This window comes from Sinorhizobium glycinis, assembly GCF_001651865.1.
GTDB classification, from domain to species: Bacteria; Pseudomonadota; Alphaproteobacteria; order Rhizobiales; family Rhizobiaceae; genus Sinorhizobium; species Sinorhizobium glycinis.
On record NZ_LPUX01000062.1, the window covers coordinates 228,573 to 342,964 of the forward strand.

Below are 114,392 nucleotides of genomic sequence, written 5' to 3' on the forward strand. Positions count from 1 at the left end.
ACGTTGATATCAACATTAGTCGGACATGTCAAAGCCGCCGCTCATACCCTTCTCGACCACGATCTTCGTCAGGGATACCTGCCTGTGCCTGCATGTCCAGCGTGCCGCCCGTGCCTTGGCTCGCAGGTTCGACGAGGCGCTCAGGCCGCTCGACATCACCAATGGCCAGTTCTCGCTGATGATGTCGCTCAATCGGCCCGAACCGCCGAGCATAAGCGCGGTCGCGTCGCTTCTGGCAATGGATCGCACGACGCTGACAGCGGCGCTGAAACCGCTGGAGCGCCGTGGTCTTCTGCAGGTCTTCGTGGATTCTGACGACAGGCGGCTGCGCCGCCTGCGATTGACGGAAGCGGGAGAGCGGCTGCTGGCGGAAGCCGTGCCTGTGTGGAAGCGCACGCATGAAGCGGTCGATGCGCAGCTTGGCGATACCGGCCCCGACCGGCTGCGGACCGATCTGCACGCGCTGACCTGAGTTCCGGCAGATTTACTGCGAGCGGCAGCCGGATGAGGCGCACAAAAGCACCCATCTTCCTTTTCCGCCGCAGCACAGAATTCGCCAGCGCAAACCCTGGAGAATAAGGATGGCAATCGGTTGAGGATCGTGTTGTTCTCGCTGGCGCGCCGCATCGTCGGAGTGCGGCGGATGCCATGGCGGCGTTTCAGGCGGGAGGAGCGAAGATGAAGAGGACCTACAAGGGTAGCTGCCACTGCGGACGGATTCGCTACGAGGTCGATGTCGATCTCGAGGCCGGGACCAGTCGATGCAATTGTTCCTACTGCTCGAAAATGCGCTATTGGGGTGCGTCCGTGAAGCCAGAGGATTTCCGGCTGCTCTGCGAAGAGAGCGGTATCGGAGACTATCAGTTCGGCACAATGAGTGGCCATCACCGGTTTTGCATGACTTGCGGCACGGCGCCTTATGGGCACGGATATGTCGAGCAGATCGGTGGAGCCTTCGTTTCCATCAATATCGCATGCCTTGATGATATCGATCCAGCCGTGCTGGCGACCTTGCCGGTCCAATATATGGACGGGCTCCACAACAACTGGTGGAATGTCCCGGGCGAGACGCGGCACATGTGAAGTCGGGGGCTTGTTCAGCGGTTACGCATTGCTGAGCTTGCGGGCTGCGGCGGCGAGGCATTTCTCGAAGGCCGCGAGATCGGTGTAGACCGCATCCGCTGCCGCATCGCCGACAATGATGATGCCGCCCCGCCGTTCGATGCCGGAATGCAGCATGAGGTTGTCGATCAGGCCGAAATCCTCGACCGACAACCCATCCGGGTCCCGTAGCCGGCCCTCGGCATCGGGCGAGACGGCGCCCTTGAAGTGGTCGATGACGCGAGCGGTGTGATTGCGTGCCACGTTGGTATAGGCAAACACCGGTTTGCCGAGCGCGCACATGAAGCCGAGTTCGAACGTCGTCCCGGTGTCGGCGGCGATCCCGCGAAAGGGCGTCAGGTTTGCGATGATCGCGTCCGCCTCGAGCATCATCTGCTCGTCGACGGTGCTGATCGCCGCCGCCAGTTCCCGCTTCGAATTGGTCGGCGGGATCTCCAGGTCTCCCGGCGACAGCGGGATCAGCCCGGCGGCACGCGTCAGCGACGCCTTGCGGTCAAGCATTTCGCGGGCATTGGGAAGGAAGACCTCAGGTCCGGCCAGATAGACTTTTTTCGCCACGAATCTCAGCCTGTGCCGATAATGTCGGTCGGATCAAGACTTTGAAGCTCCGGAGCGCGACCCGTTCCGGAAACGCCTTGCGGTAGTATGATAAGAGTGACCGCTTCAGCGATCGCCCAGGTCGCGCACGGCCCCGCGGTCGGCGGAGGTCGCGAAGGCGGCATAGGCTTTGAGCGCTGTCGTCACCTTGCGCTTGCGCTGTTCGGCCGGCTTCCAGCCCCTGGAATCCTGTTCGGCGCGGCGGTTGGCAAGCTCGACCTCGTCCACCCGCAGACTGATGGTGCGGTTCGGGATATCGATGTCGATGATGTCGCCTTCGCGGACGAGCCCGATCGTGCCGCCATTCGCCGCCTCGGGCGAGACATGGCCGATCGACAGGCCGGACGTGCCGCCGGAGAAGCGGCCGTCGGTGATCAGCGCGCAGGCCTTGCCGAGACCTTTCGATTTCAGGTAGCTCGTCGGATAGAGCATTTCCTGCATTCCGGGACCGCCCTTCGGACCTTCATAGCGGATGACCACGACGTCGCCGGCCTTGACTTCGTTGGCGAGAATCGCCTTGACGGAGGCGTCCTGGCTCTCGAAGACGCGGGCGGGGCCGGAGAACTTCAAGATGCTCTCGTCGACGCCGGCGGTCTTCACGATGCAGCCGTTGAGGGCGATGTTGCCCTTCAAGACAGCGAGGCCGCCGTCCTTGGAGAAGGGATGCTCGACAGAGCGGATGACGCCCTTTTCGCGGTCGGTGTCGAGTTCGTCCCAGCGCGCCTCCTGGCTGAAGGCCACCTGGGTCGGAATGCCGCCGGGGGCGGCGCGGAAGAAGTTGCGGACCGTCTCGCTCGACGTGCGGGTGATGTCCCAGCGATCGATGGCGTCGCCGATCGTCCCGCTGTGCACTGTCGGGCAGTCGCGGTTGATGAGGCCGCCTTTGTCGAGTTCGCCGAGGATTGACATGATGCCGCCGGCGCGATGCACGTCTTCCATATGCACGTCGCTCTTCGCCGGCGCGACCTTCGACAGGCAGGGAACCTTGCGCGACAGCCGGTCGATGTCGTCCATGGTGAAGTCGACCTCGCCTTCATAGGCGGCGGCGAGAATGTGCAGCACGGTGTTGGTCGAGCCGCCCATGGCGATGTCGAGCGCCATGGCGTTCTCGAAGGCTTTCTTGGACGCGATCGAGCGCGGCAGGACACGTCCATCCTCCTGCTCGTAATAGCGGCGCGCCAGGTCGACGACGAGATGGCCGGCCTCGACGAAGAGGCGCTTTCGGTCGGCATGGGTGGCAAGCGTCGAGCCGTTGCCGGGCAGCGACAGGCCGAGGGCCTCGGTCAGACAGTTCATCGAGTTGGCCGTGAACATGCCGGAGCAGGAGCCGCAGGTCGGACAGGCGGACCGCTCGATAACCTTGACGTCCTCGTCGGAAACATTGTCGTCGGCGGCCGCGACCATGGCGTCGACGAGGTCGAGCGCGTGCTTCTTGCCGTGCAGCACCACCTTGCCGGCCTCCATAGGCCCGCCGGAGACGAAGACAGCGGGGATGTTGAGGCGCAACGCGGCCATCAGCATGCCGGGGGTGATCTTGTCGCAGTTGGAGATGCAGACCATGGCATCGGCGCAGTGGGCGTTGACCATGTATTCGACGCTGTCGGCGATGATCTCGCGCGAGGGCAGCGAATAGAGCATGCCGTCATGGCCCATGGCGATGCCGTCATCGACGGCGATCGTGTTGAATTCCTTGGCGACGCCGCCGGCCGCCTCGATCTCGCGGGCGACGAGCTGGCCAAGATCCTTCAAATGCACGTGGCCGGGCACGAATTGTGTGAACGAGTTCACCACCGCAATGATCGGCTTGCCGAAGTCGCTGTCCTTCATGCCCGTGGCGCGCCAGAGGCCGCGGGCGCCGGCCATGTTGCGGCCGTGAGTGGTGGTGCGGGAGCGATAGGCAGGCATGAACATGTTCCTTCACGGACGAATATCGATACGCGAATATGGCGATGCTTGAGCGCCGGTCGAGGGGTACTAGCGCAAAATTGCGCGCGCGTCATCTTTCGCGTCGGATTATTTCCGCCGCGCGGAGCCAAACGGCGCGCGGGTAATGGGAGCAAGTGTAGCCCTCGCGCATGCTTTGCACAGCTTCCGTACCCGTTCGTTCGGCGCCCGAATCCCGCCGGGATTTCGCATTGCTTGCCAAGCCGGATCAACAAGTCCATTGTTTTTGCAGCATTCACGCCTGCAGCGGCAAACTTATTCGCCGCCAGGTGTCTATTGAGGTTCGTCGGCGATGAACTGCCATGAATGCGATAGCGAGATAGAGAGCGGCTTCGCGTTTTGCCCGAAATGCGGTGCCAGGCAGCAGAGTTCTTGCACGGGTTGCGGCTATCTCTGTGCGCCGCATTTCGCCTTCTGCCCGCGCTGCGGCACCCGGCTCGGAGCAGCCGCGGAAGTTCGGCCGGCGCGGGAGCGGCATCCGATGCCGCCTGTATCACCGGCGAATCCGGCATCGCCAGGCCCCGACATCGGCGCCGACCGGCGTACGGTCACGGTCGTGTTTGCCGATCTTTGCGGGTTCACCGGCCTCAGCGAGCAGGTCGATCCGGAGATCCTGCAGGCGCTGCAGAACGAGCTCTTCGAGGAACTGACGAGGGCCGTCGAGACGTTCGGCGGCTTCGTCGACAAGTTCATCGGCGACGCGCTGCTCGCCCTCTTCGGCGCGCCGGTGGCGCATGAGGACGACCCGGAGAGGGCTCTTCGGGCCGCACTCGAGATGATCAATCGGACCGCGCAGGTGAGCGACCGCTGGCATCGGCGCATAGGCCTGCCGCTCAGTCTCCATATCGGCGTCAACACCGGCCCGGTCGTCACCGGCGGCTTCGGGGCGGGCGACACGAAATCCTATTCGGTCACCGGCGATACGGTGAACACGGCGCAGCGCCTGCAGACGATGGCCGGCCCGGACGAGATCCTCGCAGGGCCGGTAACCCACAAGCTTACCCGGCACGCCTTCGCCTATGAAACGCTCGGCGCCGTTGCCTTGCGCGGCAAGACGGGCAGCCTCCAGGTGCATCGGATGAACGGTGCGCTCGAGGCGCCGCGTGCGGCAAGAGGCCTTGACGCTCTCGGTCTCAGTGCGCCGCTCATCGGACGCGACAGCGAGATCGCCCGCATGCGGGACTGCCTGGTACTCGCCTGCGCCGGTACTGCGCAGGTCGTGCGTCTGACCGGGGAAGCCGGCATCGGCAAGTCACGCCTGGTGAGCGAATTCCTGGCAGCCATCGGCGAGGATCCGCGCTTTGCGCATGTGGTCGTCAGGCGCGCGGCCTGTTCTCCGCTCGGCGAGCCGTCTTACGGGACACTCGCCACCGTGCTGCGCAGTGCCTATGGTATTTCGACCGGCGACCCGGCGGAGGAAACGCAGCAGCGGCTGGCGTCCGGTCTCGCCGAGATCGGCTTTGCCGCCGGCGAGGTCGGTGAACTGATGCCGCTTTTCTTCCACATACTCGGAATGGGGGATCGCGAAGGCGCCTTGCGGCACCTTTCTCCGGAACAGGTTCGGCGCCAGCTCTTTTCGGTCATCCGTACCATGTTCGAGCGGCGGCTCGAACGGGCGCCGTTGCTGCTCGTCGTCGAGGACCTGCATTGGGCGGACGCCGCATCGCTGGAGGCCTTGCGCTTCGTGCTGGACCGGCTGGATCGCAGTCCGCTGATGGTGATTACCACGCAGCGGCCGGATGCAGGCCCGGAGCGGTTGACCCAGGCGCGCACCAGCGTCACCGCCCTTCGGCTCGGGGCCCTTTCTTCGGCCGATGGCCAACGACTCCTCGAGGGCTTGTTCGGGGAGAATTGCCTTCCCCGGAGCCTTTCATCGCAGATCCTCCGTCGGGCCGGCGGCAACCCGCTCTTCATCGAGGAAATCGTCCGCGGCCTGATCGAGTTGGACGCGCTCAGGCGCGACGACTCCCGCTGGCACGTTGCCGAGGGAGAGGCGAGCATCGACATTCCGGTCGGCATCGAGGCGATGCTGCTTGCGCGAATAGATCGATTGCCGCAGGAGGTGCGGCGTCTCGTCCATAGCGCCGCCGTTATCGGCCCGCGCTTCGACGCGCCGCTCCTTGGCGCTATTTCTCCCCACGCCGCCGAGGTCGAGCCGGTCCTGGAACTGCTTTGCGACGCCGAAATCATCGAGGAAACGGCCCCGGGGGGGCCTCAGGGGTCGCAGGCCTACCGCTTCGTGCAGTCGATCCTGCATGAGGTGGTCTACAACAATCTCCTGGTCAAGCGTCGAATGGAGCTTCATGCCGCTGTCGCCAGGGCGCTGGAGCGGCGCCATGGGGAAAATCCCGAGCGTTTCGAGGACCTGGCGCTCCTCGGACACCACTACAGTCAGTCGGCGGACCGGGCCAGGGGCGCACGCTACCTGATGGCCGCGGGAGACCGCGCCAGCCAGCTCTACGCCAACGAGGACGCTATCCGGTTCTACCGGCAAGCCATGGCCGCTCTCGCCGCGCTTGGCGAGGAGGGACCGGAGTGGTTCGTCGCTCGGGAACGCGTCGCCGATCTCCTGGGTCCGTCCGGCGAAAGAGCACAGGCGGAAGAGCACTACCGCGCTCTGCTCGGCTCTCACCAGATATCGGCTGACCCTGTGGCCTGCGCGCGCATCCTTCGCAAGCTCGGCCATCTCCTCTGGGAGACCGGCAAGCGCGATCGGGCGCAGGCAAGTTTTGCCGAGGCCGGGGCTTTGCTCGAGCGGGCGGAGGCACCCGTCGAAAGCGCGTCGCTGCTACAGGAGCGGGGGCATCTGGCCTTCCGCATGGGCGACTATCTCAATGCTTCCGAACGGGCGGACGAAGCCCTGGATCGGGTCAAGGCGCTTGCCCCGGATGCCAGCGACGCGATGCGGCGCGAGGCGGCCCTTGTTACGGCCGAGGCACTGAACACCAAGGGCGTAGCGCTCGCGCGGCGCGGCAGCACGCGAGAGGCCATCGAGGCGGTGGAGCGAAGCGTTACGGAGGCCGAAGCGGCGATGCTGATGCATGCGGCCTGCCGCGGCTACACCAATCTCGGGGTTCTCTACACGATCGTCGATCCGAAGCTCGCAATCGATGTCTGCCGGCGCGGTCTGGACCTGGCCAGCCGTATCGGCGACCTCGGCTTTCAGGCGCGGCTGCTTGCCAACCTCGCTGTTGCCCATTGTACCTTCACGGACCGCTGCGCGGCCGAGGGCGTGCCGGCGGCGCAAAAGGCGATCGAACTCGACCGGGCGCTCGACCAGCGCGACCACCTGCCGGTGTCGTTGCTCGTGCTGGGGCAGATATACCAGTGCCATGGCCGGCCGCGCGAGGCCCGCAAGCTTTATGGCGAAGCGCTCGATCTTGCCGCAGAAACGGGCGAAGCGCAGGTGCTGTTTCCGTGCTATGATGGATTGGCGACACTTTGCCTCGACGAAGGCGATCTCGCGGGGGCCGAGCGCTACTTCGGTCTGGCTCGAGACATCTGCGAAAGCCACGATCTCGACCCGGAAGCCTTGGTGGTATTGCCGTTCCTCGACTGAACAGTCCTTTCCCAGGCAAAACTGCGCGAGTGGAACAACGTCTGTGAGCAAATTTCAGACTCAGTGCGGACTGGTTCGCGGGCACTTGCGAGCCGACCCGAAGTGATCGTGAATCGATCTAATACAGCAGAGCGGGATGCGGGCGAAAACCGCACACCGAGACGGTTTCCCGCTCTGGCGTGACGGAAGGAGACACAGCCATGGAAGAATTTCGCAGTTCCGGGCCGTTGCAGCCGGGTGATCGGGCGCCGAACGTGGTGCTCGATGCGATCACACATGAGGGCAAGATCGCCATTGATGATTTCCGGGGGCACAAGCCTGTTTTGGTGGGCCTGTTCAGAGGTCTGCAATGCCCGTTCTGCCGCCGGCAGATCGCCACGATGGCGCAGCTCAAGGCGGCGTTGAACGAAAAGGGCGTCGAGACGCTGACGGTTGTGAACACGCCGATCGAGCGGGCGCGTCTATATTTCCGCTACCATCCCCTGCCGAATTTGCTTGCCGCGTCGGATCCCGAGCGGATTTCGCATCGGGCCTTCGGCCTCCCGAATCTCCAATTTACCGAAGACGAGGACGACTGGCCGCGCAAGCTTGGCATGCAGACCGTCATGTCGATGCGGCTCGACATGCCTGATGAGTTGCCGGAACCGATGGATCCGGTCGCGGCGTCCGAATATCTGCAGAGAGCGGACGGCTACGAGATGATGGAGGACGACAAGCGGATGGAGGCGACCGCGATGGCGCAACTTGTCGGTGAGTTCCTGCTCGACCGAGATGGCGTTGTGCGGTGGTCCTTTACCGAGGCTTCCCCCGACGGCCGCAACATGTTCCGGAACCCGAGCCCTGACGAGGTGATGTCGGCGGCAGCACAGGTGGTGCATTGAGAGGATGATCGTCGGGCGGTGCGCACGTCACTGCCCGACCGCGTCTTCCAGATTGTTCGGACAAACGAAAAAAGGCCGGGGGAAACCCGACCTTCCTCGTCACCGTCAGCCTTTGCCAGTACATCCGTGGTCAATGGCGAGGTGGGTATTTCCTAGCCGCCGATCGTGACAACCGCGTGACAAGCGATCGAAAAGCGCCGGATGGAGTCGATCGCACGTAGGGCTTTCTAAAGAATTCATCGACAAGATGTCGATATGCGCGGCTTGCTACTCTTCATTGTTGCGTTGGTTGGCTTGTGGACGATCGACCGGATCGCCTGCGATGGCCGGTATGGCCGTGCGGCGTGGCGCGAAGCGAAGGAACAAGCCAATTCCGTTCGGTATCGGGTGGAATATTGGGTTGACGGTATCGTCAGGCTATAGGCTCATTCCTTAAGCTGCATGCGCGCGACTAAGCGCGTCGCGTTCAAAGGGGTTCATGCGACGCGCTTTACGTATTTGTTTTCATGCATGTCGTTGTCCCAAAACCGCCGCACACTTTTGGCGACATGCTTAGATTCCTGCGCTGGTACCGCGTCCGGTCGAAGAATGGATGCGTTGCCAGGTTGGATTGGCTGGTGGCGATTGCGAACGGGCACCATCCAACCTAAACTCGCCGCTACTGCATGTTTCCTTAAATCGTAGCCGATTTAAGGATAAAAACATGCAGCGATTCAAATAGTGCTACAGCGACCTTTGTGCGTCTGAAAGGACGCACGGCGCTGTAGGCGCGAAGATCAACTTTCATTGCACCCATCAATCCCAGCTTCTGTCGACAAGGAGCGGTGGCGGCTACGAGGATGACAACCGGGACCATGTCGGAAAAGAGTACTGCACAAGCCTCGTTTCAGTTTCGCGGTTCGTCATTCGACAGCATGATCGAAACACTCGGCGGTGCTTTTGGCACATTTGACGCCGAGCCTATCACTCAGACCCGAGATTTCCGTTGGGGGATCGATCTTGCGGCGTGTGACAGTGCCGTGTTGATCACCGGTTATCATCAGACCGATTTCCAATTCCACATCGAGCCAACCGCCGATACGGCAGAATATTTGTCGATCGTCGTGCCCCGGCGCGGCGGCATGGGGGTGACCTATGGCCCCCGTACGGCCGAGGCAGGGCAAGGAGAATTGCTTCTCTACAACAATTTCGAACCGAACAGCGTCATCATGCGCGGGGAAGAAAACGTGGTGGACGAGCTGCTGATCAATTGGTCTGTCGTTCTGCAGACACTGGGTGAGACTTTCGAGACGCGCTTCGACGGGTCTCTGAACTTGTTGCCCCAGGTGAGTTTGTCTACACCGGCCGGCCAGTTGATCGGCAATCTCACCGAAACGATCATGGGCGGCATACGCAACAATGGTCCGTTGCTGCAGTCGCCGATCGCCATGGCGCATGTTACGCAGGCGCTGGCCGACGTGGTGGTGCGTCTTGTCCCGCACCGGCTATCGCATTTGCTGGACAAGAAGCCGTGCTTGATCGCCCCTCGCCATGTCCGCCGGGCGATCGAGTTCATGCAGGCCAATATCAATCAGCCGATCACGATGCCAATGGTGGCCGAAGCCGCGGGCGTTTCAGTCCGAGCCCTCGAAACCGGCTTTCGTGCTTTCAGGGATACCACGCCAGCCGCCTATCTCCTCAGGCTTCGCCTGCGCGCAGCACGACAGGACCTGCTCGATCCCGAGAACAATCAGGCAATGCGAGAGATCTGCCTGAAATGGGGCTTCTTTCATTTCGGACGGTTCTCGGCTGTCTATAGGGCGACGTATGGCGAAAACCCGTCGGATACAAGACGACGTGTGGGCAGCTCTATGACCTCGGTCTGAGGCGGCAAGGCAACTGCAGCGCCGGCCTCAGAAGAGGATGTCTGAAAGGTCTGCGGTATCCTCGGTTGGCTGCTCCGTCCCTCTCGTGTCCAAGGTGCTGTCACCGAACATGCGGTCGTGAACAAGCCTTTCGCTGTCCATCGAGTAGCCGGCCCGCAAAACCTTTAGGAGCTCGAGCGGCAAGAAGGACTGTCCGGGCTCCTCCGGCACCTCGCCGAGGACCATCCTTATTTCCGCAACACCAGCATTGACGTGCCGTTCCATCTGCTCATGGGCCTTTACCTCCGAGACAACGCCATCGAGCACGCGCATGACAGAGGGGCCGGTCTTGACGATGCAGCCGACATGGTGGCCGAGCCCTGCGGTGACAGAGGCGAGGCACTCCAGCACCTCGCGTGCCTCGCTTTCCAACTCCGCGGTCGTTCCGCGGGCTGCGGCGGCGGGCGAGGCGGAGACGAGCTGAGCCGCCTCCTCGAGGCCCGTGATGATCGTCTTCGTTGCTTCGCCCGTCTGCTCGGTCAGCATGCGCAGTTCCTGGGCAATGACGTTGAGGGTGCGCCCCTCGTTGCCGAAGCGTCCGCATTTGATGGCCGTATTCAGCCCGAGGTGGCGCAGATCCTCCTCGATCCGTCGGACTTTCTCCAGATCCTCGACCATGGCCGCGACTGTGCGGGATACGTCGCTGGTCAACCGGTCGAGATCGTCACGCATTGACGTGAATGCACCGAGCAGAGCGCAGATCTCCCTGAGATCCTCAACCATTGCGCTGATTGCCGTGCCGCCGCTTGCAAGCAAGTGCTCCGCCTCTTCCGCGCCGTGCGTGAGAATTGTTTCGGCATCGCCGGCGAGCTCGTTCAGGGTGGATGTGAGGTCGCCGGCCTCGCGACCGAGATCGGCGGTCGCTTCTTCCAACTGCGCGACCTGCAGGCCGCAGATGGCGGCAATCGCCCCGTTTCGCCTGTCCGTGTCCCCCTCCGGGATGGTGCGCAACAGGCCATCCAAAGCCTCCAGGGCCTGTTCGGCATGCTCGATGCGCTGGCGGGTTATGTCGCCGATCTGCAGGGCGGCGACCGCGGCGCCGATACGGGAGGTGATCTGAAGTCTCAACTGGCCGTGATCCGCCGTCTTCCCGGTAAGCCTTTGCCGGTGGCCGTCGATGGTCTCAAGGTATTGACCCAAACGGGAGGAAATCACGCCCATCGTGCCGCTATGCTCGGCGGCGAAGGCGGTGTTCACCCTCACCGCTTCTTCAAGGCTGGCGATGAGCCGCTGATATTGTTCGGAGAAGGCCTTCACGGTTGCGGCTGCGTTGCGGGTCAGCTCCGCCATGTCCGTTGCGAAAATCGAGAAATCCTCGCTCTGATCGCGAATGCCGGCGGCCTGTATGCGGGCATTGACGGCAACGAAACCGATGATCCTGACGCTTGTCGAAAGGCTCGAGACGGCCGGTTCCACCTGAACGATGGTCGCCTGGAGGCGGTCTATGCTCGACCCGTTCTGCAGGCCCTCCGAGCCGATGCCCGCGCCCGCGATGCGAATCCGTTCAAGACGCGCGACGGCTTTGGCGAAGTCGCCGCCGCACAGGGACGCCGCCACCTGCTCATGCGCGGTGGAGATCTCGCCGAGCAACGGCACACACCCTGCGAGGCTCTGGGTCATGCCGAGGAAAGTCGCTTCCATGTCGCGACGCGGAGCGGACAGGCAGCGGACTATATCCGTCAGCCGCGAACCGATAGCGTCGGCTGATCCAGCCCCGTGCGGCAAAATGATCGATTCGGCGGCCCTTACAATGCCCGAGGCGCGTTGCATGCGCTGCTCCCTATGATTTCCCGTGCGATATGATCCAGCGGCAGTATCTTGCCGGCGCCGCCGCGGGCGATTGCCTCCTTGGGCATGCCGAAGACCACGCAGCTCGCCTCGTCCTGGGCGATCGTGTCGGCGCCGGCGCTGCGCATTTCGAGAAGACCCAGCACACCGTCATCGCCCATGCCGGTCAGCAGAATCCCACGTGCGTTCGCTCCGGCGCATTGCGCGGCTGAACGGAAGAGCACCATTGGTTTTCACACGCTTAAGAAGCGGTAAAATTCAAAAGCAATGTCTAAAAAACGAACACCCGCACACGAGAAGATTGCGCTTAATGTACATCGGTGCGCGATGCGGATATTCAACCAATAAGATAGTGACCCGAGCATGGAATCCCTGTTGAGGGCACGCAGGACCAGCTCGGCTCCTGGATAACACCGCCCCGAAGTGCGGCGGCCGCCGGTAACCCTCACAACGAATTCCGCGACAAAACGGGGAGGGCCGCATCGACTCGGGCTGGGCCTGCGCAATTGCGTCAGAAGTGCGCTCGGCCCCGAGGAGCGTATGGCGCTCGACGCAGGCGGAGCCGGCCCCCGCCAACGCGTCGATCCGCGGTGTGGATCCGCAGGTGTTCGCATCGACGAACGCTCTGCAGAACGCTCCCGCCAGTTCCCGTCTATCTGCTTGCTATGTGCTTACTGGTGTTTCTCAGCAATGGGAGAGAAGCTTGCCAAGCGCTTGAAAAGGATGGTGGGCGTGACAAGGATCGAACTTGTGACCCCTACGATGTCAACGTAGTGCTCTCCCGCTGAGCTACACGCCCATCCGATGCGGCGCATACACCATAAAACCGGCGTCGGCGTCAATAGGCTTTTCGAAGGTTTTTTGACAGAAATTTCGGAGGGGCCGGCGGCGCGGGATTGTGAGGGGTCGCGTTCGGCCTACCGCACGCTGCAGCCGCATCAATCAGACTAAATGCTTGAAATGGCAAAAGCCGCTGCCGGATGAACGCGCAGCGGCTTGAACGATTGTCGAGCCCCGGCGGGCGGGAATCGCAAGCGGAATTTGATCAAGAAAATCGACCGGCCCCCCGAGTTGACAGGCAGGCGGAACCGCTTGGATAGTCTCAGGCCGCCAGCATCTTGTTGACCTCGTTGACGAGGTCGCGAAGGTGAAAGGGCTTGGAGAGGACCTTGGCGTCCTTGGGGGCCTTCGAGTCGGGGTTCAGCGCGACGGCGGCAAAGCCGGTGATGAACATCACCTTCAGATCCGGATCGAGCTCGGTCGCCCTGCGGGCAAGCTCGATGCCGTCCATCTCGGGCATGACGATATCGGTCAGGAGGAGCGAAAAAGGCTCTTCGCGAAGCCGGTCATAGGCGCTCGCGCCGTTGTCGTAGGACAGGACCTTGTAGCCCGCCTTTTCCAAGGCCTTCACGAGGAAGCGGCGCATGTCGTTGTCGTCTTCGGCAAGGAGGATTTTCGCAGTCATGAATTCGGCCGTGGCTACTTCTTTTCAATGCTTGTGGGGTGCGGCAGCCTAGCAAACCGCACCAGCGTAAATATCCGATGAACGGGAGGGGTCAACCCCCCGAACCAGCGGGAGGCCACTATGGACACAGAGGCGGCCAACTGGCAACATGATCCGAACAGCAAGATCCGCATATGGTAAAAGGGTTCCGATGGGGGAAGTGGTCGAGTGGGACGTGTTCGAGGTTTTGGAACCCGCGAGCCAGCGGATCCCCTTCGTCTTCAACTCTCCGCATAGCGGGCGCTATTATCCCCAAACCTTTCTCGAACAGTCGCGGCTCGATGCGCATTCGATTCGCCGGTCCGAAGACCACTTCGTCGACGAACTCTTTCAAGGCGCAACACTTCTCGGAGCACCGCTGCTCAGGGCCCATTTCCCGCGCGCTTTTCTCGACGTCAACCGCGAACCCTACGAGCTCGATCCGCGCATGTTCGAGGGCGCGCTGCCGCCCCACGCCAATATCAGTTCGATGCGGGTCGCCGGCGGGCTTGGGACGGTGCCGCGACTGGTGGCCGAGAACATGGAGATCTATCGCAGCCGCTTTCCGGTCGAGGAAGCGCTGGCGCGGATCGAATCGATCTACAAACCCTATCATGCGACGCTCCGGAAGCTGATCGCCCGCACCCATGTCCAGTTCGGCATGGCGGTGCTCATCGACTGCCATTCAATGCCCGGGAACGTTCATCTGGCGGGAAGCGGCCAACGGCCGGATTTCATCATCGGCGACCGTTACGGAACGAGCGCCGCCGCGGAACTGTCCCGTGTCGCAGTCGAACTCCTGGAGCAACTCGGCTATGCGGTGACCCGCAACAAGCCCTATGCCGGCGGCTTCATCACCGAGCATTACGGCCGGCCGACGCGAGGCCTGCACGCGCTTCAGATCGAAATCAACCGCAGCCTCTATATCGACGAGGCGACGCTGGTCAAAAAGCCGGGATTTGCGGCCCTGGCAACCGATCTAGCGACCTTCGTCGCGGCGCTGGCACGCCATGTCGAGGACTACGGCGCCTATCTGCCGCTTGCCGCGGAATAGCCGACGAAAATCTCCTGGGCTCAAAAAGAACCGCGCCAGCGGCGCGGTCAAGTCTAGGGAGGAAACACCCAAGGAGGGTATTTGCAGCCACGCGTGACTGCAGGGAAACAATAATATTGCACTGCACAATTGTCAAGTTGTAGGGGTGCAGGACTTTGCAACGCAGCGGGCATCGGCAGGCGCCGTCGTTGCCTTTCGGCAAATTTCCTCTATTCAGAATGCACTTCCTTCCTCGCCGCAAGAGAGTGACCATGCTGCCCGACCGTTCCTTCTTCGACCGCCTCGCCGACGCCGCCAGGGCGGAAACCTTGCCGCGTTTCCGCACGGGCACAAGCGTCGTCAACAAGCTCGAAGGCGGTTTCGACCCCGTCACGGAAGCCGACCAGTCGGCGGAAGCGGCCATCCGGCTGTTGATCGAAGGCGCTTTTCCCGAGCATGGCATTCTCGGCGAGGAGCACGGCAATATCGGCCTCGACCGCGAACATGTCTGGGTCATCGATCCGATCGACGGGACCCGTGCCTTCATCTCCGGCCTACCGGTCTGGGGAACGCTGATCGGGCTCTACCGTAACGGCAAGGCGATCATGGGGCTGATGGACCAGCCCTTCACCGGCGAGCGCTATTTCGCCGACGGCCAGAAAGCGACCTATCGCGGCCCGGGTGGCGAGAAAGTGCTTTCGACGCGTCCCTGCGACGCGCTTTCGGACGCTGTCCTGTTCACCACCTCGCCGCATCTCTACACGGGCGAACTGAAAGAGCGCTTCGAAGCGCTGCAGGCGAAGGTGCGGCTCTTCCGCTATGGCTGCGATTGCTATGCCTTCGCGCTGCTGGCCGCCGGCCATGTCGACCTCGTCATCGAATGCGGCCTCAAGCCCTATGATGTCGGCGGGCTCATTCCGCTGATCGAGCAGGCGGGCGGCGTCATCACCGACTGGCAGGGCGGTCCGGCGGAAATGGGCGGCGAGATCATCGCCGCCGGCAGCCCGCAACTGCATGCGCAGGCGCTGGAGATGTTGCGATCGCGCTAAAGCGCGTCCCTGCTTTGTGCATATCGTTACCCCAACACCGCTGCGCACTTTCGGGCGACAAGCACTGACCTACGCATCCTCCATCGTCTGCGGCGAAAGGTCCACCTCCTCGGCGTCGGCCTGCGGAAGGAAGGCCAGGATCGCGGCGAGCGCCTGGGCGCGGTAGCGGTCGGCCTCCTGGAAGAGCTCGTGGCGCGCCCCGTCGATCGGGATCAGGTGGCCGGCCCGGAAATTGCTGGCGAGAAATTCCATTGCGAGATAGGGCACTAGGCCGTCGGCCGTGGGCGCCAGGATCACCGTCGGGACGATGATCCTCGTCAGGTGCTCGCGGCGCATCGTGCGCCTGATCACCCGGAACGCCTCGCTGAGCCACCGGCCCGTCGGCGGCCCGATCCGCAAATGCGGATGGGCGTCGATCAGGGCCAGGCTGCGCTGATAGCGTCGGCTGTCCGAAGTCAGCGGATTGTTCCTGAAGGGAGTCTGGCGCTCCTTGTCGCTGCGCACAGGCAGCCTGCCGAGGCCGAACCAGCGCATCGCCGTGGCGATCGCCACGATGCCGGGCTCGCCGATCGCCTGGCCGCTCAAGCCGAGGAAGGGGGCAAGCAGCACCATGCGGTCGATGCGGCTTGCCAGCATCGGCGCGAGCGATAGGGCGACCAGCGCCCCCATCGAATGGGCGACGATGGAGAAGGGCAGGCGCGTGTCGGGCAGGACGATCTGCTCGAGGAATGTCATGAGGTCGCGCTCATAGTCGGCAAAATGCTCGACATGGCCGCGACCCGGCTGCGGCAACAGCCGTTCGGATCCACCCTGGCCGCGCCAGTCGAACGTGGCGACCCAAAATCCAGCCGCCGTGAGGTCGCCGATCGTTTCGAAGTATTTCTCGATCGATTCGTTGCGCCCCTGCAAGAGCACGATCGTGCCGCGCGCGACCGAGCCATCCGTCTTGAAAACGGCGTAGCGGATTTTCCGGCCGCCGGCGCCGTCGAAAAAGCCCACCTGGGGCTTGCCCGGCATCGGATTATCCGGCGTGGAATAAAGGATCGTCGTCATGAGCGCGTCGGCGAACGGAAACGAAGTCGAGTTTCTTCAGGGATAGGCGGCAGTCTCGCCTCCGTCAAAGAAAAAAGCCGGAAGCGGCGGATGAAATCCGGACGATCACCGCTTCCGGCCGCTGAAGGAGAAGGGACGTGTCACTTCAGCCCTGGGCGCTTCCGCCCAGTGTCCTTCTTTTAGTCCCGCGCGGCTGAACGGCGGCCGAACCCGCTGTTCATATTCCGTTCACGAAGTTTGCAGCGAAAAAACCAACATAAAAGCACCCTTGAACTCATCTGCGCGCATTCCCATGTTTTGGTTGCGGACGCCGAAGACGGGTCCGTTCACCGGTTTTGCCACAGCCTCTTGGGGTGGCAGGCCAGACCTCGCAAACCGTTGCTCTTCAAGGAGGACACCATGCGTCATTTCGATTTTTCTCCCCTCTATCGCTCCACCGTAGGCTTCGACCGGCTGTTCACGATGCTTGACAGCCTGGGCCAGCCCGATCAGGCACAGACCTACCCGCCCTACAATATCGAGCGCACCGGCGAAAACGCCTACCGCATCACCATGGCCGTTGCCGGCTTCGACGAAAGCGAGCTTTCCGTCGAGGCGCGTGAAAACACGCTGACGATCAAGGGCGAGAAGAGCGAGGAGAAGGGTGATGAGACCCAGTTTCTCCATCGCGGCATCGCCAAGCGCGCCTTTGAGCGCCGCTTCCAGCTTGCCGACCATGTCGAGATCCGAGCCGCTTCGCTGAAGAACGGCCTGCTTCATGTCGATCTCGTGCGCGAGATTCCGGAAGCCGCCAAGCCGCGCCGCATCGAAATCACTTCGGTCTCCTCGCAGCCGAAGCAGATCGAGGCGCAGAACGCCTAACTTGAGCGATCAGGCCTTTAGGGACGGCGCCTTTCGGGGCGCCGTTTTCTTATAGGGCTTTTCTGCCATGCTGCGGTTATCAGCAGGCGTCGAGGAACTGGTCGACGTCCTCGGCCTGGGTGGCAAAGCTCGTGACGAGGCGGTAGAGGCCCTCATCCTCGGCAAGGCTGCCGGCAAGATCGTGCGGCACCGGCCAGTCGTGGAAGACCGCCCCCTGCTGCTTCAGCCGCGCGGCAACGCTGCGCTTCAGGATTACGAAGACCTCGTTGGCGTCCGGCGTCCAGGCGAGCCTGCTCTCGGCCGAAGCCGAAATTCCCTCCGCCAGGCGGCGGGCCATGGCGTTCGCATGGCGGGCGAGATCGAGCCAGAGGTCGCCGGCGAGATAGGCTTCGAACTGGGCGGCAATGAAGCGCGACTTCGAGAAGAGTTGGGCCGCGCGCTTGCGCAGGAAATGCATGTCGTGCGCTTGGGAAAGGTCGAAGAGAATCAGGGCTTCGGCGCACCAGCAGCCGTTCTTCGTGCCGCCGAAGGACAGGACGTCAACGCCGCGCTTCCAGGTCATCTCGGCCGGCGTCACATCAAGGCTGACGAGGGCATTGGCGAAGCGCGCGCCGTCCATGTGCAGCGGCAGCCTGTGGGATTTGGCGATCGAGGCAATGGCCTCGATCTCCGCCAGCGAATAGACGGTGCCGCTCTCGGTCGCCTGCGTCAGCGTCACCGCCATCGGCTGGCCGCCATGCACGAATTCCGGCGGAAAGCGGCGGATCTCGGCCTCGAGCCGCGTTGCGTCCATCTTGCCAAGCTCGCCGTCCACAGGGCTCAGCCTGGCGCCATGCGAGAAAAATTCCGGCGCGCCGCATTCGTCGACATTCACATGCGCTGCCCGGTGGCAGAAGACGACGCCGCCCGGACGATTGGCGCTCGCCAGCGCAAGCGAGTTGGCGGCCGTTCCGGTGGCGACGAAGAACACCGCGATGTCCTTTTCGAAGATCTCCGACAGCCGCTTTTCCACTTTCCGGTCGAGGTCGCTCGTGCCGTAGGCGGAGACATAGCCGTGCGCATGTGCGGCGAGGTTTTCGGAAATGGCCGGATGGGCGCCAGCCCAGTTGTCGGAGGCAAAGATCATTGGCAACTCATCCTGTCTGTCAGCCTCGGCGGCCGTTTCGGCGAGACCATAGCCGAGTTCGTCCGACAGGCAATGCTTTGGCTTCGCGTAATGCCAACAGGAGACCAGTTTGAAACCAAAGCGAAGAAAGCAGACCGGGTGCGTAATTTTATTTCAAAACCGCGTAATTTCTGGCAATGTTCGGGAAGATTCCCTCTACTATTTGCGGCTCTGCCCCTTGCGGAAGGGGGCGCTTTCTGGCATAGAGCGCATGAAATAGGACAGGTTTGCTGTCCTATTTCGGTCTAGGGACCGGAACAATCGCTGGAAGGACCGCGAAAGGCGGCCTTGGGCGGGGAGCGCAAGGGGTTTGGCCGGATTTCATTCGGCTGGTATCGCCTGCCATCACCATGGTCGCGGACATTCGTGCCTGATGGGCCGCGCTTCATTTGCGACCTGATCAGGATCATGCGACGATAATGGCCCGGTTTGCCGCAACGCGGAGAACGCGACGCGGCGACGGGCGCGCTGGCCGCGGTATGCCCGGAATTTCCGGGTGCAACAGGAGGGAAGACGATGACGGATCATTCGCCATCACAACAGATTGGGCTCAACCTCGCACTCGACGCTGCGACGGCTGTAAAAGCGCCCGCATTCCCCTCCGGTCTGCCGCGAAAACAGGGCCTCTACGATCCGCGCAACGAACATGATGCCTGCGGCGTCGGTTTCGTCGCGCATATGAAAGGGGAGAAGTCCCACCAGATCGTCCGCGACGGCCTCTTCATGCTCGAAAACCTGACGCACCGCGGTGCGGTCGGCGCCGACCCGCTGATGGGCGACGGTGCGGGCATTCTCGTGCAGATTCCCGACCGCTTCTTCCGGGAGGAGATGGCAAGCCAGGGCGTCACCCTGCCCAAGGCCGGCGAATATGCCGTCGGTTATCTGTTCATGCCGCGCGACGAAAAGCTGATCGCCCACTTCAAGGAGGTGATCAGCGAAGTTGTTGCCGAGGAAGGCCAGCATCTGCTCGGTTTCCGCGACGTGCCTGTCGACAACTCGTCGCTCTCCAAGGCGCCCGACATCTCAGCCACCGAGCCGCACCACGTGCAGGTCTTCATCGGCGCCGGCCGCGACGCTGCCACCAATGCGGAGTTCGAGCGGCGGCTGTTCACCCTGCGCAAGGTGATTTCCAACCGCATCTATGCGGAGGCGGATGGCGGCGACCTCGGCTTCTATGTGGTATCGCTGTCGACCTCGACCATCGTCTACAAGGGTATGTTCCTCGCCTATCAGGTCGGCGCCTATTACAAGGACCTCGCCGACGTGCGCTTCGAGTCGGCGGTGGCGCTGGTTCACCAGCGGTTCTCGACGAACACCTTCCCGTCGTGGAAGCTCGCACATCCCTACCGCATGGTGGCTCACAACGGCGAAATCAACACGCTGCGCGGCAACGTCAACTGGATGGCGGCGCGGCAGGCGTCGGTTTCCTCGCCGCTTTTCGGTGACGACATCTCCAAGCTCTGGCCTATCTCCTACGAGGGGCAGTCGGATACCGCCTGCTTCGACAACGCGCTCGAGTTCCTCGTCCAGGGCGGCTATTCGCTGTCGCATGCGGTGATGATGCTGATCCCGGAGGCCTGGGCCGGCAACCAGCTCATGTCGCCCGAACGCAAAGCGTTCTACGAGTATCACGCGGCGCTCATGGAGCCGTGGGACGGACCGGCGGCGGTCGCCTTCACCGACGGTCGCCAGATCGGCGCCACGCTCGACCGCAACGGTCTGCGTCCGGCCCGCTACATCGTCACCAGCGACGACCGCGTCATCATGGCGTCGGAAGCTGGCGTGCTGCCGGTCGATGAGGACAAGATCGTCAAGAAGTGGCGCCTGCAGCCGGGCAAGATGCTGCTGATCGACATGGAAGAGGGCCGCATCATCTCCGACGAGGAGGTGAAGTCGTCGCTTGCCGGCAAGCATCCCTACCGCCAGTGGCTCGACGATACCCAGCTCATTCTCGAAGACCTGAAGCCAGTCGAGCCGCGGGCACTGCGCCGCGACGTGTCGCTGATCGACCGCCAGCAGGCCTTCGGCTACTCGCAGGAAGACACCAAGCTCCTGATGTCGCCGATGGCGACGACCGGCCAGGAAGCGATCGGCTCGATGGGCACCGACACGCCGATCTCGGCGATGTCCGACAAGCCGAAGCTGCTCTACACCTATTTCAAGCAGAACTTCGCTCAGGTCACCAACCCGCCGATCGACCCGATCCGCGAGGAACTGGTGATGAGCCTCGTGTCGTTCATCGGTCCGCGGCCGAACATCCTTGACCACGCCGGCATGGCGCATGCCAAGCGGCTGGAAGTCCGCCAGCCGATCCTGACGAATGGCGACCTCGAGAAGATCCGTTCGATCGGCCACACCGAGGACCGCTTCGACACGAAGACGCTCGACTTCACCTACGACATTTCGCGCGGTGCCGAAGGCATGCCGGAAATGCTCGACCGGCTCTGCGAGCGCGCCGAAGCGGCCGTCAAGGGCGGCTACAACATCATCGTGCTGTCCGACCGGCAGATCGGGCCGGATCGCGTTGCGATCCCCGCGCTGTTGGCGACCGCTGCCGTGCACCACCACCTGATCCGCAAGGGCCTGCGCACTTCGGTCGGCCTGGTGCTGGAATCGGGCGAGCCGCGCGAGGTGCATCACTTCTGCCTGCTCGCCGGCTATGGCGCGGAAGCGATCAACCCCTATCTCGCCTTCGACACGCTCGTCGACATGCACAAGCGCGGCGATTTCCCGAAGGAAGTCGACGAGAAGGAGGTCGTCTACCGCTACATCAAGGCGGTCGGAAAGGGCATCCTCAAGGTCATGTCCAAGATGGGCATTTCGACCTACCAGTCCTATTGCGGCGCGCAGATCTTCGATGCCGTCGGCCTGTCGTCGAAGCTGGTCGACAAGTACTTCTTCGGCACGGCAACGACGATCGAAGGCATTGGGCTGGAGGAGATCGCCGCCGAGACGGTCGCCCGCCACAAGGCGGCCTTCGGCGCCGATCCGGTGCTCGCCAACACGCTGGACATCGGCGGCGAATACGCTTTCCGCATGCGCGGCGAGAGCCATGCCTGGACGCCGGACGCCATTGCCTCGCTGCAGCATGCGGTGCGCGGCAATGCCGAAGATCGCTACCGCGAATTCGCCGAGATGGTGAACGCATCGGCGCTGCGCATGAACACGATCCGCGGCCTCTTCACCATCAAGAGCGCCGAGGCCGTCGGCCGCAAGCCGGTGCCGATCGAGGAGGTCGAGCCGGCAGCCGAAATCGTCAAGCGCTTCTCGACCGGTGCCATGTCCTTCGGCTCGATCAGCCGTGAGGCGCATACGACGCTCGCCAAGGCGATGAACAAGATCGGCGGGAAGTCGAACACCGGCGAGGGCGGCGAGGAAAGCGACCGCTATCTGCCTCGCCCGGACGGCTCGATGAACCCGGAGCGCTCGGCGATCAAGCAGATCGCCTCGGGCCGCTTCGGCGTCACGACCGAATACCTGGTCAATGCCGACGTGCTGCAGATCAAGGTGGCGCAGGGTGCGAAGCCCGGCGAGGGCGGTCAGCTGCCCGGCCACAAGGTGGATGCGACCGTCGCCAAGACCCGGCATTCGACGCCGGGCGTCGGCCTGATCTCGCCGCCGCCGCATCACGACATCTATTCGATCGAAGACCTGGCGCAGCTGATCTACGATCTGAAGAACGTCAACCCGGAGGCCGACATTTCCGTCAAGCTGGTTTCGGAAGTCGGCGTCGGCACGGTGGCGGCTGGTGTCGCCAAGGCGCGCGCCGACCACATCACCATTGCCGGCTTCGACGGCGGCACCGGCGCTTCGCCGCTCACATCGCTGAAGCATGCCGGCAGCCCGTGGGAAATCGGCCTTGCCGAAACCCAGCAGACGCTGGTGCTGAACGGCTTGCGCTCGCGCGTGGCACTTCAGGTCGACGGCGGCCTGAAAACCGGCCGCGACGTCATCATCGGCGCGCTGCTTGGCGCGGACGAATTCGGCTTTGCCACCGCGCCGCTGATCGCGGCCGGCTGCATCATGATGCGCAAGTGCCATCTGAATACCTGTCCTGTGGGCGTCGCCACCCAGGATCCGGTACTCCGTAAGCGCTTCAAGGGCACGCCGGAACATGTCATCAACTATTTTTTCTTCGTCGCCGAGGAAGTGCGGGAAATCCTCGCCTCGCTCGGGGTCCGCAAGCTCGATGACATCATCGGCGCCTCGGAACTGCTCGAGCGCGACCGGATGATCGAACATTGGAAGGCCAGGGGCCTCGACTTCTCGAAGATCTTCCACAAGGTGGAAGCGCCGAAGGAAGCGACCTACTGGACGACCCGCCAGAACCATCCGATCGACGACATTCTCGACCGCAGGCTGATCGAGAAGGCGAAGCTGGCGCTCGAAACCAAGGTGCCGGTGGCCTTCGAGGCGGAGATCAAGAACGTCGACCGCTCGGCCGGCGCGATGCTTTCGGGAGCGCTTGCCAAGCGCTGGGGCCACAAGGGGCTCAAGGACGACACGATCCACGTGACCCTCAAGGGCACGGCGGGCCAGTCCTTCGGCGCATTCCTGGCGCGCGGCATCACCTTCGATCTCGTCGGCGACGGCAATGACTATGTGGGCAAGGGCCTTTCAGGCGGGCGTATCATCGTCCGGCCGCCGGAAAGCGCCAGGATCGTGCCGCAGGAGTCGATCATCGTCGGCAACACCGTGCTCTACGGGGCGATCTCGGGCGAGTGCTACTTCAACGGCGTCGCCGGCGAGCGCTTCGCGGTGCGCAACTCCGGCGCGGTGGCGGTCGTCGAAGGTGTCGGCGACCATGGCTGCGAATACATGACGGGGGGCGTCGTCGTCGTGCTCGGCGGCACCGGGCGCAACTTCGCGGCCGGCATGTCCGGCGGTGTCGCCTATGTTCTCGACGAGCAGGGCGACTTCGCCCGCCGCTGCAACATGGCCATGGTCGAGCTGCAGCCGGTGCCGGAGGAGGACGACATGCTGGAGAAGCTGCACCATCACGGCGGCGACCTCATGTACAAGGGACGGGTGGACGTTTCGGGCGACATGACGCGCCATGACGAGGAGCGGCTTTACCAGCTGATCTCCAACCACCTGCACTTTACCGGTTCGCCGCGCGCCAAGGAGATCCTCGAGCACTGGACGGATTACCGGCCGAAATTCCGCAAGGTCATGCCCGTCGAATATCGCCGCGCCCTCGAGGACATGGAGCGCATGAAAATGGCTGTAGCGGCCGAGTAACCGGCCCCCGACAGCGGCCCCCGATCCGGTTCCGGTGGCGGGGCCCATCACGCGCGCCTCGAAGCGCGCCTGTTTGAGATGAAGATATCAGGATCGTAAGATGGGCAAGGTTACTGGTTTTCTCGAGATCGACCGGCAGGTGGCGAAGTACCAGCCGGCATCCGACCGCATCCGCCATTTCCGTGAATTCACCATTCCGATGTCCGACCAGGAAGTGCAGAAGCAGGCGGCTCGCTGCATGGACTGCGGCATTCCCTACTGCCATGGGCCGACCGGGTGTCCGGTCCACAACCAGATTCCGGACTGGAACGACCTCGTCTACAACGGCAACTGGGACGAGGCGATCCGCAACCTCCATTCGACCAACAACTTCCCGGAGTTCACCGGCCGCGTCTGCCCGGCGCCGTGCGAGGAGGCCTGCACGCTGAACCTCGAAGACGTGCCGGTGGCGATCAAGACGGTCGAGCAGGCGATTGCCGACAAGGCCTACGAGATGGGCTACATCGTGCCGCAGCCGGCCGTGACCAAGACCGGCAAGAAGGTCGCGATCATCGGTTCCGGCCCGGCCGGCATGGCGGCTGCCCAGCAGCTCGCGCGCGCCGGTCACGAGGTCCATGTCTACGAGCGCGAGTCGAAGCCCGGCGGGCTCCTGCGCTACGGCATCCCGGACTTCAAGATGGAAAAGAACTTCATCGACCGCCGCGTCGAGCAGATGAAGGGCGAGGGCGTGACCTTCCACTGCGGCGTCAATGTCGGCGTCGACCTGGACGTCCAGGCGCTTATCGACGACAATGACGCGGTGCTCTATTGCGGCGGCTCCGAGACGCCGCGTGATGCCGGAATTCCCGGCGTCGAATTTATCGGCGTCCACGACGCCATGCCTTATCTGGTGCAACAGAACCGCCGCGTCGGCCGTGAGAACATCGACAGCGTCGGTTGGCCGTCCGAGCCGATTCTTGCCGGCGGCAAGCATGTGGTGGTCGTCGGCGGCGGCGACACGGCGTCCGACTGCGTCGGCACCGCGTTCCGCCAGGGTGCCGTCAAGGTGACGCAGCTCGACATCCGCCCGCAGCCGCCCGAGAAGGAGGACAAGCTTGCCGTCTGGCCGTTCTGGGCAACGAAGATGCGCACCTCTTCCAGCCAGGCCGAAGGCGCTGTCCGTGAGTTCCAGGTCGCGACCCTCGAATTCGTCGGCGACGAGGACGGCAATTTGATGGGCGTCAAGTGCTGCCAGGTCGACGATCGGCGCAAGCCGATTGCCGGTACCGAGTTCGTCATCAAGGCGGATCTCGCCTTCATCGCCATCGGTTTCCGCGGCCCCTTCACCAACAGCGTGCTGAAGGACCTCGGGGAAAAGCTCTCCCTTAACACCGACCGTCGCGGCTCGACCAATGTCGTTGCCAACGAGCGGGACTACAGGACCTCGGTCGACAAGCTCTGGACGGCCGGCGACGTCCGCCGCGGCCAGTCCCTCGTCGTCTGGGCGATCCGCGAAGGCCGCCAGGCGGCCCGGGCGATCGACGAGGCGCTGATGGGATCGACGGTGCTGCCAAGGTAAGAATTTGCCTTTCTTATGCCCCTCACCCTAACCCTCTCCCCGCATGCGGGGAGAGGGGACTGCGTCGCCAAGGTTCTCCTCCGCGCCGCTTCCGGCGAAGGGGACGAAGGCGGTGCAGCGCGCGTCCTTCGCCCCGCTTGGGGCCGCTTGCGGGGAGAAGGTGCCGGCAGGCGGATGAGGGGGGAAACCTACGGCTGTGCGTTCCGCAACAGCGGATGGCTGATCACCGTCGCGGGCTTTGCCAGCCGGAAGTCGTCGATGCGACCGACCGGGGCGGCGGGAACTTCGCCCTTTTCCACCAGCAGGTCTCGCGGGCTCTTGCCGGTGCCCTTCTGCGGGGCGCCTGCGCCGAGAAGGGCCGTCGCGCCGTCGAGCGCCGGGTCGGTTACGCCGATCGGCGGCGTCTTGACGATATCCTCGTGGGCGAGGGGGGCGGTGACGACGAGATCCTTGAGTTCGCCGGCACCCGGCACGTCCGCATCCGCGGCCGCCTCGCCGAGAAGCCTGCGGATGTCCTTCTCGACGTAGAAGGCGAGCTTGCGCTTGCCGGCCTTGGTCAGGTTGATGCCGTCGGAGCCGCGCAGGCGGACCTGCTGGCCGTTGATGTCGGAGCCTGTCAGGACGAACTTGCCTTGCTCGTCGACAAAGCCGTCCCAGATGTCGATGAACTGCCCGCCGACCTTCTCCGCCTCCTCGCGATAGATGCCGTTGAAGGTGACCATGTCGGCGGTCATGGCGGTCGATTGGAAGGGCGGCATGCCGACCCAGAGAAGCGGCAGGTTGTCCTTCCGGGCGAGTGCGGCAAGTGCGTTGACACGCTTGCGGTATTCCGCCGTCCAGAGGTCGGTGCGGAGTGCCTCATTGGTCTCGCCGATCCGCATGGCCTGCCGGTCATTGGCGCCGAGGCTGATGACGATGACGGAGGGCTTCAGTTCGGCGACGTAGACCGGCAGGTTCTCCGGCCAATTGAAATAATCGTCGCGCACAAGCCCCGAGGAGCCGTTGGCGCGCGTTTCGACGACGACGCCCGGGGTCATTTCGAACGCAGTCTTCAACCCGTCGCCAAGACTTCCCGCTACGAAGTCGCCAACGACCAGAACCTTTTTAGCGTCCGGTGATTTCTCGACGACCGGCACTGGCGGGGGCGCGTCGGCGACCCGCGGCTTGGCGCGTTGCTGGCGCGGCCGCTGCTGCTCCGCCGGCTGCTGCCGCCGCTGCTCCGCCGCCGGCTGCCGCCGCTTCTGTATGCGGCGCGGCCGCGGCTGGGCCGGGTACTCGTAAGGGTCCTCGTAGTATATCCGCCGCTGCGGGGCGAAGCCCCCGAAGAGCCGTTGCATCAAGGTGCGACGCGGGACCGGTTCTTGCGCCTCGGCCATGGTGGCAAAGAAGCCGGTGACAAGCATCGCCGCGGCAGCCGCGAAAACCGGCGCAAAACGCACGACGAGCGACCCTTTCCCGGCATCTCTGGTTCTAAACATGATTACTTACCGTCGAGTGGCAGGGCATGTCCTTAGAATACGCCAATTCACGGCGAATTGGGATCGGATGATCGCAAATCGCCGTGATCATGGAAGGGTGGCGAGCGTTTACTTGCGCAGGGCACGCAGCAGATGCTGTGTCGGCTCGCCATCCGGCGTCAGGCCGTTCTGCGACTGGAAGGCCTGGATCGCGGCCTTCGAGCCGGAGCCGAAGTTGCCGTCGACCTCGCCATCGTAGTAGCCGAGTTCCTTGAGGCGGTTCTGCAGTTCGAATTTCTCGCTGATGTCGAGCGAACCGTCGGGCCGCGGCCACCGCTGCTGCATGCCGGCATAGCCGGCGATCTGGTCGGCGAGAAGCCCGACGCCGAGCGCATAGGAGTCGGAGGCATTGTAGCGCTTGATCACGAAGAAGTTGCGGGTCATCAGGAAGCCCGGACCGCCGCCGCCGCCCGGCAGCTTGAGCTCGGCCCGGGTTTTCGAGTTGCGGAACCCCTTGCCGTTCGGACGAAGAAAGCCGAGCGCCGCCCATTGCCCGAGCGTCTTAGTCTGGCCCGAATATTTGGCGGCATTGGCCGGCGCCACGACTTCGTAGCCCCAGGTCTCGCCCGGCTGCCAGCCGTTCTTCTTCAAGAGGTTCGCAGCCGTGGCGAGCGCATCGGGAACGGAATTCCAGATGTCGCGATGGCCGTTGCCGTCGGCGTCGACCGCGTAGAGCAGGTAGCTGGTCGGGATGAACTGCGTATGCCCCATGGCGCCGGCCCAGGAGCCGGTCAGCTCGCGCGGAGTGATGTCGCCGCTCTGCAGGATCTTCAATGCTGCAATCAGCTGCGTCCTGGCAAATTTTGCCCGTTTCCGGTCCGCATAGGCAAGCGTTGCGAGCGCGCGCGGCACATAATGCAGGCGGTCGTCCTTCTGAAGAACGGCGCCGTAGTTCGACTCCATCGACCAGATCGCCAGCAGGATGGTCCCGTCGACGCCGAAATGCCGTTCGAGCGCGTCAAGCGTGCGCGTGTGCTTGGCCGCCATTTCCTGGCCGATGCGCTTGGTGTACGGATTGACACGCGAGTCGATATATTCCCAAATCTTGTGCTTGAATTCGGGCTGGTAGTTGGCTTTTTCGATGACGGCCGGGTCGGGGGTCTTCACGCCGGCGAAAGCCATGCGGTAGGTCGCCTGGGTGATTCCGCTCTTGGCCGCCGTTGTGTAGAAGTTGTTGATCCAGTTCTGAAAACCTTGATCCGCCCGAGCCGGCGAGGGGCCAAGCGCGGCGGCAACGACGAGAGCGGCGGCGATATGTCGGAAGAACGTCCTGCGGTTTCTGATCATCTGCTGTCGGTTCCGTTTCTCGGCGGAGCATTCAGCCGGCGTTCATGCCGGACGGATTACTCCGGGTTTTGCGAATTTGCCCGCAGCGGCTGTGTCGGGTCAGTGGAGAAGCCTACAGAAACGAAGTCAACAAAGTCTTTACCATGAAATTCCCGAGTCGTCTTCCTTCCCGAAAATTGGCAAACGGCGACTTATTCCAATTCAATTTGCCTGTTTCAGGCTAGACTGAGGTCACTCCAAGGAGGTGTCCATGACCGACAAGCGTAAAGTCCGCAAAGCCGTCTTCCCCGTCGCGGGACTGGGGACGCGTTTCCTTCCCGCCACCAAGGCGGTGCCGAAGGAGATGCTGACGGTGGTGGACAAGCCGGTCATCCAGTATGTCGTCGACGAGGCACTGGAAGCGGGGATCGAGCACCTGATCTTCGTGACGGGCCGCAGCAAGGCGGTCATCGAGGACTATTTCGACATCCAGGTGGAACTCGACCAGACGCTCAGAGAACGCAACAAGAAGGCGGAAATCGAGCTGCTCGAAGCCATGCTGCCGAAGGCCGGAACGACGAGCTTCACCCGCCAGCAGGCGCCGCTCGGCCTCGGCCACGCCGTCTGGTGTGCGCGCGATCTCGTCGGCAACGAGCCCTTCGCGCTGCTTCTCCCCGACATGATCATGAAGGGCGAGAAGGGCTGCCTCAAGGGCATGGTCGAGCTCTACGAGCATAGCGGCGGCAATGTCGTCGCGGTCGAGGAATGCGCCCCCGAGCAGGCGCATAAATACGGCATCGTCGGCGTCGGCGACAGGGTCGGCGACGGCTTCAAGATCACCCGGATGGTCGAGAAGCCGGCTGCGGGCACGGCGCCTTCCAACTTCTTCATCAACGGCCGTTACATCCTGCAGCCGGAAATCTTCCCCATTCTCGAGCGGCAGGAACGCGGCGCCGGCAACGAGATCCAGTTGACCGACGGCATGGTCAGGCTTTCCGGGGCACAGCCTTTCGCCGCCTATCATTTCCGCGGCGAGACCTTCGACTGCGGTGCGAAGGACGGCTTCATCCTCGCAAACGTCGCCTTCGCGCTCGAGCGCGCCGACATCCGCCCGACGGTCGAGGAGCCTCTGAAGGCGCTGTTACAGGCGCTGAAGTAACCTCATTGGAATTCTCAGTGCCGTGTCGAGGGACACGGCCTGAGACCGTCTTGCTCGCCCGCGCGAAAAATTTGCCGAGCAGTGACGAGAAAATTGCTCCGGGACGGAGGAGATTTCAGCGGCGCAGCGTCAGGCCGACGCCGACGCGTGTCGTGTCGCTCGAAGGACCGACATCCCTGTTCGTGCGCTCGTAGCTGACGTCGCCCGTGAGCGCGAGATAGCGGCTCATGTCCCATGTCAGACCCGCGCCGGTGCGCCAGGTCGCCTCGTCCGAGGCGGCGGCATCCGAGGGAAAATCGCGCAATGTCAGGCTGTTCGACAGTGTCGCCACCAGCGTCGAGCGCAGCTGATGCGTGATGATGTTCGTCAGCTCGTAATTGATCGATCCGGGATTGTCCGCTGTCGTCGACGGATCGAGATAGGTCAATAGGCCGAAGAGCACGTCGGTGCCGCGCTGCGGCGACCAGTTGACCCGCCCGTCAACCGAAAGGCCGCCCAAATCGCCCAGCCGGTCGTCGTCAAAGCGAAACGTCTCGTAGCCGAGCGCAAGCTCGCCGTTGAGCTTCTCGCTGAGGTCCACCTCCATGCCGGCACGGCCCGCATAGCTCATGTAGGAACGCTCGAAGCCGAGCGTGTCCCGCCTGAGATCGTAGATGGATTTGCCGACCGAGGCTTCGAGAAAGGGGATGAGGGCGGGCGACAGCTCGTAGCCGAGGCGCGTGGTGAGCGTGCCGGTATTGCGATTGCGGTCCTCCTGCGACAGCGTCGTTCCGTTGTCGAGCTCGACATCGCCATAGGTGACGCGCTCGAAGTCGAGGCCGACGGAGCCGCGAATGAGACCGAGGTCGCGCTCGACCGCGGCGCCCAGCCGGTAGGTGTTGACCGCCGACTGTTCCTCGGCATTGGCGATGGCGTTTGGATCGTTGGCGTCCTCGCGCTCGAAACTGTAGCCCGTGGTCAGTCTGGCGGTCGTTTCGTCGCTCAAGTCGAGGCGCAGTTCCGCACCGACATCGGCGCGCGGTTCTTCCTCGCCTTCGCCCGACAGGTTGTTCTGCAGGACGCCTTCGCCGGTCAGACTCAGCTGATGGCGCGACCAGTCGGATGTGAGCGAGCCCTTGAGGCCGGTCTCGACAAAGCTTCGGCTCTGGCTCGCACTGCCGTTCTTCTGCCGTTCATGGTTGAAGGTTTCGCTGAGCGTCGGCTTCAGCACGAAGCTGCCGATGCGGATGCCCTGCGCCTGCCCCGCTTCAGGATCGATGCGCGTGCGCAGGCCGTCGATCGTCTCCTGGCGCCGGTTGAGGCGGTTGAAGTCCTCGTCGAGCGCCGGGGGAAGGTCGGAGGCCGCAACGGCGGCGGTCGTCTGCGGATCGGTGATCGCCGGGGTGGCCACACTCGCGCTGCCGGCAAGCGCGCCGGCTGTGGCCGGCGACACGTCCAGGCTTTGCGCGGCTGCCGGGTGGGCGAGAAGAAGAGAACAGCCCGCCAGCAGCAAGGCCCGCTTTCTCACAAGCGAGGCGCCCGCCTTGATCGAGCCTGAGAACCTGGGCGCCATCTAACCGTCTGTCCGCGAACCTGATTGCAATCGTTTCGCAATCGTAAAGGCACGTGGTTAAGCAATCGTTTCTGAAGGGAAATCAGCCAGGGGCATCTACTGCATCTTTCCTTGAATCGTAGCGGTTCAAGAAAAAAAACATGCAGCAACTCAGCGACCTTTGCGCGTCTGATAAGACGCGCGGCGCTGTAGCTTCAGGCTTGCTCGACGGTCAGCTGCCGGCCGCTGCTTGCGACGATGCGCACGCGGGTGCCAGCGGGCAGGTCAGGTCCTTCGACGGCCCAGGTCGTGTCGTCGAGGCGAACGCGGCCGCGGCCTTCGGCAATCGGCTGCTCGAGCACGGCGGTGCGGCCGACGAGGCTCTCGCCACGCCTGTTGAGCAAGGGTTCGTCGCTTTCCGACGAAGAGACGACGAGGCGCCGCCCGATCACGACGGAGACGAGCGCGAGCAGCGAAAAGACGACGAGTTGGACCTCCCAGATCCAGTAGGCCATGTCCCAAAGGATGAGGGACAGCATGCCGGTCAGAAGCGCCGCAAGCGCGATCCAGACAAGGAAGACCCCTGGCAGGATCACTTCCGCTGCCAGCAGGAGGAGGCCCAGGACCCACCAGTTCCAGGGCCCGAGCTCAAGGGCGATGCGCTCGATCATGGACCGATCCTCACGCGTTCTCGACGGGGCTTGACCCCGGGCCGGTGCGCGGTGTCGATTGACGGGGGCGCGGCGGAACGGGCGCCTGGCTGTCGCCAAACACTTCCCGGGCGATCGCGCCGATACCGCCGAGCGAGCCGATCAGCGAAGATGCCTCCATCGGCATCAGCACGATCTTCTGGTTGCTCGCGGTGCCGATCGAAGCCAAGGCTTCGGTGTATTTCTGCGCGACGAAATAGTTGATCGCCTGCACGTCGCCCGCGGCGATCGCTTCGGAGACCATCCGGGTCGCCTTGGCCTCGGCTTCCGCCAGTCGCTCGCGCGCTTCCGCTTCGCGATAGGCCGCTTCCCGTTGCCCTTCCGCCTGGAGAATCGCCGATTGCTTCGCGCCTTCGGCGCGCAGGATCTGCGCGTTTCTGGCGCCCTCGGCCTCGAGCACCTGTGCGCGCTTCTCGCGCTCCGCCTTCATCTGCCGGGCCATCGCCTCCACCAGATCCGTCGGCGGCGCGATGTCCTTGATCTCGACGCGGGTGATCTTGATGCCCCAGGGATTGGCAGCCTCGTCGACGACGCGAAGCAGCCGGTCGTTGATCGTGTCGCGGTTGGAGAGCAGTTCGTCGAGATCCATCGAACCCATGACAGAGCGGATGTTGGTCATCGTCAGGTTGAGGAGGGCATTCTCGAGATTGGCTACCTGATAGGCGGCCTGGGCGGGGTTCAGCACCTGGTAGAAGGCCACCGCATCGGCTGAAACGCTCGCATTATCCTTGGTGATGACCTCCTGGGTCGGCACGTCGAGCACCTGCTCCATCACGTTCATCTTCGAGCCGATGCGATCGAAGTAAGGGATGATGAAGTTCAATCCCGGCTCTATTGTCTTGACGTACCGGCCGAAGCGCTCGACCGTGTAGCGATAGCCTTGCGGGACCGTCTTGATGCCGGCAAAAAGGGTGAAGAATACAAGTACAACGAGTGCAATGACCGCGTAATCTAAGCCGCCCAAGGATAATCCTCCCTCTGTGCACCTCCAGGATCTGGAGCGCTGCCCGGGACATGACGTGGCGATTCGCCGCAATATTTCAAGCACCCCGCCGAGTTGACTAGGCATTCCGGCTCGTCTTGCGGCATTTCGGTTTAATAAAGCTCAAACCAGTTGTCATCTAAGGTCAGCCTTCTGAACGTGGTGAAAGGCCGAACGCAGTGCGATGAATGGCATCTGGGGGCAGTTTGTTGGCAACCTTGCATTTGTAAGCCTGGCGATGTCGGTCTGGGCGCAGCTGTCGATCTGGCTGCGACGGCGGTTTGTCGGACATGAAAAGATCCTGTTTGGATTGACGGCCGGCGTTGCATCGATCGGCTCGATCCTGCTGGCCGTCGAATTCAGTCCGGGCATCCATATGGACCTGCGCTTCGCGCCCCTCGCGCTCGCCGGCATGTTCGGTGGGCCAATGGCGGCGGCTCTCGGCGCATCGCTCGCCATCATTTATCGTGTTGCGCTCGGCGGGGTTGCTGCTTCCGATGGCGTGGTAGCGATCATTCTCGTCACGGCCATGGGCCTGGGCGTCAATCTCTTGCTGAAGAAGAGTTCGCCAAGGCTTCCGCACGTGGTCGTCCTCGGCGCAGCGGTGGGAAGTCTGCTGCTGGTGCTGATGGCGGTGTTGCCCACCCTGTCGAAGGTTCATGCCCTGGCGGCAATGGGTCTGCCGATGGCGGCAATGAACTGTGCGGCGATCATCGTCTGCGGCTTCATCGTGCTGACGACGCAGCATCTGGAACTTGAGCGCAGAATGCTGGAGACCGCGTTTTCGCAGTCGCCGGATTATCTCTATGTAAAGGACAGAGACAGCCGCTTCGTTACCGTCAACGAAAACATGATCCGCCTCTATCGGTTCAAGACAACGGCGGAGATGGTGGGCCTGTCTGATTTCGATCTCCATCCGCCACGGCTTGCGGAGGAATTATACCATCGCGAGCAGGAGGTGATGCGCACGGGCGTGCCTCTGATCGATTCCCTCGAGCATATCGAGGGCCGCGACCTGCTCGCCTCGAAGGTGCCTCTCCGCGACAACGAGGGACGCGTGATTGGGCTCGCGGGCGTCACGCGCGACATCACGGAGCGCACCGCGCTCGAGCGGGAAGTGCGGGAGAGCAAGAACCTGCTCTCCCATGCGATGTCAGGAATGTCCGACGGCTTTGCGATGTTCGACCGGCAGGGCTACCTCATCTTCTGCAACGAGCAATATCGCAGCGCCTTCCCGCTTTCGGGAAGCGCCCGGGTGGTTGGCGCTCATATCAGCGACATCCTGCGCCGTGTCGTGGAAACCCGAGAGCGCCTGGATTTTTCCTATGATGCGGTGGACGACTGGATCGATGAACTGAGCGTAACCTTGCACCGCAACAAGGACGAGGAGGTGCAGCTTCAGAACGGCGATTGGCGCAGCATCAAGACGAGGCTCGCGACGGACGGGACGGCGATGGTGGTCGTCTCGGACATCACGGTGATGAAGCAGGCCGAGATCGCGCTCAGGCTTTCGGCAGAGCAGTTGAAGAACCTGGCGGAGACGGATGGATTGACCGGGATCGTCAACCGCCGCGCTTTCGACGAAGCCTTTGTGCGCGAGGCGGCGAGATGCGCAAGGAGCGACACGCCGCTCAGCCTGCTGATGATCGATATTGATCGCTTCAAGGCTTACAACGATACTTACGGTCATCCGGTCGGCGACCAGTGCCTCCGTCTCGTCAGCAAATGTCTTCTGAATTCGGCGCAACGGTCGGCCGATATCGTCGCCCGCTACGGTGGCGAGGAATTTGTCGTCCTGCTGCCGGAAACCGACGAGAAGGCCGCGGCCATCGTTGCCCAGAAATTCGCGCGCCTGCTCGACGAGGAAGAAATCGTCCATTCGCAAAGCGAATTCGGGAGGGTCACAGCAAGCATCGGGATCGCCTCGGCAACGGGGCATGTCCTGCAGGCGGAGCCAAGCCGCCTGCTGTTGGAGGCGGACGCTGCTCTCTACCAAGCCAAGATGCTCGGCCGCAATCGCGTTCTCGTGCGCACGCTCGCCGATGCGGCCGGCGTCAAGATGGCCGGTTAGTTCGAAACCCCGGCATCGGCCGGTCAACCTGTCTGTTCAGAGCCAGCCCTCGAGTTCACGGCGGACGACGTGGTTGAGCACCGCCATGCCTTCGGCACTGTCGTTCAGGCAGGGGATATGGGTGAATTTCTCGCCGCCATGGTGATGGAAGCTTTCGGCCGCCTGGCCGGCGATTTCCTCGAGCGTTTCCAGGCAATCGGAAACGAAGCCCGGATTGACGACGGCGATGCGTTTGACGCCGTCCCTGGCGAGCTTCTCGACCGTCGCGTCGGTATAGGGTTGCAGCCATTCCTCCGGCCCGAAGCGCGACTGGAACGTCACCCGCAGCTTCTCCTTCGACCAGCCGAGCTTCTCGCGCAGCAGCCGCGCCGTCTTCTGGCACTGGCAATAGTAGGGATCGCCGAGCTCGAAGTAGCTCTTCGGGATGCCGTGGAACGACGCCAGAACCACATCCGGATGCCAGTCGAGCTTTGCCAGGTGACGATCGATCGAGGTGGCGAGCGCATCGATATAGACCGGGTCGTCGTGATAGGGCGGAACGGTGCGCAGCGCCGGCTGCCAGCGCATCTTCAAGAGCGCCTCGAAGGCCTTGTCGTTGACCGTCGCGGTGGTCGCCGCCGCATATTGCGGATAGAGCGGAAACACGAGAATACGTTCACAGCCCTGCTTCTGCAGCGCCTCCATGCGCGAGGCAATCGACGGCTGGCCGTAGCGCATCGCCCAATCGACGATGACGTGCGGGTGATCGGCAAAGCTTTCGCCCATCAGGGCGGCCTGGTTGCGCGTATAGGTTCTGAGCCAGCTCTCGTTCCGTTCCTTGTTCCAGATCAGCTCATAGGCCTTGCCGACCTTCTGGGGCCGGGTGTTGAGCACGATGCCGTAAAGGATCGGATACCAGAAGAGGCGTGACCACTCGATGACGCGCCGGTCGCTCAGGAACTCCTTGAGGTAGCGGCGCATGGAGGTGTAATCGGTGCCGTCCGGCGTGCCTAGATTGACCAGCAGCACACCGACTTTTCCCGATTTGACGGGCGGGTGAGCGGTGGCGGTCGATTCGGCAACTACTTCTGTCATCGTCTTCCTCATGGCGCCTATATGTTGAGCGGCGCCTCTACTTTTCAAATCCTTCTAAAAAGAAAAGCCGGCGCGGGGAAGCCCGCACCGGCTCATGCCACAGAGGCAAATTGTCTTACTTCGCCGGAATTTCCAGTTCCCGCCCGATATGCAGCGCCCGCGGCTCCGGGTCGCCGTTGGCTGCAGCGATCTTCTTCCACTCGAAGCCGTTGCCATAGAAGGACTCGGCCAGGTCCCAGAGCGTATCGCCCTCGGCGATGACGTGCTTCTGCGGGCCGCCGGCGGCCGCTGCCGTCTCGGGCGAGGGCTGGGGAGCGGGAGCGGCAGCACCTTCGGCCGGCTTGGTTTCGGCCGCCGGTTCGGACGGCGTCGTGCCGGCCGCAGCGGCGACCTCCGAGATGCGACCCTCCGTGTAGGGCTTGAAGGGCTGGTGGGCGGCGAGATAGTCGGCCAGCACCGTTTCCAGGCCCGGGCCGTAGTCGTAGGCGTTCTCGCCCTTCGCCTTGAAGACGTCGTAGCCGTCGCCGCCGCCGCGCATGAAGTTGTTGCTGACGAGCGAGTAGGTCTTTTCCGGATCGAGCGGCTTGAAGGCGTCCCCTTCCTTGACTTCGACCGAAACCAGCCGGCTGCCGGCGGGCTTCGAACGGTCGAAGGAAAACTTGAGGCCGGCCACCTGCGGGAAGCGCCCGCCGCCTTCCTCGACCTGGCTGACGCCGTTTTCCAGCGCAGCGCGAATATCGGCGCCCTTCAACTGAAACGTTGCGACGGTGTTCTGGAACGGCAGCACGGTGATCACTTCGCCCATCGTCACATCGCCGGCATCGATCGAAGCCCTGAGGCCGCCGCCGTTGGTGATGGCGATCGTGACGCCTTGGCCCTTGACGCGATCAAGCATGGCGTCGGCGACGAGGCTGCCCATCTCGCATTCCTTCGCCCGGCAATTCTCGCGTGATCCGTCGATCGGCGCCTCCGTCTTGGCGACGACCTTGGACCTCAACTCCTCGATCGGTTTGGCAAGCTCCTTGATGCGGGCGACGACGGCCTCATCCGGCTTGATCTTGGAGTCGACGAGGATCGGATCGCCCTTTGCTGCCTTGACCACGCCATTGTCATCGAAGGTGACGACGAGATCGCCCAGATATTTGCTGTAGGAGCCCGCCTGGACCACCGGCACCTTGTAGCCGCCGGGATTGTCGACCATCGTCGGATAGGGGCCTTCGGCTTTCTCGTCGGTGTTGGAGAGCAGGCTGTGGGAATGGCCGCCGACCACGACGTCCACGTCCGGGATCTTGGCGATGGCCGCAAGGTCGCGCGGATAGCCGACATGCGTCAGCGCGATGATCTTGTCGACGCCCTGCTTCTTGATCTCCTCGATCGCGCTGGTGATCGTTGCCACGTCCTCGCCGATCAGGATGTCAGGCCCCGGGGAAGAGAGTTCGGGCGTGTCATTGGCAACGGCGCCGACGATGCCGATCTTCTCGCCGCCGACATCGAGCACGATCGACGGCTTGATCCGGTCGCCGATCTTCGATTTGTGGCTTGGCAGCACGTTGGCGGTCACGACGGGGAAGGTCACCTTGTCGAGGAAGCTCGCAAGCCCGTCCTCGGCTTCGTCGAACTCATGGTTGCCGACGGTCATCGCGTCGAACTTCATGAGGTTGAGGAATTCCGCTTCCGCCGCGCCCTTGTAGGTCGTGAAGAACAGCGATCCCTGGAAGTTGTCGCCGGCATTGAGCAGCAGTACGTTCTTGCCGGTAAGTTCCTGGCGCGTCCGGTCGATCAGCGTTTTCAGGCGGGCGACGCCGCCGAAGCACTCGTTCTTGCCTTCCTCCTCGGCCGAGCAGGTCGAATCGAACTTGTTGATCGATTCGATGCGCGAGTGAAGGTCGTTGATGTGCAGGATGTTCAATTCGTAATCGGCGAAGGCGGCGCCCGATGAAAGGGCGAGAAGGGATGCGGTGATAAGGCCGGTCCGCATGTGTCTGATCATGTTTTTCTCCTGTTGCCTGTCGTCTTCAGCCGATTGCCAAGCCCCGGAAGGAAACCCTCTCCTGCCGAGCTGGTTTGGCACGCCGGATGTTTTCACCAGGCGAGCCGGACTTCAAGCGCTAAACGCATGCGTTCTTTGCCGGATTCGAAGTAGGGTTAAGCCGGCTCCAGAAACAAGGAAGCCCCCGAGCGGGGGGCTTCGCAGGCATGTTGTCGCGGGTGTCGCTCAGCCTTGGCGGGCGAGCGAGAACTGGGCGCCCGCATCCGTCGTGCAGTTCAACTGCGTGGGCGTCACCAGCGCGCAGTTGACCCTTGACTGGGTGTTGCGCACGAGCGACGTCATGTTGATCTCGACGAGGGTCGGATTGACGTTCACATAGGTGCCGGAGGCGAGAAGCTGGTTGGTGTCCGTGGTGCGAGTCGAGAACGTGCCGCCAGCGAAGGTGGAGACAATTCCGTTCGGATCGACCCAGGATCCCTCCACGCCGCTCGCCTGGGCCTGCGGTGCCTGGCGGATTTCTCTTGGGGACGACTGGCATGATGCAAGCGCCGAGGCGGTTGCCAGGACGGTCAGGATGGCGAGTGGCTTCATCGGCGTTTCTCCCGCGTCAAGAGTTGAAGCGGGATGCACACGCAATACCGCCACACTTCTGCTTGCCCCGCTCTACCGCATAATTCGCCTGACCGGAACCGGCTTGACGGCAAATCGAGCAGCGATTCAAAGCGCTAAAGCAACTTTCTTCGCCCGGAGTTGCACTCATGCCTCAGGCGGGCGCAGACCCTGCCGCGATCACGAGTTGAAAGCAGGAGCGGGAAGGGGCAATCGCAGCGACGCGATACGCGCGGTCGAGGCGCCCGGAGCCGCGAGCTCCGGGCGCGATCGCTTAGCGGACCAGGATGTTCCTGAACTGCCAGGGGTCCTTGGTGTCGAGGTCTTCGGGGAAGAGGCCGGGACGGCCGTCGAGCGGCGTCCAGTCGGTATAGTGGCCTTCGACCGGACCGAGATAGGGGAGCTGCACTTCGAGGCAGCGCTTGTAGTCCATCTCGTCGGCTTCGACGATGCCGGACGTCGGGTTCTCCAGCGCCCAGACCATCCCGGCGAGAACGGCGCTCGTCACCTGCAGGCCGGTTGCGTTCTGATAGGGCGCGATGCGGCGGGTTTCTTCCAGCGACAGGCGCGAGCCGTACCAGTAGGCGTTCTTGTCGTGGCCGTAGAGGAGCACGCCGAGCTCGTCGATGCCATCCTCGAGTTCCGTCTCGTCCAGCACGTGGTGCACCGGCTGCGGGGTGCCGCCGTTGCCGAACATCTCGTGCAGCGACAGCACGGCGTCGTTGGCCGGGTGGTAGGCATAGTGGCAGGTCGGGCGATAGGTGGCCTCGCCATTCTTGTCGCGCATGGTGAAGAAGTCGGCGATCGAGATGGATTCGTTGTGGGTGACGAGGAAGCCGTATTGCGGACCCGGCGTCGGGCACCAGCTGCGCACCCGGGTGTTGGCGCCCGGCTGTTCGAGGTAGATCGCCGCCTGGCAGCCCTTCTTGTGCCTCCTGGCGTTCTTCGGCATCCAGTTCTCATGGGTGCCCCAGCCGAGCTCGGCCGGCTGCATGCCTTCCGAGATGAAGCCTTCGACCGACCAGGTGTTCCAGAAGACGTTGAGCGGCTTCGGGTGCTTGGTGCGCTGGGTGTCGCGCTCGGCGATGTGAATGCCCTTGACGCCGGCCTTCTTCATCAGCTTGGCCCAGCCCTCACGGTCGTCCTGGTGCGGCTCCTCATATTTCATGCCGAGGTCGTCGGCGAGATTGAGGAGCGCCTTCTTGACGAACCAGGAGACCATGCCCGGATTGGCGCCGCAGGTCGAAACCGCCGTCGTGCCGCCCGGGTTCTTTTCCTTCTCGCGGCGGACGGTTTCACGCAGCGCGTAATTGGTGCGCGCCGCATTGTCCATTTCGGTGTCGAAGTAGAAGCCGAGCCACGGCTCGACGACCGTGTCGATATAGAGCACGTCGAGCTTGCGGCAGAGCTTGATGATGTCGAGCGACGAGGTGTCGACCGAAAGGTTGACGCAGAAGCCCTGGCCTTCGCCTTCGGTCAGGAGCGGCTTCAGCAGTTCCTTGTAGTTGTCCTTGGTCACGGCGGCACGGACGTGGCGCACGCCATGGCGGGCAAAAATCTCCGTGTCCTTCGCGTCCTCGCGGGGCTCCACCACGATCAACCGGCTCTTGTCGTATTTGAAGTGGCGCTCGATCAGCGGCAAGGTGCCGTGGCCGATCGAACCGAAGCCGATCATCACGATCGGGCCGGTAATCTCGCCATAGACCGGGTAGCTGGTGTCTGCCATTTTCGCGTCTCTCCTGACAAAACGTCTCTTATGCTGTTCGAATGCGCGCAGAAACGCGCTGGGAACCTTTCGTGAGGCCCTAGAGCATAGTTTCGTGTCACAATAAAGGGCCGGCGGGTCAATCGAGAATACGGATTTTGCTTAACCGGCTATCGATAGCAGCACAGAGATCAGGGCCTCCCGCTTGCTGACAAGACCCTTGTAGGCTGCCTGTGGCAGCGTCAGTTCGTTCAATTGTTCCATGAAGGAGCGGGCGAGGGCGGCAGCGTCGGGTCTATTTCTGAGCGCGGCAAGCGGGTCGGAATAGATGCGGATGGTGAAGACGATCGCCCCGGTCCGCGGCAGCTTGCGGAGCGTCTGCCTTTCGACGCGGATGAAGGTGCCGCCCTCGCCCAGTTCGACGGCCCCGGCGCCGATGCCTTCCGCCTTCGACTTCGGCAGATGCAAGGCGCCATCGACGTTGACCGCCCAGTTGAAGCGCTCGACGAAGCGGGCCGGCGAGAGCATGTCGAACATGCGGGCGATCAGTTCCGCATTGCGGCTTCCCGCTTCGAAGCCCGGCACCGGGGCGTGAATCTCGTCGAGCGACCGGCCGAACTTTTCGCCGAGAGACCAGGACGACGGAAAGGCGACATAGGCGGCGGTAAGGCGCCATTCGCCTGCTTGACGCTCCATGATCGCCAGATCGTCCTGGATCAGCGATCCGGCGACCACGAGGGGGGCATCATCGTCGAGTCCCACACGGCGTCCGCCGACGATCATCGCGCCGTTTTCCCGTTGGTAAACCTCAGGATAGCGGTGCGGCAGATAGTCGATCAAAAAATCGAGGAGTTCCAGCTGGGCAGCCTCCGTCCCGGCCGCGGCCGCGAAGACGTTTTCGCGATTTGCCGTCAGCAGCCTGGCCTTTTCGCGGAGGTAGAAGTCCAGCGCCTCGTCCGGCTCCAACCATCGGTCGGGGTCGAGTTGCGTCAGACCGATCGTGAAGGGCTTCGACGAGCCGTCGAAAGGCGTATATTTCATCCGCAATAATCCGGCTCTTTCCCCGACTTCACCATTTTCGCTCCCGTTTCACATGTTATACCGCTTGCCACAAGAGTTTCGTGCTATAGCTTTAGTTGATCCGTCCGCTTCGCGCCGTGATTGATTTTGTTGTTCAAGCAGGAGCAGACCAACCGTGACCGGTGATTACCTCAAGGCCCTGATGGGCTTGCAAGCCCGATCGCCCGTGCTGATCTCGCTCTACGATCAGCACGATCGGCTGCGTTTTGCCAATGCGGCATTCCGCTCCACCTATCACGTCGGCGCCGACGAGTCGCCGACCTGGGAAGAAATCATGCGCCGCAATCATGCGGCGGGCCGGGGCATGGTACTCGGGACCGACGACATCGATACCTGGATCGCCACGGCGCTCGAACGGCGCGGCAACGTGCCCTCTCGCACGACGGAAGCCGAGCTGCACGACGGCCGTTCGCTTTGGGTGACGGATACTCTCGATGAAAAGCGCTGGACCCTTTCGATGGCGGTCGATGTCACCAGCATACGGGAGGAGGAGCGCAAGCATCGGAAGGACAGGGACTTCGCCCTGCGGGATACGCCGGTGGAGGAACTGATCCACGTCCCCGACCGGCGCCATACGCTCGGGAAGCTTGCCGAATTCATCCGGAACTGCGCCGAGAATCCACAGATGTGGGGTTGCGTGGCGATCGTCGACATCGACTATTTTAAGGCGATCAACGACCGTTATGGTCCGCACCGCGCCGACGAGGTCCTGCTCGATTTCGCGCGTCAGATGCAGGGTTTTGTCCGCCGCTCCGATTGCTTCGGCCGCATCGGTGGCGAGGCGTTCATGCTTATCCTGCCCGATACGACTGTCAGCGAATCAAATCTCATTCTCGATCGCTTGCTGGAAAAGGTGCGCGACGCGAGGCCGCTGTCGAACATTCCGGAGTTCTACTATACCTGTTCGGTCGGGCTTGCGGAGTATCGCGAGGGCGACAAGGTCAGCGATATCTATTCCCGCGCAAACCAGGCGCTCCATCTGGCGAAGCGCGAGGGCCGCGATCGGGTGAAGCGCTATACGCTGCCTGGCTCAGACCACGAGTTCCGCCCGGATCAGACCTCGTAGGGAATTGCCGACATAGAGACGGCCGCGCTGAAGGTCGTCAGCCGACAATCGCGCAACCCTTGCGCGCCGCTGGCAGATGAGTTCCGTCCGCAGCACCCCGGCGAGCAGGCCGCAGGAGATCGGCGGCGTCTTCAGCGCGCCGCGGCCGTCGTCGAGGAAGATCGAGGTTATCGTTCCCTCGCAGACTTCCCCCTTTTCGTTGAACAGCAGCACTTCGTCGGCCTCGGCTGAGGAAAACTCGTTGCGGGCCGCCTCGTAGACGCCGCGCCGCGTCGTCTTCATCCGAAGCAGCCGGTCGGAAGAATCGAGCCGCGTCGAAGCGATCCGGACGCGCCACAATGCATCGGACGGCTGCGGTATGAACGGCGCGGTCGTGACCGCAATGGCTCCTTGACGGTCGAGCGTGAGGCGCACGCGCAGGGCGCACTGAGCATCGCGAACCGCCGCCTGCAGCCGGGCCTCGGCCTCGGCAGCGCCGGCGAAACCGAGGCGCCGTGCGGAGCGCGTCAAACGTGCGAGGTGCAGCCTGAGGCGGACGAAGCCGGCCCCCGGCTCGTAGCGCAGGGTCTCGATCAGCGAGAAATCCGTCATCGGGCGATCTCGGCGTCGCCGAGGGCGAAGCGCGCTTTCAGCAGGCACTCGTCATATTCGGCTTCGGCTTTGGAGTCGAAGACGATGCCGCCGCCGACATTGAAGATAGCGCGGCCGTCGGGAAACAGGGAAATCGTCCGGATCGCCACGCTGAAGCGCATCACGCCATCCGGCGCGATGAAGCCAATCGCCCCGCAATAGGCGTCGCGGGGGCCGGACTCCAGTTCATGGAGGATCTCCATGGCCCGCATCTTTGGCGCTCCGGTGACGGATCCGCAGGGGAAGAGGGCGGCGAAGATGTCGGCGATCGTAATGTCGGGCAGGAGCTTGGCCCGCACATGGCTCACCATCTGGTGAACCGTCGGATAGGTCTCGATCTCGAAGAGCTTCGGCACATCAAGCGTGCCGACCTCGGTGATGCGGGAGATGTCGTTGCGCAACAGGTCGACGATCATCCGGTTCTCGGCCTGGGTCTTCTCGTCTTCGCGCATCTCCGCGATGATTGCCGCGTCCTCCTCGGCGGTGAGCCCACGCGGTGCGGTGCCCTTCATCGGATGCGTCTCGATCCAGCCGTCCGCGTCGACATGGAAGAAGAGCTCGGGCGAGCGCGACAGCAGGACCGGCCCATCGAGCGCCACCAGCGCACCGTATCTCACAGGCTGTCTTTCGATCAGCGACCAGAAGGCCGCGCGCGCGTCGCCGGACCAGCGCGCCTCAATCGGCATCGTCAGGTTCGCCTGGTAGCAATCTCCCTGGCGCAGGTGCTGGTGGAGCCGCTCGAAACGCTGGCGATAGGCAGGAAAATCCCAGCCGGCGCGCGGCTCCGAGAGCAAGGGCTCGTTCTCGATGCGTCGCTGCGGCTCGGCGAGCGGGTGGCCTTCCGAGGGTGCGTCGAAGACACCGAAGGACATCAGCGGCGTTTCGCGGTTCTCCTCGGCAAAGGGAGTGAGCTTCGCCTCGAAGAGATGCCCCGCCTCATAGGCCATGTAGCCCGCGAGCCATTTCCCGGCGCGGCGGGCCGCATCGAGTTCGGAAAGCCCGCGCCGGAACTCCGCCCGGGTGCGCGCCGTGATGACGCGCGACGGCTCGGCGAAGACCATCGTGCGGTCTTCGCTGTCGTCCCGGAACAGGACAAAGGGCGCGTGTTCAATCATCGAGGCTGGTCGCTGTCAGTCGGTCAACGTTCCGCCGCCCGGGCGGATCACGCCTTATCAAGCGCCTCCAGTTCGTCGATCAGCCCTTCAATCATCGACAGGCCCTGTGCCCAGAACGACGGATCGGTCGCATCGAGCCCGAAGGGCGCCAGAAGCTCCGAATGATGCTTGGTTCCGCCGGCCTTCAGGAGGTCGAAATACTTCTCCTGGAAGCCGCTTTCGGCGTTGCGGTAGACGGCATAGAGCGAGTTCACCAGGCAATCGCCGAAGGCATAGGCATAGACATAGAAGGGTGAGTGGATGAAATGCGGAATATAGGCCCAGTAGGTTTCATAGCCTTCCGAAATCCGGATGGCCGGCCCGAGGCTTTCGCGCTGCACCGACAGCCACAATTCACCGAGGTCGTCGGCGGTCAGTTCGCCCTCTCTGCGCGCCGTATGGACCTTTCGCTCGAACTCGTAGAAGGCGATCTGGCGCACCACCGTGTTGATCATGTCCTCGACCTTCTGGGCGAGCATGGCCTTACGCTCGCGCTTGTCCTTGGTCCGGTCGAGGAGGGCGCGGAAGGTCAGCATCTCGCCGAAGACGGAGGCGGTTTCGGCGAGCGTCAGAGGGGTCGAGGCCATCAGCGCGCCCTGTCCGCCGGCAAGCACCTGATGGACGCCGTGCCCGAGCTCATGGGCGAGCGTCATCACGTCGCGCGGCTTGCCCATATAGTTGACGAGCACGTAGGGATGCACGGAGGGGATCGTCGGATGGGCGAAGGCGCCGGGCGCCTTGCCCGGGCGGACCGGCGCGTCGATCCAGCGGTCGTCGAAGAAGCGCCGGGCAATCGATGCCATTTCCGGCGCGAAGCCATGATAGGCGGATAGAACCGTGTCCTTCGCCTCGGCCCAGGGGATCAGCGCGTTCGGCGTTTCCGGCAGGGGCGCGTTGCGGTCCCAGAACTCCATCTGCTCCATGCCGAGCCACTTGGCTTTCAGCGCATAATAGCGATGCGACAGGCGCGGATAGGCGGCCTTGACCGCTGCGGCGAGCGCGTCCACCACTTCGCGTTCGACCCGGTTGGCGAGATGGCGGCTGTCGGCGATGTCCTCGAAGCCGCGCCAGCGGTCGGAGATTTCCTTGTCCTTGGCGAGCGTATTGGTGACGAGGGTGAAGGTGCGGATGTTCGCCTTGAAGGTCTCGGCAAGCGCCATGGCCGCTTTCTTGCGGTTTTCCGGGGACGGATCCTGCAAGAGGTTCAGCGTCACCTCGAGCGGCAGCGCTTCTCCGTCGACCGAGAAGGTGAGCGACGCGACCGTCTCGTCGAACAGCCGGTTGAAGGCACTCGCCCCGGTCATCGATTTTTCGAGGAAAAGCTGCTCGAGCCTGTCGTCGAGCTGGAAGGGCTTGTCCTTGCGCAGGTCGAGAATCCAAGGCTTGTAATGGGCGGCAAGGCTATCCGCTTCGAGCGCCGCGTCGATCATCTGGTCGTCGATCCGGTTGAGCTCCAGCGAGAAGAACAGGAGATGCGACGATATGTCGGTGAGCTTCGATTGCACGTCGCCGTAAAGCTTGCCGTTCGCCGGATTGGACGTGTCGGAGAAGTAGGTGAGGCCTGCGAAGGAGGCGATGCGGCCCATCAGGTCCTCGAGCGCCTCGAACTCCTTGACGGCCGCGCCGATACCTTGATCGCCGGTCCTAGCGGCGGCGTCTGCGAGCTTGCCCTTCCACCTGTTCTCGAAGGCGAGCGCGTCGGCTTGCGCCCTTGCGAGGTCGGCACGGAATTCATCGGAGCTTGAGGAGACGTAAAGATCCTCGAGCCGCCAGGTGGGCAACTCGCCGAGGTCTGCGGGCGCGCCGGCCGCCTGCCCGGCCTGCGCGCGTACTGGAGAGGCACCGAAGGCGGCGAGGGGAGAGGCGAATTTCATCGGCGTTTCTCTCGTTGGCGAGTGAGCTGGGAGGCTAGCGATATGGGGCTGATTGCTATCGCCCGCAATGGATAAAATGCAAGCATTTCTCAAAACATGATGTTCAGCCCTTTATGGCACGAATGACTGGCATGATTTGGCACATGAGGCTGGCCAAAGAGTACCGCGTGTCCTAAGCAGGAGGCTTTCGTGACATCCCATATTCTTGTCATCGATGACGATCCGGTGCAGCGCCGTTTGCTGACGAACATGATCGAGCGGCTCGGCCATGTTGCGCATCTCGCCGATAACGGGCGCAGCGGGCTCGAACTCCTGGAGCGCAAGGGCGGCGTGATCAATGTCATCCTGCTCGATCTCCTGATGCCGGAAATGAATGGCCACGGCTTTCTCGAGGCGCTTGCCGAACGGGGTATCGACACGCCGGTTATCGTCCAGACCGGGCAGGGCGGCATCGAGACGGTCGTGCAGGCGATGCAGGCCGGCGCCTTCGATTTTCTCGTCAAGCCTGTCTCTCCGGAGCGGCTGTCGATCGCCATCGGCAATGCGCTGAAGATGGCGAGCCGCGACGGCCGGGTCAAAACCGCTCGCCGGCCGCGCGGCGGCGCCGTCGGCTTCGACGACATCGTTTCGGCGAGCCCCGCGATGATCCGCGTCCTCGATCTGGCGCACCGCGCCGCGCAATCGAACATCCCGATCGTGCTCGAGGGAGAATCCGGCGTCGGCAAGGAGATGGTGGCGCGGGCGATCCAGGCGGCAAGCGACCGGTCGGGCAAGCCCTTCGTCACCGTCAACTGCGGCGCCATTCCGCATAACCTCGTCGAGAGCATCCTCTTCGGCCACGAAAAAGGCGCCTTTACCGGCGCGACCGAAAAGCACAGCGGCAAATTCGTCGACGCCGACGGCGGCACGCTCTTCCTCGACGAGATCGGCGATCTGCCGCTCGACGTCCAGGTGAAGCTGCTGCGCGCAGTCCAGCAGGGCGAGATCGAGACGGTCGGCGCACGCCAGCCGCAGCGGGTCAACGTGCGGCTGATCTCGGCTACCAACAAGGATCTGATCAACGAAGTGCGCGAGGGGCGCTTCCGCGAGGACCTCTACTACCGCCTCAACGTTTTCCCGATCACCATTCCGGCGCTCCGCCGGCGCAAGGAGGACATTCCCGTGCTGGCGCGCGCCTTCGTCGAGCGCTTCACCGCGGAGCAGAGGCTCAACCAGCCCGTGTCGGTTTCGAGCGGGGCGATGGCGCTGCTCACCGCCTATGACTGGCCCGGCAATATCCGCCAGCTCGAAAACGCGATTTTCCGTGCCGTCGTGCTTTCCGAAGGCGGCGAACTGACCGTCAAGGACTTTCCGCAGATCGCCACCCAGATCCCGGGCTATGTCGTTGCCGATCGAGGCGGGTTCTCCTGGGGCGAGGCGGGTCCGGAACGCCGCCCGCCGGCTGCCGCCCCTGCGACGACCGCTCTCCCTTCGCGCGGCGAAATTCCGGAAAGGTCGGAGCCGTGGGAACCCATGTCCGACGGACGGTCCGAAAACGCCATTGCCAGCGTTGACGAGGGCGGCGATGTGCGCAAGCTTGCCGACGTAGAGGAGGAACTGATTCGTTTTGCGCTGAAGTTCTATCGCGGCCAGATGAGCCAGGTGGCGCGCAAACTCGGTATTGGACGCTCCACGCTCTATCGAAAGCTCAAGGATTACGGCATAGATCCGGACAATCCACTCCGCGAAGCGGCATAAAATCGACGCATTCACAACTCATTTGCCGTGCAATTCGGTCACCGCTGTTTAGACCTTGTTAGGAAACTGTTCACTATATTATAAGGGGCGGTGACTACTGTGGCATATTTGCCATGCTGTCACCTTATTTGACAGTCATCTGAGACAGCAAAGCACGGTTGTCCGTCGAACGGGGATTGAATGCCAAATTTGTTCGGATTGGAGGAACCTATTGGTTCCTTGACGCGCAGACTCTGCTCGGCGATCACCCGTAAGGCGCCGCAGGTTCTCGCTTCCATCGCCTTGGCTTGCTCCCTCGTCACTCCCGGAATGGCGCCGCCGGTCGAGGCCGCCGGCCAGACACGGACCCTGAAGCTCTATTTCATCCACACCAAGGAAAAGGCGCAGATCACCTTCAAGCGCAACGGCCGCTACGACGCCAAAGGTTTGCAGCAGATCAACCGGTTCCTGCGTGACTGGCGGCGAAACGAGCCGACCAAGATGGATCCGCGCCTCCTCGACCTCATCTGGGAGGTTTACCAGAAGAGCGGTTCGCGCGATTACATCCACGTCGTCTCCGCCTATCGCTCGCCGGCCACCAACGGCATGCTGCGTTCGCGCTCGAAGGGCGTCGCCAAGAAGAGCCAGCATATGCTCGGCAAGGCGATGGACTTCTACCTGCCCGACGTGAGGCTCAAGACGCTCCGCGAGATCGGCATGAAGTTCCAGGTCGGCGGCGTTGGCTATTATCCGACCTCGGGGTCGCCCTTCGTGCACATGGACGTTGGCGGCGTGCGCGCCTGGCCGCGCATGACCCGCAACGAGCTCGCGCGGCTCTTCCCCGATGGCAAGACCATGCATATCCCGGCCGACGGCCGGCCGCTGCCCGGCTATGAACAGGCGGTTGCCGATTACAAGCGGCGCGTCGGCTCCTCGGCGATCGAGGTTGCCGGCGGTGGTGCGAAGGGACCGGGCGATGTCGGCACCGGCAAGCGTCGCAACCTGTTCGCCGCGCTCTTCGGCGGCGGCGGGGACGAGGACGAAGAACCGACGGCGATCGCCGCCGGCGCAGGCGAGGGCGGCGACGAGGCCCCGACCCAGGTCCAGACCGCCTCGGTGCAGGCCGGTCAGGAGGCGCTGCCGGGTGTCGCCGGTTCGGTCGCCGGTGCTCCGGCGGACGAACAGCAGAATATCAATGCACCGGTACCTGCCGTGCGCCCGGCCTTCAAGAATGCACCGGCGGAGGACGGCGTAGCCGTCGCGCTTGTTGCACCGGAAAAGAACAGTGCGCAGGAGGCTCTCGCGGCCGCCATGCCGCAGACTGCGGCAACGCCATCGGAATATGCGGATCTCAGCACGCTCAAGGTGCCGGTCCCGCAAATGCGTGAAATGAACGCGCTCATGGCCGGCGAGACGCTCGTGGCTTCTGCCGACGGTCAGACGCCTCAACTCGGCTTCGTACCGGTGCCGGGGATGCGTCCGGCCGGTCAAGCGGCGCTCGCCGCCGTCGCCGAAGCCAGTGTCGCCGCGCCGCTCGTACAGGAGCGCCCGGTGGCGGCAGCGTCCGTTGCCGAGACGATCGACATGGCCCGGCCGGCCGAGACGCGCGTCGCGCTGGCGGCTCCGAGCGTCGAGGAGCAGGCTGCACCGGCGATCCAGATGGCCGCCTATGCGCCGCAGTCCGACACGGGTTCGCGGGCCTCGATCTTCGACAGCGCCTTCGACACCGAGGCGGACCTGCCTTCGAAAGGCGCCCGTCCGAAGAGGCAGGATGCGGAGGCGGCAAGCCGCTCCGCCGTCCGGATGGAGCCGAAGCTGACGAAGAAGATCATCTCCGAATGGGCGCTCTCGACCGGTCGCGTCGCCACGCTGTCGAAGCCCGTCAAGGCTCCGCGTTTCGTCAGCAGTTCGCTGAGGGCGGCGCCGACCACCGTCTATGCGGCTGGCTTCAACAGCGATGCCGGCGCGGTGGATACGGCCCGCTTTAGCGGCACTGCGGTGAATTTCATGGAAGTGAAGAAGTTCAGTACGAACTGAACTGGTCTGCCAGATACGAAAAGCCCGCCGGTCCGGCGGGCTTTTTTGCAGATGGCCATTTCCCATCGGATCATGCGGCATCCTCGGCCACCGGCACCATGCCCAGCGCCTGCAGATAGGTGTCGAGGATCGCCTCCTGCTCCATGCGCTCATCCTGGTCCTGCTTGCGGATCGAAATGACCTTGCGCAGGATCTTCGTGTCGAAGCCCATCGACTTGGCCTCGCCATAGACATCCTTGATGTCGTCGGCGATCGTCTTCTTTTCCTCTTCCAGCCGCTCGATCCGTTCGATGAAAGCGCGAAGCTGATCGCGTGCGAAGCCTTGAGCATCGGACATGGTCTTCTCCTTTTGGGGAATAAATTCTGGTGCTGTGACCTGCCGCGAACGGCAGGCGAGGTCAAGGGCGTTTGCGCAACAGGACAGGCAATTCCTCCACGAGGCCGCGCCGAGGGGTGTTGCACATGTGGATTGATGTGGATAGGGCGGGAAATGCGCGCCTGCCTGGACGGCTGCTATTCCGTTGGGCGATTGCGCTCGAAGGCGGCCTTCTGCTCCGCGGATGCGTCCTTCTGATGGCGCTCCCGCCATTCCTCGTATGGCACGCCGTAGATGATCTCGCGCGATTCCTCCTTGGTCATCGGAATGCTCGAGGACTCGGCGGCTTCCCGATACCAGTTCGAGAGGCAGTTGCGGCAAAAGCCGGCGAGATTCATCAGGTCGATGTTCTGAACGTCGCTGCGCGTTCGCAGATGCTCGACCAGCCGGCGGAAGGCGGCCGCCTCCAGCTCGGTGCGCTGCTCCTTGCTGAGCTCGGTCATGGCATGTCTCCTTTCGTCAGCCGTCATACGCGCCGGTCCGCGAAGGATAGCGCTGATAGGCGTGAAGCGCCGGCATGGCGTTGAGCTCCGCGAGGATCGGCGCCAGACGCTCGGCCCAGGCGGCAACGCCTGCAGCGTCGGAGATCAGGTCCTGCCTCACCTCGATCAGCACATGGGCAATGCCCGGCATCATGCAATGGCGATACATGGTATCGCCCCTCAGCGCGCCGTCATAGGGCTCGTTGTTGCCGACGACGATGTCGCCGGGTGCCTCGAGCTTCTCGATCAGGGGGAAGACTGCGCGTGGGTCGTTGTCCCAGAGCACTGCCGCGTGCCAGGGGCGCGGGATACCCTTCCAGGCGGGCGTGAAGGAATGCAGCGAAATCACCAGCGGCGCCTTTCCGCTCGCCGCAGCGGCCTCGGCGATCGTCTGCGAGACGGCCCGGTGATAGGGCCGGTGGAAGCGGTTCAGCCGGTTCTGCCATTCCTCGTCGGTGATCGGATGGTTGCCGGGGACGATCGCGCCATCCGAGATCTTCATGATCAGCGTCGGATCGTCCTCGCCGCGGTTGGGATCAATCAGCAGGCGTGAAAAGCAGCCGAGGACTGCCGGCGCGTCGAGTGCCGCGGACAATTGCCGCACCAGCGGTTCGATGCCGATGTCGTAGGCGATGTGGCGCTCGAAGGCGCCATCGGCAAGACCGAGCCGCCCATATTCCGGGGGAAGCCGGTTCATGGCGTGGTCGGCAAGAAGGACGAGCCCTTCGTCCGGTTTGCCGCTGATGATCTCATAGGGGGAGTAGTGCCGCATTCCGATCCTGTGTCGCTCTCCAACGTTGCGCACCTGATCGCATGCAAAATTGCGGCTCGCAATAAAAAGGCGTGAGTTCAGTGCCTTCTGTCACAGGAATGGCAAATATAATCGATTAGAGTTGCGTTGACTTTCCGGGCTGGCCGTCGCAAGAAAGTGCCACGCAATTTTCAAAACGGAGTTCCGCAGGAAGCCGTGTCTAGATATCCTTTTAGAGCGAAGCCGGGGTCGACGACGTTAGGAGCTATCCTCCTGTATTCCTTGGTGGTTTCCGGCGCATTTCTCTTTTCTGGCGAGGCTCGGGCCGACTTTCGCGTTTGCAACGGGACGCAGCAGCTGGTCGGCGTGGCGATCGGCTATCGCGCCAAGGAAGGCTGGGTGACGGAGGGCTGGTGGCAGGTGCCGGCAACGACCTGCGCGACGCTGATCGAGGGCGAACTCCAGTCCCGCTACTACTATCTCTATGCGGAAGACGCGGCCAAGGGCGGCCGCTGGACCGGCGAGATCAACATGTGCGTCGCCGAGAACGAGTTCAAGATCGTGGGCGTGCAGGACTGCTATGCGCGCGGCTTCCAGCGCATGGGATTCAAGGAATATGACACGGGGCGGCAGGGGAGCTGGATGGTTCAGCTTTCCGATACGCCCGGCACGCAGGAAAGCCAGAATTGATGAGACGGAACAGAAAAGTCAAAATCCTCGCAACGCTCGGACCGGCATCGTCCGAGGAGCAGATGATCCAGAAGCTGCACGAGGCGGGGGCCGACCTGTTCCGCATCAATATGAGTCATGCGAGCCATGACGTCATGCGCATGCTCATCGAGCGGATACGCAGTGTCGAAGCGCGCTGCGGCCGGCCGATCGGTATCCTTGCCGACCTGCAGGGGCCGAAGCTGCGCGTCGGCAAGTTCGCCGAAGGCAAGGTCGACCTCAAGACCGGCCAGACTTTCACGCTCGACAACAAGGATGTGCCCGGCGACACGACGCGCGTCTATCTTCCGCATCCGGAAATCCTCGAGGCGGTGAAGCCCGGCGATCGCCTGCTGATCGATGACGGCAAGCTGCATCTCAGGGCCGAAAAGACCGACGGCAAGAGCATCGTCACCACCGTCGTCTCCGGCACCAGGATCTCCGACCGCAAGGGCGTCAGCCTGCCCGATACGCTCCTCGGCGTCGGTGCCCTCACCGATAAGGACCGCGCCGATCTCGACGCCGTGCTTGCCACCGGCCAGGTCGACTGGGTGGCGCTTTCCTTCATCCAGCGCCCGGAGGACCTTGCCGAGGTCCGCAAGGTCGCCCGCGGTCGGGTCGGGATCATGTCGAAGATCGAGAAGCCGCAGGCGATCGAACGCATCGACGAGATCATCGAGCTTTCCGACGCGCTGATGGTGGCGCGCGGCGATCTCGGTGTGGAGATGCCGCTCGAATCCGTGCCCGGCCTGCAGAAGCAGCTGACGCGCGCCTGTCGGCGTGCCGGCAAGCCCGTCGTCGTCGCGACGCAGATGCTGGAATCGATGATCTCGTCGCCGGTGCCGACGCGCGCCGAGGTCTCGGACGTGGCGACCGCCGTGTTCGAAGGTGCCGATGCGGTCATGCTTTCGGCCGAATCGGCCTCCGGCGAATACCCGGTCGAAGCGGTCGCGACTATGGCCTCCATCGCCAGCAACGTCGAACGCGACCCGCACTATTCGGGCATCATCTACGCCCAGCGCACGCCGCCGGAGGCGACCGGCGCCGACGCCATCTCCCTTGCCGCTCACCAGATCGCCGAAACGCTCAATCTGGCGGCGATCGTCACCTACACATCGTCCGGCGCCACCGGTCTGCGCGCAGCCCGCGAGCGGCCGCAGGTGCCGGTCATCGCCCTTTCGCCGATCGTCCAGACGGCCCGTCGCCTCTCGGTCGTTTGGGGCCTGCATTGCGTCGTCACGGAGGATGCGACCGATCTCGACGACATGGTCAACCGGGCCTGCCGCATCGCCGTCAGCGAGGGCTTCGGCCAGCCCGGAGATCGCATCATCATCTCCGCCGGCGTGCCGCTCGGAACCCCCGGCGCCACCAACATGCTGCGCATTGCCTATATCGGCTCGGACGGCCGCACGGGCGTATAAGCAAACGCCATTGTCGCACTGTTCGTCAGGCGGGCTTCCGCCTGCCTGGCGATCTCCTGGAGATCACGCGGCTTTCCGGAGATCTTCTCGATTGCGGCGACGACGAGGTCCGTCACGACATAATCGGGCTTGTGGCCCAGGTTGCGCACCCAGAGCAGTTCCGATCCCTTGATGGATGTCGCCAGCCCGCGCGAATGGATATCGGCCAGAACAATCCCGTCCTTGTCGCCGGTGATGATCACCGTCGGCGCGGAGATCTCCGCATAGCGCGGTGACACCCGCGTGACGTAAGCGTGCAGATTGGCGACGTCGACGGCATTGTGGAGGAAGGTGGCTGGCCTCAGGACGAGGTGTGGCGCCGTATTGGCTATATAATCTTTCGGACGCGGGTTGGGCCAGAATATCGACTGCGTCACCCGGTCGATGCGCCTCAGCCCGAGCGGTATGAGTGCGGTATTGGCGAACAGCCAGCCGACAAACGGCATAGTCGCCAGGGTGATGTGCCAGTCGACGCCTCCCGGCCAGGGATGCGTTGCCGGCGCCAGCAGGACGACGCCTTCGGTCCTTTCCGGATGGTGAAGGGCGATGCTTGCGGCGATCGCGCCGCCGAAGGAATGGCCGACGATGATTGCCCGGGAGATGCCGCGCTTCGCCATCAAGCGCACGACGGCCTCCGCCTGACCGTCCGGCCGAGCATTGGCCGGCCCGCCGCGCTCGGAATAGCCGTGACCCGGCCGATCGACGAAAAGCATTTCGGCACGGCCATCGAGCGCCGGCAGAAAGGCGTGCAACTGGTCGAGAAGATTGCCGCCGGCACCATGAATGAAGACGACCGGGGGTAAATCCGCCTTCCCCTCGGGCCGGAGATGGACGCAGTTCATCCGAAAACCGTCGACGTCGACCAGCTCGCCGCTGTTCGGGAATCGCGCTGCGATCCTACGCGCGTGCCAATGGCTGTGGGCGAACGCCGCGAGGACGAGGGTAGCGAGGATCAGAAGAGCCAGGGACATGCGTCGGTCATATCAAGGAAGCGGCTGTGTTCACAGGACGTCGCCGCCTGTCACGTTCGGCTGCCGGCGAGCCTTTCGGCGAGTTCCCCGAATTGCTCCTGGGCCTTGCGGTCGGAGGGGTAGATATCGAGGAACTGCTGCCATGCCCGCAAAGCCAACTCGTTCTTGCCGGCGGCCTCCAGCATGGTGGCCATGCCGGCGATTGCGCCGAAATGCCGGGGTTCAATCGCGAGCACGCGGTTTATGTCGGACATCGATTTCCGGTAGTTGCCCATCTGGTAATGCAGCGTCGCGCGGCGGTTCCAGCCTTCGACGTAGCTGGGGGCAAGCACGATCACCTGGTCGAGGATGTCGAGGGCGACCGGCTTCTTGTCGTCGGTGATCGCCTTGTCGGCCGATTGCATCAGAAGGTTCACCGTGGCGCTGCCGGACTCCTGCCACTCGAGCCGAATGCGGTCGGCGAGCTCCCGCGCCTTGCTTTCGTCCCGCTCCTTCTTGAGATCGAGGAACAGGGCGTCGAGACGTTGCTTCGGTGTCGTGAGGCTAGCCGTCTCCGTCTGAGGGGTGGGTTCAGCCGCCTGCGACAGGCTGGCGGTTGCCGGGACGATCAGGGCCAGAATCAAAGTCAGAAAAAAGCGCATGGCGGACATCGTAGCCCGCCATGAAACAAGTTCAAAATAAAATATGGAGGAGGATCACCGAAGTGACCGACGTTCAGGCCGGCGGCCCTGGGGCCGCTCGAGGACATCAGCCCTGGCGAGCCTTGAAGCGCGGGTTCGACTTGTTGATGATGTAGACGCGACCCTTGCGGCGAACCAGGCGGTTTTCGCGGTGACGGGTCTTCAGCGACTTGAGCGAATTCTTGATCTTCATTTTTCCTGATCCGCAGGTTTCGGGGAACGAAAATTCGCCCGGTAATTCCAACAATCAAAAGCGCGCCATTCAGCGCGCTCTTCAAGTAGGCAGGCACATACCGTGTCGCCTCCATCGTGTCAACCGCGAGCCCGCGGGATTTCACACGAGCTCACGCCGTCCTGTGGCGAACGGCTTAGAGAAGACGGGTGAAATGACCCATCTTGCGGCCGGGGCGCGCCTCGGCCTTGCCGTAGAGATGAACCAGCACGTTCGCCTCTGCGAGCAGATTGGGCAATTCGGCAATCTCGTCGCCGATAAGGTTCTGCATCACGCAGCCCGAGTGACGCGAAGGGTCGCCGAGCGGCAGGCCGGCAATGGCGCGGATATGCTGCTCGAATTGCGAAACGGCGCAGGCGGCTTCCGTCCAGTGACCGGAATTGTGGACGCGCGGGGCAATCTCGTTGGCGACGACGCTGCCGTCGGCGAGCACGAAAAACTCGACTCCGATCACGCCGACATAGCCGAGCGCATCGAGAATGGCGGTCGCAGCCTTGCGGGCAGCCTCCGCTGTCGAAGCGGTGACCGATGCGGGCACCGTCGAGGTGTGGAGAATGCCGTTCCGATGGACGTTTTCCGCCGGATCGAAGCAAGCAGTGGCGCCGTCAGGGCCGCGCGCGGCGATGATCGAAATTTCCTTTTCGAAAGGGACGAAGCTTTCGAGGATCAGCGGCACGTGCCCCAAGGCGGCGAAGGCGCCGGAAGGATCGTCGGCGCCGGAGCGGAAGACGCGCTGCCCCTTGCCGTCATAGCCGAGGCGGCGGGTTTTCAGCACGCCGCTGCCATCGAAGTCGGCGAGCGCCGCTTCGAGATCGGCCTGGCTGTCGACGGCGTGGAAGCGAGCCGTGGCGATGCCGCAGCCATTGATGAACTGCTTCTCTACCACCCGGTCCTGCGCGACTTCCAGCGCCTTCGGTGGCGGGAAGACCGGCCGCACTGCGGCCAGCCGCTCGGCCGCGGCGACGGGGACGTTCTCGAATTCGTAGGTGATCAGGTCGGAGATCCGGGCGAGCTCGTCGAGCGCCCGCGGGTCGTCATAGGCAGCGACGATCTGGGCGTTCGCCACCTGGGCGGCCGGACAGTCCGGCTGCGGCTCGAGAATGACGGTGCGGAAATTCAGCCGGGCAGCCGCCATGGCCAGCATGCGGCCGAGCTGGCCGCCGCCGATGATTCCGATGGTCTTCATGCCTGGTCTACCGGGTACTCGGCGACCGAAACGGTCTGCTGTTCGCGCCAGTCGTCGAGCCGGTCGGCGAGGTCGTCGTCGCTCAAGGCCAGGACGGCGGCGGCCAGCAGGGCGGCGTTGACGGCTCCCGCCCTACCGATCGCCAGCGTGCCGACCGGGATGCCCGCAGGCATCTGCACGATCGAGAGCAGGCTGTCCTGCCCGGAAAGCGCCTTCGATTGCACCGGAACGCCGAAGACCGGCAGCGGCGTCATCGAGGCGCACATGCCCGGCAGATGGGCGGCCCCGCCGGCGCCGGCGATGATCACCTTGAAGCCCTCCTCGCGCGCCCCTTTGGCAAAACGGACCAGCCGGTCGGGAGTCCGGTGCGCGGATACGATGCGGGCCTCATAGGCGATGTCGAGGGCCTCGAGCGTGTCGGCCGCGTTCTTCATCGTCTCCCAGTCCGACTGGCTTCCCATGATGATGGCGACGGGCGGGGTCGTGGTTTCGGTCACGTCTGTCAGGATCCGTTTCAGGCGATGATGTCGGGAATGATCTGGTCTTCGATCTTGCTGATCTTGTCCTTGATGGCCAGCTTCTTCTTCTTCATGCGCTGGATGCGCAGGGCGTCGCAGCCGGTCTCGATCATAGCGTTGATGGCAACGTCATAGTCTTCATGTTCCTGCCTCAGGCGCGCTATGGTCAGTCTGAGTTCGGCCTGGTCCTGGTCCGGCATGCAAAACGATCCCCATAAGCCCGGCCGCGTTTCACGCCGCGATCCGGTATTTCCTGCGCCGCTCTATCACATCTTGGGCAGTGACGGGAAGTTATCCGACGTCATCATTTCGCCTTCGACAAATGAAAAATGGCGTGGCACACTGGTAAGGTTACAACCATGAAACATCCGGCATTTGCTTGCCGGATGCAAGCAAAAGGAAGGGACTGCCAATGACCATTGAGGCTCATCTTGCAACGCTTGAGAAAAAACATGGCGCCCTGGAACAGGAGCTGCATGAAGCGCTCAATTCTCCCTCCTGCGAGGACGAATTGATCAGCGAACTCAAGCGGCGGAAGCTGCGCATCAAGGACGAAATCGAAAGACTCCGTTCCTCCACTCACTGATTGCGAACGGTATTTCCCGCGTTTTCGGGAGGCGTCGTTTCGAGGTGAGACGACGCGAGAGAGGTCAAAAACAATCCCATTGATGCAACGGATCGCTCGACCGGGCTTATGGCCCGGTCCGCTTCTCCGAGACGGCTCCTTTTGACGGCCGCCGCTGGGCGGCGAGCCTGAGCGCTTGAGCCGTCAGGACCAGAACTGGTCGAGCCACAGATTGAGGCGGTCGAAGCCCGGCCTGTGAATGGCGTAGATACGCCGGGTGCCGCTCGTCGATACCGATACGAGATTGCAGTCGAGCAGCGCCTTCAAATGCTGCGACACCGCCGGCCGGCTGATCGGCAGCCCTTCGGCGAGTTCGTTGACAGTCTTCGGGGCGCGCCGCAGTTCCTCCAGCAAGTAACGCCGGTTCGGATCCGCAATGGCATCGAATGGGTCCGCGATCGTCATGACCCGGACGTTAAGCGAATTCTCCCGGGGCAGCAAGAAAATTGTGCATTGCGATAAATCCGCGTTGCTTTGCAGCATCAGCGATCGCCGGGCGGTGGACTCCCCGGGTTGCCCCTCACCCCAGCCCTTACCCTAGCCCTCTCCCCGCGCGCGGGGAGAGGGGACGAAGGCGGTGCGGCGAGTCTCCTTCGCCCCGCTTGCGGGGAGAAGGAGGCCGGCAGGCCGGATGAGGGGCGAACCGGCGCATACATTAGATCCCGGCCAACAAACTCCCAAGCCCTTCCCAGACGAGTCTCGATCCGGCGATGAAGGCCATGGTGTACATGAAGGGATAGAATACCTGCGGCTTCATCCGGCGGACGATCCAGGCGCCGCAGGCCGTCGCGACCATCGCCAGGGGAAAGAGGGTCGCCGATGTCAGGAGATTGCTGGTGTCGAGTTGCCCCAGCGCGAAATAGGGAATGAGCTTCACCGCATTGAGCGTTGCGAAGAAGCGTACGATGGTGCCGGTATATTCGCGCGGGTCGAGCTTCAGCGGCAGGGCGTAGATCTGGAACGGCGGACCGCCGGCATGCGCGACGAAGCTGCCATATCCCGCAAAGCTTCCCCACAGCGCGGCGGGACCGAGACGATGCTGCTTCGGAAGGATCGCCGCGCCGCTGCGGCTCTTCCAGACCGTGTAGACGTAGCGCAGCACGAACACGACCGTGATGGCGCCGATGATCAGCCGCAGCGCATCGCGCGGCACATAGGCGGAGGTCGCCCAGCCGATGGCAATGCCGGCGAGCGCGCCGGGCAGCAGCATGGTGAGCGTTTTCCGGTCGCCGTGCTTGCGCCAGAACCATAGAGAGACGATGTCCATGGCGATGAGGATGGGCAGAAGCAATGCCGCCGCCTGGACGGGCGAGACCGCCATCGAAAGGATCGGCACGCCCATCAGCGACAGCGCTTCTCCCATGCCTCCCTTGCTGAGGCCAACGAGCAGGACTGCCGGAACGGCGACGAGATAGAAGTCGAGATCGGGAAGCATGAGCGGTGGTTGATCCTTGGGTCATCTCCGTCTATCGGTTTTCCCGAATGAAATCGAGTAGCGGAATCCCGCCTCGCGAAGCGGACATCGCCAGGAACGAACGATATGAGCAATACCGATAACCGCTGCCGCCTCGTGCTGATCGCACCCGACATGCCGGATGTAGCGCAATGTTCCGAGGTGCTCGCCGATGCGCTCAAGGGCGGAGACGTGGCATCCGTTATCGTTCCGCAATACGGTTTAAGCGATACCGACTTCCAAAGGCACGCCGAAGCGCTCGTGCCGGTGATCCAGAAGGCGGGCGCGGCGGCGCTCATCGAGGGCGATACGCGCGTCGCCGGCCGCGCCAAGGCGGATGGCCTTCATATCGCCGCCGGCCCGGATGTCCTTGCCGAGGCGATCGAGCGGCATACGCCGAAGATGATCGTCGGCGGCGGCAATGCAACCGACCGCCACCATGCGCTCGAGATCGGCGAGCTTCGGCCGGACTACGTCTTCTTCGGCCGCACCGATGGCGACATCAAGCCGGAGGCGCATCCGAAGAACCTGGCGCTCGCCGAGTGGTGGGCATCGATGATCGAAATTCCTTGCATCGTGATGGGCGGCACCGATCCGCAATCTGCGCTCGCGGTGGCCGAGACCGGGGCCGAATTCGTCGCGCTTCGCCTCGCCGTCTTCGCCAAGCCGGGCCAGGCGCCCTCCGTGGTCGCCGCCGTCAACGCCTTGCTTGACGAAAAAGCGCCACGGTTTGAAGATTAGACGTGGCGATGCTGAGCCGATCCTCCCTCAAATTGAGCCGGGCCGCGGTCCTTTCCGTCGCTCTCGCTCTGGCCGCCTTGCCGGCCCGCGCCGAACAGCCGCAAGCTCCTGCGCCGGCGGACGAGGGCTTCGTCCCAAAGCGCGGGCGGATCACGCCGTATAACGGCGCGGCGCTGCCGGAGGACGCCGAAAAGCCGGCGAAGAGCGATACGAGTGCCAAGCCAAAGGCGGGCGAGGGCAAGCCGTCCGCCGGCGTCAACGTCATCGACCGCATGGGCGCCGAACTTCCGGCGCTTCCAGCCGAAAAGCCGTTCGCCGGCAAATTGGACGAGGCCTATGGAGCCTTCCAGCGCGGCTATTACCTGACGGCAATGGACCTCGCGCTGCCGCGTGCCCAACTCGGCGACCCGGCGGCCCAGACGCTGGTCGCATCGATCTTCGAGCAGGGTCTCGGCGTCGCTCGCAACCGCAAGGATGCAGCCTTCTGGTACGGCCAGGCGGCGAACAACGGCGATCCGGCGGCGATGTTCAAATATGCGCTGATCCTGCTGGAGGGGAGCTACGTCAAGCGTGACCGGAAGCGATCCGACGAACTGATGAAGAAGGCCGCCGATCTCGGCAGTGCGGCTGCCCAGTTCAACTATGGGCAGACGCTCGTTGCCGACATGCCCGGCCAGAAAGGGCTGAAGGCGGCTATGCCTTATTACGAGAAGGCCGCCGAACAGGGCATTGCCGACGCGCAATATGCGCTCTCGCAGATCTATCTCAATGTCGAAGGCATCGACGACGGCAAGCGGGCGCGCGCCCGCGAATGGCTGCTTCGGGCGGCGCGCGCCGGTTATGACACGGCACAGCTCGACATGGCGATCTGGCTGATCGAGGGGATCGGCGGCGACCGCAACCTCGAAGAGGGCTTCGCCTGGATGAAGCGGGCCGCCGAGGGAGGCAATGTCGTCGCGCAGAACCGGCTTGCCCATCTCCTCGTCAACGCCATCGGCGCGCGGCCCGATCCGATCGAGGCGGCGAAGTGGTACGTGCTGTCGCGCCGGGCAGGGCTCAAGGACGATGTGCTCGAGGACTTCTATCTCGGCCTCAACGACACGCAGCAGAAATCGGCGCTCGGGGCGGCGAACAAGTTCCGCTCGTCCTGAGCAGCAATTCGACAGGCAGCATCTATTTCGCTTGAACTTTCGGGGATTTTGTGGTCTGGAAGCCGCGGTTTTGTCCGCGACCCCAGGCCCCCCGTTCCGCGGACGGAGTGATTTCTCACTCGGTTTTTTGACGACGGTTGCGTCCCTCGCCGAGCCGTCGCGCGGGCGGGCCGTCAAGCAGGTTCAATGTCCGGTCGAGATTCTCGGCCGGCCTTCGCTTTCAGAGGATTGCCCTATGGCTCGTTCTGCCCTTCTCAATGTCATGGTCCAGGCGGCCTTCAAGGCCGGCAAGTCGCTGGCGCGCGATTTCGGCGAAGTACAGAACCTGCAGGTCTCCTTGAAGGGGCCGAGCGACTACGTTTCCCAGGCCGACCGCAAGGCAGAGCGGATCATCCGCGAGGACCTCCTGAAGGCTCGCCCGACCTACGGCTTCCTCGGCGAGGAAGGCGAGGAGATCAAGGGCACCGATGGCGCCCATCGCTGGATCGTCGACCCCCTCGACGGCACCACCAATTTCCTTCACGGCCTTCCGCATTTCGCCATCTCGGTCGCGCTGGAGCGCCAGGGTGAAATCGTCGGCGCGGTCGTCTTCAATCCGGCAACCGACGAACTCTATACGGCCGAGCGGGGCGGCGGCGCCTTCCTGAACGACCGGCGCCTGCGCGTCGGCGCCCGCAAGGTCCTTTCCGATGCGGTGATCGGCACGGGCACGCCGCATCTCGGCCGCGGCAATCATGGCAAATATCTCATCGAACTTCGCCACGTCATGGGCGAGGTCGCCGGTATCCGCCGCTTCGGCTCTGCCTCGCTCGACCTTGCCTATGTGGCTGCCGGGCGCTTCGACGGCTTCTGGGAGCGCGACCTTGCCGCCTGGGACATCGCCGCGGGGGTCCTGCTCATCCGCGAGGCCGGCGGCTGGGTGACCGACATCGACGGTGGATCGAAGCCCGTCGAAGACGGCTCGATCATCTGCGGCAACGAATATATCGCCAAGGCGCTGCGCGACGTCATTCACCGCCCGGTTCCGACGAAGTAGCCCATGGCCTAACCTGAAGCGAGCAATGCGGGCGGCCCTGCGCCCGTCTTTTGCTCCAAGGCATTCTTCTCGAAGATATCCGAGAGGGGCGACCGAGCGCATTCCTGCGCAGCACCTTCCGTTTTCCCTTCAATTTGGCGCAAAGTTCCACTAGTCTCCGGGCCGAAAGGGATGGTCTCCGGCCATCGGCGGCATCGTTCGTTCGGGATCGCTATTGATTTCGAGAATGATCCGCTACTTCAAAGAGTTGCAGCAAGCGATCGCCTGTGCCGACAGGCGCGAGGGTAATGCCGCAAACCGGGAGATTGGCAAACGCATGACAAAACTGAATCTGTCCGGCTGGCGTGGGCAGGAAGTGGCGGAGGAGAACTATAATCCGCACAAGCTTTCAAGCCCGATGCCCTATTTCTGGACGATGGTCATCTTCCTGATCATCGTGGGTTTTGTCGCAGCGATCCTCTTCCGGCAGGCGCGCGAAGCCTTCATTGGCAATCCCGGTCTCAACGGGCTGATCCTCGGAGTGCTGCTGATCGGCATACTGCTGGCGTTCAACCACGTCATCGGCCTCAGACCGGAAGTGCGCTGGTTCAATTCGTTCCGCGCGGCCGGCAGCGCCGACAAGGTCGGACGCGACCCGGTGCTGCTTGCACCCATGCGGGCGCTGATCGGCGGTCGCCAGACGACGATCTCGACGATCGCGCTCCGTTCGATCCTCGATTCCATCGCCACCCGCCTCGACGAGTCGCGCGACATCACGCGATATCTCGCTGGTCTTCTCGTCTTTCTCGGCCTGCTGGGTACTTTCTGGGGTCTTCTCGGGACGATCGGCTCGATCAATACCGTCATCCAGTCGCTGGACGCCGGCTCGGGCACGACGGAGGACCTCCTGAGCTCTCTGAAGAGCGGCCTCTCGGCGCCGCTGACAGGCATGGGCACGGCCTTCTCGGCCTCCCTCTTCGGCCTCTCCGGTTCGCTGATCCTCGGCTTCCTCGATCTCCAGGCGGGCCGCGCGCAGAACCGCTTCTACACGGAGCTCGAAAACTGGCTTTCATCGGTTACCGATGTCGGATCCGGACTGTCGTCGCCGATCGAGGTGGCCGGTGGCGCGCCGGCGGAGGAGATGCGACGTGTCGCCGACCAGCTCTCCCGCCTCGCTCACGATGGTGGCGTCAACCAGCGCACGACGGCGGCGATGGCGAGCCTTGCCGAGGGCATTCAAGGCCTCGTCAAGAACATGCGCGGCGAGCAGCAGATGCTGCGCGACTGGATCGAGGCGCAGCAGGAGGAGGCCAAGTCGATGCGCAAGACGCTCGACCGGCTGACTTCGCGCATCGGCCAGGCCGACCGGATCGCCGTGAACAGCGAGAGGGCCGCCTCGCAGGCGAAGCTCAGCCACGCCGACGAAAGCGGGGGTGACTGATCCATGGCGCTCGCCCGAAGGGGCCGCAATCCGCGGACGATCAATTATTGGCCGGGCTTCGTCGACGCGCTTTCGACCTTGCTGATGGCGATCATGTTCCTGCTCAGCGTGTTCGTCACGGCGCAGTTCCTGATGGGGCGGGAAATCACCGGCAAGGACGAGGTGTTGAACCGGCTGAACAGCCAGATCAACGAACTCACCCAGCTTCTGGCTCTCGAAAAGAGCGGCAAGCAGGATCTCGAGGATTCGCTCGCCAATCTCCAGGCGTCGCTGGCGCAGTCGGAGGGCGAGCGGTCACGCCTGCAGGCGCTGCTCGACCAGGGTGCCGGCAGCGCGGATGCGGCCAGCCAGAAGATCGGCCGGCTGGGTTCGGAACTGGAGAACGAAAAGCAGATCAGCTCCCGCGCGATGAGCCAGATCGAGCTCTTGAACCAGCAGATCGCCGCGCTGCGCAGCCAGATTGCCGCCATCGAGGGCGCCTTGCAGGCTTCCGAGGCGAAGGACCAGTCGTCGCAGGCGAAGATCGCCGATCTCGGCCGCCGGCTGAACGTCGCGCTCGCCCAGCGTGTGCAGGAACTCAACCGCTATCGCTCGGACTTTTTCGGGCGCCTGCGGGAGATCCTATCGGATCGCGAAAACATCCGCATCGTCGGCGACCGCTTCGTCTTCCAGTCGGAAGTGCTGTTCTCCTCGGGCAGCAACGACCTGAACCCTGAAGGCCAGGTGGAGATGGCGAAGCTCGCCACCGCGCTCCTCGACCTTGCCAAGGAGATTCCGGCCGAGATCAACTGGGTGCTGCGCGTCGACGGCCATACGGACAACGTGCCGCTCTCCGGCACCGGGCGCTTCGCCGACAACTGGGAACTGTCTTCGGCGCGTGCGACTTCGGTCGTCAAGTTCCTGATCTCCAGGGGCGTGCCGGCCGACCGCCTGGTGGCGGCCGGCTTCGGCGAATACCAGCCGATCGCGGTCGGGGAGAGCCTCGACGCGCGCGCGCAGAACCGCCGCATCGAACTCAAGCTGACCGAGAAATAGGCGCGCACGCCCCGCTTGAACTTACCTTGACGTATGCGTAAGAGTCGCTCGATCGAGGGGTGTTTGGGGGAGGGCGCCTTTGATGGATTGCGATGTGCTGGTCATCGGTGCGGGGCTTGCCGGGCTCGCGGCGGCGGCCGAGGCGGCGGCGCGGGGCCGAAAGGTGATCGTTCTCGACCAGGAGGGGGAGCAGAATCTCGGCGGCCAGGCTTTCTGGTCGCTTGGCGGCCTGTTCTTCGTGGACAGTCCCGAGCAGCGGCGCATGGGCATTCGCGACAGCCGTGAGCTGGCCGGGCAGGACTGGCTGGGGTCGTCGCAGTTCGACCGACCCGAGGATCACTGGCCGCGTCTCTGGGCCGAAGCCTATCTCGATTTCGCCGTCGGCGAGAAACGACGCTGGCTGCATGCGCTCGGGCTGCGCTGGTTCCCCGTCGTCGGCTGGGCCGAGCGGGGCGGCGGCCTTGCGCACGGCCATGGCAATTCCGTGCCGCGCTTCCACATTACCTGGGGCACGGGCCCGGCCGTGCTCGAACCCTTCATCCGGCTGGTGCGGGAGGCGGAAAGCCGCGGTCTTGTCCGTTTCCGCTTCCGCCACCGCGTCGACGAGCTCGTCACGGCGGGCGGCGCCGTGACCGGTGCGCGCGGGGCGATCCTCAAGGCGGATCCGGTCGGTCGCGGCGAGCGCAGTTCGCGCGACGTGATCGGCGATTTCGAGATTTCCGCCGGCGCGGTGATCGTCTGCTCGGGCGGCATCGGCGGCAATCACGAACTGGTGCGCCGCAACTGGCCGCGCAAGCGCCTCGGCCAGCCGCCGGCCTCGATGGTCAGCGGCGTGCCGCATCATGTCGACGGCCGGATGCTCGAGATCGCAGGCCGAGCCCGCGGCTCGGTCATCAACGCCGACCGCATGTGGCACTATACCGAGGGTCTCAAGAACTTCGACGCGATCTGGCCGGACCACGGCATCCGCATCCTTCCAGGACCATCCTCCTTCTGGTGCGACGCCGATGGCAACCGCTTTTCGGCGCCAGCCATGCCCGGCTTCGATACGCTCGGGACACTGGCTGCGATCCGCCGCAGCGGCCACGACTACAGCTGGTTCATCCTGACGCGGGCGATCATCAAGAAAGAGTTTGCCCTTTCCGGGTCGGAGCAGAACCCCGATCTCACCGGTAAGAGCATAGCGCTTCTCCTGAAGCGGCTCGGCGCCAAGCCGACCGGCCCGGTGCAGGCCTTCATGGACAGGGGTGAGGACTTCGTCGTCAAGGACCGGCTCGAGGATCTTGTCGAGGCAATGAACGGGCTGACGGGCGAGAACCGGCTTTCGGTCAGCCACCTCAAGGCGCAGATCGAGGCGCGCGACCGGGAGATCGACAATCCGTTTTCCAAGGACGCTCAGGTCACCGCCATTCGCGGTGCTCGCGCCTATCGCGGCGACCGGTTGCTCCGCACCGCCAGGCCGCATCGTCTCCTGGACCCGAAGACCGGCCCGCTGATCGCCGTGCGACTGCATATCCTGACGCGCAAGACGCTCGGCGGACTACAGACCAATCTCTCCGGCCAGGTGCTGGAGCTTTCCGGCGAGCCGGTACCGGGCCTTTATGCGGCCGGCGAAGTCGCCGGGTTCGGAGGCGGCGGCATGCACGGCTACAACGCGCTCGAGGGCACCTTCCTGGGTGGCTGCATCTTTTCCGGCCGTGCCGCGGGGCGGGGCGCGGCCGCGGAAGTTTGATTGACGAATCGCCATGTTGCGCTGTGTGATTTGCCCCTCACCCTAGCCCTTGGGGTTGGGGATACCCTAGCCCTCTCCCCGTTCTGACGGGGAGAGAGGACGGGCACGCGCCAGCCGCTTGCGGGGAGAGGAGGCTTGAGCGGGTGCCGCAGGTTCCCTTCGCCCCGCTTGCGGGGAGAAGGTGGCCGGCAGGCCGGATGAGGGGCAAACGCCGGTCTCTCGTCAATCCATCTGCACGTTCGCGTCGCGCACGACCGGCGTCCATTTTGCCAGTTCCGCCTTCACATGGGCAGCGAGTTCTTCGGGCGTCGAACCGACGATCTTGGCGCTGAACTCATCCATGCGCTTTTGGACCTCCGGATCGGCGAGCGCCTTCTTCGCCGCCTCGTTGAGGCGGGCGATCACCGGCTGCGGTGTATTGGCCGGGGCGAAGAGTGCGTTCCAGGTATAGGTCTCGTAGCCGGGAATGCCGGACTCGGCGATGGTCGGTACGTCCGGGAAGGAGGGCGCGCGTTCGGCGGTCGTCACGGCCAGTGCCCTGAGCGTCCCGGCCTTGATGTGACCAGACGACGAGGGCAGGTTGTCGAACATGATCGGCACCTGATTGCCAATGACGTCGTTCAGCGCCGGGCCGGAACCCTTGTATGGGATGTGCTGCAACTCGACACCCGCCATCTTCTTGAAGAGCTCGCCGGAAAGATGCAGCGGCGTGCCATTGCCGGATGAGGCATAGCTGTACTGGTCGGGCGACGCCTTGAGGAGCGCCAGCAATTCCTGCACTGTCTTGGCCGGCAGCTCCGGATTGACGACCAGCACGTTCGGAACGACGACCAGCAGCGAGATCGGCGCGAAATCCTTCTCGGGATCGTAGGGCTTGGTCTTCAGGATCAGCGGGTTGAGCGCATGGGTTGCGACCGTCGCCATGAGGATCGTGTAGCCGTCGGGATCGGCGCGCGCGACATTGGACGCTCCGAGGTTGCCGCCGGCGCCGGCGACATTCTGCACGATGACCTGCTGGCCGAGATCGTCGGACATTTTCTGGGCGATGATCCGCGCGACGACGTCGGTCGAGCCGCCGGCGGCGAAGGGGACCACGAGCGTTATCGTCCGGTCCGGAAAGCTCTGCGCTTGCGCCGGGCTGCCCAGTGTCATCGCGGAGAGTGTGGCGATGCCGAAGGCGAGGGCTGCGCGGCGGGTCATGCTTGGAAATGGCATACGGATATCCTCCCAATCTCGTCGAAGGCGCCGCCGGCTAAAGCCGGCCCCATTACAATAGGGCCGTGCTTGCCGCGGGCAATGGCGAATCGAGAAACAATCACATCCGAGGGGCGCGTGGTTAACGACCGGCCTCAGGCCGGGGACGCGACGAACAGTCCTTCCGCCCCATGATCGAACTGGAGCCGCGCGAGCTTGGCATAGAGCCCGCCCTGGCGGATCAACGAGGCGTGGGTGCCTTCCTCGACGATACGGCCGTGATCCATGACGAGGATGCGGTTCGCCTTCAGCACCGTCGCCAGCCGATGCGCGATGACCAGCGTGGTGCGCTCGCGCATCAGCCCGTCGAGCGCCTTCTGCACCAGCGTCTCGCTCTCAGCGTCGAGAGCCGACGTCGCCTCGTCGAGAAGCAGGATTGGAGCATCCCTGAGAATTGCCCGGGCGATCGCGATGCGCTGGCGCTGGCCACCGGAAAGCGTCACGCCGCGCTCGCCGACCGGCGTGTCGTAGCCCCGGTCGAGCCTTGCGATGAATTCATCGGCCTGCGCCGCAATGGCGGCCGCCTGCACCGCCTCGCGGCTGGCCTCCGGGGCGCCGAAGGCGATGTTGTCATGCACCGAGGCGGCGAAGATCGTCACGTCCTGGGGAACGATGGCGATCCGCTCACGCAGATCCTTGGGGTCAACGCTGCGGATGTCCACGCCGTCGATCCGCACGGTTCCCCTGCTTGGGTCGTAATAGCGAAGGAGCATCGAGAAGACGGTGCTCTTGCCGGCGCCGGAAGGGCCGACGACGGCAACGGTCTCGCCCGGCTCCACCTCAAGGCTCAGCCCCTTGAGGCTCTTGTAGTCGGGCCGCGCCGGATAGGCGAAATGAACGTCGTCGAACGCGATCGCTCCCCGGGCCGGCACGGGCATGGCCGCTGGGTCCTCAGGTGCGCGGATTTGCGGAACTTCGCTCAGGAGTTCGTTCAGCCGCTCGGCGGCGCCTGCAGCCTGCGAGATTTCGCCCCAGACTTCCGAGAGTGCTCCGAGGCTGCCGGCGGCAAAGACCGAGTAGAGAAGGAACTGGCTGAGCGTGCCTGCGGACAGCGTTCCATTGAGCACGTCACGAGCCCCGAACCAGAGCACCGCCACGACGCTGCCGAACACCATGGTGATGGCGAAGGCGGTGAGTGCCGAGCGCGCCCGGATCGCGGCGCGGGCGGCACCGTAGGCCTCCTCCACCGCCGTGCCGAAACGGTTGTTGGCGCTCGCTTCGCCATTGAATGCCTGCACCGTGCGGGTGGCGGCGATTGCCTCGCCGGCGTAAGCCGAGGCGGCGGCGAGCGTGTCCTGCGCTTGACGGGCGCGGCGGCGGACGGAGCGGCCGAAGCCGACGAGCGGGAAGACGATGAGCGGAATGGCGGCGATGACCAGGCTCGACAGTTTCGGGCTGGTATAGACCATCATGCCGATCGCCCCCAGACAGAGGATCAGGTTGCGCAGCGCGACGGACGCCGTGGCGCCGACGGCCGACTTGATCTGCGTGGTGTCGGCGGTCAGCCGCGAAACGATCTCGCCGGACTGGTTGACGTCGAAAAAGGAGGCGGAAAGCGCCGTGACCCGGGCGAAGACGTCGCGCCGGAGATCGGCGACGATGCGCTCGCCGAGCGATATGACGAAATAGTAGCGGGCGGCACTTGCCAGCGCGAGGACGATCGCCAACACCATCAGCATGGAGAAATAGGTGTTGATGAAGGCGGAATCGGAGTTGGAGAAGCCGTGGTCGATCATCCGGCGGACCGCCAGAGGCAGCGTCAGCGTGGTCACCGCGGCGATCGTCAGCGAGACGGCGGCGCCGATCGCAAGGTGCCGGTATCGCCTGACATAGGGCAGCACGGCTGCAAGCGGCCGGACGGACTTGCGCTCCCGCGCTTGGTTCTCTTGTCTTGGCACGTGACCCCCGATCGCCTGTCACGGAGGGTCGATTAAGTCTTCCGCGCGGCACTTGTTATCCCGCAGACCTTCATGTATAGGCACGGCATCGAATTAAAGAAGCCGTGGCCAAGAGCGGTCCGCGGCTTCATTTACGTGTTCGGTCCCAAAGTCGCAATGCCTTGCGACAATTGGACCCTGGAACTCTAGGAAGATTGTTATGAAGGCAGGCATCCATCCCGAATACCACACGATCAAGGTGGTCATGACCGACGGCACCGAATACGAAACCCGCTCGACCTGGGGTTCGGAAGGCGCAACGATGCACCTCGAAATCGACTCGAAGTCGCACCCGGCCTGGACCGGCGGCAACCAGCAGCTCGTCGACCGCGGCGGCCGCGTTTCGAAGTTCAAGAAGCGCTTCGAAGGCCTCGGCCTCTGATCGTTTCGCGCAATCGCGTTTTCGAAGCCCGGCAGTGCCGGGCTTTTTTGTTGGCTATTGCTGCCCTGGGCTATGCGATCGTGGTGAAAGAGCCAGGCGACCGACTTTCCTTCGACCTCAAGCGGCTTGTGCCTGGATCCTCGGGTCAAGCCCGAGGATGACCCTCTGGGTAACGCTTCAGGACAGGTCAAGCCGGGGCCGATGCCGACAGACGCGCTCAAACGTCGGCCGCGTCTATCGACGGCCCACTTCTCTTTCGTCATCCTCGGGCTTGACCCGAGGATCCATGCGCAAACATGCTTTTCGCGTGCTCTCAGGCGGGCGGACGGACTGAGAAGATGACTGCTGGGCTATGCAATGACAGACCGCACTCACTTTCTCGTGCCGAGCGCATAGAAAAGCCCGGCGCGACGGCCGGGCGGAGACATCTCGGGAGAACGGGATTCCGCGTCAGTTGGCGCCGAAGGCGGTCTGCAGCAGCTTGATCTGCGCCTTGACGCCGTTCTGGTTGTCCGGAACGAAGGTTGCCGCCTCCTGCGGGCGGTAAATCTCGCGGTCGAGAAGGGCGACGCGGTTCTGCAGGCGGAGCGACCGTTCGATCAGATCGCGGAAGCTGTCCGGCAGCTCGTTCCAGCCGGGCGCGCTACGGTCGACATTGAAGCTGTCGAGGCGAACCTTGCTCTTTTCCGAGATGACCTGGTCGCGGCTCATTTCGCCGTTGTTGACGGCACGCTGCAGAAGAAGCCAGGAAGCCATCTGCATCAGCCGCGTGGTCAGCCGCATCGACTCGGCGGCGTAGAGCACGGAGGCCATACGCGGCAATACCTTGGAGGCGGCCCGGCCAGGCCCGTCGAGATAGCTCGCCGTTTCCTCGACAAGGCCCATCCCCTCAGCATAGAGCGCCTTGAACTGCGCCGAGGACGCAGCGTGTCCTGCGAAACTGACGGTATTCAATCCTCTCTCGGACATGCCTGTTTTTCCCTGGTTCAAAACGCATCACGGTCAGGTAACGGAGCGGCTTTGGGAAAAGTTTCCTTGAGGCCCCTCTATGCTCGAAGAATGATCTGATACCGCATTCCGCGCAAGGGTATTCTTAAGAAAGGGTTAATCTCCACAATTCTTTGAATTCAGCTGTTGCGAAACAAAAAAAGAGCCGCGCGGGGCGGCTCTCAAGGTAAAACAGGGAGAAAAATCAGACCCATTCGCCAGTTGGTGAAAATGTCTGAGTCCGGAAGGACCGGATGACCGGACAATTACAGAAAATGCCTAATTTCCCGTTAAGCGGGGTCCATGCGCGGACGCTCGGACTTGCCTTCCTGTCAACGGAAGAGCCCTTCAGCGGCCGAGCGGCTTGCCGACTTGCGGGCGCGCTCCGCCTCCAGTCGGGCGATTTCTTCCGTCAACAACGCGATGCGCGCGGTGAGCTCGTCGACGGAGAGCTGCGAGAGGTCGCTGCCGATCTCATGCGCGGTCTTCTTCTTCGGCTGATCGTCGTCAAACAGGCTCATTGGCTCTTTCCTCCTCTTCGGGATCGTCGACGGTGTCTCCTCGCGTCTCCCCAAGCGGCGCCGCACGCGGGGAAAGCTGCAGGCTCTCCGGCGTCGTCGGTGCACCGGCATTGACCGGCGAGAAGGTCTCGCGCTCGGCGACCGGCACCGGTGCGCGCCGGCGGCTGCGAACGATCGCGTAAGCCGTGATCAGCATATGCGCGCAGGCCGTGATCATGAAGAGGCCATAGGGGCCTGTCGCGGTCATCACCGGGCCGCCGATCGTCGGGCCGATGATGGTGCCGATGCCGTAGAGCAGCAGGAGGCCACCGGAGACCTTGACGAAATCCTCGGGCGTGGCGAAGTCGTTGGCGTGCGAGACGGCGATCGGATAGAGCGCGTTGGCGGCGGCGCCGTAGACGGCGATCAGGGTCAGCACGATCCAGACGTGGCTCGGCTCGACGAGGAAGAGGAGGAGACCGGCGAGCGCTCCGACGCCGGCAAGCACCGCGAGCACGTAGCGGCGATCGACCCGGTCGGAAATGCGGCCGGCCGGCAGCTGCATGACCGCCCCGGAGAAGATCGCGACGCTCATCATCGCCGCGACGGTGCTGTCGGAAAGGCCCGCCTGGCGGCCGAAGACGGCGCCGAGCGTGCCGAAGGCGCCGTTGGCGATGCCGATCAGCAGGATGCCGAGGAAGGAAACCGGCGAATTGCGGTAAAGGCCGCGAAGGTCGAGCCGCACCTGCTTCAGCGGCGTCGGCGAGGCGGCCTTGGACAAGAGCGTCGGCAACATCGCAACGCAGTAGAGAATTCCGCAGATCATGAAAAAGGAGGTGGTGGTCGTTTCGCCGAAGGGGATCATCATCTGCCCGCCGACGACGCCGAAGAGGGTGATGGCGATATAGAGCGAGAAGATCACGCCGCGGCTTTCATTGGTGGCGCGCTCATTCAGCCAGCTTTCGATGATCATCGACGTGCCGGCGGTCGAGAAACCGGTCAGCGCGCGCAAGACCAGCCACCAGATGGGGTCGATCATCATGCCCGTCAGAAGAGAAACGATTGCAATCAGTGCAGTGAAGACACTGAAGGCCCGCACGTGCCCGATGCGCTTGACGACATTGGGGGCGAAGAAGCAGCCAAGCACGAAGCCCGAAGCCCAGGACGTGCCTATCAGGCCGAGAATCGTGGTCGGGTATCCTTCCGCCGTCCCGCGCACCGGCAGGAGCAGACCCAGCAGACCGTTTCCAAGGAAGAGGAACAGAGTGCCGAGCAACAGCGCGGCGACGGGGAGCAGGTTCTTTCTCATCGTCCATCCGAAAATCGTTCTGCGGCCGGCAAGTCGTAGGCGCGAGGCGCCTTGCCAACCGGAATCGCTACCGCCGGTCATTGCAAATCGGCGGCGAAAACAATAGCCCTCTATCCAACGAAAAGTGACGGCCGTATGACGCCGTACCCGTGGCCGCGGAATTCTCCGGAAGAAATGATGTCGAAGGCACTGACGCTTCTCCTCTTCATCGCCATGTGTTTGCAGCTCATCAAGCCGCTCGGATATCCCGGCCTCAGGCAGCGCCGGGACTTCTGGAAGATCGCCGTCTTCGCCATCGTTGTCATGATGGTCACGGTGCTTGTCCGGCCGTAACCGCCGTTGGAGGCGGCCGCGCCGATCACATGCGCACGAAAGGCGCGACCGGCCGACGTTCCCTTAGAAACAGCTAACCTTCAAGGGCCGGGCTACACTCGCGCCGAAAGTGCCCGAAGTCTGCGCACGACATGTAGTCAAGAAAAGGTTAAATTACCGTGCTCGGCCACCAGATGAAAATCGAGGCTCTCTTGGAACGCCGCCTGACCGCCATTCTCGCTGCCGACGTCGTGGGCTACAGCCGTCTGATGGGAACCGACGAGGCGGGTACGCTGGCCGCGCTGAAAGGGCATCGCCGCGAGTGCCTGGAGCCGAAGATCGCCGAGCATAAGGGGCGCATCGTCAAGCTCTCCGGCGACGGCATGCTCATCGAATTCTCCAGCGTCGTAAACGCGGTTGCCTGCGCCGCCGAGATCCAGCGCGGCATGCTCGCCCGCAACGAGGGCCTGCCGAGGAGCAGGCGCATCGAGCTCAGGATCGGCATCCATCTCGGCGACGTGATCGTCGAGGAAGGCGACATCTTCGGCGACGGCGTCAACGTTGCGGCCCGGCTCGAGGGGCTCGCCGATCCCTCCGGCATTGCGGTATCCTCGTCGGTGCGCGATCAGGTCGGCTCGAGGCTGGATCTCGGCTTCGTCGAAAAGGGCGAATACAGCCTGAAGAACATCGCGCCGAACATTCGCGTCTACACGGTCGCGCTTGGCGATGCGGCCGCCCGGCAGGAGCCGGAGACCGCTGGCGCGACCCTCGAGACGGGGTACGAGTTGTCTATCGGCGTCCTACCCTTCACCAACATGAGCCACGATCCGGAGCAGGAATATTTCTCCGACGGCATCACCGAGGACATCATCACCGACCTGTCGAAGATCTCGCGCCTGCATGTCGTCGCCCGCAACACCGTCTTCACCTACAAGGGCAAAGCCGTGAAGGTGAAGCAGGCAGCCCACGAACTCGGGGTACGCTTCATTCTGGAGGGCAGCGTGCGGAAGGTGGGCGCACGCGTCCGCATCACCGGCCAGCTCATCGACGCGCAGACCGGAGGACATCTGTGGGCCGATCGTTACGATCGCGACCTCACCGATATCTTCGCCATCCAGGACGAGATCACCCATGCGATCGTCGATCAGCTGAAGATCAAGCTGCTGCCGGAGGAGAAGAAGGCGATCGAAAGCGATCCGACCACCTCCGTGGAAGCCTATACCTATTATCTGCGGGGCCGGCAGTTCTCGCATACCTGGACCCGGTCCTACCTGCTGCTTGCGCGCCGGATGTTCCTGAAGGCCGTCGAACTCGATCCTAATTATGCCCGCGCCTATGCGGGCATAGCCGAATGTGAGTGTGCGATCAGGGATTGGCATGAAAAGGAGTTTCCCCTCGAGAGCATCTTCGAGATGAGCTCCAAGGCGCTTGCACTAGATCCCAACCTGGCGGAAGCGCATGCCTCACGCGGGCTGGCATTGACGCATGACGGGCAAACGGAAGAGGCTGGCCGCGAGTTCCGCCAGGCTCTGGCGCTTAGCCCTTCGCTCTATGAAGCCAATCTCTATTATGGCCGCTTCTTGTTTGCACAGGGTCGGTTTCAGGAGGCGGTGCAGTTCTTCAAGCGCGCGGCAGAGATACGCACCGATGACTATTTTTCGCCGATTCATTTGATGAACTGCTATCTTTCGCTCGGAGTGGAAGCCGAGCGCCAGCGCTGGGCGCGGATAGGCATCGAACGGGCGAAAACCGCGCTGGAGCGGCACCCGGAAAATGCCAGCCCGGCCCATCGCGGTGCATTGGCACTTGCGCATTTGGGCGAGGGGGACCGCGCAAAAGAATGGGCGGCGCGAGCGCTGGCGGTCGATCCGGACGATATCGTCGCGCAGTATAACGCGGCCTGTGTCCATTCCTTGCTGGGAGAGAGTGAGCGCGCGCTCGATCTCCTTGAGGCCGTCGTCCCGCAGAGCTCCAGCTATCACCTCCTCTGGTTCAAGCAGGACTCGGATCTGGATCCGATTCGCGATCATCCCCGATTTCGAGCGCTTCTCAACTCGATAAGGGGATTGCACGCCTGAGTCGCGCTGATCCAGCAGGCCTCGACGCTCAGACTTCGATCGAACCGCGCATCGCCGTTACGCAATGACCCGAGACGCTGACCTCGCGGACCGCGCCGTCCTTCTTGCTGACGGCCACCGTTATGAGGCTGCGGCGTCGCATTTCGACGCCCTGCTCGATCGTCATCTCGATCTCGGCATCGGCCTGCGGCAGAAGCGAAACGAGGTGGGCGCCGAGTGCCGCCGAGGCGCTACCCGTCGCCGGGTCCTCTATGACGTTGTCGAGCGGCGCGAACATGCGCGCCTGGATCTGCCACGGGTGCGCGGGCGCGCGCGCATAGAGAAAGAGGCTGAAGCTGTCCTCGGCAAGCGGATAGCGGGCGTTCGCCTCGTGGAAGGCACTGACATTCGGCCGCGCCTTTGACAGGGTCTCGACATCGTTGAGTTCGGCGACGGCAAAGGCGAGGCCGACCGATACGCGCACCGGCCTGTGACTGCGTTCGCTCAAGTCCCCTGGCTGAAGCGAGGCGGAGGCGGCGATCGTCGCGGCGTCGATCACGGGCCCGACGGCAAGCGGCCGGGGAGCGACGATGCGCGCTCCGGTGGGAATGCCGTTCTCGCTCAAGAGCGTAACATCGACGAGCCCCGCCTTCTCTTCGAAGCGCAGCTTGTTGCCAGGCGTCCTGCCGAAGATTTCCTTCTGCCGGCCGAGCACGAAGGCGGTACCGACATTCGGGTGACCGGCGAAGGGCACTTCCGCCGTCGGCGTGAAAATGCGCACGCGGGCGGTATTGGCCGGATCGTCGGGCGGGAGGACGAAGGTCACTTCGGAATAGCCGAACTCCGCGGCGATCGCCTGCATCTCTCCATCGCTCAGGCCGCGAGCGTCGGGGATGACGGCAAGCTGGTTTCCGGCAAAACGCTCGGTGGTGAAGACGTCGACGGTGACGAAGGGGAGGGTGTTCATCAAGGCTCCGGTCCTGGTGCGATAGGGAGATGTAAGATCGTTGCCGTCACCCCGAAACAGCAAACTTGTCTCCCTGACAATTGGCGCGGCTGTGGCAACTCCCGAGCCTGTCGAATTCAAAGGCCCGGCGGCATCGCTGCCCCGGGCCTTCTCCTCGCTCCCCTTTGACTTCGGACCGCTCAGGCGGCTTGTTCGAGATCCTTCTTCCAGCTGCCCTTGGCGGCGAGGCTGCACATCTTGGCGCGATGCGTGAAGGCGCGCTGCCCCGCGGCGACGTTCTCCGGCTTGCCGTTCCAGGCATTGAGTGCCTCCTGCTGCAGGGCGCGGCCATAGGAGAAGGTCAGCTTCCAGGGCAGGTCGTGGGCCGTGTTGATGGCGGAGAGATGCGCGGTCGCTTCTTCCGTGGACTGGCCGCCGGACAGGAAGGCGATTCCGGGGACGGCTGCCGGCACGGTGCGCTTCAAGACTTTGACGGTGCGCTCGGCAACTTCTTCGACCGAAGCCTTGCGGGCCTTCTTGCCGTCGATCACCATGCTCGGCTTCAGGATCATGCCTTCGAGCTTCACACGCAGGTCGCCGAGTTCCTCGAAGACGGTGCGCAGCACCCATTCGGTGACTTCTTCGGAGCGTTCGATCGAATGGTCGCCGGGGGCGCCGTCCATCAGCACTTCCGGCTCGACGATCGGGACGATCTTGGCTTCCTGGCAGAGCGTCGCATAGCGGGCCAAAGCGTGGGCATTGGCCTTGATGGCGCCGAAGCTCGGCAGGGCGCCGGAGATGGCGACGACGCCGCGCCATTTCGCGAAGCGGGCACCGGCTTCATAGTATTTGGCAAGGCGGGCGGCGAGGCCGTCGAGCCCCTCGGTGACCGTCTCATTGGGGAAATGCGGCAGCGGCTTGGCGCCGGTGTCGACCTTGATGCCGGGGATCGAGCCGGCATTCCTGATGACGTCGACCAGCGGCGTGCCGTCGGCCGCCTTCTGGAAAAGGGTTTCCTCATAGAGGATGACGCCGGAGATATAGTTGCGCATCGCTTCATCCGAGCGCAGCAGCATTTCGCGATAGTCGCGCCGCGAGCTCTCGGTGGACTCCAGCCCAATGCTGTCGAAGCGCTTCTTGATCGTTGCGGTCGACTCGTCGGCAGCGAGCAGGCCCCGGCCGTTGGCGACCATGGCAACCGCAATATCTTCCAGTCTTTCGCTCATCTTTCTCTCCTACACAGAGCGCCGAACCCGTGAGCCAGCGCAAGAAACCGTTTCGGTCTGAGGGGCGCGGAAAGCATTATTCGCACCGCCGAACGAGGGCGCGATAACAGAAGATACTGTGCGGGAAAATGGCAGTAAAATCGCTTAAAACGATTTAAATAATTTTAATCGTTTGAATTATCAGAATTATTTTAGCGCACCGACCCGGGCCTATCCGTTTGCCGGGTCGGTGCGCATGCTGTTACTTCTGTTGGTGGAGGATATCGACGCCCGGCAGCGGCTTGCCTTCCATCCATTCCAGGAAGGCACCGCCGGCGGTCGAGACATAGGTGAAATCGTCGGCGACCTCGGCATGGTTCAGGGCGGCAACCGTATCGCCGCCGCCGGCGACGGAAACGAGCGAGCCTGCCCTCGTGCGGGCCGCCGCATGCTTGGCGGCAGCCACCGTCGCCTTGTCGAAAGGAGCGATCTCGAAGGCGCCGAGCGGACCGTTCCAGACGAGCGTCTCGGCGCGCGAGATCCAGTCGTTTATGGCATCGACCGATTTCGGCCCGACGTCGAGCACCATCGCATCGGCGGGGATAGACTTGATCTCGACGACCTCGTTGTCGGCACCGGCCTTGAATTCTCGGGCAATCACGCCGTCTTCCGGAAGCACGATGGCGCATCCGGCCGCGGACGCAGCGGCGACGATCGACTTTGCCGTCTCGGCCAGGTCGTGCTCGCAAAGCGACTTGCCGACGTTGATGCCCTGTGCGGCGAGGAAGGTATTGGCCATGCCGCCCCCGATGACGAGCGCATCGACTTTCTTCACGAGGTTCTGCAGGAGGTCGATCTTGGTCGACACCTTGGCGCCGCCGACGATCGCGACGACAGGACGCTTAGGGCTGCCGAGGCCCTTTTCGAGTGCCTCGAGTTCGGCCTGCATAGTGCGGCCGGCATAGGCGGGCAGATGGTGCGCCAAGCCTTCGGTCGAGGCATGGGCGCGGTGCGCTGCGGAAAAGGCGTCGTTGACATAGATGTCGCCATTGGCGGCGAGTGCCGTGACGAAGGCCGGATCGTTCTTTTCTTCGCCCTTGTGGAAGCGGGTGTTTTCGAGCAGCAGCACGTCGCCGTCATTCATTTCGGCAATCGCGTTGGTGGCCTTGTCGCCGATGCAGTCGGCGGCGAAGTGGACGCGCTGGTCGAGGATTTCCTCGACGGCGGGGGCGATCGCCTTCAGCGACATGTCGGCGACCGGTTCGCCCTTCGGACGGCCGAAATGAGCGAGCAGGATGACCTTGGCACCCTTTTCGGAGAGTTCGCGGATGGTCGGCGCCACGCGCTCGATGCGGGTGGTGTCGGTCACCTGACCGTCCTTGACCGGCACGTTGAGATCGACGCGTACCAGCACGCGTTTGCCGGTGATGTCGGTCAGATCGTCAAGGGTTTTGAAAGTCATCAGATAGTCTCCAGTGATAGTCTCTGAAAAAGGGTGGGATAGTCGATGACGAGGCCGTCCTCGTCCACCGGCAGGTCGGCCGTGAAGCTTCGGTCTTCCGCCTCGTAGCGATAGAGCTTGCCGTCCTCGAGACAGGTATAGTGCTGGCCGTCGACGGTGGGCTCGAAGCTGTCGAAGGGCACGTAGAGCATTTTGAGCTTCGCGGTGCCGGAAGCGCACGTGAGGTTTAGACGGCGGATCGGCAGGGTATTGGTGAAGGGCGTGCCGGCGAGATCGATATCGATGCAGCCATCGAAGCGGGGGAGGGCGACGCCCTCGGGCGTGCGCCAGTGTCCGCTGCCGTCGGAGAGGAGGTGAAGCCGGCGTCCGTCCGTCGTCCCGATGACGAAGGAAGTGACACGCCAGCCGGCGTCACAATCGATACGGTAGCGCACCCCATAGGCGGCCCCGCCGCGCTCGCCGATCAGCACGCTTTCGGCGCGGATGGCCGCGCCGACCGATGCGTCGAGATGTCGGATCGTCAGATGTTCGAGCCCTTCCCCCTCGAGCGGACGCCAGCGCACCGTCGTTGAGGAAAGGGCCCGGAACATGGTCTTAGATGAGCTTGCTCAGGGCGACCGCCGTATCCGACATGCGGTTCGAGAAGCCCCATTCGTTGTCGTACCAGGTCAGGATCGACACGAACTTGCCTTCCATCACCTTGGTCTGATCCATGTGGAAGACCGAGGAATGCGGGTCATGGTTGAAGTCGATCGAGACGTTCGGCGCAAGCGTATAGCCGAGAATGCCCTTGAGCGGGCCGTCGGCGGCAGCCTTGATCGCGGCGTTGATCTCTTCCTTGGTCGTGTCGCGCTTGGCGACGAATTTGAGGTCGACAACCGAGACGTTCGGGGTCGGCACGCGCATGGCGAAGCCGTCGAGCTTGCCCTTGAGCTCCGGCAGCACGAGACCGACGGCCTTGGCAGCACCCGTGGAGGTCGGGATCATCGACAGCGCCGCAGCACGGGCGCGATAGAGGTCCTTGTGCATCTGGTCGAGTGACGGCTGGTCGTTCGTGTAGGAGTGAATCGTCGTCATCATGCCATGGTCGATGCCGATGGCGTCGTTCAGCACCTTGGCGACGGGTGCAAGGCAGTTGGTCGTGCAGGATGCGTTGGAGATGACGAGGTGATCCTTCGTCAGCTTGTCGTGGTTGACGCCGTAGACGACGGTCAGGTCGGCGCCGTCGGCCGGTGCCGAGACGATGACGCGCTTGGCGCCGGCTTCGAGATGGGCGGCCGCCTTGTCGCGCGCGGTGAAGATGCCGGTGCATTCCATCGCGATATCGACGCCGAGTTCCTTGTGCGGCAGCTCGGCCGGGTTGCGGATGGCGGTCACCTTGATCGGCTTGCCGTTGTTGATGACGATCGCGTCACCGTCGACCTTCACGTCGGCCGGGAAGCGGCCGTGGATGGAGTCGAAGCGCAACAGGTGGGCGTTGGTTTCGACCGGGCCAAGGTCGTTGATCGCGACGACTTCGATATCCGCGCGGCCGGATTCGACGATGGCGCGAAGCACGTTGCGGCCGATGCGGCCGAAACCATTGATGGCGACTTTCACTGTCATGTCGGGTCTCTCCCTTACAAAATGGCGTGGGTAAACGAATGGAGGGCGCCACAGGGGCGCCCTCCGGCTTGATCAGGACAGCTTGGCTTCGGCGGCCGCGACAACCGCTTCCGGCGTAATGCCGAAGTGCTTGTAAAGATCCTTGTAGGGACCGGAAGCGCCGAAGCTCGACATGCCGACGAAGACGCCGTCGCTGCCGATGATATGATCCCAGCCTTGGCGCACGCCGGCTTCGATCGCGATCTTGACCGGCGAATTGCCGATGATCGCCTGCCGATGGTCGTCGCTCTGCTCGGCGAAGAGCTCGATGCAGGGCACTGAAACGACGCGCGCCGAGATGCCCTTTTCCTTCAGCGTCTGGCTGGCCTTGACGGCAATCTCCACTTCCGAGCCGGTGGCGAAGATCGTCACCTTTGCGTCGCTTGCGGGGATCAGGTCATAGGCGCCGCGGGCGCAGAGGTTTTCTTCCTTGTATTCGGTGCGGACCGCCATCAGGTTCTGGCGCGTCAGCGCGATGGCCGACGGGCGATTGCGGCTTTCGAGCGCCAGCTGCCAGCACTCCGCCGTTTCCGTCGCGTCGGCCGGACGGAATACCAGGAGGTTCGGGATGGCGCGCAGCGAGGCCAGGTGCTCGACCGGCTGGTGCGTCGGGCCGTCCTCGCCGAGACCGATGGAATCGTGGGTCAGCACGTGGATGACGCGGATCCCCATCAGTGCGGCGAGACGGATCGACGGACGGCAATAGTCCGAGAAGATCAGGAAGCCGCCGGAATAGGGGATCAGACCGCCATGCAGCGCCATGCCGTTCATGGCGGCGGCCATGCCGTGTTCGCGTACGCCGTAGTGGACGTAACGGCCGGAGAAATTGTCCGGCGTGATCGAATGGGTCTGGCTCGTCTTGGTGTTGTTGGAGCCGGTCAGGTCGGCCGAGCCGCCGATCGTCTCGTTGAGCACCCCGTTGATGACTTCCAGCGCGTCCTCAGAAGCCTTGCGGGTTGCGGGCGTGGGCTTGGTCTCGGCGAGCTTCAGCTTGTAGGCGCTGATCGCCGGGGCGAGGCCGGCTTCGAGCTCGCCGGAGAAGCGGCGGACGAACTCGGCCTTCTTATCGGCGGCCTCGAGCTTTGCTTCCCATGCCTTGCGCGTCCCGGCCGAGCGCTCGCCGGCAAGGCGCCAGGCGTCGAGTACATCGGAGGGAACGGTAAAGGCTTCGGCTTCCCAGCCGAGCGCCTTGCGGGTGGCGGCGATTTCCTCGGCGCCGAGCGGCGAGCCGTGTACCTTGTGGGTGCCGGCCTTGTTCGGAGCGCCGAAGCCGATGACGGTCTTGCAGGCGATCATCGTCGGCTTGTCGGACTTCTGCGCTTCCTCGATCGCGGCGGCGATCGCTTCCGGATCATGGCCGTCGACGGCGATCGTGTGCCACTTGGAGGCGCGGAAGCGGGCGTGCTGGTCGGTCGAGTCGGCGATCGAGATCGGCCCGTCGATCGAGATGTTGTTGTCGTCCCAGAAGACGATGAGCTTGTTTAGCTTCAGATGGCCGGCAAGCGCGATCGCCTCCTGACTGATGCCCTCCATCAGGCAGCCGTCGCCGGCGATCACATAGGTGTGGTGCTCGATGAGGTCGCTGCCGAATTCGTCGCGCAGCTTGCGTTCGGCGAGTGCCATGCCGACGGCGTTGGCAATGCCCTGGCCGAGCGGGCCGGTCGTCGTCTCGATGCCGGCCGCATGTCCGTATTCCGGATGGCCTGCAGTCCGCGAGCCGAGCTGGCGGAAATTCCTGATCTCGTCGATGGTGATGTCTTCGTAGCCCGTCAGATAGAGCAGCGAATAGAGCAGCATCGAGCCGTGGCCGGCCGACAGCACGAAGCGGTCGCGGTTCGGCCAGGCGGGGTTTTTCGGGTCAAAGCTCAGGTAGCGGGTGAAGAGGACCGTTGCTATGTCGGCCGCCCCCATCGGGAGACCCGGGTGGCCGGAATTTGCCTTCTCGACGGCGTCCATGGAGAGGAAACGGATTGCATTCGCCATCCGGTCGTGTTTTTCGCGAGAGATCATGACTGTTCCGTTTGAGTTCGGTGGTCAGGGGACGGTCTCTATCCTCCAAAGACCGTGTGAGAAGCGGCCGAACACATAGCAGGTGCGCCGCCCGAGTCAACAAATACAGGGCTTCGGCCGCCCGTGGCGGCGACCTTTTGCGATCTTCGCCGGGCCTGCAGGATCGCGCCGCAAGCATATCATCGGCAGATAAAACCGGCGATCCACAGATTGCGGGGTGCAATTGTCCAACGCGCCATTGTTGAGACTTATGGAATGGGTTTAAAAAGGGCGATCCGAAGCGACCGGAACTCTGGTCGATTCGGTGCGGGAGCGAGACGTGTTCGATGAGGGGTCGATCCTGCTCATCCCCTCTGGAGAGGTTTCGAAAGAGATGCCTGCAAAGACGGTCAATGCGGCGATCGAGGAATTGCGAAACGCGGTTCAGTCTCTTGAAATCGCCATCGACGGCCGCTTTGACAAGGAAAAGGACGTGAGCGAGTTCGAGGGCGAAGTGCGCCGGGTCAATACGGACCGGTCGCGCCTGGCCCAGGAACTCGACCAGTCGCAGTTCCGGGCCAATCGACTGGAAGAGGTCAATCGCGAAGTGTCCCGTCGTCTCGTGACGGCGATGGAAACCATTCGGGCAGTGCTGGATCGCTGAGGTTCTTGAAGCATGGCACAGGTGACGGTGACGATCGACGGCAAGGCCTATCGCATGGCCTGCGAGGAAGGGCAGGAGGATCACTTGAGCGACCTCGCCGCCCGGTTCGATCAATATGTCGGCCATCTCAAGGGACAGTTCGGCGAGATCGGCGACCTGAGGCTGACCGTGATGGCGGGCATCATGGTCATGGACGAGCTGAGCGAGGTCAATCGGCGGCTGAAGAACCTCGAGGCGGAGGTCGGAAACCTGAAGAACAGTCGTGAGGCGAACCTTTCCGATCAGGCGAGAAGCGAGGAAGCGCTTGCCTCGGCACTGGCGGAAGTCACGGCGCAGATCCACGACATCACCGCCAAGCTCAACGGCCGCCCCATCCCGGCGAATTGAGCTCGCCCGGGCTCCCGGACCTCGAATTATCGGTTTGACCGCGTTTTCCGCAGAACCCGCTCTGGCGAAAACCGTCAGGACGTTCTATATCTGCGCGGCGGTCTGCGCATCCCGACAGGAACCACAATCCCCGGGGCCATACACGATCTCAAGGGAACTGTCCCTGTCCGGACCCGTGGGTCTGGACACACGGTGCCCACCTACTTAGTAGGCACCCGGGATCGTAAACTCTCCACCGGTCGTCGTGGATCGCACTTTTCCCTTTCAGTCGGTTCCCCGAAAGGCGCGGCGGATGGCGTCGGCCATTGCGTCGATCGTCGGGGAGCGATGATCCGGCCGCGTGCGCAAGACGACGTTCGACATGTCGATGATGCCGAAGCCTTCGTCTTCGGTCAGCTCGCGGCAGCCGGCGGGTATTGCGCTGCGCGACATCGGGGCGATGGCGAGACCGGAAACGACGGCAGCGATCAGGCCGCTGCTCGTGCGGCTGACATAGGCGACGCGGCTCTCCATGCCCCGCTTCTTCAGACTGCGCATGGCCAGATCATCGCACCAACCGCCCTCGTAGTGGGTATAGGTGGCGATCGGCACCGGCCGTCGCTCGTGCGTACCGTGCTGGTCGGAGGTGGCCCAGACGGTGGGGTCCACCATCAGGACTTCGTTCCTGGTCCGGCCGCCCGGCTCGAATACGACGGCAATGTCGATCTCTCCCGCCTCGAGCGATTTCAGATTGGACATCGAATGTCCCTGCTGCACCGTCACCTCGACGCTCGGGTGGATCGCGGCGAAGGCGCCGAGCGCTTTCGGCAGGGTGGAGTTGATGTATTCCTCCGATATGCCGATGCGGACCGAGCCATCCAGGGGAGGCTGGCGCAGAGCTGCCGCCGTATCGTCGAGCAGGGCAACGATCCGCCGCGCATTGTCGACGAGGCGCCGGCCCTCGGCCGTCAGCACGACGCCGCGGGAATGACGCTCGAAAAGCGGGAAGCCGAGCAGGTCCTCGAGTTTCTTGATCTGCATGCTGACGGCCGACTGCGTGCGTCGAACCGCATCGGCGGCCCGCGTCAGGTTGCCCGTATCGGCAACCGCGAGGAAGGTTCTGAGCAGATCGCTGTCGAGCGGAAGGGACATTGGCCGTCATAAGAAAATCTGATGATAGCTATGCTCGCAATTCGTTTGTCCCATGTCAACGGAAGGCGGAAGATCAGGGCGTCCCGTCTTTATCGAGGCCCCTGTCATGCCTGTACTGGTTGTGCCTGCATCTCCGACCGCCCGGCAATCATCCCCGTTGATGGCGGCTGTTGAACAGTTCCGATTGCGCCACGCGATCGAGACCTATTGGGCGCGGGCCATTGACCGTTGCGATTCGCATCTCATCGACGACGCGGGCCTCGCCGACATCGAGCCTCCGACGGCGGGGTGGTGGCCGGACCCGGTCCGGCATTCACACTGGATGCTATGAGATGAGGTCGAGCCTGGCGGCGCGGATGATGGCTTCCGCCAGATTGTTCGCCTTGAGCTTGCGCATGGCCTCTTCGAGCGCCTGATCAATCCGTTCCATCGGAATGTCGGTTTCGCGCATGATGTCCAGCCGCGTCCGGCCGCGGGCCGCAAGGGACAGGCAGCGCAGTTCGAGGGGGCCGAGCTGGTCGATCCTGTCCTTCATGGACACGGCCTATCCTTTAGAGCCTCCGGCGAAAATGCCGGGTCGCAGCTCTCCCAATCATTTGAAACCATGAAGCAATTGCATGGACAGGACTTCGCGCGAAGCCGAACCGTGGCGAAAGGTGAAGGCCAGGTTAATGCTGTTTCGATATGGGAAGGGTGGAGGACTGTCGCGAAATGTTGCAAAAGCGACGGGGACACGGGTTCAGCTCGCGTGCGATCTGCACTACCTCGTTGCCCGTTGGGAACGGTTTGCCGGAAAGGGACGCTTGATGTCACCGAAGGACTTGAAGGCCGCACTGCGGAAGGAGCGTCTGACGATGCGCGACGCCATGCCGGCGGAAGCGCGGATCGAGGCGAGCCTCGCAATGGCAGACCATGCCGGCGACATCATCGCGCTCGATCCCGGCCATGTCGTCTCGGGCTTCTGGCCGATCCGCTCGGAGGCGGACATCCGGCCGCTGATGGTGCGGCTCAGGGATCGCGGTGCGAGACTTTGTCTACCGGTTATCCTCGACAAGAAGACCATCGTGTTTCGCGAGCTCGCTGACGGCGTGGCGGTCGTCGAGACCGGTTTCGGGACGACGGGTCCCGGGCCGGACGCGCCGGAGCTCGATCCTGACATCATGCTGGTGCCGCTTTCGGCCTTTGATGCGACGGGCCATCGTATCGGCTACGGCGCCGGTTATTATGACCGCGCGATCAACCGGTTGCGCAGCAAGGGCCACATGCCGCGCCTGATCGGGATTGCATTCGACTGCCAGGAAGTGGCATCAGTGCCGGCGGAACCGCATGACGTGGCGCTGGACGCCGTGTTGACGGAGAGCGGTTTTCGGCACTTCGAGCGGGATTGAACGGCATGCGACTTCTGTTTCTGGGAGATATGGTTGGCAAGACGGGCCGCACGGCGGTGTGGGACCGCCTCCCGGGGCTGGTGAGCGATCTCAAGCTCGACTTCGTCATCGTCAATGGCGAAAACGCGGCCGGCGGCTTCGGCATCACCGAGGAGATCTTCCTGGAAACGGTGAGCGCCGGTGCCGACGTGGTGACAACCGGCAACCATGTCTGGGACCAGAAGGAGGCGGTGGTCTTCTGCGAGCGGCACGACCAGTTCCTACGCCCGGCCAACTATCCTGCCGGCACGCCGGGCCGCGGCTCCAACCTGTTCTTCGCCCGCAACGGCGCCCGCGTGCTGGTCGCCAATGTCATGGGCCGGGTCTTTATGCATCCGGAACTCGACGATCCGTTCAAATGCGCCGAGGCGATCCTCGAGGCCTGTCCGCTCGGAGAACAGGCCGATGCCGTCGTCTTCGACATCCATGCCGAGGCGACAAGCGAGAAGCAGTGCTTCGGCCACTTCGTCGACGGGCGCGCCAGCCTCGTGGTCGGCACCCATACCCACGTGCCGACGGCCGATCATCAGATCTTGAATGGCGGCACCGGCTATATCAGCGACGCCGGCATGTGCGGCGACTACGATTCCTCGCTCGGCATGGACAAGGAAGAGCCGCTCAACCGCTTCATCTCCAAGATGCCCAAGGGCCGCTTCGAAGCGGCCTCCGGTCCTGCCACGGTCTGCGGCGTCGGCGTGGAGATCTCCGACCGCACCGGACTTGCCGAGAAGATCGCGCCGCTCCGGCTCGGTCCGCGGCTTGGCGAGACGATCCCGGACTTCTGGTCCTAAGCATCGGGCGGCAGATTGGTCTGCAGGTGCGCCAGTCCGAGACGGCCGCAGACCCGTCTTCTGTCGCCTGTGCGGGATGCTTTTTTCAGTGACAGGCTCTAAAAATGGTGGCAGGTTAGCGCGCAAATCAGAGCCGCTTTGAGCGGCCGCATTGCAAGTTCCCATGTCGATCTAGAAGCCAGAGCGAAAAGCGTGCGGGAAGACCCGCGTGCATTCTTCTACTTCCCGCTTTGGCGCCACCCGGAGGCGAACGCCCGAGGCTCGAAATGTCGCCACGGCAACTGGATTTATCCAACCCGCGCCGGGCGAACTTGATGGTTCAAGTGCCTGGAGAGCGTGCATGTTGCGAAAGTGGCTTCTGCCGGCCATCGCCGGCATTTCCATCTCCCTGTTCATATCGGCACCGGCAGCGGCACAGGATGCGCAACTGCCGACGGTGACCGTCGCCAAACCGGTCGTGCGGGACGTCATCGATGCCGACGAGTTCATTGGCCGCTTTGCGGCAGTGGACGAGGTGTCGGTCCGTTCTCGCGTCGGAGGCTATCTGGACCAGGTGTTCTTTACCGACGGCGCATTGGTGAAAAAGGGCGACAAGCTTTTCGTCATCGACCAGCGGCCCTTCCGCCTGGCTCTGTCCCAGGCCGAGGCGTCACTTGCATCGGCGCAGTCGACGCTCTCCTTCGCCGAAGCACAGTTCAAGCGAACCGAGTCCCTGACCGGAACCGGCACGCTTTCGATTTCCAAGCTCGACGACGACCGCCGCGCGCTGCTCGCCGCGCAGGCGAACATTCGTGGCGCCGAGGCGGCCGTCGATCGGGCCAGGCTCGATCTGGAATACACCACCATCACCGCGCCGCTCAGCGGCCGCGTCGACCGTCGCTGGATATCGCCGGGCAATCTCGTCCAGGCTGATGAGACCGTGTTGACGACGATCGTCTCGCTCGATCCGATCGATTTCTATTTCGATGTCGACGAGCGGCGGCTGCTTTCCTATGCGCGCACCGCGCGGGAACGCGGCAGCGCGCTGCAGGAGGGCGCAGGCGCGCTCTCTGTGCTCGTGACGATCGCCGACGCCAACGAACCGCCTTTCGAAGGCAAGCTCGACTTTTCCGAGAACAGGGTCGACAACCAGACGGGCACGATGCGACTGCGTGCCCGTTTCGAGAATCCCAATTTCATTCTCCAGCCGGGTCTTTTCGGGCGCGTCGAGGTCGAAGGCTCCAATACCTACCAGGCGATCCTCGTTCCCGATGAGGCAATCGCGGCCGATCAGAACGAGCGCGTCGTCTATGTCGTCGCCGACGACGGAAGCGTCGCCACCAAACCGGTGCGGCTCGGGCCACGGCTGCACGGCTACCGGGTCATCCGCAGCGGCATGACCGGCGACGAGACGATCATCGTCAACGGCATCATGCGGGCGCGGCCGGGCGTCAAGGTGAAGCCGGAACTTGTCGTGCTGCCGCAGGAAGCGGCGCACGCGGCGGAGAATGCCCAATGAGGTTTTCGCACTTCTTCGTCGACCGGCCGATCTTCGCTTCAGTGCTGTCGATCGTTCTCCTGATCGTCGGCGGCATCGCCTATTTCCAGCTGCCGGTGGCGCAATATCCGGAAATCGCGCCGCCCACCATCGTCGTCAGGGCCTCCTACCCGGGCGCGGATGCGGAGACCGTCGCCAATACGGTCGCGACCCCACTCGAACAGGAAATCAACGGCGTCGAGAACATGCTCTACATGTCCTCCTATTCGACCGCCGACGGGTCGATGTCGCTGACGATCACCTTCAAGCTCGGCACGGACCTCGACCAGGCCCAGGTGCTGGTGCAGAACCGCGTCTCGATCGCCGAGCCGCGCCTTCCGGAGGACGTCCGGCGCATCGGCGTCACCACGACGAAGAGCTCGCCCGACCTGATGATGGTCGTTCACCTCTTGTCGCCGAACGACCGCTACGACCAGCTCTACGTCTCCAACTATGCCCGCTCGCGCATTCGCGATCTGCTGGTCCGGCTCGATGGCGTCGGCGACGTCATCCTCTTCGGCGAGCGCGAATATGCGCTTCGCGTCTGGCTCGACCCGCAGAAACTCTCCGCCTACGGCATGACGTCCGGCGACGTCGTCGAGGCGTTGCGCCAGCAGAACGTCCAGGTCTCCGGCGGTTCGATCGGTGGTCCTCCGATGTCGGGCGACAGCGCCTTTCAATACACCGTCACCACCGATGGCCGCTTCAGCGACGCCCGGCAGTTCCGCTACGTGATCGTCAAGGCAACCGAGGACGGCAGGCTGGTGCAGTTGCAGGACGTCGCCCGGGTGGAGCTCGGGGCGCGTGAATATGTGACGAACAGCTATCTGAACGGCAGCCCGGCCGTCGCGCTCGGCATCTTCTCGCGGCCCGGCACCAACGCGCTTGCGGCGGCGGACGCGATCCAGGCGACGATGGCCGACCTTTCCAGGGATTTTCCCGAAGGGCTTGAATACCGGATCATCTATAATCCCACGGAATTCATCTCGGAATCGATCGACGAGGTCTACATGACGATCGGCGAGGCGGTGATTCTCGTCGCGCTGGTGGTCATCGTCTTCCTCCAGTCCTGGCGGACAGCGATTATCCCAATCGTCGCCATTCCGGTGTCGCTGATCGGCACCTTCGCACTGCTTTTCGCCTTCGGCTTCTCTCTCAACATGCTGACGCTGTTCGGGCTCGTGCTGGCGATCGGCATCGTCGTCGACGATGCGATCGTCGTCGTCGAGAACGTCGAGCGCAATCTGGCGCGCGGCATGACTCCACGGGAGGCGGCGCATGTGACCATGGACGAGGTGGGTGCGGCGGTCATTGCCATCTCGCTCGTTCTCACCGCCGTCTTCGTACCGACCGCCTTCATTCCGGGCATTGCAGGGCAGTTCTACCTGCAGTTCGCCGTGACGATCGCGGTTGCGACGGTGATCTCCGCTATCAACTCGCTGACCCTGTCGCCGGCGCTTGCGGCGATTCTGCTGCGTCCGCACGACGATCACGAGCACGAAAACCGCAATCCCGTCACCCGCTTCGGCCGTGCTCTGGCCAACGGCTTCAACAACGGTTTCGACCGCATGGCCGACGGCTATGCCTGGACGGTGCGCCGCCTTGTTCAGACGCGCGTTGCGCTCGTCGCCGCCCTCCTTGTCTTCGTCGCACTGCTCGGCGGCACCTGGTATATGGCGCAGGTCGTGCCGCGCGGCTTCATCCCGACGATGGACCAGGGCTATGCGATCGTCGTCATCCAGCTTCCCGACGGCGCCTCGCTCGAGCGGACCGACGCCGTCGTCCAGCGTGCGTCGGCGATGATCCGGGAAGTTCCGGGGGTGAGGGACGCCGTCGCCTTTGCCGGCTTCAACGGCGCGACCTTCACTAACGCGTCGAACTCGGGCGTGATCTTCACGCCCTTCGACAGTTTCGAGGAGCGGCTCGAACACGGCCAAAACGCCACGCAGATCATCGGCCAGCTCTTCGGCGCAATGCAGAGCATCCAGGAGGCCTTCATCATCGCCGTGCCGCCGCCTTCGGTGCGCGGCATCGGCAATTCGGGCGGCTTCAAGATGCAGATCATGGACCGCCAGAGTGCCGATATGCGCCGCGTGCTCGGGCTTGCCCATCAGATGATGGGGGCGGCCAACCAGACCGAAGGACTGGTGGGCGTCTTCACCACCTTCTCGGCATCGAGCCCGCAATTCTTCCTGGCGATCGACCGCGACAAGGCACGGGCGCTCAACGTACCGATCCCCAACATCTTCGAAACGCTGTCGATCAATCTTGGGGCGTCCTACGTCAACGATTTCAACGCGTTCGGCCGCGTCTACCAGGTCCGCGCCCAGGCCGACCAGCAATACCGCGTGGAACGCGACGATATCCTTGCCCTGAAGGTGCGGTCCGCCTCGGGCGCGCTGGTGCCGCTCGGCACGCTCGTCGAGATCCGCGACACGAGCGGCCCCGCGCTCGTCCAGCGCTACAACATGTATGTCTCTGTTCCTCTCCAAGGCAATCCGGCGCCGGGTGTTTCGACCGGTACGGCGCTCGACAAGATGGAGGCGCTCGCCGGCCAGATCCTGCCGCAGGGAACGACCTTCGAGTGGACCGAACTCGCCTTCCAGGAACGACAGACCGGCGATACCGCCGTCTTCATCTTCGCGCTCTCGGTGATCTTCGTCTTCCTCGCCCTTGCCGCGCAATATGAGAGCTGGGTGCTGCCGCTGGCGATCATCCTGATCGTGCCGCTTGCCGTTCTCGCCGCCCTCATCGGCGTCTCGATCCGGGGAATGGACAACAACGTCCTGACCCAGATCGGCCTTATCGTGCTGATCGGCCTTGCCGCGAAAAACGCGATCCTGATCGTCGAATTCGCGCGCCAGGGCGAGGACGAGGGCAGGTCGCCGATCGAGGCGGCGATCGAGGCGAGCCGGCTGAGACTCCGTCCGATTCTGATGACGGCCTTTGCCTTCATCCTCGGCGTCGTGCCGCTGGTGATCGCGACCGGTCCCGGCGCCGAGATGCGCCAGTCCCTCGGCACGGCCGTGTTCTCCGGCATGCTCGGCGTCACCTTCCTCGGTCTCTTCCTGACGCCGGTCTTCTACGTGACGCTGCGGTCAATGCGGCGCAAGCGCGCGCCGGTGCCCGAGGCGGCGGGCGCGCCGGCCGAGTAGTGCGAGCCCGGCCGCAATGACACGATCGTGAGCGGCTGGCTGCCATTTGTAAGTGGACGGAGCCACAGGGTTGAATGATGCTGCCTGGCCGATTCTTGTAAGTCGGAGGGGGATGCGGGGCGCAATCCGCACATACTTTTCCTCATCCCGCTCCAGGAATGTGTGAGAGGTGGAGGATGCCGCTGCGATACCTTGCCTACACCCTGCTCTTCATCTGGTTCGTCCATACGCTGTGGCCGGAGCCGGCCCATGCGCAGGATACCTCCGCCCCGATCAGCCAGTGCCAGGCGATCGCCGCAGCCACGCCCTCGGCAACCTTCGTGAGCGTCGCAGCGCCCGAGATTTCGCCTGCCGCGGCAGCCGCCGATGGCGGAGTCACCATCACCTATCTCGGGCACTCGACCTTCCTGATCGAAACGCCGGGCGGCGTCTCGATCGCCACCGACTACAACGGCTGGTTCCGGCCCGCGACGCCGCCGACAGTCGTGACGATGAACAAGGCCCATTCGAGCCACTACACGTTGACGCCGGACCCGGCGATCCGTCACGTGCTGCATGGTTGGGGCGATGACGGCGAGCCGGCCGACTACGATCTCGTCGTCGGCGACACCTATATCCGCAACGTGACGACCGACATCCGCTCCGGCTTCGAAGGGATGGAGCCCGACGGCAATTCGATCTTCATCTTCGAGGTCGCGGGGCTCTGCATCGGCCATCTCGGCCACCTGCATCACGAACTCGACGACAGTCATTACCGTGAGATCGGCCGGCTCGACGTCCTGATGGTGCCGGTCGACGGCGGGCTGACGATGGGCGCGGAAAGCATGAGCCGCGTCGCCTCGCGGCTGCGCGCCGCACTGATCCTGCCGATGCACCGAAGAGGGCCGCCGATCGGCGATTTCCTGGCGATGTTCGGCGACGATTACGACAAGAGCTTCGCCACCGGTCCGAGCATCACGGTTTCCCTGCGCACACTGCCGAGCAAACCGCTGATTCATGTGCTGCAGGGGGTCTGAAGAATAGTGGCTCTCGAAATGACGGTGCCCCTGCTGGACGGGAAGCGGCAATGAAACTATAAGGCGCCCGATCCCAACAATTCATGCATGCAGAGGGCGTCATGGCTGGCCATTCACAGTTCAAGAACATCATGCACCGCAAGGGCCGTCAGGATGCGGTGCGCTCCAAAATGTTTTCCAAGCTCGCGCGCGAGATCACCGTCGCGGCGAAAACCGGCCTGCCCGACCCGGGCATGAACCCGCGCCTGCGGCTCGCCATCCAGAACGCCAAGGCGCAGTCGATGCCGAAGGACAATATCGAGCGCGCCATCAAGAAGGCTGCCGGCGGCGATGCGGAGAACTACGAGGAAGTCCGCTACGAAGGCTACGGCCCGGGCGGCGTCGCCGTCATCGTCGAGGCGTTGACCGACAACCGCAATCGCACCGCCTCCAATGTCCGCTCCATCTTCACCAAGGCGGGCGGCGCGCTCGGTGAAACCGGTTCGGTCTCCTTCTCCTTCGATCGCGTCGGCGAAATCACTTACACGCTTTCCGCCGGCGACGCAGACAAGGTGATGGAAGCGGCGATCGAGTCGGGTGCCGACGATGTGGCGACGGACGAGGACGGCCACACGATCATCTGCGGCTTCGAAGAAATAGGCGACGTTTCGAAGGCGCTCGAAGGCGTGCTCGGCGAAGCCGAAACCGTCAAGGCGATCTGGAAGCCGCAGAACACCGTGCCGGTCGACGAGGAAAAGGCCCAGTCGCTGATGAAGCTCATCGACAATCTCGAAGACGACGACGACGTCCAGAACGTCTATTCGAACTTCGAGGTGTCCGAGGAGATTCTTGCGAAGCTTTCTGCCTGAGCGGCGAAGGTCGGGGGTGTGATACCCCCCTCTGCCCTGCCGGGCATCTCCCCCACAAGGGGGGAGATCGGCAAGCGGCGGCGTTGCGCTCAACCACTACCCGGCCCGCGCAAATTGGCGAAGCCCCGCAAGCTCTCTGTCGGGCAGGGCCTTGCTCCTGGCCAATCTCCCCCCTTGTGGGGGAGATGCCCGGCAGGGCAGAGGGGGGTGCCCCCCTGGGGCAAAGGCCTCATTAGGCGCCAAGGCTCCTCTGCGCCTCCGCAAACAGCTCCAGCGAATGCAGCCGCGCTTCCATGTCAAAGATCGGCATGGAGACGATCAGCTCGTCGGCCTTGGTGAGATCGACGAAGGACGCGATCTTGCGGCGGATGGTTTCCGGGCCTCCGACGACCGCATAGCGCATGGCGTGGTCGACGAAGATCTTCTCGTCCGGGCTCCACAGCCCGTCCATCGACCGGACCGGCGGCGGGAAGCGGCCGCGCGCATTGCGGCGAAGCGCGACGAAGGATTGCTGCATCGAGGTGAACAGATAATTCGCCTCCTCGTCCGAGTCGGCGGCAACGCCCATGACGCCGACCATCACCTGCGGCCTGTCGAGCTGCGCCGACGGCGTGAAACGCTCGCGATAAATCTCAAGCGCCGAGAGCAGCATGTCCGGCGCGAAATGCGAGGCGAAGGCGAAGGGAAGTCCGAGCACGCCGGCGAGATGGGAGCTGAAATGGCTCGAACCGAGCAGCCAGATAGGCACGTTTGAATCGGCGCCGGGAACGGCGATGATCTTCTGGTCGTCGCCGACCGGGCCGAGCAGTGCCTGAAGCTCCACGACATCATTGGGGAAATTATTGGAGCTCGCTTCCATGTTGCGCCGGAGCGCCTGCGCGGTTCGCATGTCGGTGCCGGGTGCGCGGCCGAGGCCGAGATCGATGCGGCCGGGATAGAGGGCCGCAAGCGTACCGAACTGTTCGGCGATGACGAGCGGCGAATGGTTGGGAAGCATGATGCCGCCGGAACCGACACGGATGGTTCTTGTCGCCGAGGCCACATGCGAGATGACGATCGAGGTCGCGGCGCTGGCGATTCCCGTCATGCCGTGGTGCTCGGCCAGCCAGAAGCGCTTGTAGCCGTTCTCCTCCGCTGCGATTGCCAAGCGGCGCGAGTTTTCCAGCGATTGCGCGACGCCGCCGCCTTCGGTGATCGGCGACAGGTCGAGAATGGAGAAAGGGATCATGGCCAACGCCTTCGATTAAGGGAAATTGATCGATCGCAATGTAGGTTCAAGTTTCTTAAGGCCAAGGGTTCGCCGCCGGTTTTCTGCGGCGGCTCGGCGTATCTGTGTAATGTTTTTGTTTTGTTCACTTTTTGCTGGCAGCGTCCCGTCGACCGACATAGGGTGAGACATGCAGACTACGATTCGCATCATCGGCATCGATCCGGGGCTGAGACGTACCGGTTGGGGGATCATCGAGACGCTCGGCAATTCGTTGCGCTTCGTCGCCTCCGGCACGGTGACCTCCGACGGCGAGACGGACCTCGCCTCGCGCCTCTGCCAGTTGCACGATGGGTTAGCCGACGTGGTGCACAGCTACCAGCCGCAGGAGGCGGCCGTCGAGCAGACTTTCGTCAACAAGGATGCGACCGCGACGCTGAAGCTCGGTCAGGCGCGCGGCATCGCCATGCTGGTTCCGGCGCGCGCCGGCCTGAGGGTCGCCGAATATGCGCCGAACGCCGTGAAGAAAGCGGTGATCGGCGTCGGCCATGGCGAGAAGCAGCAGATCCACATGATGCTGAAGGTGCTGATGCCGAAGGCCGAGTTCAAGGGCAATGACGCCGCCGACGCGCTCGCGATTGCCATTTGCCATGCGCATAACCGCCAGGCGGTGACGAGCCGTCTTGCGGCGCTCGCCGGGTAGGGCGGGTAATGGTGGCGAACTCGATCCCCCTCTGGCCTGCCGGCCATCTCCCCCACAAGGGGGGAGAATACATGCGGCTTGCCCCTCGTACCGAACGAAGAGTTTTAGCAAGCGAGCCCCTTCAGTTGGAGCGCGGACCGTGCCACATCTGTTCTCCCCCCTTGTGGGGGAGATGGCCGGCAGGCCAGAGGGGGTGGAATGGGCCGGAGCCTGCACGCGCCGTTTTTTTGAGGCAGAGAACATGATCGGCAAACTCAAGGGCACCATCGACGAGATCGGCGAGGACTTTGTTGTCGTCGATGTCCACGGGGTTGGATATGTGGCCTATTGCTCGGCGCGCACGCTCGCCAAGCTCGGCTCGGCCGGCGAGGCCGCCGTGCTCTTCATCGAGACCTATGTGCGCGAAGACCAGTTGAAGCTTTTCGGCTTCCTGTCGGCCCTTGAGCGCGAATGGTTCCGCCTGCTGCAGACCGTCCAGGGGGTGGGCTCCAAGGTGGCGCTGGCGCTGCTTTCGACGCTGACGCCCGGCGAACTCGCCAATGCCATCGCCCTGCAGGACAAGACCTCGGTCGCGCGCGCTCCCGGGGTCGGGCCGAAGGTGGCGGTGCGCATCGTCACGGAACTGAAGAACAAGGCGCCGGCCTTTGCCGGCGAAATGTCCGCGTCGATCGGCCTCAAGCAGGAACTCGGCGAGGGGGTCGCCTCTGCGCCGGTTTCCGACGCGGTCTCGGCGCTTACCAATCTCGGCTATTCGCGCGACCAGGCGGCGAACGCCGTGGCAGCGGCGTTGAAGAATGGCGGCGAGGGGGGCGACAGTGCCAAATTGATCCGCCTTGGGTTGAAGGAACTGGCGCGCTGAGGGCCAAGCCTTTCTGCAGCCACAATGGAATTGGAGTGAGGGGTTCGTGAAGCGATCGCACTGGATTGACCGCCGCGCGCGCACTATGGTTGAGACGCGCCGCGACGTCGAGCGGGCGCGCGATCCATCCCGCAACGGAAGTTTGAGATGACTGAAGCCGCACGCCTGATTGCGCCGGAAAAGCGGGGCGAGGACCTCGATGCGACGCTGCGCCCGCAATCGCTCGACGAGTTCACCGGCCAGGCGGAGGCGCGCGCCAACCTCAAGATCTTCATCGAGGCGGCGCGCAACCGCGGCGAGGCGCTCGATCACGTCCTCTTCGTCGGGCCCCCCGGACTCGGCAAGACGACACTGGCGCAGATCATGGCGAAGGAGCTCGGCGTCAATTTCCGCTCGACCTCCGGTCCGGTCATCGCCAAGGCCGGGGATCTCGCGGCGCTGCTCACCAATCTCGAAGAGCGCGACGTGCTGTTCATCGACGAAATCCACCGGCTGAATCCGGCAGTCGAGGAAATCCTTTATCCGGCAATGGAGGATTTCCAGCTCGACCTCATCATCGGCGAGGGGCCGGCGGCGCGGTCGGTGAAGATCGACCTCGCGAAATTCACGCTCGTGGCGGCGACGACGCGCCTTGGCCTTCTGACGACGCCGCTCCGCGATCGCTTCGGTATTCCGGTGCGGCTCAATTTCTACACGGTCGAGGAACTGGAACTGATCGTCCGCCGCGGTGCGCGGCTGATGGGTCTCGGCATGACCGACGAAGGCGCGCGCGAAATCGCCCGCCGGGCCCGCGGCACGCCGCGCATCGCCGGCCGCCTGCTGCGCCGGGTGCGCGACTTCGCCGAGGTGGCGCGCGCCGAGGCCGTGACACGGGAGATCGCCGACGAGGCGCTGACCCGACTGCTGGTCGACAGCATGGGGCTCGATCAGCTCGATCGCCGCTACCTGACGATGATCGCCCACAATTTCGGCGGCGGCCCGGTCGGCATCGAGACCATCGCGGCCGGCCTTTCCGAGCCGCGCGATGCGATCGAGGACATCATCGAGCCCTATCTGATCCAGCAGGGCTTCATCCAGCGGACGCCGCGCGGGCGTGTGTTGACGGCCAATGCGTGGAAGCATCTTGGCCTCAATCCGCCGAAGGATGTCGAGGCGGCACAGTTCCGGCTGACGCTCGAGGACGACTGAGATGATCACCCGCCGCGGCTTCATGAAAATTCTCGGCGGGGGCTTCGCGAGCGCCATGGCGCTCGGCGGTTACGCGTTTGCCGTCGAGCCGCTGGCGCGCCTGAAGGTCGCGCGCTATGCCTTGACGCCACCCGGCTGGACGCCCGGCCTCAAGCTGCGCGTCGTCGCGCTCGCCGATCTGCATGCCTGCGAGCCGTGGATGTCGGCAAGGCGGATCGCTTCCATCTGCAGGCGTGCCAACGATCTGGGCGGCGATATCACGGTTCTGCTCGGCGACTATGCCTCCGGCATGAATCTGGTGACGCGCTACGTCCATTCCAGCGAGTGGTCGAAGGCGCTGTCGACCCTGAAGGCGCCGCTCGGCGTGCATGCCATCATGGGCAATCATGACTGGTGGGAGGACAGGACCGCCCAGAAAAACGGCGGCGGCGAGACCTTCGGCCATCGCGCATTGGCCGCCGTCGGCATCCCGGTCTACAGCAATCGCGCCATCCGCTTGGAAAAGGAAGGTTTCGGCTTCTGGATTGCCGGCCTTGAGGATCAGCTTGCACTGCTGCCGGGCAAGAAATGGAAACGCAGCGCCATGGGCGGCCTCGACGACCTCGACGGCACGCTGGCGCAGGTCAGCGATAATGCGCCGATTATCCTTTTGGCGCACGAGCCCGACATCTTTCCGAAGGTGCCGCCGCGGGTCTCCCTGACACTCTCGGGTCACACCCACGGCGGGCAGGTGCGCTTCATCGGCCACTCCCCCGTCGTGCCGTCGCGCTTCGGCGACCGCTATGCCTATGGCCATATCGTCGAGGAGGAGCGCGATCTTATCGTTTCGGGCGGACTCGGCTGCTCGATTGCACCCATCCGCTTCGGGGTGCCGCCGGAGATAGTGGTCATCGACCTCGGATAGCTCCGGCGGAGCCGCAGTGCCCCTCATCCGCCTGCCGGCACCTTCTCCCCGCAAGCGGGGCGAAGGGACTCGCGGCAGCCTCTCGCCCCACCGGGCAAGGTGAGCCAGGTGGGAAGATTGAGCTCCCGTCCCCTCTCCCCGCGTGCGGGGAGAGGGCTAGGGTGAGGGGCAATCGGCGGCATTTGGGGCTTTGATTTATTCCGTTTGGGCAGCCCCCACCAGTTCCCTGATCGTCGCCGCCAACCGTTCGCGTCCGCCTGGCGCCCAGCCAAGCGCGCGCAGCTTGTCGGTGGACATCTCCTTGAAATCTGCCCTCTCCACCGCCGCCGGCAGAGGGTGCCGACAGCCGATTGCCGCCTGAAGGACGGCGAGAATCTCGCGGTTGCCGGTCAGTACGTCCGAGACGTTGAAGATTTGCCCGGAGACCTTCGCCGGATCGGCCTCTAGCATCAGGCGTATGGCCGCAGCGACATCGTCGCCGTGCACTTCCGTACCGATGCGCGGCGGAACGGGCCAGCCGGCGAGATAGTTGGCGAACAGACCCTCCCACTTGTGCTTCCGGCCGGGGCCGGCCGGTCCATACACGCCGGTGACGCGCAGGCTGGCGGTGACGAAGCCATGGGCCGCGAGCGCCTTCAGGGCGTCTTCGGCGGCGAGTTTCACCTCGCCATAGAGCGTATCGGGCTCGGCGGGCGTGGTTTCGTCGAGAACGGCGGACGGCGTTTCGCCATAGACGGCGCGGCTCGAAAGGAAGACGCAGCGACGCACGCCGGCGCTCTGCGCCTCTTCGAACAGGCGGACCGATCCATCGAGGTTGGCTCGGCGAAAACCCTCCGGGTCACTGCCTTCGCCGCCGCGATACCTGCCCTCGACATGCTCGAAGGCCGCATGCACGAAATAATAGATGTCATCGAAGACGGCGATCTGATCTGCATCCGCATCGAGCCGAAGCGGGACGTGGGAGACGGGGTGCGAGAAGAAAGCCTCCGCAGGACGCACGCGGCCGCCGACAGTGACCTTGTAGCCGCTCGCGAGCAGGTGCTCGACGATGAAACGGCCGACGAAGCCGGTGCCGCCGGAAACGAGGACGCGGGTCATGGCGAGGCGGCGACGGGACTTGGGAGAGCCGCGATGTCGGGAATGTCCTCACCCGCCAGGTAGGCATGCCAGAGCTCGATCAGGGGGCGCAGCGCTTCCGAGCGTGGATGGTCCTTCTCCCACGGCTTCTCATACTGATAATGCAGCACGCCGATCGACCGCCAGTCCCAAAGCGCCGGCAGGTTGAACCAGACATATTGCAGCATGTTCATTGTGACCGGCAGGCCATGCCAGTCGGGAAAGAAGCTCTGAAGGAAGGTCTGGTCGGTGCGCGGCCAGAAGGCACCCGGCGCGTCGAGTGCCGCGAGCATGTTCTCGAAGGTCTCGATCGACGGCTTTGCGACGAAGACGCCTGAGTTCAGCCGGTGAAAATCGGCGAGGCTCTCGTAGACGTTCGGCGCGGCGGAAAACTCCGGGTAGAGGAAGAGCTTGTCGATATTGCGCAGAACGAGCGCGTCTGCATCGATGAAGACGCAGCTCTCATATTCGACGAGCTGCCAGAGGCGGAGCTTGCAGAAGTTATCGAGCGGCGAGTGGAAGTCGGGCTTGCGCCCCTTGGTGAAGGGTGCCATCTCGTGGACGTTGCGGCGCTGATGCCGGGCGTTGAATTCGTCCGAGAGCGGCAGCAGCTCCGTTTCGATCAGGCGGCAGTCGAATTCCGTCAACGGCTCGAGCGCGGCGGGCTCTACGCCGCCGGTGTAGAGCACGACGATATCCGCCGGCGTGCGCGTCAGTCGGATCGACCGCAACAAGGCGCGCGCGCCGAGCGCATAATCGGCATTGGTGACCAGCGTCACGAAAGCATCCTGGGCCGCAGCCGGGGAACAGGGGAGGCCTCCCTCCGGATGGGGCGTCACAGGGTTCATGAGACGGATTTCAGCCGCTTGCCTTCGGGATCATGGTTGATCAAGGGGGCGATGTCCTTCGTCCAGGCGGAAACGGCCGGTACGCGCGAGCGGTCGACGCGATAGGCGAACTTCTTCGCCACGTTGACGATCTCCGAAAGCAACCCGTCCTGGAGGCGGATCGGGTCGAGCCCGAGCGCCAGAAACTTCTCGTTATGCACCACGAGATCGTTTTCAGCCGCTTCCTTTCGCGGGTTCGGGAGCCAGGCGATTTCCGATGCCGTCATCCTCGCGATCATCTCGGCCAGGTCGCGGACGCGGTGCGTCTCGGTCATCTGGTTGAAGATCTCGACTCGGCTGCCGCGCGCCGGCGGATTCTTCAGCGCAAGCTCGATGCAGCGCACCGAATCCTGGATGTGGATGAAGGCGCGGGTCTGACCGCCGCTGCCGTGAACCGTCAACGGATAGCCGATCGCCGCCTGGATCAGGAAGCGGTTCAGCACCGTGCCGTAGTCGCCGTCATAGTCGAAGCGGTTGATCAGCTGCGGATGCCGGCGCGTCTGCTCCGTATGCGTGCCCCAAACGATACCCTGGTGCAGGTCGGTGATCCTGAGACCGTCGTTCTTCGCGTAGAACTGGAAGAGCAGCTGATCGAGGCACTTCGTCATGTGGTAGATCGAGCCCGGATTGGGCGGGTAGAGGATCTCCTGGCTCATCGTCTCGCCGTTCATCGTCTCGATGCCGACCGGCAGGTAGCCCTCGGGAATGGCCGCGCCGATGGTCGAATAGCCGTAGACGCCCATGGTGCCGAGATGCACGAGATGGGCATCGAGGTCGAGTTCCACCAGTGCATTCAGGAGGTTATGCGTGGCGTTGACGTTGTTGTTGACGGTGTAGTTCTTGTGGCGGTCGCTCTTCATCGAATAGGGCGCGGCGCGCTGCTCGGCGAAATGCACGATCGCGTCAGGGCGGTTTTCGGCAAGCCAATTCTTGAGGAGTTCGTAGTCGCGGGCGAGGTCGATCAGATTGAACTGGATGCGCCGGCCGGTCTCCGCGTGCCAGATGCGGGTGCGCTCCTGGATGGAATCCATCGGGGTCAGGGATTGCACGCCGAGCTCGGTGTCGATCCAGCGGCGGGAGAGGTTGTCGAGAATGTGGATGTCGTGGCCCGCATCGGACAAATGCAGTGCGGTGGGCCAGCCCACAAAACCGTCGCCGCCGAGGATTGCGATCTTCATGCACGATTCTCCTGATCGGGAAGGGACACGGTGACCTGATAGGATAGGATTGTGACAAAGCTGCAATGCTTGCAAATGTCTTTTTGTTCCTGCACAGGAAAAGCGAAGATCCTCCCGGAGAATGCCATGTCACTGATTTCGCTTGCAGGCGAGCTGACCGAGACCGGCCACAGTTTGATACAGCGCGTCTATTACGAGGACACCGATTTCTCCGGCGTCGTCTACCACGCCCGCTACCTGCATTTCATGGAGCGTGCGCGAACCGACTATCTGCGGTTGCTGGGCGTGGAACAGGCGTCGCTCGCCATCGAAGGCGATGCGGAAGGCCTCGTTTTCGTCGTTCACCGCATGGAAATCGACTTCAAGTCGCCGGCACGCATGGACGACATCCTGACGATCGAGACGACGACCGAGAAGGCCGGCGGCGCCAAGATGGTCCTGCAGCAGGAAATTCGCCGCGCCGGCGCGCTGCTGATCGCGGCCAAGGTGATCATCGCGGTGATCAACGGGCAGGGTCGCCCGCGCCGCCTGCCGGAGGCGCTGGCGGCGAAGTTCCTGGCGGCGCAAGGGGGCGCCGGCTGATCAGGCATAAGAAGCGATACGAAAACTCCGCGGGAGTGCCCTGAGTCAGGAGCCGGGGAAGGGGGTGCTGGGCCGCACGGAAAAGCCTACGCAGCGATCAGACCGGCTTCCGTTTAACCGATCACCGAATCCAGCACTTTCTTCGTCAGAGACTGCTTGATCTTGCCGATATCGCGCCAGGGATCGGTGCCGGCTTCGATGCGCTCGACGATGTCGGCGATGTGGAAGCTGTTGGCGGCGTCAAGGCTCTCGAGTTCGTCCCAGCCGACCGGAGTAGCGACAGGCCCGCCGGCGCGGGCGCGGGTGGAAAAGGGGGCGATCGCAGTGGCGCCGCGGTCGTTCCTCAGCCAGTCGATGAAGATCCGCCCTTTGCGCTTTGCCTTGGACATTGTGGCGACGAAATGTTCCGGGTCGCGCTCGGCAAAGGATTGTGCAACCCTCTTGGCAAAACCTTTTGCCTCGTCCCATTCGGCGTGCGGGCGAAGCGGCACGATGACGTGAACGCCCTTGCCGCCCGTCACCATGGCAACGGTCTTGAGATCGATGTCGGCAAGTTCGTCGCGCAGGGTGGCGGCCGCGGCCTTCACCGCCGCGAAGTCGACGCTCGGATCGGGATCGAGGTCGAAGACCAGGCGATCGGGCTTTTCCAGCCGGTCGATCGTTGCACCCCAGATGTGAAACTCGAGCGTGCCCATCTGCACGGCGGCGACCAGGCCCTTGGCATCGTGGACATACATGTAGTTTTCGGTCTCGCCCGATGCCTCCATGATCGGCACTTCCCGGATCGCCTCCGGGAAGGCGTCGTTCGTATGTTTCTGGAAGAAGCAGTGCCGCTGCCCGCCCTGCGGGCAGCGCACCAGCGAAACGGGATGGTCGGCGGCGAAGGGCAGCATCCTGTCGGCGATCACGGCATAGTAGCGGGCGAGATCGATCTTGGTGATGCCCTGACCTTCGAAGAGGATGCGATCGGGATGCGAGATCTGGACGCCGAGGACATCGGTATCGCCCCTGGTAGGCGACGCCTTGCTCGCTCTGGCTGGGGGTTTGCTCTTCCCGGGCTCCGGCGCGGCGCCTGTCGACTTCGCTGTTTCCAATTTCACGGCCTTGGCCTCCTTATCCTCGCGCAATCCCTCGAACGAGCCGTGGCGGACATGTCCGTCAGCGGTAAACTCGGCGAAGTCCACCTCCGCGACAAGGTCGGGCTTCAGCCAGATGGCATCTCGCATTCTTTCTCGTGGCACGCTGTCGAACGGCGACGTCTCGCGTCTGCGCTTCGCAAAGGCCGCCGCAAGCTCTTCCATTACCCTTTCGCCGAAGCCGGTGCCGACGCCGCCGCGATAGATCAACTTCCCGTCCTCGAAAGTGCCGAGGAGAAGCGAGGCGAAGGCGCGCCCCTGCTTCGATGAGGGCGTATAGCCGCCGATGACGAACTCCTGACGCTTGGTGCATTTGACCTTCAGCCAGCTTCGGGTGCGGCCGCTGCGATAGGGCGCCTTGGCTTCCTTGGCGATGATACCCTCCTGGCCAGCCTTGCAAATCGCCGCAAGCACATGCTCGCCTTTGCCCTGAACGTGCTCGCTGTACTGAACGGTCGCCGTGGTGCCGAGCGAGTCGAGCAGAACTCTTAGCGTTTCCTTCCGCTCGATGAGCGGCTTGCGGCTCAGGTCCTTGCCGTCGAGTTCGATGAGGTCGAAGGCGTAGAGCCTCGTGCTGGCGCCGGTTCTGAGCGCCTTCTGCAGCGCCGAAAAGTTCGAGCCCGCGTCCGACAGCGCCACGACCTCGCCGTCGATCAGGGCGGATTTGCAATTGAGCTCGGCAAGGGCGGCTGCGATTGCCGGGAACTTCTCCGTCCAGTCGAGGCCATTGCGGGTGTAGCAGCGGACAGCGCCACCACCGATGGCACATACCAGACGGTAACCGTCGAACTTGGCTTCGTTCAGCCACGCGTCACCGGCGGGCGCTTTCGTCACAAGCGTGGCGAGCTGCGGCGGCCTGAAGGCGGGTGGTTTGCCGGAGGGTTTCCGTGCCGCCCGCTTGCGAGCGTTATCGTTCTCAGCAATTGCGCCGGCCTTGAGGTTCTCCGTCGTGCTCCTGTTGGAACGCCAGACGCGTGCGCGTTTTTCACCCTTGCCTTGGGCGATTTCGTCCATCGTGCGCCCGGTCACCACGCTGGTGATGTTCTCCTTGATCAGGCTCTCGCCGTCATCGGAGGCTATCTCGTCCGTCTCCTTGACGAGCAGCCAGTTCTCGCGCTTCTCGCCGTCGCGCGGCCGCATGCGCACGAGCGCCCAGCCACCCTTCATCCGGCTGCCATGCAGCCTGAACGACAACTTGCCCTTCTTCAGACCTTTCGATGGGTCGTCTTCCGGCTCCCACCAGCCGGTGTCCCAGAGCATCACCGTGCCGCCGCCATACTCTCCTTCCGGTATCGTGCCCTCGAAGTCGCCATAGGCGAGGGGATGATCCTCGGTGCGCACGGCAAGGCGCTTGTCGTCCGGGTTGAGACTGGGGCCGCGGGTTACCGCCCAGCTCTTCAGCACACCCTCCCACTCGAGGCGGAAGTCGTAGTGGAGCCGGGTGGCATCGTGCTTCTGGACCAGGAAGCGCTTCCTGTCGCCGCTCGCCGGCGCGACCGCGCCCTTGGGCTCGCTCGTCTTCGTGAAGTCGCGGCGCCGGTTGTATTCGGATAGCAGTTCGTTCCGTGTCGCCATGGTTCGTCCTCACGCCGATTTCCGCCGGCCGCGGCGGGAGGAGGATTGGGCTTTCGTCTGCGGCTTCTTGCCTTCGCCGCCTTCGAGGCTCTTCTTCAGCGCCGCCATGAGGTCGACGACGTTGTCGCCTCGCTTCTGCGGGCGCTCGCCTTCCTCGACGGCGACGCGCGCCGACTTGCCCTTCATCTTGCGTTTGACGAGCTCCTTCAGGGCCGCCGCGTAGTTGTCCTTGAAGGCATCCGCGTCGAATGGCGCCGTCTTCTTCTCGATCAGCGCGGTCGCGACGTCCAAGAGTTCCTTTTCGGCCTTCTTTCCGGAGATCTCGGAGAACATCGGGTCGGCCTTCCTGAGCTCGTCGGCATACCGCAGCGTCTCCAGCAGCAGGCCATCGCCGCAGGGCTTCACAGCGGCCAGATACTCGCGGCCTCTGAGGGTCAGCTGGCCAAGCCCGACCTTGTTTGATTTCCTGAGCGCATCACGCACGACGCGGTAGGCGTCTTCGGCGAGCTCGTCCGCCGGAACGAGGTAGTAGGGCTTGTCGAAATCGAGCGGAGAGATATCGCCGACCTCGACGAACTGCACCAATTCCAAGGTCTTCTTCGTCTCCAGCTTGATCGAGTCTACTTCTTCCGGCTCGAGGAGGACATATTTGTCGTCCTCGTATTCGTACCCTTTGACGATATCGTCGACGTCGACCGGGCCGATGCCCTCCACCACCTTTTCGTAGTGGATCGGCTTGCCCGAGGGCTTGTGAATCTGTCGGAACGAGATGGCTGCTCCGGACCGGGTAGCACTGAAAAGTTCGACCGGGATCGACACCAGCGAGAGCCGAAGCTGCCCTTTCCACATTGCGCGCGCTGCCATGGCCGTACCTCAGTGAAAACGACGGCCGCGCGGCGACCGGATCGCCAAGCCGGCTTCTTCTTTTGTCGGTGCGGTGGGCCGGGCGTACATGCAGCGGAAACGTGCAAGCGTCGGCGAAGTTCCGCGCCGCCGCCAGCGCAAGCGTCGCTTCGGTAACACTCCCTTAACGATAATGGTGTCTTTATCTGTGTATCAGGATTTGTGCAGTGCACGTCATCCTTTGACCAAAATTGACGGCAAGAAGGCAGGCTGAAGCGAGTAGATCGCAAATGCCGCGAACGGCGGCGATGCCGGGGCATTTTGCAGCAGGACGTTTGGGCGACCCGGTCATGAGCATGAGTAGCTCTTGCCGGGTGTTTGGATTCGGGGACTGAGATCGATGGAACAGGTTGGATTGGCCGCGACGAGCGATGTGACCCTCTGGTCGCTGTTCATGCAAGCAGGCTTGGTCGTCAAGCTGGTCATGCTGGGGCTGATTGCAGCTTCGGTCTGGACCTGGGCGATCGTTGTCGACAAGTCGCTCAACTACGGACGCGTCCGCCGCCAGCTCGACAATTTCGAGCAGGTGTTCTGGTCCGGGCAGTCGCTCGAGGAACTCTATCGCACCCTTTCCGATCGGCAGACGGCCGGCATGGGCGCGATCTTCGTCTCGGCGATGCGCGAGTGGAAGAAGAGCTTCGAACGCGGTGCCCGCTCGCCGATCGGCCTGCAGATGCGCATCGACCGGGCCATGGATGTGACGCTCGCCCGCGAATCCGAAACGCTCGAAGCGCGGCTCGGCTCGCTGGCGACGATCGGCTCGGCCGCCCCCTTCATCGGCCTCTTCGGCACAGTCGTCGGCATCATGACCTCGTTCCAGGCGATCGCCGGCTCGAAATCGACGAACCTCGCCGTCGTTGCACCCGGTATCGCCGAGGCGCTGCTGGCGACCGCCATCGGCCTGCTCGCCGCTATTCCCGCCGTCATCGCCTACAACAAATTCACCGCCGACGCCGGCAAGCTCAGCGCCCGCATGGAAGCCTTCGCCGACGAGTTCTCCGCCATCCTGTCGCGGCAGATCGACGAGAAGCTGCAGCCCTCGCGCCAAGCCGCGCAATAACGACCTTCGAGCACGGAGACGACGCTGATGGGTATGGCAATGGGCGGAGCCAAGGGGTCGGGCGGCGGACGTCGCCGGCGCAGGGGCAAGGGCGGCACGATCAGCGAAATCAACGTTACGCCGCTCGTCGACGTCATGCTGGTGCTCTTGATCATCTTCATGGTGGCGGCACCGATGATGACGGTGGGCGTGCCGATCGACCTGCCGGAAACGCAGGCGAAGGCGATGAACGCCGACACCCAGCCGATCACCGTTTCGGTCAATCCGGCCGGCGAGATCTTCCTGCAGGAGACGCCGATCGGCATCGACGAGGTCGTTCCGAAGCTCGAGGCGATCGCCACGACGGGCTACAACGAGCGCATCTATGTGCGCGGCGATACCAATGCCGACTACGGCACGGTGATGAAGGTCATGGCGCGCATCTCGGCTGCCGGCTTCAAGAATCTCGGGCTCGTAACGCTTCAAGAACAGGAAAAGTGATCCCCGGACATGAAGGGCGGTCTTGCTACATCTGCTGTCCTCCACGCTCTGGTTCTGACCTGGGCGCTGGTGTCGCTTGGCAGCCCGGCCGAATTCGAGGTCGCGGATGTCGAGGCGCTGCCGGTCGACATCGTGCCGATCACGGACATGACCCAGATCCAGCAGGGCGACAAGAAGGCGCCGGCCAAGGAAAAGGCTTCGCCCGTCCCGACGAAAAAGCCGACGCCCGTCGAGAATGCCGAGAACATCGGCGACAACGACGTCGACCTGAAGACGCCGCCGAAGCCTGAAAGCAAGCCTGTCGAGAACGAATCTGCGGCTGCTCCCGAAAAGACCGAGAAGGCGCCGCCGACACCCGATCCGGTGAAGGAGGAAATCCAGAAGGTCGAGGAGCCCAAGCCGGCGTCGGAACCCGCAACCGAAGTTGCAGCACTCCCGGAACCGAAGCAGGAAGTGAAGCCGGAAACCAAACCGGAGCCGGCGCCCGCCGAGGAACAGCCGGCCGAGAACCCTGAGGCCGAGGCGTTGCCCGACAAGGTCCCGACCCCGCAGGTCAAGCCGAAGGTCGAAAAGCCGGCGCAGACGGCGAAGACGCCGGAGCGCAAGAAGGAAGAGACCAAGAAGGAACAGAAGAAGGCGTCCTCCCAGAAGGAGAGCGACTTCAACGCCGACGAGATCGCGGCGCTGCTCAACAAGCAGGACTCCTCCGGTGGTGGAGCCAAGCGCTCGACGGAAGAGGCGGCGCTCGGCGGCAAGAAGACGACGAGCGGAAACACGCTTTCGCAGAGCGAAATGGATGCGCTGCGTGGCCAAATCCAGAACAATTGGTCGATTATTCCGGGGATGGCCGATGCGGCGGATGTCCGCATCAAGGTGACTTTCCAGCTCGATCCCAACGGAGAGTTGATCGGTGAGCCGGAAGTCGAAGCGACGGGCGGGTCGGACTCGGCGCGCCGGGCGCTCGCCAGCGGTGCGCGACGCGCCGTTCTGAAATCCGCTCCGTTCAAGGGATTGCCCGCCGACAAGTACGATTCGTGGAGCGAGGTGGTCGTCAACTTCGACCCAAGCTCAATGCTCTAGATAGGTTGGGGCGCGATGTGGACGGAAGACCGATCACAGATTTTCGCGCCCCGCCCCGAAAGATGAAAGGCTGAAAGGCTTTATGGAAATGCTGAGACGCAATTTTCTCCGTCTTGTCACGCTGATGTTCGCGGGCGCACTCTTTGCCGCGCCGGCAAACGCAGTCGTGGAGATCGACATCAACAAGGGGAACGTCGAGCCCCTGCCCATCGCAGTGACCGACTTCCTGCAGGGCGAACTCGCCCAGAAGATCTCCGACGTGGTCGCCGCTGATCTCAAGCGCTCGGGGCTCTTCGCTCCGATCGACAAGGGCGCCTTCATCGAGAAGATCGCCAATCCGGACGCTGCCCCGCGCTTCGAGGACTGGAAGGTGATCAATGCACAGGCGCTGGTCATCGGCCGCGTCACCCAGGAAGGCGACGGCAGGCTGAAAGCGGAGTTCCGCCTGTGGGACACCTTCGCCGGACAGCAGATGCTCGGCCAGCAATTCTACACCCAGCCGGAAAACTGGCGTCGCGTCGCCCATATCATCGCCGATGCGATCTATGAGCGGATCACCGGCGAAAAGGGTTACTTCGACACGCGTATCGTCTATGTCGCCGAAAGCGGACCGAAGAATGCCCGCAAGCGCCAGCTCGCGATCATGGACCAGGACGGCTTCAACGCCCGCGCGCTCACCAATTCGAACGACATCGTGCTGACGCCGCGCTTCTCGCCGAACCGCCAGGAAATCACCTACATGTCCTTCGAGAACCAGCAGCCGCGCGTCTATCTGCTGCAGCTCGAGACCGGACAACGCGAAGTGGTCGGCAATTTCCCGGGCATGACCTTCGCACCACGCTTCTCGCCGGACGGGCAGCGGGTGATCATGAGCCTGCAGCAGGAGGGCAACGCCAACATCTATACGATGGACCTGCGCTCGCGCACCACGACGCGGCTGACCAACACCAATGCGATCGACACCTCTCCGTCCTATTCTCCGGACGGCGCACGGGTCGTCTTCGAGAGCGACCGCGGCGGCAAGCAGCAGCTCTATGTCATGGGTGCCGACGGCTCCGGCCAGACACGCATTTCCTTCGGCGACGGTTCCTACTCGACGCCGGTCTGGTCTCCGCGCGGTGACCTCATCGCGTTCACCAAGCAGTCGGGCGGCAAGTTCTCGATCGGCGTAATGAAGCCGGACGGCTCTGGTGAGCGCATTCTCACCACCGGCTTCCACAACGAGGGACCGACCTGGGCGCCGAACGGCCGCGTGCTGATGTTCTTCCGCCAGAATGCCGGTGCCGGTGGGCCGCAGCTCTATTCGATCGATCTGACGGGCTACAACGAACAGCAAATCCAGACCCAGGGCTTCGCTTCCGATCCGGCCTGGTCGCCGTTGATGGAATGATGTCCACAGGTGCGGCGGGAAATGCGGCCGAAGTGCCGCTTTCTCGCCGCAAAGTGCTGTTGTAGCAGGCCCTCCGTCGCAGATTGTCGATTTGTTAACCATACCTGTTGAAAAGCAATTAACCGCTTCCGGTTACAGTCTGGCAACCGTGAATTCAGACACTTCTCAAGGAGACCCGGCCCATGAGCCGAATTGACGCCCCGGCAGCAAGCCGCATGCAGACCATCGCCCGCAATCCCGTCATGCTCGCCCTCGTCATGACACTTGCCGTTGCCGGCTGCGCTTCCAAGAAGAACCTGCCGAACGATGCCGCCGGCCTCGGCCTTGGCGCAGGCGCTGCGACGCCCGGCTCGCAGCAGGACTTCACCGTCAATGTCGGCGACCGCATCTTCTTCGATACCGACTCGAGCTCGATCCGTGCCGATGCGCAGGCGACACTCGCCCGTCAGGCCCAGTGGCTGGCGAAGTATCCGAACTATGCCATCACCATCGAAGGCCACGCCGACGAGCGCGGTACCCGCGAATATAACCTGGCGCTCGGCGCCCGCCGTGCTGCGGCAACCCGCGAGTTTCTTGCAGGCCAAGGCGTTCCGGCAAACCGCATGCGCACGATCTCCTACGGCAAGGAAAAGCCGGTTGCCGTCTGCGACGACATTTCGTGCTGGTCGCAGAACCGCCGCGCCGTTACCGTTCTCGGCGGCGCCGGAAGCTGATAGGCGAACCATTTAAGATGGAATTTGGAGGGGCGGCCGTGGGCCGCCCTTTCTTTTTTACCACACTTTGGCCGAACTCCGTTGCTTTTTCACAGCAATTGGAAAACTGTGCGGCACTCGCCCTATGGAATCGTCGGATGTACTGCGGAGCGCGATCCGGGGTGGGAGCAATCTATCGAACAGGACAAATGAGATGAAGAAATTTGTCGTGGCAGGGCTGATTGGTCTTGCGGCCCTTGCGGGTCTCGGCCAAACGGCGAATGCCATGCCGCTCTCGGGGCTGCTGGCCCGCGCGACCCATGCCGATGCTGCCAGCAAGAGCGATCTGCCGGTGGTGAAGGTGCAATCGGCCGATGTCGGCAGGATTGGCCAACTCGAGGAACAGATCCGCTCGCTCAACGGGCGTATCGAGGAAATGAGCTTCCAGCTCTTGCAGATGCAGGAGCAGATCCGGAAGTTCCAGGAGGACAACGAGTTCCGCTTCCAGGACCTTGAAAGCGGCAAGTCCTCCTCCAGGAAAAGCGGCGCACTTAAAACGCCGAAGTCCAGCGACCAGGCGTCCGTCACCCCCGAGGTGACGGATAGCCCGACGACGGCTCCGGCGGACGGCACGAACATGGCCGGGGCCGATCCGAATGCGACGGGCGCTGCACCGCCGCCAAGTACGCTCGGCCAGATCGTCTTCGACGAGAACGGCAATCCGATTTCTACGACCACGGAGACTGAGCCAGGCGCCAACGCCACGCTTCCCGGCGTGGATGCAGGGATCACCGATCAAGGCAATACGGGCCTCAACGCCAATCCCGGAAGCGAGCAGCAAACGGCTTCCCTCGGCGATCCGGGAGATCTCTACCAGTCCGGCTATGGCCATGTTCTTTCCGGCGACTACGGAACGGCCGAGCAGGAATTCCGCGACTATCTCGACGCCTTCCCGGAGGGCGACCAGGCGGCCGATGCAAGCTTCTGGATGGGTGAAGCGCAATATTCCCAGGGCAAATACAGCGACGCCGCCAAGACCTTCCTGAACGCGCACCAGACCTATGGCAAGTCGCCGAAGGCGCCGGAGATGCTGCTCAAGCTCGGCATGTCGCTCGGTGCTCTCGACAACAAGGAAACCGCCTGCGCCACCCTGCGCGAGGTGAACAAGCGTTATCCCAAGGCATCGGCCGCGGTTAAGGCGAAGGTGACGAGCGAGCAGAGCCGCTTTGGCTGCTGAGGCCGCCCCCATGCCAGAAGCCGTCATCGCTGCGGCAACACGTTTTCTCAAATCCTTTGCAAGGCCCGGCCGGATTCTCGTTGCCATCTCCGGGGGCAGCGACTCCAAGGGGCTCCTTGTCGCTCTTCACGCGGCGCTCGGAACAGCCGAATTCAACGAATTCTCGCTCGTCGCCTGCACGATCGATCACGCCTTGAGGCCGGAGTCCGCGGACGAGGCCGCGGCCGTTGGTGCATTTTGCGCCGCGCTTGGCATTCCCCACTTGATCGGTCATTGGCAGGGCGACAAACCGCTCGCGGGCATTCAGGCAGCGGCCCGCCGCAAGCGCTACGACTTGCTGGCCGAAGCAGCGGCTACTTTCGGTGCCGACTGTATCGTCACCGGCCACACGCGCGACGATCAACACGAGACGATCGCCATGCGCGAGACCCGTGATGAGGGGCAGGGCCCAGGCAGAGCGGGGATGGCGGCAGCCATGCTCTACGGACGCCGCGTCTGGGTCTTGCGACCCTTCCTAGAGGTGCGACGGGCCGATATACGTCTCTTTCTGGAAGCGCGCGGCATTGGCTGGCTCGACGATCCAAGCAATGAAAATCCTCTGTTCGAGCGGGCCCGGGTGCGCGCCGGCCTCGCGAGCTCGGGCTATGCGCCGAGCTTTGATCGGGGCGGGCGAGAACGTGCCGCTTCCTCGGCAAGGGCGGCTGCCTTGTTGGGAGGCCATCTGCGTGTTCACGAGGGCCTCGTCGCCGAGGTCGCGCCGGCGCAGGCCGGACGGATGGACGATCCCGACTGGCGCCGCGCCTTGATGAGCGTCAGCGCGGTCATCGGCGGCCGTGAGCGCCTGCCGGGGCGCGCAACGATCGAGCGCCTGTCAGGCTTTCTGCAATCCGGCGAGGCAGGGCGCATGACGGCAGGCCGCGTTGTCTTCGACCGGCGCCGAAGCGGTCTCTACCTCTATCGGGAGCCGCGCAATCTGCCGGTTCTGAGAATTGGCGCAGGCGAGACCGGCACCTGGGATGGCCGTTTCAACATCACGAGCATCGGCACCGCCCTGACGATCGGTGCAGAGGCCGAGGGCGGGTCGTGGCGGCAGAGGCTTATTGCCGCAGGCCTGCCTCAGGGGGTTGCCAAAAGGGCTTCGTTGGTGGCACCTCGCATCGCGCCAGCGGACGCCAGCTTCAGCCCCGTCGCCGCAGAGGCCAAGGTCGAATGCCGGATCGGCCCATACGACACCTTTTTGCCGGGTTTCGACACGAGCATGGCGGACGTGGTCGCCCTGTTGTTTGGTCGCGACAGATACCCCGCACCGCCGGTTGATGATGTTTTGACAGAAATGGCAGGGTAACCGGCGGTTTTCCTTGGCAAGGCGTTGCCGGAACCCTATGTTAAGGAGCATACAGCAGTCCGGCGAAAGCTCGGGCTGTCACAGGTTCCGGGGAGTTCGATGAACCCTAATTTTCGAAATTTTGCCCTCTGGGCAATCATAGCGCTTCTCCTGATCGCGCTATTCAGCATGTTCCAGCAGCCGACGGAGAGGACGGGTTCGCGTGAAATTCCCTTCTCGCAATTCCTGAAGGACGTGGATGCCAGCCGCGTCAAGGAAGTGGTGATTACCGGCTCCAAGGTGATCGGCACCTATGTTGAAAGCGGTGCGACGTTCCAGACTTATGCTCCGGCCGTCGACACGGCATTGACCGAACGGCTCGAGGCGAAGGACGTAACGGTGACGGTGCGTCCGGAAACCGACGGGTCTTCGGGCTTCCTGAGCTATATCGGCACGCTGCTGCCGATGCTTCTGATCCTCGGCGTCTGGCTGTTCTTCATGCGCCAGATGCAGGGCGGCTCACGCGGCGCGATGGGCTTCGGCAAGTCCAAGGCCAAGCTTCTGACCGAGGCGCACGGCCGTGTGACCTTTGACGATGTCGCCGGTGTCGACGAGGCCAAGCAGGACCTCGAGGAAATCGTCGAGTTCCTGCGGGATCCGCAGAAGTTCCAGCGGCTCGGCGGCCGCATCCCGCGCGGCGTTCTGCTTGTGGGCCCGCCCGGAACCGGCAAGACGCTGCTCGCCCGCTCGGTTGCCGGTGAAGCGAACGTGCCCTTCTTCACCATCTCCGGTTCCGACTTCGTCGAAATGTTCGTCGGTGTCGGTGCCTCGCGCGTCCGCGACATGTTCGAGCAGGCGAAGAAGAATGCGCCCTGCATCATCTTCATCGACGAAATCGACGCAGTCGGCCGTCATCGCGGCGCCGGCCTGGGCGGCGGCAATGACGAGCGCGAGCAGACGCTGAACCAATTGCTCGTCGAGATGGACGGTTTCGAGGCGAATGAAGGCATTATCCTGATCGCTGCGACGAACCGCCCCGATGTCCTTGATCCGGCGCTCCTGCGCCCGGGCCGCTTCGACCGCCAGGTGGTCGTGCCGAACCCGGACATCAACGGTCGCGAGCGTATCCTCAAGGTGCATGTCCGCAACGTGCCGCTGGCACCGAATGTCGACCTCAAGGTTCTGGCGCGCGGCACCCCCGGTTTCTCCGGCGCCGACCTGATGAACCTCGTCAACGAGGCGGCGCTGATGGCGGCGCGCCGCAACAAGCGCCTCGTCACGATGCAGGAGTTCGAGGACGCCAAGGACAAGATCATGATGGGTGCGGAGCGTCGCTCCTCCGCCATGACCGAAGCCGAGAAGAAGCTGACCGCCTATCACGAGGCCGGTCACGCGATCGTGGCACTCAATGTTCCTTCGGCCGATCCTCTGCACAAGGCGACCATCATCCCCCGTGGTCGCGCGCTTGGCATGGTGATGCAGCTTCCCGAAGGCGATCGGTATTCGATGAGCTACAAGTGGATGATCTCGCGCCTTGCGATCATGATGGGCGGACGCGTCGCCGAGGAACTGACCTTCGGCAAGGAGAACATCACTTCGGGCGCATCTTCCGACATCGAGCAGGCGACGAAGCTTGCGCGGGCGATGGTGACGCAATGGGGTTTCTCCGATCAGCTCGGCCAGGTCGCCTATGGCGAGAACCAGCAGGAAGTCTTCCTTGGTCATTCGGTCGCGCAGCAGAAGAATGTTTCTGAAGCGACCGCGCAGAAGATCGACAACGAGATCCGCCGCCTGATCGACGACGCCTATGAAGCGGCGCGCAGCATCCTGACGGAAAAGCACCACGAGTTCGTGGCGCTCGCCGAGGGGCTGTTGGAATACGAGACGCTGACCGGCGACGAGATCAAGGCCCTGATCCGCGGCGAGAAGCCGGCACGCGACCTCGGCGACGACACGCCGCCGCATCGCGGGTCGGCCGTTCCATCGGCCGGCACGAAGAAGGAAGT

At 63.5% G+C, this 114,392-nt stretch carries 96 protein-coding genes, 1 tRNA gene, 1 other RNA gene and 3 pseudogenes (1 of these 101 only partly in view); 49 read left to right on the top strand and 52 right to left on the bottom strand.

Annotated elements, in window-relative coordinates; genetic code table 11:
* Nucleotides 1-25: 25 nt before the first annotated feature.
* Nucleotides 26-472 carry a MarR family winged helix-turn-helix transcriptional regulator gene (locus AU381_RS19190; RefSeq protein ID WP_064243333.1) on the top strand — a complete coding sequence of 149 codons (447 nt, stop codon included), beginning with the start codon at nt 26-28 and terminating at the stop codon, nt 470-472.
* A 206-nt stretch (nt 473-678) separates the two neighbouring features.
* Complete coding sequence (locus AU381_RS19195) at nt 679-1,083, top strand: GFA family protein (RefSeq protein WP_064243463.1); 405 nt, start codon at nt 679-681, stop codon at nt 1,081-1,083.
* A 21-nt stretch (nt 1,084-1,104) separates the two neighbouring features.
* On the opposite strand, the gene AU381_RS19200 is transcribed toward AU381_RS19195, so the two are convergent.
* Both AU381_RS19200 and ilvD read right to left on the bottom strand, forming a co-directional pair.
* Complete coding sequence (locus AU381_RS19200; RefSeq protein ID WP_064243334.1) at nt 1,105-1,680, bottom strand: nucleoside 2-deoxyribosyltransferase; 576 nt, start codon at nt 1,678-1,680, stop codon at nt 1,105-1,107.
* Between the two features lie 105 nt (nt 1,681-1,785).
* The gene (gene ilvD, locus AU381_RS19205; protein ID WP_064243464.1) at nt 1,786-3,624 is read right to left on the bottom strand and encodes a dihydroxy-acid dehydratase; all 1,839 of its coding nucleotides are present in this window, start codon (nt 3,622-3,624) and stop codon (nt 1,786-1,788) included.
* A 331-nt stretch (nt 3,625-3,955) separates the two neighbouring features.
* On the opposite strand from ilvD, the gene AU381_RS19210 reads away from it, so the two are divergent.
* The 3 genes from AU381_RS19210 (at nt 3,956) to AU381_RS19220 (ending at nt 9,968) form a co-directional block, all read left to right on the top strand.
* A complete protein-coding gene (locus AU381_RS19210; RefSeq protein ID WP_064243335.1) occupies nt 3,956-7,222 on the top strand; it encodes an AAA family ATPase in 3,267 nt (1,088 codons plus the stop codon).
* Nucleotides 7,223-7,422: 200 nt separating this feature from the next.
* Nucleotides 7,423-8,103 (top strand): peroxiredoxin-like family protein, encoded by a 681-nt coding sequence (locus tag AU381_RS19215; protein WP_064243336.1) that lies wholly within the window; start codon nt 7,423-7,425, stop codon nt 8,101-8,103.
* Between the two features lie 854 nt (nt 8,104-8,957).
* Nucleotides 8,958-9,968, top strand: coding sequence for a helix-turn-helix domain-containing protein (locus tag AU381_RS19220; protein WP_064243337.1), 1,011 nt, complete (start codon nt 8,958-8,960; stop codon nt 9,966-9,968).
* 27 nt (nt 9,969-9,995) lie between these two features.
* Here AU381_RS19220 and AU381_RS19225 read toward each other — a convergent pair whose 3' ends face one another.
* From AU381_RS19225 to cpdR1, 4 genes and pseudogenes are all read right to left on the bottom strand, one after another.
* Complete coding sequence (locus AU381_RS19225; protein ID WP_064243338.1) at nt 9,996-11,777, bottom strand: methyl-accepting chemotaxis protein; 1,782 nt, start codon at nt 11,775-11,777, stop codon at nt 9,996-9,998.
* Nucleotides 11,753-12,019, bottom strand: a pseudogene (locus AU381_RS19230) (chemotaxis protein CheB); the annotation flags it as partial. The gene AU381_RS19225 and the pseudogene AU381_RS19230, both read right to left, overlap by 25 nt.
* Nucleotides 12,020-12,519: 500 nt before the next feature.
* Nucleotides 12,520-12,594, bottom strand: a tRNA-Val gene (locus AU381_RS19235).
* 303 nt (nt 12,595-12,897) lie between these two features.
* On the bottom strand, nt 12,898-13,260 hold the full coding sequence (cpdR1, locus tag AU381_RS19240; protein WP_003531148.1) for a response regulator CpdR1: 363 nt from the start codon (nt 13,258-13,260) through the stop codon (nt 12,898-12,900).
* A gap of 190 nt (nt 13,261-13,450) precedes the next feature.
* On the opposite strand from cpdR1, the gene AU381_RS19245 reads away from it, so the two are divergent.
* On the top strand, nt 13,451-14,332 hold the full coding sequence (locus AU381_RS19245; RefSeq protein WP_064243340.1) for an N-formylglutamate amidohydrolase: 882 nt from the start codon (nt 13,451-13,453) through the stop codon (nt 14,330-14,332).
* Between the two features lie 251 nt (nt 14,333-14,583).
* Entirely contained in the window at nt 14,584-15,360 is a 777-nt protein-coding gene (gene hisN, locus AU381_RS19250) for a histidinol-phosphatase (RefSeq protein WP_064243341.1), read from the top strand.
* A 69-nt stretch (nt 15,361-15,429) separates the two neighbouring features.
* On the opposite strand, the gene AU381_RS19255 is transcribed toward hisN, so the two are convergent.
* Together AU381_RS19255 and AU381_RS29840 are read right to left on the bottom strand one after the other, a co-directional pair.
* Nucleotides 15,430-16,413: an alpha/beta fold hydrolase gene (locus AU381_RS19255; protein ID WP_064243342.1), complete on the bottom strand. Its 984-nt coding sequence runs from the start codon at nt 16,411-16,413 to the stop codon at nt 15,430-15,432.
* Between the two features lie 228 nt (nt 16,414-16,641).
* On the bottom strand, nt 16,642-16,821 hold the full coding sequence (locus AU381_RS29840; RefSeq protein ID WP_156528636.1) for a hypothetical protein: 180 nt from the start codon (nt 16,819-16,821) through the stop codon (nt 16,642-16,644).
* Here AU381_RS29840 and AU381_RS19260 point away from each other — a divergent pair.
* A complete protein-coding gene (locus AU381_RS19260; protein ID WP_064243465.1) occupies nt 16,813-17,274 on the top strand; it encodes an Hsp20 family protein in 462 nt (153 codons plus the stop codon). The two genes, AU381_RS29840 and AU381_RS19260, sit on opposite strands and share 9 nt — an antisense overlap.
* A 79-nt stretch (nt 17,275-17,353) precedes the next feature.
* Here AU381_RS19260 and AU381_RS19265 read toward each other — a convergent pair whose 3' ends face one another.
* Nucleotides 17,354-18,400, bottom strand: a complete 1,047-nt coding sequence (locus AU381_RS19265) for a threonine aldolase family protein (RefSeq protein WP_064243343.1) — start codon at nt 18,398-18,400, stop codon at nt 17,354-17,356.
* 555 nt (nt 18,401-18,955) lie between these two features.
* Between AU381_RS19265 and gltB the strand changes: the two genes are divergently transcribed.
* Nucleotides 18,956-23,680: a glutamate synthase large subunit gene (gene gltB, locus AU381_RS19270; protein WP_064243344.1), complete on the top strand. Its 4,725-nt coding sequence runs from the start codon at nt 18,956-18,958 to the stop codon at nt 23,678-23,680.
* Nucleotides 23,681-23,780: 100 nt separating this feature from the next.
* Complete coding sequence (locus AU381_RS19275) at nt 23,781-25,238, top strand: glutamate synthase subunit beta (protein WP_064243345.1); 1,458 nt, start codon at nt 23,781-23,783, stop codon at nt 25,236-25,238.
* 188 nt (nt 25,239-25,426) lie between these two features.
* On the opposite strand, the gene AU381_RS19280 is transcribed toward AU381_RS19275, so the two are convergent.
* Entirely contained in the window at nt 25,427-26,716 is a 1,290-nt protein-coding gene (locus AU381_RS19280) for an SGNH/GDSL hydrolase family protein (RefSeq protein WP_064243346.1), read from the bottom strand.
* A gap of 108 nt (nt 26,717-26,824) precedes the next feature.
* Nucleotides 26,825-28,042 carry a lytic murein transglycosylase gene (locus AU381_RS19285; protein WP_064243347.1) on the bottom strand — a complete coding sequence of 406 codons (1,218 nt, stop codon included), beginning with the start codon at nt 28,040-28,042 and terminating at the stop codon, nt 26,825-26,827.
* A gap of 250 nt (nt 28,043-28,292) precedes the next feature.
* Between AU381_RS19285 and galU the strand changes: the two genes are divergently transcribed.
* Nucleotides 28,293-29,180, top strand: coding sequence for a UTP--glucose-1-phosphate uridylyltransferase GalU (gene galU, locus AU381_RS19290; protein ID WP_064243348.1), 888 nt, complete (start codon nt 28,293-28,295; stop codon nt 29,178-29,180).
* A gap of 115 nt (nt 29,181-29,295) precedes the next feature.
* Here galU and AU381_RS19295 read toward each other — a convergent pair whose 3' ends face one another.
* The 3 genes from AU381_RS19295 to AU381_RS19305 all read right to left on the bottom strand — a co-directional run bounded on the left by AU381_RS19295 (nt 29,296) and on the right by AU381_RS19305 (nt 32,385).
* The gene (locus AU381_RS19295) at nt 29,296-30,732 is read right to left on the bottom strand and encodes an outer membrane beta-barrel protein (RefSeq protein ID WP_064243349.1); all 1,437 of its coding nucleotides are present in this window, start codon (nt 30,730-30,732) and stop codon (nt 29,296-29,298) included.
* Nucleotides 30,733-30,926: 194 nt separating this feature from the next.
* A complete protein-coding gene (locus AU381_RS19300) occupies nt 30,927-31,382 on the bottom strand; it encodes an NfeD family protein (RefSeq protein WP_064243350.1) in 456 nt (151 codons plus the stop codon).
* A gap of 10 nt (nt 31,383-31,392) precedes the next feature.
* Nucleotides 31,393-32,385: an SPFH domain-containing protein gene (locus AU381_RS19305; protein ID WP_064243351.1), complete on the bottom strand. Its 993-nt coding sequence runs from the start codon at nt 32,383-32,385 to the stop codon at nt 31,393-31,395.
* A gap of 202 nt (nt 32,386-32,587) precedes the next feature.
* On the opposite strand from AU381_RS19305, the gene AU381_RS19310 reads away from it, so the two are divergent.
* Nucleotides 32,588-34,474 (top strand): diguanylate cyclase, encoded by a 1,887-nt coding sequence (locus tag AU381_RS19310; RefSeq protein ID WP_064243352.1) that lies wholly within the window; start codon nt 32,588-32,590, stop codon nt 34,472-34,474.
* 36 nt (nt 34,475-34,510) lie between these two features.
* On the opposite strand, the gene hemH is transcribed toward AU381_RS19310, so the two are convergent.
* The 5 genes from hemH to AU381_RS19335 all read right to left on the bottom strand — a co-directional run bounded on the left by hemH (nt 34,511) and on the right by AU381_RS19335 (nt 40,893).
* Nucleotides 34,511-35,548, bottom strand: a complete 1,038-nt coding sequence (gene hemH, locus AU381_RS19315; protein WP_064243466.1) for a ferrochelatase — start codon at nt 35,546-35,548, stop codon at nt 34,511-34,513.
* A 115-nt stretch (nt 35,549-35,663) separates the two neighbouring features.
* Nucleotides 35,664-37,538, bottom strand: a complete 1,875-nt coding sequence (locus AU381_RS19320; protein WP_064243353.1) for a bifunctional metallophosphatase/5'-nucleotidase — start codon at nt 37,536-37,538, stop codon at nt 35,664-35,666.
* Between the two features lie 225 nt (nt 37,539-37,763).
* Nucleotides 37,764-38,129: an outer membrane lipoprotein Omp10 gene (gene omp10, locus AU381_RS19325; RefSeq protein ID WP_064243354.1), complete on the bottom strand. Its 366-nt coding sequence runs from the start codon at nt 38,127-38,129 to the stop codon at nt 37,764-37,766.
* 292 nt (nt 38,130-38,421) lie between these two features.
* Nucleotides 38,422-39,873 carry a homospermidine synthase gene (locus tag AU381_RS19330; protein ID WP_064243355.1) on the bottom strand — a complete coding sequence of 484 codons (1,452 nt, stop codon included), beginning with the start codon at nt 39,871-39,873 and terminating at the stop codon, nt 38,422-38,424.
* 141 nt (nt 39,874-40,014) lie between these two features.
* A complete protein-coding gene (locus AU381_RS19335) occupies nt 40,015-40,893 on the bottom strand; it encodes a heme-dependent oxidative N-demethylase family protein (protein ID WP_064243356.1) in 879 nt (292 codons plus the stop codon).
* Between the two features lie 154 nt (nt 40,894-41,047).
* On the opposite strand from AU381_RS19335, the gene AU381_RS19340 reads away from it, so the two are divergent.
* On the top strand, nt 41,048-41,998 hold the full coding sequence (locus AU381_RS19340; RefSeq protein WP_064243357.1) for a GGDEF domain-containing protein: 951 nt from the start codon (nt 41,048-41,050) through the stop codon (nt 41,996-41,998).
* Here the strand turns inward: AU381_RS19340 and AU381_RS19345 are convergent.
* The 3 genes from AU381_RS19345 to AU381_RS19355 are packed head-to-tail and all read right to left on the bottom strand — an operon-like array spanning nt 41,963 to nt 45,656.
* Complete coding sequence (locus tag AU381_RS19345) at nt 41,963-42,589, bottom strand: aminotransferase class IV family protein (RefSeq protein ID WP_064243358.1); 627 nt, start codon at nt 42,587-42,589, stop codon at nt 41,963-41,965. The two genes, AU381_RS19340 and AU381_RS19345, sit on opposite strands and share 36 nt — an antisense overlap.
* Nucleotides 42,586-43,743 carry an aminodeoxychorismate synthase component I gene (locus AU381_RS19350; RefSeq protein ID WP_064243359.1) on the bottom strand — a complete coding sequence of 386 codons (1,158 nt, stop codon included), beginning with the start codon at nt 43,741-43,743 and terminating at the stop codon, nt 42,586-42,588. The genes AU381_RS19345 and AU381_RS19350 overlap by 4 nt, the downstream gene beginning before the upstream one ends.
* 47 nt (nt 43,744-43,790) lie before the next feature.
* Complete coding sequence (locus tag AU381_RS19355; RefSeq protein ID WP_064243360.1) at nt 43,791-45,656, bottom strand: M3 family oligoendopeptidase; 1,866 nt, start codon at nt 45,654-45,656, stop codon at nt 43,791-43,793.
* A gap of 189 nt (nt 45,657-45,845) precedes the next feature.
* On the opposite strand from AU381_RS19355, the gene AU381_RS19360 reads away from it, so the two are divergent.
* Complete coding sequence (locus AU381_RS19360; protein WP_064243361.1) at nt 45,846-47,393, top strand: sigma-54-dependent transcriptional regulator; 1,548 nt, start codon at nt 45,846-45,848, stop codon at nt 47,391-47,393.
* 180 nt (nt 47,394-47,573) lie between these two features.
* Entirely contained in the window at nt 47,574-49,409 is a 1,836-nt protein-coding gene (locus AU381_RS19365) for a peptidoglycan L,D-endopeptidase MepK (protein WP_064243362.1), read from the top strand.
* A gap of 70 nt (nt 49,410-49,479) precedes the next feature.
* Here AU381_RS19365 and AU381_RS19370 read toward each other — a convergent pair whose 3' ends face one another.
* The 3 genes from AU381_RS19370 to AU381_RS19380 form a co-directional block, all read right to left on the bottom strand.
* Nucleotides 49,480-49,746, bottom strand: a complete 267-nt coding sequence (locus tag AU381_RS19370; RefSeq protein WP_064243363.1) for a DUF2312 domain-containing protein — start codon at nt 49,744-49,746, stop codon at nt 49,480-49,482.
* 176 nt (nt 49,747-49,922) lie between these two features.
* Nucleotides 49,923-50,228 (bottom strand): DUF1244 domain-containing protein, encoded by a 306-nt coding sequence (locus tag AU381_RS19375; RefSeq protein ID WP_064243364.1) that lies wholly within the window; start codon nt 50,226-50,228, stop codon nt 49,923-49,925.
* A 16-nt stretch (nt 50,229-50,244) separates the two neighbouring features.
* On the bottom strand, nt 50,245-51,039 hold the full coding sequence (locus AU381_RS19380; RefSeq protein WP_064243365.1) for an N-formylglutamate amidohydrolase: 795 nt from the start codon (nt 51,037-51,039) through the stop codon (nt 50,245-50,247).
* A gap of 294 nt (nt 51,040-51,333) precedes the next feature.
* Here AU381_RS19380 and AU381_RS19385 point away from each other — a divergent pair.
* Nucleotides 51,334-51,708: pseudogene (locus tag AU381_RS19385) on the top strand (DUF1036 domain-containing protein); the annotation flags it as partial.
* Complete coding sequence (gene pyk, locus AU381_RS19390) at nt 51,708-53,147, top strand: pyruvate kinase (RefSeq protein ID WP_064243367.1); 1,440 nt, start codon at nt 51,708-51,710, stop codon at nt 53,145-53,147. The pseudogene AU381_RS19385 and the gene pyk, both read left to right, overlap by 1 nt.
* Here the strand turns inward: pyk and AU381_RS19395 are convergent.
* The 6 genes from AU381_RS19395 to AU381_RS19420 all read right to left on the bottom strand — a co-directional run bounded on the left by AU381_RS19395 (nt 53,114) and on the right by AU381_RS19420 (nt 56,973).
* On the bottom strand, nt 53,114-54,157 hold the full coding sequence (locus AU381_RS19395; RefSeq protein ID WP_064243368.1) for an alpha/beta fold hydrolase: 1,044 nt from the start codon (nt 54,155-54,157) through the stop codon (nt 53,114-53,116). The genes pyk and AU381_RS19395 overlap by 34 nt on opposite strands.
* 50 nt (nt 54,158-54,207) lie before the next feature.
* Complete coding sequence (locus AU381_RS19400; protein WP_064243369.1) at nt 54,208-54,807, bottom strand: hypothetical protein; 600 nt, start codon at nt 54,805-54,807, stop codon at nt 54,208-54,210.
* A 97-nt stretch (nt 54,808-54,904) separates the two neighbouring features.
* Entirely contained in the window at nt 54,905-55,030 is a 126-nt protein-coding gene (gene ykgO / locus AU381_RS19405) for a type B 50S ribosomal protein L36 (RefSeq protein WP_012709334.1), read from the bottom strand.
* A gap of 175 nt (nt 55,031-55,205) precedes the next feature.
* Nucleotides 55,206-56,255 carry a 5-(carboxyamino)imidazole ribonucleotide synthase gene (locus tag AU381_RS19410; RefSeq protein ID WP_064243370.1) on the bottom strand — a complete coding sequence of 350 codons (1,050 nt, stop codon included), beginning with the start codon at nt 56,253-56,255 and terminating at the stop codon, nt 55,206-55,208.
* Nucleotides 56,252-56,716 carry a 5-(carboxyamino)imidazole ribonucleotide mutase gene (purE, locus tag AU381_RS19415; RefSeq protein ID WP_064243467.1) on the bottom strand — a complete coding sequence of 155 codons (465 nt, stop codon included), beginning with the start codon at nt 56,714-56,716 and terminating at the stop codon, nt 56,252-56,254. Before purE ends, AU381_RS19410 begins: the two co-directional genes overlap by 4 nt.
* Nucleotides 56,717-56,769: 53 nt before the next feature.
* Nucleotides 56,770-56,973, bottom strand: a complete 204-nt coding sequence (locus tag AU381_RS19420) for a YdcH family protein (RefSeq protein ID WP_012709331.1) — start codon at nt 56,971-56,973, stop codon at nt 56,770-56,772.
* Between the two features lie 212 nt (nt 56,974-57,185).
* Here AU381_RS19420 and AU381_RS27720 point away from each other — a divergent pair, with 212 nt between their 5' ends.
* Nucleotides 57,186-57,359, top strand: a complete 174-nt coding sequence (locus AU381_RS27720) for a YdcH family protein (RefSeq protein WP_014765888.1) — start codon at nt 57,186-57,188, stop codon at nt 57,357-57,359.
* Between the two features lie 183 nt (nt 57,360-57,542).
* Here the strand turns inward: AU381_RS27720 and AU381_RS19425 are convergent, their stop codons facing one another.
* Together AU381_RS19425 and AU381_RS19430 are read right to left on the bottom strand one after the other, a co-directional pair.
* Nucleotides 57,543-57,803 carry an ArsR/SmtB family transcription factor gene (locus tag AU381_RS19425; RefSeq protein ID WP_037389169.1) on the bottom strand — a complete coding sequence of 87 codons (261 nt, stop codon included), beginning with the start codon at nt 57,801-57,803 and terminating at the stop codon, nt 57,543-57,545.
* Between the two features lie 250 nt (nt 57,804-58,053).
* Nucleotides 58,054-58,833, bottom strand: a complete 780-nt coding sequence (locus AU381_RS19430) for a sulfite exporter TauE/SafE family protein (protein WP_064243371.1) — start codon at nt 58,831-58,833, stop codon at nt 58,054-58,056.
* Nucleotides 58,834-58,938: 105 nt separating this feature from the next.
* On the opposite strand from AU381_RS19430, the gene AU381_RS19435 reads away from it, so the two are divergent.
* From AU381_RS19435 to AU381_RS19460, 6 genes are all read left to right on the top strand, one after another.
* Nucleotides 58,939-59,592, top strand: a complete 654-nt coding sequence (locus AU381_RS19435; RefSeq protein WP_064243372.1) for a thiamine phosphate synthase — start codon at nt 58,939-58,941, stop codon at nt 59,590-59,592.
* Between the two features lie 8 nt (nt 59,593-59,600).
* Nucleotides 59,601-60,743, top strand: a complete 1,143-nt coding sequence (locus tag AU381_RS19440; RefSeq protein ID WP_064243468.1) for a tetratricopeptide repeat protein — start codon at nt 59,601-59,603, stop codon at nt 60,741-60,743.
* A gap of 235 nt (nt 60,744-60,978) precedes the next feature.
* On the top strand, nt 60,979-61,779 hold the full coding sequence (locus tag AU381_RS19445) for an inositol monophosphatase family protein (RefSeq protein WP_064243373.1): 801 nt from the start codon (nt 60,979-60,981) through the stop codon (nt 61,777-61,779).
* A 316-nt stretch (nt 61,780-62,095) separates the two neighbouring features.
* On the top strand, nt 62,096-63,199 hold the full coding sequence (locus tag AU381_RS19450) for a MotA/TolQ/ExbB proton channel family protein (protein WP_064243469.1): 1,104 nt from the start codon (nt 62,096-62,098) through the stop codon (nt 63,197-63,199).
* A 3-nt stretch (nt 63,200-63,202) separates the two neighbouring features.
* The gene (locus tag AU381_RS19455; protein WP_064243374.1) at nt 63,203-64,234 is read left to right on the top strand and encodes a peptidoglycan -binding protein; all 1,032 of its coding nucleotides are present in this window, start codon (nt 63,203-63,205) and stop codon (nt 64,232-64,234) included.
* 82 nt (nt 64,235-64,316) lie between these two features.
* Entirely contained in the window at nt 64,317-65,966 is a 1,650-nt protein-coding gene (locus AU381_RS19460; protein ID WP_082910195.1) for an FAD-binding dehydrogenase, read from the top strand.
* A 222-nt stretch (nt 65,967-66,188) separates the two neighbouring features.
* On the opposite strand, the gene AU381_RS19465 is transcribed toward AU381_RS19460, so the two are convergent.
* Both AU381_RS19465 and AU381_RS19470 read right to left on the bottom strand, forming a co-directional pair.
* Nucleotides 66,189-67,181: a Bug family tripartite tricarboxylate transporter substrate binding protein gene (locus tag AU381_RS19465; RefSeq protein WP_064243376.1), complete on the bottom strand. Its 993-nt coding sequence runs from the start codon at nt 67,179-67,181 to the stop codon at nt 66,189-66,191.
* Between the two features lie 134 nt (nt 67,182-67,315).
* Entirely contained in the window at nt 67,316-69,118 is a 1,803-nt protein-coding gene (locus AU381_RS19470) for an ABC transporter transmembrane domain-containing protein (protein WP_064243377.1), read from the bottom strand.
* Between the two features lie 199 nt (nt 69,119-69,317).
* Between AU381_RS19470 and rpmE the strand changes: the two genes are divergently transcribed.
* Nucleotides 69,318-69,539, top strand: a complete 222-nt coding sequence (gene rpmE, locus AU381_RS19475; RefSeq protein ID WP_012709319.1) for a 50S ribosomal protein L31 — start codon at nt 69,318-69,320, stop codon at nt 69,537-69,539.
* A 450-nt stretch (nt 69,540-69,989) separates the two neighbouring features.
* Here rpmE and rcdA read toward each other — a convergent pair whose 3' ends face one another.
* From rcdA to AU381_RS19490, 3 genes are all read right to left on the bottom strand, one after another.
* Nucleotides 69,990-70,508 carry a protease adaptor protein RcdA gene (rcdA, locus tag AU381_RS19480; protein WP_064243378.1) on the bottom strand — a complete coding sequence of 173 codons (519 nt, stop codon included), beginning with the start codon at nt 70,506-70,508 and terminating at the stop codon, nt 69,990-69,992.
* Between the two features lie 350 nt (nt 70,509-70,858).
* Nucleotides 70,859-71,047 (bottom strand): DUF1192 domain-containing protein, encoded by a 189-nt coding sequence (locus tag AU381_RS19485; protein WP_018235560.1) that lies wholly within the window; start codon nt 71,045-71,047, stop codon nt 70,859-70,861.
* The gene (locus AU381_RS19490; RefSeq protein ID WP_064243470.1) at nt 71,034-72,335 is read right to left on the bottom strand and encodes an MFS transporter; all 1,302 of its coding nucleotides are present in this window, start codon (nt 72,333-72,335) and stop codon (nt 71,034-71,036) included. The genes AU381_RS19485 and AU381_RS19490 overlap by 14 nt, the downstream gene beginning before the upstream one ends.
* Before the next feature lie 177 nt (nt 72,336-72,512).
* Here AU381_RS19490 and AU381_RS28795 point away from each other — a divergent pair, with 177 nt between their 5' ends.
* On the top strand, nt 72,513-72,668 hold the full coding sequence (locus AU381_RS28795) for a hypothetical protein (protein WP_082910197.1): 156 nt from the start codon (nt 72,513-72,515) through the stop codon (nt 72,666-72,668).
* A 173-nt stretch (nt 72,669-72,841) separates the two neighbouring features.
* Entirely contained in the window at nt 72,842-74,725 is a 1,884-nt protein-coding gene (locus tag AU381_RS19495; protein ID WP_244520095.1) for an adenylate/guanylate cyclase domain-containing protein, read from the top strand.
* A gap of 28 nt (nt 74,726-74,753) precedes the next feature.
* Here the strand turns inward: AU381_RS19495 and AU381_RS19500 are convergent, their stop codons facing one another.
* From AU381_RS19500 to tkt, 6 genes are all read right to left on the bottom strand, one after another.
* Entirely contained in the window at nt 74,754-75,671 is a 918-nt protein-coding gene (locus AU381_RS19500; protein WP_064243379.1) for a PhzF family phenazine biosynthesis protein, read from the bottom strand.
* Between the two features lie 179 nt (nt 75,672-75,850).
* Nucleotides 75,851-76,876: a class I fructose-bisphosphate aldolase gene (locus AU381_RS19505; RefSeq protein ID WP_064243380.1), complete on the bottom strand. Its 1,026-nt coding sequence runs from the start codon at nt 76,874-76,876 to the stop codon at nt 75,851-75,853.
* A 241-nt stretch (nt 76,877-77,117) separates the two neighbouring features.
* Nucleotides 77,118-78,317, bottom strand: a complete 1,200-nt coding sequence (locus tag AU381_RS19510) for a phosphoglycerate kinase (protein ID WP_064243381.1) — start codon at nt 78,315-78,317, stop codon at nt 77,118-77,120.
* Nucleotides 78,317-78,907, bottom strand: a complete 591-nt coding sequence (locus AU381_RS19515; RefSeq protein WP_064243382.1) for a putative glycolipid-binding domain-containing protein — start codon at nt 78,905-78,907, stop codon at nt 78,317-78,319. The genes AU381_RS19510 and AU381_RS19515 overlap by 1 nt, the downstream gene beginning before the upstream one ends.
* 4 nt (nt 78,908-78,911) lie before the next feature.
* Nucleotides 78,912-79,922: a type I glyceraldehyde-3-phosphate dehydrogenase gene (gene gap, locus AU381_RS19520; protein ID WP_064243383.1), complete on the bottom strand. Its 1,011-nt coding sequence runs from the start codon at nt 79,920-79,922 to the stop codon at nt 78,912-78,914.
* 72 nt (nt 79,923-79,994) lie between these two features.
* The gene (gene tkt / locus AU381_RS19525) at nt 79,995-81,971 is read right to left on the bottom strand and encodes a transketolase (protein WP_064243384.1); all 1,977 of its coding nucleotides are present in this window, start codon (nt 81,969-81,971) and stop codon (nt 79,995-79,997) included.
* Between the two features lie 373 nt (nt 81,972-82,344).
* Here tkt and AU381_RS19530 point away from each other — a divergent pair, with 373 nt between their 5' ends.
* The 3 genes from AU381_RS19530 to ssrS all read left to right on the top strand — a co-directional run bounded on the left by AU381_RS19530 (nt 82,345) and on the right by ssrS (nt 83,256).
* Nucleotides 82,345-82,614: a DUF4164 domain-containing protein gene (locus AU381_RS19530; protein WP_012709307.1), complete on the top strand. Its 270-nt coding sequence runs from the start codon at nt 82,345-82,347 to the stop codon at nt 82,612-82,614.
* A 12-nt stretch (nt 82,615-82,626) separates the two neighbouring features.
* Nucleotides 82,627-83,001 carry a cell division protein ZapA gene (locus AU381_RS19535; protein ID WP_064243385.1) on the top strand — a complete coding sequence of 125 codons (375 nt, stop codon included), beginning with the start codon at nt 82,627-82,629 and terminating at the stop codon, nt 82,999-83,001.
* 96 nt (nt 83,002-83,097) lie between these two features.
* A non-coding RNA gene (ssrS, locus tag AU381_RS19540) (6S RNA) lies at nt 83,098-83,256 on the top strand.
* A 9-nt stretch (nt 83,257-83,265) separates the two neighbouring features.
* Here ssrS and AU381_RS19545 read toward each other — a convergent pair.
* Nucleotides 83,266-84,164 (bottom strand): annotated as a pseudogene (locus AU381_RS19545) (LysR family transcriptional regulator).
* A 293-nt stretch (nt 84,165-84,457) separates the two neighbouring features.
* Nucleotides 84,458-84,667 (bottom strand): helix-turn-helix domain-containing protein, encoded by a 210-nt coding sequence (locus tag AU381_RS19550; protein WP_064243387.1) that lies wholly within the window; start codon nt 84,665-84,667, stop codon nt 84,458-84,460.
* 271 nt (nt 84,668-84,938) lie between these two features.
* Between AU381_RS19550 and AU381_RS19555 the strand changes: the two genes are divergently transcribed.
* The 6 genes from AU381_RS19555 to AU381_RS19580 all read left to right on the top strand — a co-directional run bounded on the left by AU381_RS19555 (nt 84,939) and on the right by AU381_RS19580 (nt 92,885).
* Nucleotides 84,939-85,520 (top strand): 5-formyltetrahydrofolate cyclo-ligase, encoded by a 582-nt coding sequence (locus tag AU381_RS19555; protein WP_064243388.1) that lies wholly within the window; start codon nt 84,939-84,941, stop codon nt 85,518-85,520.
* 5 nt (nt 85,521-85,525) lie between these two features.
* Nucleotides 85,526-86,350: a TIGR00282 family metallophosphoesterase gene (locus tag AU381_RS19560; protein WP_064243472.1), complete on the top strand. Its 825-nt coding sequence runs from the start codon at nt 85,526-85,528 to the stop codon at nt 86,348-86,350.
* 340 nt (nt 86,351-86,690) lie between these two features.
* The gene (locus AU381_RS19565) at nt 86,691-87,848 is read left to right on the top strand and encodes an efflux RND transporter periplasmic adaptor subunit (protein ID WP_064243389.1); all 1,158 of its coding nucleotides are present in this window, start codon (nt 86,691-86,693) and stop codon (nt 87,846-87,848) included.
* Nucleotides 87,845-91,021, top strand: coding sequence for an efflux RND transporter permease subunit (locus tag AU381_RS19570; protein WP_064243390.1), 3,177 nt, complete (start codon nt 87,845-87,847; stop codon nt 91,019-91,021). Before AU381_RS19565 ends, AU381_RS19570 begins: the two co-directional genes overlap by 4 nt.
* A 176-nt stretch (nt 91,022-91,197) precedes the next feature.
* Nucleotides 91,198-92,037 carry an MBL fold metallo-hydrolase gene (locus AU381_RS19575; RefSeq protein WP_064243391.1) on the top strand — a complete coding sequence of 280 codons (840 nt, stop codon included), beginning with the start codon at nt 91,198-91,200 and terminating at the stop codon, nt 92,035-92,037.
* 101 nt (nt 92,038-92,138) lie between these two features.
* Nucleotides 92,139-92,885 carry a YebC/PmpR family DNA-binding transcriptional regulator gene (locus AU381_RS19580; RefSeq protein ID WP_064243473.1) on the top strand — a complete coding sequence of 249 codons (747 nt, stop codon included), beginning with the start codon at nt 92,139-92,141 and terminating at the stop codon, nt 92,883-92,885.
* A 232-nt stretch (nt 92,886-93,117) separates the two neighbouring features.
* Here AU381_RS19580 and AU381_RS19585 read toward each other — a convergent pair whose 3' ends face one another.
* Nucleotides 93,118-94,113, bottom strand: a complete 996-nt coding sequence (locus AU381_RS19585) for an LLM class flavin-dependent oxidoreductase (protein WP_064243392.1) — start codon at nt 94,111-94,113, stop codon at nt 93,118-93,120.
* A 169-nt stretch (nt 94,114-94,282) separates the two neighbouring features.
* Between AU381_RS19585 and ruvC the strand changes: the two genes are divergently transcribed.
* The 4 genes from ruvC (at nt 94,283) to AU381_RS19605 (ending at nt 97,746) form a co-directional block, all read left to right on the top strand.
* Nucleotides 94,283-94,795, top strand: coding sequence for a crossover junction endodeoxyribonuclease RuvC (gene ruvC / locus AU381_RS19590; protein ID WP_064243393.1), 513 nt, complete (start codon nt 94,283-94,285; stop codon nt 94,793-94,795).
* Between the two features lie 241 nt (nt 94,796-95,036).
* On the top strand, nt 95,037-95,654 hold the full coding sequence (ruvA, locus tag AU381_RS19595) for a Holliday junction branch migration protein RuvA (protein WP_064243474.1): 618 nt from the start codon (nt 95,037-95,039) through the stop codon (nt 95,652-95,654).
* A 147-nt stretch (nt 95,655-95,801) separates the two neighbouring features.
* The gene (gene ruvB / locus AU381_RS19600) at nt 95,802-96,842 is read left to right on the top strand and encodes a Holliday junction branch migration DNA helicase RuvB (RefSeq protein WP_064243394.1); all 1,041 of its coding nucleotides are present in this window, start codon (nt 95,802-95,804) and stop codon (nt 96,840-96,842) included.
* 1 nt (nt 96,843) lies between these two features.
* Nucleotides 96,844-97,746, top strand: coding sequence for a metallophosphoesterase (locus tag AU381_RS19605; RefSeq protein WP_064243395.1), 903 nt, complete (start codon nt 96,844-96,846; stop codon nt 97,744-97,746).
* Nucleotides 97,747-97,941: 195 nt separating this feature from the next.
* Here AU381_RS19605 and AU381_RS19610 read toward each other — a convergent pair whose 3' ends face one another.
* From AU381_RS19610 to AU381_RS19620, 3 genes are read right to left on the bottom strand one after another with little or no spacing between them, the layout of a single operon-like run.
* A complete protein-coding gene (locus AU381_RS19610; RefSeq protein WP_064243396.1) occupies nt 97,942-98,844 on the bottom strand; it encodes an NAD-dependent epimerase/dehydratase family protein in 903 nt (300 codons plus the stop codon).
* Nucleotides 98,841-99,710, bottom strand: a complete 870-nt coding sequence (locus AU381_RS19615; protein WP_064243397.1) for a glycosyltransferase — start codon at nt 99,708-99,710, stop codon at nt 98,841-98,843. The genes AU381_RS19610 and AU381_RS19615 overlap by 4 nt, the downstream gene beginning before the upstream one ends.
* Nucleotides 99,707-100,927 (bottom strand): NAD-dependent epimerase/dehydratase family protein, encoded by a 1,221-nt coding sequence (locus AU381_RS19620; RefSeq protein ID WP_064243398.1) that lies wholly within the window; start codon nt 100,925-100,927, stop codon nt 99,707-99,709. Before AU381_RS19620 ends, AU381_RS19615 begins: the two co-directional genes overlap by 4 nt.
* Before the next feature lie 126 nt (nt 100,928-101,053).
* Between AU381_RS19620 and ybgC the strand changes: the two genes are divergently transcribed.
* Nucleotides 101,054-101,509, top strand: coding sequence for a tol-pal system-associated acyl-CoA thioesterase (gene ybgC / locus AU381_RS19625; protein ID WP_064243399.1), 456 nt, complete (start codon nt 101,054-101,056; stop codon nt 101,507-101,509).
* 113 nt (nt 101,510-101,622) lie between these two features.
* On the opposite strand, the gene ligD is transcribed toward ybgC, so the two are convergent.
* Both ligD and ku read right to left on the bottom strand, forming a co-directional pair.
* Nucleotides 101,623-104,220 carry a DNA ligase D gene (gene ligD, locus AU381_RS19630; protein WP_064243400.1) on the bottom strand — a complete coding sequence of 866 codons (2,598 nt, stop codon included), beginning with the start codon at nt 104,218-104,220 and terminating at the stop codon, nt 101,623-101,625.
* A gap of 9 nt (nt 104,221-104,229) precedes the next feature.
* On the bottom strand, nt 104,230-105,084 hold the full coding sequence (ku, locus tag AU381_RS19635) for a non-homologous end joining protein Ku (protein ID WP_064243401.1): 855 nt from the start codon (nt 105,082-105,084) through the stop codon (nt 104,230-104,232).
* Nucleotides 105,085-105,463: 379 nt separating this feature from the next.
* Between ku and tolQ the strand changes: the two genes are divergently transcribed.
* The 8 genes from tolQ to ftsH all read left to right on the top strand — a co-directional run.
* The gene (tolQ, locus tag AU381_RS19640; RefSeq protein ID WP_064243402.1) at nt 105,464-106,183 is read left to right on the top strand and encodes a protein TolQ; all 720 of its coding nucleotides are present in this window, start codon (nt 105,464-105,466) and stop codon (nt 106,181-106,183) included.
* 27 nt (nt 106,184-106,210) lie between these two features.
* A complete protein-coding gene (tolR, locus tag AU381_RS19645) occupies nt 106,211-106,663 on the top strand; it encodes a protein TolR (RefSeq protein WP_064243403.1) in 453 nt (150 codons plus the stop codon).
* Between the two features lie 9 nt (nt 106,664-106,672).
* Entirely contained in the window at nt 106,673-107,743 is a 1,071-nt protein-coding gene (locus AU381_RS19650) for a hypothetical protein (RefSeq protein ID WP_064243404.1), read from the top strand.
* 82 nt (nt 107,744-107,825) lie between these two features.
* Entirely contained in the window at nt 107,826-109,133 is a 1,308-nt protein-coding gene (gene tolB / locus AU381_RS19655; protein WP_156528637.1) for a Tol-Pal system beta propeller repeat protein TolB, read from the top strand.
* A gap of 182 nt (nt 109,134-109,315) precedes the next feature.
* Nucleotides 109,316-109,846 (top strand): peptidoglycan-associated lipoprotein Pal, encoded by a 531-nt coding sequence (pal, locus tag AU381_RS19660; RefSeq protein ID WP_064243405.1) that lies wholly within the window; start codon nt 109,316-109,318, stop codon nt 109,844-109,846.
* Nucleotides 109,847-110,039: 193 nt separating this feature from the next.
* Nucleotides 110,040-111,062 carry a tol-pal system protein YbgF gene (ybgF, locus tag AU381_RS19665; protein ID WP_064243406.1) on the top strand — a complete coding sequence of 341 codons (1,023 nt, stop codon included), beginning with the start codon at nt 110,040-110,042 and terminating at the stop codon, nt 111,060-111,062.
* A 10-nt stretch (nt 111,063-111,072) separates the two neighbouring features.
* A complete protein-coding gene (gene tilS, locus AU381_RS19670) occupies nt 111,073-112,407 on the top strand; it encodes a tRNA lysidine(34) synthetase TilS (protein ID WP_064243407.1) in 1,335 nt (444 codons plus the stop codon).
* Nucleotides 112,408-112,506: 99 nt separating this feature from the next.
* A protein-coding gene (ftsH, locus tag AU381_RS19675; RefSeq protein WP_064243408.1) for an ATP-dependent zinc metalloprotease FtsH crosses the window boundary here: on the top strand, nt 112,507-114,392 show its 5' portion. It continues 52 nt past the right edge of the window; the window shows 1,886 of its 1,938 coding nt (coding positions 1-1,886); it begins with the start codon at nt 112,507-112,509; its stop codon lies beyond the right edge, outside the window.

Bases quoted from the DNA above. Each gene is read 5' to 3' on its own strand.
- AU381_RS19650 (WP_064243404.1), top strand. From the start codon at position 106,673: ATGAAGGGCGGTCTTGCTACATCTGCTGTCCTCCACGCTCTGGTTCTG.
- AU381_RS19535 (WP_064243385.1), top strand. From the start codon at position 82,627: ATGGCACAGGTGACGGTGACGATCGACGGCAAGGCCTATCGCATGGCC.
- AU381_RS19435 (WP_064243372.1), top strand. From the start codon at position 58,939: ATGAGCAATACCGATAACCGCTGCCGCCTCGTGCTGATCGCACCCGAC.
- AU381_RS19460 (WP_082910195.1), top strand. From the start codon at position 64,317: ATGGATTGCGATGTGCTGGTCATCGGTGCGGGGCTTGCCGGGCTCGCG.
- AU381_RS19420 (WP_012709331.1), bottom strand. From the start codon at position 56,973: ATGCCGGACCAGGACCAGGCCGAACTCAGACTGACCATAGCGCGCCTG.
- AU381_RS29840 (WP_156528636.1), bottom strand. From the start codon at position 16,821: ATGACGCATGGTGTCCTCCTTGAAGAGCAACGGTTTGCGAGGTCTGGC.
- AU381_RS19515 (WP_064243382.1), bottom strand. From the start codon at position 78,907: ATGTTCCGGGCCCTTTCCTCAACGACGGTGCGCTGGCGTCCGCTCGAG.
- AU381_RS19285 (WP_064243347.1), bottom strand. From the start codon at position 28,042: ATGATCAGAAACCGCAGGACGTTCTTCCGACATATCGCCGCCGCTCTC.
- pal (WP_064243405.1), top strand. From the start codon at position 109,316: ATGAGCCGAATTGACGCCCCGGCAGCAAGCCGCATGCAGACCATCGCC.
- tkt (WP_064243384.1), bottom strand. From the start codon at position 81,971: ATGATCTCTCGCGAAAAACACGACCGGATGGCGAATGCAATCCGTTTC.
- AU381_RS27720 (WP_014765888.1), top strand. From the start codon at position 57,186: ATGACCATTGAGGCTCATCTTGCAACGCTTGAGAAAAAACATGGCGCC.
- rpmE (WP_012709319.1), top strand. From the start codon at position 69,318: ATGAAGGCAGGCATCCATCCCGAATACCACACGATCAAGGTGGTCATG.
- AU381_RS19355 (WP_064243360.1), bottom strand. From the start codon at position 45,656: ATGAAATTCGCCTCTCCCCTCGCCGCCTTCGGTGCCTCTCCAGTACGC.
- AU381_RS19485 (WP_018235560.1), bottom strand. From the start codon at position 71,047: ATGAGCCTGTTTGACGACGATCAGCCGAAGAAGAAGACCGCGCATGAG.
- AU381_RS19335 (WP_064243356.1), bottom strand. From the start codon at position 40,893: ATGAAATATACGCCTTTCGACGGCTCGTCGAAGCCCTTCACGATCGGT.
- AU381_RS19450 (WP_064243469.1), top strand. From the start codon at position 62,096: ATGACAAAACTGAATCTGTCCGGCTGGCGTGGGCAGGAAGTGGCGGAG.
- AU381_RS19320 (WP_064243353.1), bottom strand. From the start codon at position 37,538: ATGATCAGACACATGCGGACCGGCCTTATCACCGCATCCCTTCTCGCC.
- AU381_RS19410 (WP_064243370.1), bottom strand. From the start codon at position 56,255: ATGAAGACCATCGGAATCATCGGCGGCGGCCAGCTCGGCCGCATGCTG.
- AU381_RS19530 (WP_012709307.1), top strand. From the start codon at position 82,345: ATGCCTGCAAAGACGGTCAATGCGGCGATCGAGGAATTGCGAAACGCG.
- AU381_RS28795 (WP_082910197.1), top strand. From the start codon at position 72,513: ATGTCGAAGGCACTGACGCTTCTCCTCTTCATCGCCATGTGTTTGCAG.
- ruvC (WP_064243393.1), top strand. From the start codon at position 94,283: ATGCAGACTACGATTCGCATCATCGGCATCGATCCGGGGCTGAGACGT.
- AU381_RS19440 (WP_064243468.1), top strand. From the start codon at position 59,601: ATGCTGAGCCGATCCTCCCTCAAATTGAGCCGGGCCGCGGTCCTTTCC.
- AU381_RS19345 (WP_064243358.1), bottom strand. From the start codon at position 42,589: ATGACGGATTTCTCGCTGATCGAGACCCTGCGCTACGAGCCGGGGGCC.
- rcdA (WP_064243378.1), bottom strand. From the start codon at position 70,508: ATGTCCGAGAGAGGATTGAATACCGTCAGTTTCGCAGGACACGCTGCG.
- AU381_RS19575 (WP_064243391.1), top strand. From the start codon at position 91,198: ATGCCGCTGCGATACCTTGCCTACACCCTGCTCTTCATCTGGTTCGTC.
- AU381_RS19330 (WP_064243355.1), bottom strand. From the start codon at position 39,873: ATGGCAGACACCAGCTACCCGGTCTATGGCGAGATTACCGGCCCGATC.
- AU381_RS19260 (WP_064243465.1), top strand. From the start codon at position 16,813: ATGCGTCATTTCGATTTTTCTCCCCTCTATCGCTCCACCGTAGGCTTC.
- AU381_RS19370 (WP_064243363.1), bottom strand. From the start codon at position 49,746: ATGTCCGATGCTCAAGGCTTCGCACGCGATCAGCTTCGCGCTTTCATC.
- tolQ (WP_064243402.1), top strand. From the start codon at position 105,464: ATGGAACAGGTTGGATTGGCCGCGACGAGCGATGTGACCCTCTGGTCG.
- AU381_RS19615 (WP_064243397.1), bottom strand. From the start codon at position 99,710: ATGAACCCTGTGACGCCCCATCCGGAGGGAGGCCTCCCCTGTTCCCCG.
- AU381_RS19300 (WP_064243350.1), bottom strand. From the start codon at position 31,382: ATGATCGAGCGCATCGCCCTTGAGCTCGGGCCCTGGAACTGGTGGGTC.
- gltB (WP_064243344.1), top strand. From the start codon at position 18,956: ATGACGGATCATTCGCCATCACAACAGATTGGGCTCAACCTCGCACTC.
- AU381_RS19255 (WP_064243342.1), bottom strand. From the start codon at position 16,413: ATGACGACGATCCTTTATTCCACGCCGGATAATCCGATGCCGGGCAAG.
- AU381_RS19465 (WP_064243376.1), bottom strand. From the start codon at position 67,181: ATGCCATTTCCAAGCATGACCCGCCGCGCAGCCCTCGCCTTCGGCATC.
- AU381_RS19620 (WP_064243398.1), bottom strand. From the start codon at position 100,927: ATGAAGATCGCAATCCTCGGCGGCGACGGTTTTGTGGGCTGGCCCACC.
- hisN (WP_064243341.1), top strand. From the start codon at position 14,584: ATGCTGCCCGACCGTTCCTTCTTCGACCGCCTCGCCGACGCCGCCAGG.
- AU381_RS19220 (WP_064243337.1), top strand. From the start codon at position 8,958: ATGTCGGAAAAGAGTACTGCACAAGCCTCGTTTCAGTTTCGCGGTTCG.
- AU381_RS19505 (WP_064243380.1), bottom strand. From the start codon at position 76,876: ATGAGCGAAAGACTGGAAGATATTGCGGTTGCCATGGTCGCCAACGGC.
- AU381_RS19445 (WP_064243373.1), top strand. From the start codon at position 60,979: ATGGCTCGTTCTGCCCTTCTCAATGTCATGGTCCAGGCGGCCTTCAAG.
- AU381_RS19500 (WP_064243379.1), bottom strand. From the start codon at position 75,671: ATGAACACCCTCCCCTTCGTCACCGTCGACGTCTTCACCACCGAGCGT.
- AU381_RS19605 (WP_064243395.1), top strand. From the start codon at position 96,844: ATGATCACCCGCCGCGGCTTCATGAAAATTCTCGGCGGGGGCTTCGCG.
- purE (WP_064243467.1), bottom strand. From the start codon at position 56,716: ATGGGAAGCCAGTCGGACTGGGAGACGATGAAGAACGCGGCCGACACG.
- AU381_RS19265 (WP_064243343.1), bottom strand. From the start codon at position 18,400: ATGATCTTTGCCTCCGACAACTGGGCTGGCGCCCATCCGGCCATTTCC.
- pyk (WP_064243367.1), top strand. From the start codon at position 51,708: ATGAGACGGAACAGAAAAGTCAAAATCCTCGCAACGCTCGGACCGGCA.
- AU381_RS19295 (WP_064243349.1), bottom strand. From the start codon at position 30,732: ATGGCGCCCAGGTTCTCAGGCTCGATCAAGGCGGGCGCCTCGCTTGTG.
- AU381_RS19380 (WP_064243365.1), bottom strand. From the start codon at position 51,039: ATGCGGCACTACTCCCCCTATGAGATCATCAGCGGCAAACCGGACGAA.
- tolB (WP_156528637.1), top strand. From the start codon at position 107,826: ATGGAAATGCTGAGACGCAATTTTCTCCGTCTTGTCACGCTGATGTTC.
- tolR (WP_064243403.1), top strand. From the start codon at position 106,211: ATGGGTATGGCAATGGGCGGAGCCAAGGGGTCGGGCGGCGGACGTCGC.
- ykgO (WP_012709334.1), bottom strand. From the start codon at position 55,030: ATGAAGATCAAGAATTCGCTCAAGTCGCTGAAGACCCGTCACCGCGAA.
- AU381_RS19580 (WP_064243473.1), top strand. From the start codon at position 92,139: ATGGCTGGCCATTCACAGTTCAAGAACATCATGCACCGCAAGGGCCGT.
- AU381_RS19365 (WP_064243362.1), top strand. From the start codon at position 47,574: ATGCCAAATTTGTTCGGATTGGAGGAACCTATTGGTTCCTTGACGCGC.
- ybgF (WP_064243406.1), top strand. From the start codon at position 110,040: ATGAAGAAATTTGTCGTGGCAGGGCTGATTGGTCTTGCGGCCCTTGCG.
- galU (WP_064243348.1), top strand. From the start codon at position 28,293: ATGACCGACAAGCGTAAAGTCCGCAAAGCCGTCTTCCCCGTCGCGGGA.
- AU381_RS19550 (WP_064243387.1), bottom strand. From the start codon at position 84,667: ATGAAGGACAGGATCGACCAGCTCGGCCCCCTCGAACTGCGCTGCCTG.
- ybgC (WP_064243399.1), top strand. From the start codon at position 101,054: ATGTCACTGATTTCGCTTGCAGGCGAGCTGACCGAGACCGGCCACAGT.
- gap (WP_064243383.1), bottom strand. From the start codon at position 79,922: ATGACAGTGAAAGTCGCCATCAATGGTTTCGGCCGCATCGGCCGCAAC.
- hemH (WP_064243466.1), bottom strand. From the start codon at position 35,548: ATGACAGAAGTAGTTGCCGAATCGACCGCCACCGCTCACCCGCCCGTC.
- AU381_RS19195 (WP_064243463.1), top strand. From the start codon at position 679: ATGAAGAGGACCTACAAGGGTAGCTGCCACTGCGGACGGATTCGCTAC.
- AU381_RS19490 (WP_064243470.1), bottom strand. From the start codon at position 72,335: ATGAGAAAGAACCTGCTCCCCGTCGCCGCGCTGTTGCTCGGCACTCTG.
- AU381_RS19310 (WP_064243352.1), top strand. From the start codon at position 32,588: ATGAATGGCATCTGGGGGCAGTTTGTTGGCAACCTTGCATTTGTAAGC.
- AU381_RS19455 (WP_064243374.1), top strand. From the start codon at position 63,203: ATGGCGCTCGCCCGAAGGGGCCGCAATCCGCGGACGATCAATTATTGG.
- ruvB (WP_064243394.1), top strand. From the start codon at position 95,802: ATGACTGAAGCCGCACGCCTGATTGCGCCGGAAAAGCGGGGCGAGGAC.
- AU381_RS19585 (WP_064243392.1), bottom strand. From the start codon at position 94,113: ATGATCCCTTTCTCCATTCTCGACCTGTCGCCGATCACCGAAGGCGGC.
- omp10 (WP_064243354.1), bottom strand. From the start codon at position 38,129: ATGAAGCCACTCGCCATCCTGACCGTCCTGGCAACCGCCTCGGCGCTT.
- AU381_RS19565 (WP_064243389.1), top strand. From the start codon at position 86,691: ATGTTGCGAAAGTGGCTTCTGCCGGCCATCGCCGGCATTTCCATCTCC.
- cpdR1 (WP_003531148.1), bottom strand. From the start codon at position 13,260: ATGACTGCGAAAATCCTCCTTGCCGAAGACGACAACGACATGCGCCGC.
- AU381_RS19510 (WP_064243381.1), bottom strand. From the start codon at position 78,317: ATGACTTTCAAAACCCTTGACGATCTGACCGACATCACCGGCAAACGC.
- ruvA (WP_064243474.1), top strand. From the start codon at position 95,037: ATGATCGGCAAACTCAAGGGCACCATCGACGAGATCGGCGAGGACTTT.
- AU381_RS19280 (WP_064243346.1), bottom strand. From the start codon at position 26,716: ATGTTTAGAACCAGAGATGCCGGGAAAGGGTCGCTCGTCGTGCGTTTT.
- AU381_RS19210 (WP_064243335.1), top strand. From the start codon at position 3,956: ATGAACTGCCATGAATGCGATAGCGAGATAGAGAGCGGCTTCGCGTTT.
- AU381_RS19190 (WP_064243333.1), top strand. From the start codon at position 26: ATGTCAAAGCCGCCGCTCATACCCTTCTCGACCACGATCTTCGTCAGG.
- ku (WP_064243401.1), bottom strand. From the start codon at position 105,084: ATGGCAGCGCGCGCAATGTGGAAAGGGCAGCTTCGGCTCTCGCTGGTG.
- AU381_RS19560 (WP_064243472.1), top strand. From the start codon at position 85,526: ATGCGACTTCTGTTTCTGGGAGATATGGTTGGCAAGACGGGCCGCACG.
- AU381_RS19555 (WP_064243388.1), top strand. From the start codon at position 84,939: ATGTCACCGAAGGACTTGAAGGCCGCACTGCGGAAGGAGCGTCTGACG.
- AU381_RS19215 (WP_064243336.1), top strand. From the start codon at position 7,423: ATGGAAGAATTTCGCAGTTCCGGGCCGTTGCAGCCGGGTGATCGGGCG.
- AU381_RS19350 (WP_064243359.1), bottom strand. From the start codon at position 43,743: ATGATTGAACACGCGCCCTTTGTCCTGTTCCGGGACGACAGCGAAGAC.
- AU381_RS19430 (WP_064243371.1), bottom strand. From the start codon at position 58,833: ATGCTTCCCGATCTCGACTTCTATCTCGTCGCCGTTCCGGCAGTCCTG.
- AU381_RS19225 (WP_064243338.1), bottom strand. From the start codon at position 11,777: ATGCAACGCGCCTCGGGCATTGTAAGGGCCGCCGAATCGATCATTTTG.
- ilvD (WP_064243464.1), bottom strand. From the start codon at position 3,624: ATGCCTGCCTATCGCTCCCGCACCACCACTCACGGCCGCAACATGGCC.
- AU381_RS19495 (WP_244520095.1), top strand. From the start codon at position 72,842: ATGAAAATCGAGGCTCTCTTGGAACGCCGCCTGACCGCCATTCTCGCT.
- AU381_RS19570 (WP_064243390.1), top strand. From the start codon at position 87,845: ATGAGGTTTTCGCACTTCTTCGTCGACCGGCCGATCTTCGCTTCAGTG.
- AU381_RS19395 (WP_064243368.1), bottom strand. From the start codon at position 54,157: ATGTCCCTGGCTCTTCTGATCCTCGCTACCCTCGTCCTCGCGGCGTTC.
- AU381_RS19245 (WP_064243340.1), top strand. From the start codon at position 13,451: ATGGGGGAAGTGGTCGAGTGGGACGTGTTCGAGGTTTTGGAACCCGCG.
- tilS (WP_064243407.1), top strand. From the start codon at position 111,073: ATGCCAGAAGCCGTCATCGCTGCGGCAACACGTTTTCTCAAATCCTTT.
- AU381_RS19425 (WP_037389169.1), bottom strand. From the start codon at position 57,803: ATGACGATCGCGGACCCATTCGATGCCATTGCGGATCCGAACCGGCGT.
- AU381_RS19400 (WP_064243369.1), bottom strand. From the start codon at position 54,807: ATGTCCGCCATGCGCTTTTTTCTGACTTTGATTCTGGCCCTGATCGTC.
- AU381_RS19610 (WP_064243396.1), bottom strand. From the start codon at position 98,844: ATGACCCGCGTCCTCGTTTCCGGCGGCACCGGCTTCGTCGGCCGTTTC.
- AU381_RS19275 (WP_064243345.1), top strand. From the start codon at position 23,781: ATGGGCAAGGTTACTGGTTTTCTCGAGATCGACCGGCAGGTGGCGAAG.
- ligD (WP_064243400.1), bottom strand. From the start codon at position 104,220: ATGGCGACACGGAACGAACTGCTATCCGAATACAACCGGCGCCGCGAC.
- AU381_RS19375 (WP_064243364.1), bottom strand. From the start codon at position 50,228: ATGACCGAGCTCAGCAAGGAGCAGCGCACCGAGCTGGAGGCGGCCGCC.